Source organism: Desulforamulus aeronauticus DSM 10349, from assembly GCF_900142375.1.
GTDB lineage: Bacteria > Bacillota > Desulfotomaculia > Desulfotomaculales > Desulfotomaculaceae > Desulfotomaculum > Desulfotomaculum aeronauticum.
The window spans coordinates 1-115,343 of the sequence record NZ_FRAR01000018.1 but is presented as its reverse complement, the minus strand read 5'-3'; the positions used below and the strand labels follow the sequence as shown (position 1 = coordinate 115,343).

Below are 115,343 nucleotides of genomic sequence, written 5' to 3'. Positions count from 1 at the left end.
TAATTTTGCAATAAGGAGGGATTGGTCAAATGTCGGCGATTAATGTGGCTTTAGCTGGTAATCCCAATACAGGTAAGTCAACCATTTTTAATGCCTTAACCGGAGCTCGTCAACACATTGGTAACTGGCCTGGGGTTACTGTAGATAAAAAAGTTGGTCAACTTATTAAGGGTAATAAGCAAGTAAATATTGTCGATCTACCGGGCACATACAGTCTTAGTGCGTATTCCCTGGAAGAAAGAATTGTTAAAGACTACTTGGTAGATGAAAAGCCTGATTTGGTGGTTAACGTGGTGGATGCCTCCAATATAGAGCGTAATTTGTATCTAACGGTTCAATTATTGGAATTGGGTGTACCTACCTTGATTACCCTAAACATGATGGATGAAGCGAAGAGTAAAGGGTATGAATTTGACATAGAGGTTCTCAGCCAGCAATTAGGAACACCGGTTATTTCTTCGGTGGCCACCAGTAAAGATGGGTTACAGCAACTAATTAATTCCTTAGATTCTTCTACAGTGAAGCAATCCAAGGAAGTGGGCAGTCCATTATTAGCGGAACACATTAAGCAGGTAGCGGCTCTTAGAAAATCGGGAAAAGACAGTGAGTTAGTTGAAGAAGAAATTATTGAGTCCCGCTATCTCTTCATTAACAATGTTTTGGAAAAGGCTTTAGTAGCTAAAGAAGGCGTTCAGTCATGGAACGATAAATTGGATAATTTTGTGACTAACCGTATATTAGGTCTGCCTATTTTCATTGCCATCATGTATTTGCTATTTCAGGCAACTTTTGCTTGGGTTGGTCAGCCAATTTCGGACCTGCTAGATGAGTTTGTATCCACGAATCTGACAGATTGGGCCAGTGGGGCTCTGATCGCTATAGGAGCTGCTGATTGGCTGCAATCCCTGGTGATTGACGGCATCATTGCTGGGGTTGGCAGTGTAGTGGTCTTTGTACCTTTAATTTTCACCTTGTTTTTCCTGATTAGTTTCCTGGATGGAACAGGTTACATGGCTAGGGTAGCCTTTATTATGGACCGAGCCATGAATAGAATTGGTTTGTCGGGTAAAGCTTTTCTGCCGATGTTGATTGGCTTTGGTTGCACTGTGCCAGCTATTATGGGAGCCAGAGCCCTTGATACGGAAAGGGATCGCAGGATTGCTGTACTAATCGCCCCCTTTATGTCCTGTGGTGCCAGACTACCTGTGTATGCGTTGTTTGCCGCCTTATTTTTCCCAGGGAGGGAAAGTGTGGTTGTTCTTTCTCTCTACTTACTAGGGATTGCTATGGCAATTTTGATGGGTCTGGTATTTAAGAGTACTTACTTTAAAGGGGAAGCGGAACCCTTTTTAATGGAGTTACCGCCCTACCGTATACCGACCATGAAAACGGTTTTGCTGCAGACTTGGGAAAAAGGAAAGGCCTTCTTAATTAAGGCTGGTACTATTATTTTCAGTATGTCGGTGCTTATCTGGTTGCTCAGCAGCTATAACTTTTCAGGTCCGGCGGAAATGCAGGATAGTTTGTTGGCTGCCATTGGTGGCGTCATTGCTCCGCTTTTTGCCTTCCATGGCTTTGGTTCATGGCAGAGCGGTGTGGCGGTATTAACTGGGATATTAGCCAAGGAGGCTGTGGTATCTACTCTGGGTGTACTTTATGGTGTTGCTGAAGTGGCAGAGGAAGCGGTAGCAGCAGCCACTCAAATGAAAGCTTCCATTGGTGCAACCTTCACCAGCCTTTCAGCCTACGCCTTTATGGTTTTCACCTTGTTGTACACGCCTTGTATGGCTGTGCTTGGTACCATCAAAAAAGAACTGGGTTCCTGGAAATGGACTTTATTTGCAGCCGCGTATACCTTTGCCTTAGCCTGGATTGTGTCACTTTTGATTTACCAAGGTGGTTTATTATTGGGATTTGGCGGTTAACTCTAAAAAATACTGATGGGGGGTTGTTATGGTGGAAACTGTTACGGGAGTGATTTCTACCGTTATCCTGGCAGCCGGGATTGGTTTTCTTACCTTACGAGGATTTCAGCGGGAAGCAACCAACCTAAAGAATGGTGGTTGTTGCAGTTCGGGTAGTTGTTGTGGTTGTGATTGTGGTGGTCATTGTCATGACCAGCACGATCCTCAAGAGGACCCGAAGCAAAACCCCGGAGACAATAAAAAAACGTAAAAAACTTGGAGGGTCTCAGGGAGGGGGACAAGAGTGCAGGAAAGGCAGAATTTGCAACGGGAAAATGAAGAATTAAAGGTCCTAATTGAAGCCATTGAGGATGATCTAAAAGCCTATGAAGCTAAAAATAAAGACCTAGAAAATGAAAACCTAAACTTACTGGCGAGAATTGCAGAACTTCAGACCAGAGTAAGGGAACTTAAGACCCAATGCTACTGTCAACTTTATCAAGGGGAAACCCAAGGAACCGAAACCTGTGACCAAAGCTGTTGTAATTACGAACTTTGCAACAAAAAGATTCTAATTGTTGGAGGCATTAGCAAATTTAAATCCTTCTATAGAGATTTGATTGAAGAAAAGGGTGGTAAGTTTGATTATTTGGATGGTTACATGAAGGGTGGTGAAAGAGTTCTTGACATCAAAATAAGGAGGTGTGACCTGGTGCTTTGTCCGGTAGACTGTAACAGTCATAACGCCTGTTTAAGTGTCAAGAAGCTGTGCAAGAAGCACGGTAAGCCCTTTAAAATGTTAACCTCATCCAGTGTATCAGGGATTACGCAAGCCATTCGATAATGAATAATGTAGGTTTACAAAGAAACCCAGTTGCTAATTTTTGGCAACTGGGTTTCTTTGTAAACCATTACTCTTCGTAACTCAATAGCCGACGTTCACCTTGCAAGGCTCGGATGCCGGTGACATTTTGGCTTACCTCCATGGTACCTAGATAAGTGCCCTTTTCATCTCGCAGAGCAAAGTAACGGATATGAATAAAGGCACCGTTTAGTTCCAGCCAAAATTCTGCCGTACTGTGTTTACCGCTTTTAAAGTCCGCCAGAATTTTTTCCACTACGTGAACGCTATCCGGCGGGTGGCAGTTCTGAACTTTACGGCCAATAATGGACTTGGTACGGACAAAGATCCTTTCCCTACCCTGGGAGAAGTACCGTACGGTGTCCTCATGATCCACAAAGGTGATATCAATGGGTACATTGGTTAGGAGGGTGTTAATCTGCTTTAAGGTAAGGAACCCGGTATCCAGAGGAAGTTCGTTGGCACTTCCTGGATAAACTGGCTCTTTTGATTGGCTAGTCTTAGGCTGCCAGAAAGACCCATGGGCTTGAGAAAATACTACACCAAACTCTTCATCCTGTTGCTTGATCTCTGCCCACTCTTCCTCAGTGAGAGTTTCTAGGGACATGGGGGTTAAGATATTTATTTCCTTAAAGATCATCTCGCTGACTTTTTGCCGCAAAGCTTCATAATTATGCTTTAGATCAGACAGATTACCCGAGGTAAGTTCGTGAACCTTTGCGCTGACCCCTTTTACTAAATCACGAATTTCATCATCCACCGACCACATCACGGATGGGGGGCCAGTGATATTATGACGCTCTAAATAAGGAAATAAAATATTTTCTTTTTTGGCGTAGTGCTTGTCTAAGTGCTCCCGGAAAAAGGTCAGTCGTTCTTTAAACTTGTCTACCTGATTGCTTTCCAGGTAAGCGTCCAGTTCGTTAAGAACTTTTTCGATCTCATCATTTTCATGTTTCAGAGTGTACATGGGGTGGCCGGGGATAAGCTCCGGTTTTTTGTTTTGTTCCAGAGCATCCCGAAATACGGCGGCATGGACATCACACAGTTTGGTAATTTCCTCCGGCTTCATGCCTTCCCGGATAAGAGCTTGCTCCATTTCCGCAATTTCTGAGGCATCTACATCTTTAATTAATTTTTGAAATTCGGCTTTTACTTGATGTAGCTCCCTGCCTTGATGCAGATCTTTAATAATCTTCTTTAATATCTCTTGTTTGGCTTCTGCGCTACCGAGATACTCACTCATAGGGGCCCTCCTTACGATACAATTTCTACAGTAAGTGATGCCCAAATATAGAGAAATTATCCCATAACCTTACCTTTAACAGTTGCAACTGCAACATCCCGGACATTTGACGGTTTTACATAATTTACAAACCCCGTCCTGATCGGGCCGTCTACTTCTGCCACAGCAAGGGCAGACAGAGGTTTCGTTAGGCACAACTTCTTCTTGCTGAACGGAAGCCACCGAACCATTGTTAAAACGGATCGTTACCAGCCTGCTGCTAGGGCAGCCACCCAAGGCTCGACAAGGTTTTTGGGTACGCACATGAAAAAGTGATTGACCGATACATGGAAACTGATTCACCTAAAAAACACCTCCAATACAACATATGAAAGTTGCAGGATTACGTTTCTTTGCATGAGGACAGTTTATTTTCTGACTGTGCTATTGATCCTAGACTGTTGGGTTCCCCATTTGCAAAAGAGTCTTTTGGTATAGGTGTAGTCACCAAACCCCCCATTCCTACATAGTTTAATTAGGAAAGAATATCCACTTAAAGGAGTGAACACAAATGGCTGATGAGTTACTGGCCAGTGTGGGGAAGTACCTAACCATTGAGATGGTAAATGGGAAAAAAATCTCCGGCATATTACTGGAAGGTAATTTGCAATTTATCCGTTTGCAGGTAGACAAAAAGGTAGCTACTATACCTTATGCCGCTGTTATGGTAGTGTGGGATGGGGGGAGCAGTGAGAATCTGACCGAAGAGAATATGGATTATATTGCTAAACAGTTAAGGAGTGAAGTGGAGGAGCGAATCGTTTGCACCTCAATACCAGGCTTTAACTGTGCAAATCGGTATGTTTGTGTTCCTCCGGATGTTTGTACTAACATCTTTGCTTGTCCCGGTATTTATACCCCCTCTCAACCCCAGGGAGGCGGCTGTACTTTTGGCATTTTCCAACCTTGTACCTTTAATTTCCAGCAACCCTGTAACTTTAATTTCTCCAACCCCTGCAGCTTTAACTTCTTTCAACCCTGTGGTTTTCATTTTCATTTCCGGCCCTGTGGAGCTCAATTTTTCCAACCCTGTACCTTCCGATTCCAGCAACCTTGTGGTCGGCCCTTTGGCTGCAACGCCCCCGGCGGTTTTAGCTGCCCCGGTCAGGCCTTCATTGGCATTGCTCCGGGACCCTTTCAAACGCAAAATGAGAAGGAATAATTATGGAGAACAGATTAAATAATATCGTTCATTTTATCAGGGAGTATGCCGGGAGTTATCCCGGCTACTCTCCAGCAGATTTAACTGTCGCCTTAGAGCGAACTTTTGCACTGCCGCGGGAGCAGGCAAAAAAATTGGCCCAAATGCCAGAAGTGACTCGAGAGAAGATGGGTTTGGCAGCCATTGAGCTTAATGTTACCTTTAACTGTAACCTTACCTGTGAATACTGCTTTGTACACTGCAAGAGTCCCCAGGAGCGGATGCGTTTTGCTACGGCTCAAAAAGCTATTGACCTTTTAATGGACAAGGCAATTTTTCCCAATGTAGTGATTACACTCATCGGTGGTGAGCCACTACTGGAATTTGAACTTATTAAGCAAATAGTGCCTTACGCTTTGGCGCGAGCTAAAGAAAAAAAGCTGGAAATTACCTGGGCACTTACCACCAACGGCACACTGCTAAATGAAGAAATGGTGCAATATTTCTCCCAACATCAAATTAACGTGCTTCTGAGTATTGATGGAGGTCAGGAGACCCACGACCGCTATCGTCGAACTCGTAATGGGGAGGGAACCTGGCAAAAAATTGCTGATCGTATCCCTCTGCTAAAAACATATCAGACTTGGTTAGGAGCCAGAATGACGGTTAGTAAGGAAGCCATCACCACCATGCGGCAAGACTTTAACCAAATTGTTCAATTAGGTATTAACCAATTAATTATTGCCCCGGCCCAAGGGGCTGAACCCTGGGATTTGCTACAGGTTGAACAGTATGGTAAAAATATGGTAAAGATTTTAGAAGATTATCACAACTATCAGAGACAGGGGAAGCAATTGTTTATTGAAGAATTTGAAAAGGATGAAAGGGTGAAGTTTGGTTGGGGTTGCCGGGCGGGCAGTACTTCGCTGGCCGTTGCTCCGAATGGTGATGTTAGCCCCTGTTCTAAGCTGTTGGGCTTAACCAATGAAGCAGGTCGCTATATTGTGGGTAATGTTCACAGTGGGCTGGATGTAAAAAAGCTAGTACCCTTCCAAAATGCCATCAGCCGTCAGCCCGCTCACTGCAAGGAATGTTCCCGCCCTTGTGCCGGTGGCTGCTATGCAGTGAATTTTGAACAAACCGGCGACCATTTCACGCCACCGACAGAGAATTGCTTCTTTTGGGTAGTGGGTCAGGAAACCACAAGAATGTCCCGGTTTATGAAATTTTGCTAAGCCAAGAACAGATAAAGCCTAAGGACTCCCGGCATCCGGGAGTCCTTAGGCTTTATAGATGCAATATAATTTTAAAAATACATCGCAGTCTTAGAGAAATAAAAATTTTACAATTAAGAAAGTGAAACCTGCCAATACCATCGTGACGGGAAGAGTAATAACCCAAGCTGAAACCATCGTTATGGCAGTTCCCCATTGTACGGAGGAAAATCTCTTAGCAGAGCCAACACCCATGATGGCAGAACTGATAACGTGGGTGGTAGAAACCGGTAGTTGAATTAAGGTGGCACTAATAATAACTAGGGCTGAACTTAAATCTGCAGCAAAACCGCTGGCCGGCTCAAACTTAATAATTTTTGTGCCGATGGTTTTAATAATTCTCCAGCCCCCCACAGAGGTGCCCAGAGCCATGGCTACCGCCGCAGATACCTTTACCCAGGTTTGTATTTCCACAGAAGACTGATATCCTCCGGCTACCAGAGCAAAGGTAATAATACCCATTGTTTTCTGCGCATCGTTGGTACCGTGGCTGAAGGATTGAAAGGCTGCGGTGAGAATCTGCAGAGAACGAAACTTAGTATTTATCTTGTGCGGTGAAAAATTTGCGAATATCACCCGAATGATTGACATAATAATGTAACCAACGGTAAAAGCCAGTAAGGGTGATAAAATTAGGCTTTCAATGATGCTTAAAAAGCCTGCCAAGTTTACAGCACTGATGCCTGCTGCCGCAATAACCGCCCCGGCTAAAGAGCCAATCAGGGCGTGGGAAGAACTACTGGGAATACCGTAATACCAAGTAAATAAGTTCCATATAATAGCGGCGACAAGCGCAGTTGCCACCACATACACTCCATGTTCGATATTGGCAGGGTTGGCCACTTTGCCACCCACTGTTTTGGCTACCCCCGTAAAGACCAGAGCACCCAGCAGGTTCATCGAGGCTGCCAACATGATGGCATAGGCGGGTTTTAAGGCTTTGGTAGAAATGGCGGTTGCGATAGAGTTAGCGGTATCATGAAAACCGTTAATAAAGTCAAAGCTTAGAGCCAGTATAACGACAGCGATGATAATAATATGTTGATCCATGTTTCGCCTTCCTCTTAGGAATTTCGCATTACAATACTCTCCAGAATGTTAGCCACATCCTCGCAAGCATCGGTAATTTCCTCAAGCATTTCATAGATTTGCTTGTATTTTACAAATTGAATTGCATCGGTACAGGAAGAAACCAATTCCCGTAAACTATTGTTAAACAAATGATCTGCTTCGTTTTCCAGACCATTAATTCTTACGGTATGAGGGCGAATATCCAGAAGCTTCTTTTTTACCAGTTTTTCAATACTTTTTTCAATTTCCTGACAACTTTCGTAAATGATTTCAGAGTTTCTTTTAATAAATATGTTGATGTCTTTAATTTCATATATATCCATGCGAATAAAGGTTGCTTCAATACCGTCCAAAACATCATCCAGCTTCACGGCAAGATTCATAATATCTTCCCGATCCAGTGGGGTAATAAAGGTTTTGTTTAAGGCTTTAATAATGGTATGAGTGTAGCGGTCGCCGGCTTTTTCGTAATCTTGAATATTGGTAAGGCCAATCTTGTCTGCACTGGGGTTGTGTAGCTCTTCTCTGAAATCCTCAGCGGTTTTTGTTAAGTTTTGAGCGATAGCAGTAAAGGTTTCAAAGAATATATCTGACTTTTTAAAAAACATATAGCCCCTCCATTTAAATGAATTGCCCGTCCATCAAAGAGTATATCATAGTCATCGCACTTTTGATTAAAAAATGTTAGATGCTGTTGAAAATTAACATTGTCTTAACATTTATTAGCTTGCCCCAAATCATTAACCATATATTACATATAACGAGAGTTGCTAAAGATAGGAACATTTATTGGCGGAGCCCCATAGCATAAAGTAGAACCTATTTTTTATTTTGGATACAAGGGCATAACCTTAGGTCACGGGCAAGTAAATAAGCCAAGTTTTTCTAAGGAGGGATTTTATTTGTCACCTGCACTTTTAACACTTTTGGCCCTTTCCATTATCAATGGGATTATTCTGTTGGTTTCTTATATTTCCTCTGGTAATTTGCCTGACCCACTTTCCCCGCAGGAAGAAAGAGAACTGCTTTTAAAATTGACCAAGGGAGATCCGTTGGCCAAAACCATACTAATTGAAAGGAATTTGCGTTTGGTAGCTAAGATTGCCAACAAGCTACAAGATGCCAGGGTGGATAAGCAAGATTTATTTCAAAATGGGGTTGTGGGTTTAATTAAAGCAGTGGACACCTTCGATGTAAACAAAGCCAGCAAATTTTCCACCTATGCCGGTGTCTGTATTCAAAACGAAATATTAATGGTTTTACGTAAACAAAAAAACGAGCGATGCAATGTCTCTATATCCGAACCACTGGATTACGATAAAGATGGCACGCCTCTGGAATTACAAGATACACTTATGACAAACGATATACCGGTAGAAGAACAGGTAGAAACCTATCTGCAACTGGAAAAACTGGAAACAGCTTTGGAAAAGTTAACCCCCCGGGAGCAAATAGTCATTCGCTTACGCTATGGTCTGGACGGCGAACAGGAGTTAACCCAACGGGAAGTGGGAAAAAGGCTGGATATTTCTCGTTCTTTCATTTCTCGCATTGAAAGCAGTTCAATCAATAAGTTGTATAAGGAGTTGAGTAATTAGCCGTCTGGGTTGGTTTTAGCTTTTGTTTTTAACATATTGCAGACAATAATATTTATTCGTACATTTTGTTAAAAACAACCAGTAAAGGTAACAACCCTAAGAGACTAAGGCCTATGTTCAAGCAAAAAGGCTGCCAGCACGGCAGCCTTCCTAATGTAGATCTTAGAACAACGGCACCACAGAACCCTTGTAGGTTTCTTCGATAAACTTTTTCACTTCAGGAGTTTTTAAAGCTTCGGTCAGCTTCTTGATTTCTTCGCGGTTTTCATCGCCCTTACGGATAGCCAGAATGTTACCATAGGTATCAGCAGCTTCGGAAGTAGCATCTTCAGCCAGCAGAGCATCGCTAGGAGCAAATTTGGCTTGGGTCGCGTAGTTACCGTTAATTACTGCACCAGCTAAATCGTCCACAGAACGGGGCAGTTGGGCGGCTTCCAGTTCAATCACGTCTACTTTCTTCTCTACAATGTCCCTAACCGTAGCCTTGATACCCACACCCTCTTTAAGCTTTAACAAACCGGCTTTTTCCAGCACAACCAGAGCACGTCCACCGTTGGTGGGGTCGTTGGGGATACCAACTTTGTCGCCTGCTTTAAAGTCAGCTACCGCTTTCAGTTTTTTGGAGTAGAGGCCCATAGGCTCAAAGTGGATTTTGGCGGTGTAGCTTAAATCCAAGCCCTTGTCCGCATTAAACTGCTCTAAGTAAGGTAAATGTTGAAAGTAGTTAGCATCTAGTTGCTTATCGTTTAAGGCCAAGTTGGGTTGTACATAGTCGTTAAATTCCATAATTTCTAATTGAATACCTTCTTTTTCCAGGATGGGTTTAGCCACCTTAAGGATATCACCATGGGGCACGGGGCTGGCACCAACCTTGATTACTTTAGGTTTGTTAGTATCTTGGGCAGCGCCTTGCTTAGCGGGCTCCTCTTTTTTGCCACCACAACCGGTGATGACCAGGGAGAGGGTTAATAAAGCAGCGAATAGTAAGACCAGTTTCTTTTTCACGTTCCATTCCTCCTAATTTTTATTAAATTTTGCGGCAAATAGATTGCCAAGGGACTGTATAACTTGCACAATAACTACCAGTATGATGACAGTGGTCACCATTACCACGTAGTCAAAGCGCATATGGCCGTAACGCACCGCCAGGTCTCCCAGGCCACCACCTCCGATGACGCCAGCCATCGTCGAGTAGCCGATGATTGTAATGGTTGTAATGGTGGTACCCAAGATAATGCTGGGCATCGCCTCGGGCAACAGCACCTTGCGAATAATCTGCCAAGTGCTGGCCCCCATAGCCAGGGAGGCTTCCACCACACCCCAGTTCACTTCCTTTAAAGAAGTTTCCACTAATCTGGCCACAAAGGGAGCTGCGGCAATGGTTAAGGGAACGATGGTGGCAGTGGTTCCGATGGTGGTGCCCACCACCAGACGGGTAAAGGGACCCAAAGCCAGCATTAAAATAAGGAAAGGAAAAGAGCGCAAAACATTAACAATAGAACCAAGGATTTGGTTAAGTTTCAGGCTTTCCTTAATATGACCTTTATCGGTAACAACCAAAATGACCCCCAGAGGAATTCCCAGCAGGGAAGCAAACAACACCGAAACTACCGTCATGTATAGGGTCTCCCAAGTGGCTTTGATCAGTTCCGGTGAAAGGGTGGCTAAATGGGTGAACACATCATTCGGCACTTCGTAACACCTCAATTCTTAAACCCTGTTTTCGCAGGTACGCGACAGCTTTGTCACAGTTCGCTTTAGCCCCGATACATTCAATTATCAGCATACCAAAGGGAGTATCCTGGATTTGATCGATGTTGCCGTAGAGAATGTTAACGTCCACATCAAAGTGCTTTACCAGGGAGGAGACGACCGGCTCGGCAGTATTGTCGCCAATAAAGGAAAGTCGGATAATTTGCCCCTGCCCCTTTTCCAGTAATCTTTCACGAATTTTATCCGGCACATCGGTATTAATAATAGTCTGTACAAAGCGGCGGGTGGTGGAGTGCTTGGGCTGGGTAAATACATCGATGACCAGACCCTCTTCAATAATTTTGCCACCTTCTATCACTGCCACTGAATCGCAGATTTCCGAGATAACCTTCATTTCGTGGGTAATCATTAAAATGGTAAGGTCCAGTTTACGATTGATATCTTTTAACAACTCCAAAATAGAGCTGGTAGTAGCTGGGTCCAGGGCGGAAGTAGCTTCATCGCACAGCAACACAATGGGGTCATTAGCCAGTGCCCGGGCGATGCCCACCCGTTGTTTTTGTCCACCGGATAATTGAGAGGGATAAGACTGGGCTTTATCCGCTAATCCCACCAGTTCCAGCAAGTTGGTGACCTTTTTGTTAATTTCCGCTTTAGCAACACCGCTAATTTCTAGGGGGAAGGCTACGTTTTCAAACACGGTACGAGAAGACAATAGATTAAAATGCTGAAAAATCATGCCTATTTTTTGTCGCATGGTACGTAGTTGACTTTCATAAAGGGTGGTCATTTCTTGACCATTTACTATAATGCTGCCTTCAGTGGGTCTTTCCAGCATATTAACACAGCGAATCAGGGTGCTTTTACCTGCCCCACTAAAACCAATAATACCATAAATTTCCCCTTTACGGACTCGTAGGCTGACACTATCTAAGGCCACTACCTCACCGGCAGCACCCCGATAAATTTTAGTTAAATCTCTGATTTGAATCAACAGCTATCCGCCTTTCTACCCAATAAATAAGGCCTCTTCTGTTTAGAACAGAAGAGGCCATAAGGTTACTTACGTCCCCTCCTTATCTTTCAGAAGATTTATCTTCTGCAGGATTTAGCACCTTTCCTAATAATGATAAGAAGGTTGCCGGGCGTCGTAGGGCCAGTCCCTCAGCCGCTCTGGATAAGAAGTAATATACATATTTATTTAACATGTCTGATTTTATGATAAGTATCTCACTTTGTCAATCTCTTTTTTAGCATTATCGGTCCTTCGGCGGCTAAAAACTTGGCGTACCCTAACGGGCATTTAACTTTTTTTGTATATCTGTCTTTTATCCTGTAGATGTATTTTTTTGTGGTAATATAAAAATATATTCCTGTTGTAAATGGAGGTATATAACATGCAATTTACTTTTCGTATGACAACTAGATTATTTTTGGGCGAACACTGTGTAGATAAACATAGCAGCGAATTGGCAGCCCTAGGTAAGAGAGCCTTACTTGTTACCGGGGGAAGATCCTCTAAACAAAACGGTTCTTTAGCTGATATGATGGCAGCTTTAACGAAAGAAGGTATTTCCTATGAAATATTTGATCAAGTAGAGCAAAACCCCAGTCTCAATACCGTTTATCAAGGCAGTAAGCAAGCTAGGGAGATGAAAGCTGATTTTATCATTGGGATTGGTGGTGGCAGCCCCTTAGACGCTGCTAAGGCAGTGGCCATTCTGGCGGTAAATGACATTAGCCAACAAGAACTTATGGCCAAAAATTGGTCTAAAGATCCCTTACCGGTGGTGGCTGTTCCCACCACTGCTGGTGCCGGCAGCGAGGTTACTCCCTATGCCATTCTTACCGTGGACTGGGCAGAAACAAAATTGTCCATTGCCGGGGAAAACCTGTTCCCGGTGGTGTCTTATCTGGATGGCCGCTATATGATGGACCTCCCTTGGGACGTTACCGCCAACACAGCGGTAGATGCCCTTTCCCACAGCATTGAAGGCTATATTAGTAAACGCGCCTCGGTGATGACTGACTTACTGGCACTGGAAAGTATTGGCATCTTGGGCAGGATTCTAAGAACCATCGACCCACAAAATATTACCCTTAGAGAACGAGAAGAACTTCTTTATGCCTCTATGCTGGCGGGCATGGTGGTTGCACAAACAGCTACCGGTGTAGTGCATGGTTTGGGTTACCAATTAACTTACTTTAAAGGTTTGCCGCATGGTTTAGCCAACGGCGTGATTTTGAAGTCTGCCCTGAAATTCATGGCCCAGGCAGCACCGGATCGGGTACAAAAAGTGGTTGAGAAGATGGGCTGTTGCGACCTGCAGGAGTTAGGGGAATTATGTAAGAGGGTATTACCCCCAGTGCAACTAAAACTTACAGCAGAAGAACAAGCTAAGTATGTGTCCAAAACGATGCAGAGCAAAAACGTGGATAATTGTTTCAAACGTCCCAGTGAAGAGGACTTGCGGCGGATTTTAGTAGAGAGTGAATTAATATAGATTAGAAATAGAAGGAACCTGCCATAAAGCAGGTTCCTTCTTAGTGTATATTGTAAATAGTATTTTACTTGTCACGGAATAGGAGATATTACAAGCGAAAAATTGCTGGGGATTATTTGCGTGAGGGGTGTGCTGGCGGAACAGCTGGATCGGGTTATTTCCTAGGTAATTACTGAGGAAGAACTAAATTACACAATTTTATTTCCAAGGTTTTAAGTAAAATAAAGAGTTAGTGACTCGGAAACGTAAGCTTAAAGACCTCCAGGGTTTTTCGCAAAAATGCGGCGTTTTCCCGCCGTGGGAATGAACAGGGTTTTTCTTGTCTTGTTTTTGTGTTTTCTTAATAAATTGCTTGGAAAGGCTTGCTGGTGGATTACTTGGCTGGCTATTGCTACTGCTGTTTTCACTGCCTACCAATCGTCCCCCTCTGCCTTTGCGCCTTTCATCCTTTATTTCTTGGGCTGCTTTCATATTTGGGCAGTTACTGTATTTTCCAGAGATGCAAAATTTATTTTTCCAGGAATCTGGAATGGTCACTGTATTGGATGAAAAACCTGCACTGCGTAAGGCATTACAACCATAAGTGCCACTGGCATAGGGACATGTCATCATTAGGTGCCTGGTTTACTACTCCACCATATTTGGGGGAAGAACGACCAGTTCCCTCCTTTTCATCAAAATAGCTGTTATTTTATGTAGAATACGGAAAAATAAACTAATATAACTTGATTTTACATGGTTAAACTAGTTAATTCAACATGAAAAATAACTGACACCGCCTAAAGCGTGTTGACATAACAAAACAATAAAACGGCGAGGATTTTTCCTCACCGTTTAACGCCTTCTGTTGCGAAAGCAGATTATACGCAAACAAATTCATTTTTTCTTCCGAACTGGTGTCCAAACTTCGCTGTAAGCGTAATCCTTTTTATGCTCATCCATTTTTGAAAAGGAAAAAGCGGGCATGTTAATGACCTCATAATCGGAAGTGGGCAGCCATTCGGAATAGACTCGTGCCATGGTATTTTGTAGAGTGAAGGGAAAGGGCCCCTCATTCGGAAAAACTGCCCAAACGCAGGCTTCTACCGGAACTTTCACCAAGCGGTCGCTTACATCCTCTTTTGTGGTCAGCACGCCAATCAGATGGGTCAGCTCACCTTCTTCTTTTAAAAAGCCGGCGTCTGCTTCATAAGAGGCGTTGATGATTTGATGAGGCTCCATGTTTTGCAGCGCGTGCATTTCTTCTCTTTGTTCTTTTGTAATGCTCATTGCAAGATCTACAATCGCATTGTTGACACCCTCAAATTGCATGGGAACTCGCTTGCTTACACCAACTAGATAAAACGCCGGTTTTTCTTCGATTCTACATTCCATCGTATTTCCCCCTTTGATTGTGATGACAAAGGAAAGTTTGGGGAAGGGCTTGCTGATTCTTTTTTTGACTACATCCGAGGGTAAAAAGCAGCTCCATTTTTTGAATGCTCGGGTAAAGCCATCCATTGAACAGTAGCCATATTTATAAGCAATGTCCGTGACTTTTTCCCCCATCAGCAAATCTTTATTGGCTTCCGACAACCTCCTGTTTTTTATATACTCACTCAATGTCATTCCCGCAAGATAAAAGAATACCGTCCTAAAGTGATAATCTGAGATTCCGACATATTTAGATATTTTTTCTAGATACAGTTCGTCAGTCAAATGTTCTTCGATATACTCAATGGCGCGGTTAAGTTCCTGTAGCATAGCCTTCCCTCCCTTCGCTTCTACATCATATCAAAGCTGTTTTGGCCATACTCGACTTTTGCATGTAAAAAACATCGAATCCCCATAGAGGCAAACTATCTTAATTGTGAGCTTTTTTCATTTAATGCATACTATCATATCATGATTAAACAACAAAAACCTTTTGAGACCGCATCTGGAAAAGAGCATAGGGTTGGGAACCTCCCAACTGAAAGTTTTACGGATATGTGGATACACTTCCTATGCTTGCTGTTCCGTTTCTTTAAGAATAAGCACCGATACTTGTTATCCATGTCACCGCCCTTTATGAGGGTGGGTTTGCGCTACAATGAGCAGGTTTTTAGCAGGCAACTTGACAGTCCTATAAAATTAGTGTACTATTTAACTATTACACAAGTACATCAATACAAAGGAAGGGATTAATCAAAATGAATTCGTGGTTGAATCTAATTAAAAAAGAATACAGGATGAGCAGAAAATCTATCTTAACCATACTAGTTATGATGTTAATTGTCGGGCTATGGTTAATGTATAGTAACCGTCAGCATATGGGGATTATTTTTGCTCCTGCTTCTTTACTGGTATTCTTTGCCCTGGTTTACCCAGCTATTTTTATGTTTAGCAGTGTTTCCAAGGAACTAAAGAACACGTCTCATCTCTGGCTCCATTGCCCTCAGCCGGCCTGGATGTTGTTGACCGCCAAGTTACTTATGGCAGTTATTTATATGCTTTTATTTTTGCTGCTGGCTGCAAGTGGTGTGTATATTGGATTATTTCTCGGTCAGTGGCCGCATGGTGCTAGCATGACCACGGAACAAATGGCTTTAATTATTACGGAGTTAGGGTTGTATGCCAGCCTCGCCATTACGGTAGCAGCCCTTTATCTCGCATCCTGGAGTACCCTTATAGTGGTGGTTAGTGCCACTGTCCGCAACTGGTTAGGGCGTTTTCACCGGCTGGCTAGTTTGGCAGTTTTTCTTGTGGCTACCTGGGGAATGGGATGGGTGTATAACAGTTGGCTATTTACCCGGGTCACCCAGTGGGGAAGTTTTGAAATAAAGCCACTATCGCTAAGGTATCTTAGCCTTGCCAGCCAAGACTTCGGGGGGCCGGTAATATATACCGGTCAGATTGTTGCCATTATTTTAGCGATTGTAGCTATATTTGCGCTGGCCACCTGGCTCATTGACAACAAAGTAGAGGTGTAGCAAAGTGGTGCAATCCTTTCACAATAATCAGCCCATTTATTTGCAAATTGTCCAGCGCCTCTGCCGGCAAGTTCTCCGTGGGGAGCTAGGTGCTGGGGATAAATTGCCTTCGGTACGGGATTTAGCGGTGCAAATGGGGGTTAATCCTAATACCGTGCAGCGGGTCTATACCGAACTAGAGCGATTGGAAGTGGCCGAAACCCGTCGGGGGTTGGGTACCTTTATCACGGAACAGGAAAACAGGTTACAAAGGCTGAGGGAAGAACTTATGGAACAACAAATTAAAAATTTTATTCATGATATGCGGGAAATGGGCTTTGACGCCGAGGAGATTGTAGATGGTGTTCAGAAAGCCTTAAAGAACTCATAGAGAGGTGTCAAAATGTCAGAACATATTATTGAGTTTCAAAATGTTTTCAAGAAATACCCTGGGCAAATTGCCCTTAAGGATATCAGCTTTACCTTACCTCGTCATAAAATTATTGGTTTAGTGGGTCCTAACGGCAGTGGAAAATCCACTTTGTTAAAACTAACGGCAGGCTTGCTTCACCCCAGTAATGGTTCTGTTCGGGTGAATGGCCAAGAAGTGAACCGACGTATTGCTGCAGAGGTGGCATATCTTTCAGAATTAGACGTGCTATATCCCTTTTACACAGTGGATGAAACTATAAAATTCTATGCTGGTATGTTTGTTGACTTTGATGAGGTTAAGGCAAAGGAAATGCTTAGTTTTATGCAGCTAGATCAAACTAAAAAGGTAAAAGATTTATCCAAAGGGAACCGTGGGAGACTAAAAATCATTTTGGTATTGGCGCGTCGAGTGCCATTGGTATTGATGGATGAGCCCCTTTCTGGTTTGGACCCGCTGGTTCGGGATTCAATTATCAAATCTCTTATTTCTTACCTGGATTTGTCAGAGCAAACAGTTATCATTACGACCCACGAAGTTACGGAAATGGAGCCGATTTTGGATATGGTGGTGGCAGTTCAAAATGGCAATATACAAGGAATCGCTGAGGTAGACGAAATCCGCAGTAAGTATGGCAAGAGTTTGGTAGAATGGATGAAAGAAACTTTGGTTTCCTAGATATTTCAGTAAGGAAAAAGGGGCCTGCCAGCGCAAGCCCTTTTTCCTTACATTTCGGGTATAGGTAGTTACTGACCGACCCTAGATAATATTCTTTACTTAGATTTATGGTAACCTTTGGTTGAGGGGGTGCATAGGTTAAGGTAGAATAAGGGAGGAAGTGATTCTATGCTACCGCCGGATATCGAAGCTGCTGAGTTAGAGGGAATTCTTCCATTAATGACCTTGGATGACCTGGAGGAAATGCTTCAAAAAATATATGATCAACTCAGAGTGGAAAAGAGCGGCCCTAAACTAATGAGGTTGCTAACCAATCGGGATATTGTGGAGAAAGCCATGGAGAAATTTTAGAGTACTTTTGAAAAAATGTTTGACAAATATCATAATATAATGGTATACTCTAATAGTTGTCGCGGGATAGAGCAGTTGGTAGCTCGTCGGGCTCATAACCCGAAGGTCGAGGGTTCAAGTCCCTCTCCCGCAACCAAGATCACAACTCTGCCAAAGGGCAGGGTTTTTTTATTTTATATCTATATATTGTGAATTAGTCAACAAACCCCCGGCTTTATGATAAGATTGGCTAGGAGCAGCCTTTTAGTGGAACAGGAAAGGTAATATCTTATCCCTTATCCCAAATAAAGACAAAAAAATGTTCTGGTTGCAAAACCATAATGATTCTATGAATGTCAGGGATTATCTATAATAAGTTAGTTTTTTTAGAATTCAATAGTTCTTAAAATTAAGTAACTGTGTTTTTAGGCTTGTATATTGAATCATCTTGAGTTATAATACGTGTAAGCTCGCATAAAGTTGGATATACGGTAAAAACCTCTCTGTTATCACGGTTGGGGGAATTCAAACTGTAGTCCCCTTAGCACGGGCCACCAAAACCAGAGGAGGTTTTTTAATTATGTATCAAGACAAGACTTTAAATTGCAAAGATTGTGGTGCAGATTTCCAGTTTACTGCTTCCGAGCAGGAATTCTACGCTGAAAAAGGTTTTACCAACGAACCTGGACGTTGCCCCGAGTGCCGTGCAGCTCGTAAAGCTCAAAACAGAGGTGGTCGTGGCGGCGGTTACGATCGTCAGGAACGTCAAATGTATCCTGCTACTTGCTCTGCATGTGGTAGAGAAACCCAAGTTCCTTTTCAGCCTCGTGGCGATAAGCCCATCTACTGCAGAGACTGCTTTAGACCCCGTAACAACTGGTAAAAAATCAAAACACTCCACTTCGGTGGAGTGTTTTTTTGTCGGCACTTTCAGAAAGTATAACAAAAACTAAGGCTTCCGCCTGCGTCAAGGACTTGGCGCAGGCGGAAGCCTTAGTTTTTCTAAGTAGATTACGAAAGTTTAAGTTTATATTTTTCTGGCTGCCTAAGGGCAACTAAATATACATGATATACTTCATCATCAGCCAGAAATGACTAAAGCTGCCAGCTAGCACAAAGAGGTGGAAAACTTCATGAAAGCCAAACCAACCGGGAATAAGGTTGGGGGGCCACTTGGTGCCGTAAAAAATTGCCCCGATGGTATAAAATACCCCGCCTAAAACCATCCAGACCACACCCCCGGTGGCCAAAGATTGGGTTAGTGGCCAGAAGGCAATAACGATTAGCCAGCCCATCACGATATAGAGTAGAGTGGAAAACCAACGGGGAGCCTCCAGCCAAAAGATTTTTAAGAACACGCCAATGATGGCTAACAGCCAGACTCCCACCAGCAGGGAATAACCCCAACCACCACGCAGGGGAATTAAACATACTGGTGTATAAGTACCAGCAATTAATATGAAAATCATCATATGGTCGATGCGTCGTAAAAGCAATACCCCTTTGGGGGATAAGGGCAGCAAATGATATAGGGCACTGGCTGTGTAAAGTAAAAAAAGACTGGCACCGAAAATGGAAAAGGAAATCACATGCCAGGTTTTGCCGTGGGAGACAGCGTGGTAAATTAATAATACCAAACCCAGGATGGATAAAAGAGCACCAGCTAAATGACTCAAGCCACTAAAGGGATCTCTTAATTTACGTAACATCAGACCACTCCTTCACAGGGAATTTCGGTTAAGAAAGGATTTAGCCATTTTATACCACTTTCCTGCATCATTATCAAGTCATTGGTAGGGTTATTTAAAAGAGGAAAATAATGTTTGCTGGCGAATTCTCTATGGGTGCCCTGTTTAATACTTACTTGGGAGGTTTTTTTGTGAGGCCATTTGCCAGACTGTTCCTGATGTTTTTATGTTTACTTATCGTACCACCCTTAGCTTATGCGGATTCGCCCGTAACATCAACTCCTTTTTCAAACGCTTATCTTGACCAGCCAATTGTGGAGGAGGCCAAAAATTTCGGTCAAATGACAAAGGAAATTGCCGAGTATCTTAAAGACTCTGGCAACCCTTTGGCTATTAAAGCAGCGGTTATTAACGCCCTCTATAACCAACAGGTATGGTCTGAGAGAAATCAGGCGGATATCTATGCCAAGTATATCTATAATAAATCTGTTCAAGAACTGGATATGAACACACTTAGCGGTGAAGAGCTATATTGCCTAGGGTATTTAACATTGTTAGATCAGTATAGGGCTCCCCAAAAGGCCATTCCTTACCTGGAGGCAGCTTTAAACAAAAAGCCTACTAGTTTTACTGCATCGATTACACTGGCCATTGCCAGGGGCCAGGAGTCGTGGCAGGATATTTGGCCTTTAACAGCCGCAGTAATGGAGGACCTAACCCTTAACCAGGACATGAAACCAGAGGCGGTAGAAATCATATTTAGTTATCTAAGTCTTTATCAAGATGCCTCTGAACAATCTGAATACCTGGAACAATCGGCCAAATCCACACAAACCTTTGGCCAAGCTAACGATATGAAAAATATTATTGATATTATCACGGGAGAAGAGACAGCAGTTACTGTATATTGCAATGGTTTGAAAATCAATTATGATGTACCGCCGGTTTTAGACAATTCTACGAACAGGACGATGGTACCTTTCCGTAAAACCTTTGAGGCCCTGGGAGCCCTGGTATGGTTTGATGCAAGCAGCAATTCGGTATATGGCAGAAAAGGCCAAATCTTACTCCGATTACCCGTTGGTGAGAACAAGGCCTTTATCAATGGGCAGCAAGTAGCTTTAGATGCACCGAGCAAAATCACGAAAAAACGAACTTTGGTACCCCTGCGTTTTGTCAGTCAGGCCTTGGGATATCAGGTTACCCCCCGGTTGGACGGTGAGGTATTGAATGTTTATATTAGTAATTAAAGGGATTAACAACAGGTGATACCACAATTTAAAAATAGTATAGGCTAGGGAGCCAGGATAGGATTTCTATTCCGGCTCTTATTTCTTGATTTTAGGATTGAAAAAATGAGGCATTTATTGTCATTATCTGATAAAATAGACAAGGGTTTATAACCTATCAGAAATGGGAGGGTTGATATCCACCCGAAGAGATGTTTACTACGTTTTATTGGTTTGTGAAGAAATAAACACCAAAACATAACAGAATTCTGTTACTCTAATAGATAAGGTCTTTGGTAGTAATATATATTGAGGTGAAGGTAAAAAATGGAGAAATCGACCCTTATTGGTCTGGTGCTTGGTTTTTCGGCCGTTGGTGTAGGTATGGTATTAAAAGGGGCCAGCCTTGTTGCTCTTTGGAACCCCGCTGCCCTTATGATTATTTTTGTTGGTACGACGGCCGCTGTTTTTAATGCCTTTCCAATGGAGGAACTGAAAAGAATTCCCAAACTTTTTAAGATAATCTTCCAAGGGCCCAAAATTACACCCAAAAAGGAGATTGTTCATACTTTTGTGGCGTTGGCTACCACTGCTCGCCGGGAAGGCTTGCTGTCTTTGGAAAGTCAGTTAGAAAGTATTGAAGATCCCTTTATTAGAAACGGCATGCAATTGGTGATTGACGGTGGAGACTCGGAATATGTGAGGTCCCTGCTGGAGGAGGAAATTTATGCCACCGAAGAACGACATCGTTCCGGGGCGCTCATTTTCAGTCAGGCTGGCACGTATGCTCCGACTCTGGGGGTTTTGGGGGCGGTTATAGGTCTTATTGCAGCTTTAGGTAATTTATCTGATATTGAAAAATTAGGCCACTCCATTGCAGCAGCCTTTGTGGCCACGCTGTTGGGCATCTTCTCCGGTTATGTTTTGTGGCACCCCATTGCTAACAAACTAAAGCGTATCTCCAGCAGAGAAATTGAAATTAAGCAGATGATTATGGAAGGGGTTTTGGCCATTCAAGCCGGTAATTCCCCTCTCGCCATTGAACAAATGCTGTTAGTCTACCTGCCTGTGTCCGAACGGAGATCTGAGAGGGAGGAAAAGAATGTCCAAGAAGCGCAGGGAGCAGCATGAGGAACATATGGATGAAAGCTGGCTGGTTCCTTACGCTGATATATTGACTCTTTTACTGGCCTTGTTTATTGTGTTATTTGCTTCCAGTACCATTGATAGCCAGAAGTTTAATGCCGTGAAAGAGTCCTTGAATGCGGCATTAAACAGCGGGGCTGGTATTATGGATTCCAAGTCTATGTCTGACCAGTTAATTGATAAGTCTCAAATGAGCAAAGATACCATTGTAGAACTACAGCAATTAAAAAAGCAAATGGACAACTATATTCAAGAAAACCATATGAATGCCGAAATTGAAACCCAAATAACTAACAATGCCTTGACACTAACCATTCGAGATCGAGCACTGTTTGATTCTGGCAGTGCCGTAGTAAAGCCGCAATCTCGGAGTCTGATTGAAGCAATGGGAGATATTCTACAGCAATATCCCAAATATGAAGTTTTAGTGTCCGGCCATACGGATAACCAACCCATTAATAATAGAGAGTTTGAATCTAACTGGGATCTCAGTTCCAAGCGGGCTATCAACTGTATGAAAATCCTCTTAGAAAACCCAGCGTTAGATCCCCGAAGACTAGTGGCCGTGGGTTATGGAGAATATCGGCCCATTGCTGACAATGCCACCGCGGAGGGGCGAGCTAAAAACCGTCGAGTGGAAGTGACCATTAAAGAAAAGGTGATGGAGTAATTTATATAAGAGCTAATCTGGTGGATCATAGGGATAGTAGTAGTTTAAATTAATTGGCCGCAGCCCCTTTTAGGAGACTGCGGTTTTTTGCACTTTCAGAAATCTAATTGACATACTGGTAAGCATAAGATAGTCGCTTAGCTATGATCTTTAGGTTAGCCCTATAGGGGCATAATTAAAGGTCATAACCTTATAGGTCACAGGCAGGAAAACAAGCTACGTTTTTTAACAATCGTTGGTTTTGGCAGAAACGCTTCTTTGATACGATTCCTACTATGGGGATTTTAGGGTCTTCCTTTTGTCACAGGGGATGTTATATCATATACCTAGTAAAAAGATGTTTGGGAGAGTTTAAGGGAACATATGGCAAATAATGAACAGAAGAATCTATGTGAACAAGATGCTTATGTTGAAGAGCAGCCACTGGGAGAGAAGCCCAAGGAAAAAAGTATTCTCTCAAAGCTGGGCGTGATTGGCGCGGTCCTGGCGTTCTTTTTAAAATTTAGTAAGCTGACGGTCCTGGGAAAGCTTCTTTTAACAGGGCTAAAGGCATCCAAGTTTGGCGGAACCATCATCAGTATGTTTTTAACAGTGGTGATTTATGCGCAATTTTACGGCTGGTTATTTGCCCTTGGTTTTGTTTTGGTACTCTTTGTCCATGAGATGGGGCACTATATAACCAGTAAAAGGATTGGACTGGATGTTACAGCCCCTATGTTTATCCCCTTCTTGGGTGCGTTTATTGGAATGAAGGAAATGCCGAAGAGTGTGAGGGAGGAATCTATCACAGCCATTGGTGGGCCTGCGGCGGGAGCGTTGGCAACGATGGGGTGTCTGGCGTTATATCTTTTACTGGATTCGCCCTATTGGGCAGGGCTAGCTTATGTGAGTGCTTTTCTCAATTTGTTTAACTTGCTGCCCTTTGGTCCGTTAGATGGTGGCCGGATCACCAAAGCGTTATCACCACTGTTCTGGATAGTAGGTTTGGTGTTAACCATTATTCTTATCTGGAAATTACGAGCCTATATACTATTATTAGTATTATTCTATGGTGTTATGGAGATCGTTCAGATGTTTAAAAATAAGCAACAAACTGCTCAATACCTGGAGGTTGAGCCGGGGTTTCGTTTGGTGATAGGGATTTCTTATTTGTTGTTATTAGCGGCCTTAGCAGGCCTAATGATGTATTCTTTAGGTGTTTCCGAGGAGTTTACGCGATCGCTAAAAAGCGCGGGCTAATAAGTCAGGCAACACTGTTAAGGGAGAGGTACCTTTGAGAGAATTGTTTTCTCTAGTAGGGTTCCTATTGTAGCCCCTGCCAGACCGTAACCAAGACTTGTAAGCAGGAGAGTATGGTAAAGTGGCCAAATGAGGCCAAACTGCATACCTATGGTCAGGCCAATAAAGCACCCAGTAAGCTTAGGAGTAACCGGTTCTTGGATTTCTTTCAGTAGAGCATTTTTTTCTATCGCCCGATTGTAGGCGTGCCACATGGAAAAGGCATACATACCGGGATAAAATAAAGCCCAGCTCATATTCAAATGAAGGTCAGCCCCTTTATAATAAAAAGGATTGAAGGCTTGAGTGATGGCATTATTGATATTGGCAAAAAAATTGAGACCTAATTCAATAATAAAGAAAGCTGAGGCCAGCCAATAATCCTTATTATAGAGATGGCCAAAGCCGGGCATCATTGCGGACCAGAGCAAGGCAACATAGGGGGAGTATTTTATCCTAACCATAGATTGATTCACGAAGATACCTCCAAAAAACAACATTGTTTTATTGCATATTACCCATTAATTCTTTGTAGGTTTTTATATTTTCTGCACTTCCAAGTATTCTATCCAAGCATTCTATCCAAGCACTTCTGGAAAAATTCTGGAGGAACGCTGTACAATTGTCATTAATTAACTATAATAAAACTAAAGGCCTAACTTGTTGGGGGGGTTATCCTAGCTTGAAGGGTTTGGACAATGCGTTTGGTTTTCCTGAAGTCGAGGGTTGCTGCCTGAGAGTGAGGGTGCCGTTATGATGTGTTTACCCGTCCATGCCCTTCCGGCAGGACGGGTTTTTAGTTTTCAATAATAAAAAGGAGGTTGCTAGAGATGGATTTTAAAGAGGCTCTCTTAGAACGAACCCGCGAGGCGAGAAAGCAAATCGAAGCATACGAAAAGTCCTTAGATGTACCGAGAAGACAATATCGACACCAATTTGCGCTTGTCATGCAAACCAAAAACCTGATCAACCAAATTTTTAATACTGTGGTACAGTATTTTCCCAATGCAGAAACTGAATTAACCCATTCTGTTGATGAAAAAACAGGTGAGATATGTCCTTTAATGTGGACGTCTAGTTGCTGTATTTTGAACTTTGCGTCAAATACTACCTATCGATTTCCGGTTCCTACGCGTTTTGCCATAAAAATATTAGTAGCCAACAATCTTTTGAACGTAAACCTTGTTTCTGGTTACAGCATGGGGCATGAAGCCATTAAAAAAGATGCTAAATCCTATCATACGGTATTAAAACAATTGCAATATAATGGGAATTCTTATTATAACGGTCCTTACAATGAAGAGGAAATAAAATCAGCTACAGAACGGGAAATCCTGAGGCTGCTGGATACTTATCAGGAAAAAGTGAAATTATTTTAGATTTTCTTTTATTCGAGAATATTCCTTTTTCACACCCCAGTATAGTAACAAGGCTACCAAAATGCTGATGCCGAGGTTGAGATAATTCTGGCCAATCTTTAGTAAATTATAACTAAAGGAAGTTTCCAGGATTAAGGCGGGGAATTTACCAATGGCTGTAGCGATAGTAAAACTCAGCAGCGGGATACCTGCCAAGGCAGCTAGCAAATTGATAACGCCAGAGGGGACAAAGGGGGCCAGACGAATCACTGCCAAGAAGTAGATTTGTTTTTTAGTCGGCAATCTACCGATATTTTTGAATAATTTCCATTGCTCCGTAGGAATTTTGACAAGAGATGTGATTCCCCAGCGATAAAGTATAAAAGTGATGACAGCCCCCAGCAGTTCCCCGGCGTAGGAAACCAAAAAGCCACCATATAGGCCAAAGACCAACGTATTAGCCATGGTTAGAAAAATAGAGGGCAGTACGCCTAAGACGCTAATCAAAGTATTTAAGAATAAGCTAACCAGAATCGCCGCCGGACCGTAACTGGCAATAGTGTTGGCGATTTCATTGATATCCCGAGAACGTACTAACTCTAACAGGGTATAGGTGTCTCCCGTTAGTAGCAAGATGGTGAGCACTATCAATAAAGGAATTGTGTAGATGAATTTTTTCAAAGGGAACCTCCTACCGTTAGTATTATTGAAGGTAAGCATTGATTATCTATTTTTGGGGGAAACTCTGGTTTGTGGTAAAATAAACCACAGAAGAGTTTTAGGAGTGGTACAATGACCGAGTCCCTACCCATAGAGGAAATTTATCAAAAGAACAAAACGAATTACCAAACAGCCTTAACAGGAGCCCAAAAAACAGATGGTACGTTGGTTTTTTACCGCAGTATGGTAGCCTTACTGGCACTTGGTTTGTTCCTATATGGAACCTTCCAGAAATTGTACGGACTTTATTTTTTGCTTGTACCCATTGTACTTTTATTTATGATACTGGTAAACAAACACCAAAAAGTTCGCAAACAAATTGTGTTTTTAGAAAATCTGATTCGTATTAACCAACGGGCGTTACTTCGGTTAGCCGGCCAGTGGACTGATTTTCCCCAAACCGGAGAACGTTTCATGGCTCCAGAGCATCCCTATACAGGAGACCTTACTATTTTTGGTCAGGGATCCTTGTTTCAGTATATCAATGCTACTAATTTGATGACTGGTGAACAAGCGTTGGCCAAGTTGCTCAGTGAGGAAAGCAGTTATCAAGACATTGGTGCCCGACAAAGTGCCCTGCGGGAACTGGCTCCCCAGTTGGACTGGCGACAGAAGTTTCAGGCCATCGGGATGGGGAGTCGGTATAAAGACGGGGAACTGGAAAAACTATGGCTTTGGGCCCGCGAGAAACCTCACTTCCTCCAGAACAAAGCTAATTATCTGATCCTGTTGCCTGTTGTTACCTGGCTATCAGTTATCCTAATGGCCTTTCGCCTGGTGCCTACCTATGTGCCTCTTGGTTTATTTATCCTGCAGGTACTACTGGTCACTGCAGGACAAGCGTTCATTGCCAAAGTCTTTCAGGATACTGAGAAGGCAGCAGTAGAATTAACACGCTTGTCACAGTTGTTGTCTCATATTGAAGGGCAGAAATTCCAAGCACCGCTGTTGGTGACACTGCAGCGGAAACTTTTAAAGAATAAACATTCTGCAGCCCAGCAGGTCAAAGCTCTCTCCAAAATTGCCGAATTAATTAACCTGCGCTATTCTGTATTGTACCATTTTTTTAATGCCTTGTTTTTTTGTGATCTTTATACTATTAGAACCTTGGAACAGTGGAAATCCCAATACGGCACGTCCCTGGAGCAGTGGTTTCGAGTTATCGGCCATTTCGAAGCACTTGCCAGCTTAGCTGTGTTGGCTCATGACCATCCTCGCTGGGTATTTCCTGAGGTGAAGAACGAAGAGCCGTTCTTTTCGGCGGTTAACCTGGGACACCCACTTATTCATCGATCTGTCAGGGTGTGCAATGAGGTTTCTCTACGGCAATCGGGTACCGTTCATATTATCACTGGCTCCAATATGTCCGGTAAGAGCACGCTGTTGCGTACGGTGGGCATCAACCTGGTATTGGCCTACGCCGGGGCACCAGTCTGTGCCAATGAACTACGCTGTTCCCAGATGAGTATTTATACCAGCATGCGGGTGCAAGACAGCCTGGAGGAAAGCGTCTCCTCCTTTTATGCGGAACTAAAGCGAATTAAGTTGGTCATAGAGGCAGCTCGTAGGGAAAAGCCCCTTATTTTTCTACTGGATGAGATATTTAAAGGAACCAACTCCCGGGATCGTATTGCCGGAGCCAGAACGGTGATTAAAAATTTAGCTCAGCAGAACGTCATTGGTTTTGTCACAACCCATGACCTGGAGTTGGGTGCGCTGGAAAAGGAATGTCCAACCCAAATTAGAAATTATCACTTTACCGATGAGATTATTGATCAAACTATTACTTTTGATTATCGCTTAAAAGAAGGGGTATCAAAAACCACCAATGCCCTGGCTTTAATGAAAATGGTGGGCATAGATGTGTAGTGCTAACGACTCGTTTCTACTGGAAGCGGGTCTTTTTGTTCGACAAAATAACCTTTATCTAGACTTTTAAATATAGAGGAATAATTGGCAAAATGTCGTAATTTTGTATAGTGAAATTTGAAAATTGGAAAAAAGGTGACTTGGTGTTGCATAAATATCTTCCTTCTAGTTTGCGCGCAAGGCTGTTTCTATTGGTGTTAGTGGCCTTTATTCCCGTTTTTGTTATCATGTTCCAAAGCATTGAAGGATATCGGCAACGAGCAGCCCAAGCAGCCCACAACGAGGCGATGCAAGTGGCTCGGGCAGTCTCCCATGACCATCAGCTACTCATTGAACAAACCAAGCTACTGCTAAGTACATTGGCTATGTTGCCCGATGTGCAGAATGCCAACACTGTTGCTTGTGATGCGTACTTTTCTAAGCTGTTGCTGCAATACCCCTTTTATAATAATATTGCGCTAACCAATGACCAGGGCGAAATTATTGCCAGTGCCTTGTCGTTTGAAAAAAACGCAACTGCAGCGGGAAGGCCCTTTTTTAAGTTGTCTAAAACATCCCGACAATTTACAGTGGGTGACTATCAGGTATCCATTGTAAATAAAAAGGCAACCCTGCATTTTGCCCAACCGGTGCTGGATCGGCTGAGTCGGGTACAGGGGGTACTGGTGGCTGCGATGGATTTAAAGTGGCTCAAAAAATTGGTTGAGAATGCTGACTTACCCCAGGGTTCAACACTGAATATAGTGGACAGAAATGGTACTGTCTTGGCCCGTTACCCTGATGAAGGCAATTGGGTGGGGGAAGTGGTACCTGAGTCAACAGTGGCCAGGGCTATTAAAGGTGACAAGGGAGAAGGGACCATCGAAGGTTCGGGTAAAGATGGTATCCAACGAATTTATGCCTATTTGCCCTTAAATGACCTGCAACACAGGGATATTTATATTGCTGTGGGTATTCCATCAGACTACGCCTTTGCTGTAGTCAATCAGACCTCCCGTCAACGAATGCTGGAATTGGTTAGCCTTACTTTGTTGGTATTTGGACTATGGTGGCTAACCAGTGAATTTTTTATCTTACGGCCACTTCAGACCTTAATGGACACTGCCCGTAAATTACGCAGTGGCGATCTAGCCGCTCGCACTGGTTTGGCATGCCAAGGGGAATTTGGGGTATTGGCTAGAGTAATTGATGAAATGGCGTCAGCCTTGGAAAGGGAACGACAAAAGCTATATACCATTTTGGATCAACTACCTGGCCATGTGCGAGTGCAAGGCGCGGATATGTTCATTCGTTTTGCCAATAAAAACTTCCGTGAATTGTTCGGCGAACCTAGTGGTCGACGTTGTTATGAGATTTTGGAGAACCGTACAGAACCCTGTGAGCATTGTCTAAGCCTACATACTTTGCAAAAAGAGCCCCCCGTTAGTTACGAACGGAATTTCTCTAACGGACGTTCCTACCACGTCTACGAGCGCAGCTTCCGTGATATCGACGGTACGCCCCTCCTTATTAAGATTAGTCTTGATGTTACCGAAAAAAAACAACTGGAACAGGAAATTACCCGCTTGGATCGCCTGAACCTGGTGGGAGAAATGGCTGCCGGAATAGCCCACGAAATCCGCAATCCTTTGACCAGTGTACGGGGTTTTTTACAATTACTTAGCGGCAAAGAGGAATGCCGCCGCTATCTGGATCACTTTAACTTGATGATTGATGAACTAGACAGGGCTAATGGCATCATTACCGAGTATCTCTCTTTGGCACGCAAGGTACCAGCTGAATTGCGACGTTGTAACCTGACAAAACTTATCAAAGAACTGCAACCTTTAATTATTACCGATACCAGTGAACAGGAAATGAATGTAGTGTTCGACTTGACAGACGTGCCCAATTTATTGTTAAACAAACAGGAAATAAACCAATTACTCCTAAACCTCACCCGCAACGCCATTGATGCAATGGCACCGGGGGGCATCCTTACCATTAGTACGGATTGGGCAGAGGATCATGTTTTATTATCAGTACAGGATCAGGGTAACGGTATCCCTGGGGAGGTGTTGGAGAAATTGGGTACCCCCTTTGTTACCACCAAAGAAACCGGTACCGGCTTAGGCTTAGCCGTATGCTATGGCATCGTTGCCCGGCACCAGGCTAGGATGGATGTAGCTACCGGTCCAACTGGCACGATTTTCCAGATATTTTTTTCCATACCCGCGGGTGTTTAGCCCAACCGTAAGAAGTAGAATAGTTGCCAAGTCTGGCAAAAGGAGCAGGTTTAAGGAGAATTCTTTAGGATGGCTGTCCAGACGAATAATTGGCTACTTCCTAGTGCAAATTAGTTTAAAAATGGAGGAAATTATGAGTACAGTTCTCTATATTAAGGCAAATCCCAAACCTGATCATGCTTCATACACCTTTAGAATGTCCGAGGCTTTTATCCAATCCTACAAAGAGGTAAACCCGGGCGATAGAATAATAACCTTAGATTTGTATCAAGAGGGGGTTCGTCCACTTGATGCTGAAATGCTAGCGCAAATGTTTTCTACACAGGAAAACATCATGAAAAAGTATGCAGAACAGTTTGCTGCTGCGGACAAATATGTTATTGCTGCTCCTATGTGGAATCTTAGTTTCCCTGCTATTTTAAAGACCTACTTTGATTATGTGGTATTGGCTGGTGTTACCTTTAAATATACAGAACAAGGTCCTGTCGGTCTTCTTGTACCAGGTAAAAAAGCGGTACATATTACCGCAAGGGGAGGCCAATATAGCGAAGGCCCAGCAGCGCAATTTGAAATGGGAGACCGTTATATTCGAACCATTTTAGGTTTTATGGGCGTTGAGCAAAGCGATATTACCACGATCACCACAGAATTAACAGGGGTACTACAGGGACAAGAACTGGAACAATCCGTTACTAAGTCTGTGGAAGAAGCTAAGCGAAAAGCGGCTAATTTTTAAAGATAGATTTCTCATCATCAAAAAAAGCAACCCAATGGGGTTGCTTACGTATTTACAGAGAAGACTTACTTTGATATACTAAAAAAATGCACAACACACCCATATTAAAATAAAAGCTTATAATTATTTTATCGTATTTATTAGGCTGTGTCAAGAGAGAAATCTGGAGGGTGATAAGACATGAGCAACTATCAGCAAAACCTTAAAGAAGAGAAGTCGTATCTTGAAAACATAACGGCCTTTATTAAAGAACAATTAACGCTGGAAACTGAAAAATTGGCACGGAGAAAAAGTGAGTTAATTGCTACTAGGAAAGATATGTGGGAGGACACCTCAATAGATATGAATCAATACTTTTCCAGTGAGGTTGATCAGCCGGTTAGTTATGCCAGCAGCCTTATGCAAGTGCAACAATACAAAAAATGTTTATCCTCCCCCTATTTTGGACGTTTCGATTTTCGGGAAGAGGGTTACCACCATAGCGAGAAAATTTACCTGGGTCTTACCACTCTCATCGATCCACAAACGGATGCTGTTTATGTGTACGATTGGCGTGCACCTATTTGCAGTATTTTTTATCAGTACGAATTAGGCCAAGCAACTTACACCGCTCCGATAGGTGAGATAGGCGGTGAAGTTTGTCTCAAACGTCAATATAAAATCCAAGCTTCCCAATTGAAATACTTTTTTGATAGCAGTATTGTTATCAAAGATCAGATATTGCAAGAGATTCTTAGCCACAATACTTCTGTCAAAATGAAAACCATTGTGGAAACCATCCAAAAGGAGCAGGACAGCATTATCCGTGATATAGATAATGAGCTTTTGATTGTGCAAGGGGTGGCAGGTAGCGGTAAGACTTCCATTGCCTTGCACCGGGTGGCGTTTCTACTGTATGACGGACTTCGTTCAACCTTACAAAGCAATAATCTCCTCATTCTTTCTCCTAACGAACTCTTCACCAGTTATATTTCCGATGTGTTACCAGAGTTGGGAGAAGAGAATGTCGAACAAAAAACCTTTGGCGAAATCGTAACTGGAGCATTGGCAGAACGGTTTCAAGTGGAAGCTAGGGAGGAGCAGTTAGAAGCCCTCATAGAATTGCAGCATGAGAGAGGGGGACGGCTAAGGAGGCAGAGCGTTGGTTTCAAGGGTTCCAGCATCTTCAAGCAGTTGTTGGATAGGCTTTTGTGGCATTATGAGCACCGACTTATTCCTTTTGGGGATGTTTACTACGCTGGTAGGGTGATTGAGAACAAGCACCGTCTTAAGAGTCGTCTGCTTAATGATAAAAGCGGTTTGCCATTAGCCAAACGACTCCAGCGGTTGGAAAATAGCATCTGGGATAAACTCCATTCCCTGCGCAGTCAGCGTCTGGCAAAGATAGAAAGGATTGTCCAGCGCAGCGAGGGACATGATCTAGAGATTAAGTCCTTTAGTCGCTTGCTATCAATTAAAGAAACCAAGACATTGCGACAGTACCTCCAAAAATTTACGAAGGTGGATTATTGGCAGGTTTACACCCGTCTTTTTAATGACCCAAAACTTTTCTTTACCTTAGCCCAGGGGCTTGAGTTACCGGAAGGCATTGAGGAAATTATTGCTGCCACTGAGCAAAGCCTGCAAGCTGGGAAAATACCCTTTGAGGATTGTGCACCGCTGCTGTATCTGAAATTCAAAATAGAAGGTAGCGAACTTTTCCCGGACATTAAGCAGGTGGTCATAGACGAAGCCCAGGATTATTATCCGATACAATATGAAATTTTTAAACTGCTGTTTCCAGAAGCGAAATATACGGTACTGGGAGACATACAACAAACCTTGGAAAAGAAAGCCGATGTTACTCTGTATGAAGAAATTAAAACAATATTCAACAAACCGAAGACAACGAAACTTTTCCTCAATAAGAGTTACCGTTCATCCTATGAAATAAATCAATTTACCAAAGGATTATTGGATGTCCCCCAGGATTACCTTTCCTTTGAACGCTACGAAGAAGAGCCAAGGGTGGTATATCAAGAAACCAGACATTTGCTAGATCAGAAAATTATTCGGGATATTGCTACTTGCCAAGATATGGGTTATCAAACAGTGGCTATTATCTGCAAAACTTTTCGGGAAGCAGAGGAAATTTATACAAGGCTAGGGGGGCAGGTAGGGGTAAGACTATTGCGACGTGAGGAAGGTAAGGTTGAGAAAGGTGTTATGATTATCCCAGCCTATTTGGCAAAGGGCTTGGAATTTGATGTAGTTTTGGTCTATGGTGTAAACCAGGAAAATTATACCACTGAATTCGACCGTAAATTATTGTATATTTCTTGTACCAGAGCTCAACACCGCTTAATGCTTTATTACTGGGGTGAAAAAAGCCACTTTTTGCCCTAAGTGTCTTTGTCGAGGTAATTTTTATTCGGTAGAATCTGACATTATTACAAGGTTTTCTCTGGCTAGTGTCGAAGTAGAAATAGGATCAAGAAAAGTTACTGTTCGAACAAACCTGGTCAGTCAGGGGGAGCTTGGCAAAATGACTGTTTATGGCGAAATTGAAGCGGTTAAAGAAGAGCAGAGGATTAGTGAGGAAAAATTTCGGACGATTTTTGAAAAGGCGGGCATTGGCATTTTTCTGACCGATATGCATGGGGTTTTAAAGGAAAGTAATCCCGCTCTGCAGCAAATGCTTGGTTACAATGCGGAGGAGCTTTCTCAAATCGTCCTTACAGATATTACTCATCCCGATGATGTTGCTAAAAGCGCAGAGTTACTTGGTGGACTATTAGCAGAAGAATATGATTCCTTTCATATGGAAAAAAGATATATTCGGAAGGATGGCCAGATTATCTGGGCTAAAACGATTGTTTCCCTCATTCACAATACCTCCGGGAAACCACTGCATGTTATCACGATGGTAGAAGATATTACGGTGCGGAAGCTGGTGGAGGAGCAACTGGAATATTTGGCCACCCATGATGCACTTACTAACATCCCAAATCGTTACTCACTGGAGAAATATTTAAAAAAAGTTTTGGATAGGGCTAAAAATGGTGAGAACAGTGTCTTACTAATCATTGGAGTGGATCATTTCAAGCTGGCCAACGATACCCTGGGGCACATTGTGGGAGACCATTACTTAGTGCATCTTGCCTCGGTGGTGCGGTTTAATCTTCGCCCCGAGGATTACTTTGCTCGACTGGCAGGAGACGAATTTGCAGTGATTCTAGAGGGGGTTACTGTAAAGCAGGCCAGAAAAATGGCTGAACGTTTGCGAGAGGCAGTGGAGAAGGAAGAATTATGTGTGATAAAAACAGAGAACTGTCTTAACTTAACGATTAGTATCGGAGTAATGAAAATAGATGGTTCTTTGGATATGAAAAGACTTCTTTCCCATGCAGATTTAGCGTTACACTCTGCCAAAGCAGCGGGAAGAAACCGGGTAGTATTGGCCTCCTCCAATGAAGAATCTGTAATAAATCTTCGTAAAATTAATGAAGTACTTGGCCTCATCCGGTCGGGTCTCCGTGATGAGCGTTTTGTACTGTTCTTTCAGCCGGTGGTTGATCATGAAGATCGTATAACACATCACGAAGTATTAGTGCGGTTAAAGGACTCGCAGGGTAAACTGATTGCTCCGGGGATGTTTATACCCCCTGCAGAGCAATTTGGGATCATGCCCCAGATTGATCGGTGGGTGGTGCAAAACGCCATAAAAACTCTGCAAAGAATCCCCAGTCTTAAATTATTCATAAACCTTTCCGGGACAAGTTTGGGGGATGAGGAACTCCTGCAGGAAATTGAAGAGACCATCATTCAGAGTGGCGTGGAGCCATCCCGGATGGGCTTTGAAATTACCGAGACGGTGGCAGTGAAGGATTTTGTCTGGGTGGAAAAATGGATTAATAGGCTGAAGGATTTGGGATGTTTTTTTGCCTTAGACGATTTTGGTATTGGTTTTACCTCTTTCCATTATCTTCGTTCCCTGCCTGTAGACTATATCAAGATTGACGGATCTTATATCCGCAATATTGACCAAGATGCCAGTCAGTTGGCTCTGGTGCAAGCCATTCACACGGTGGCCGGGGCGTTGGGTAAAAAGACTATAGCCGAGTTTGTAGAGAATGAAAAAATATTGCAAATTATCAGAGGGTTAGGCATAAATTACGCCCAAGGTTACTATTTGGGTAAGCCCTTACCGCAGCCAGTGGAAAAGTCTTAGAAACAAAGAATCGAAGGCGATTGGGTTAGTACCGCCTTCGATTCTTTATTCCGTATGCTGTTTTTCCTCTGAAAGACTTATTTCTTCTAAGCCAATATCTTCCAGAATTTTGTTGATTAAATCTTTGGACATCTAAACAATCCCCCCTTTACTAAGATTTGTTATAGGTTAACACAGTTATTTAATTGTGTCAAATAAAAACACCTGATGTAAGGAACTGCAACTTGTGATTTTAAGTATGTACTTTTTGTTTTTTGGCCATTTGATAAAAGCTATAAACCGCTATGGCTAAGCCAATAACCAAGGCGGGTTCCTCCAAGTAGAGTTCTAGAAAATCTGGGATTTTGATAAACTGATCTAGAAAATCTAAGGTAACCCCGAGGGTGAAAATACACCAACCAATCAGTAAAGGCTTACTCTTTAATCTCCTTATATACACCAATCCTACTAGGGTTACGATAAGAAGGATGTTTTCATAAACATTTTCAAAATCAGCACCGGAAATAACTAACAAGACAATGCTGGCCGGGATAAAAAGAACAAGAAGATATTTTCCTAAGGAGTGTTTCATGATTTTTATCACCCTTTTTTGCTTTTAACTTATCTATATTAGGAAAGCAATGAAAATATGAGGGACAGAGCCTAAAAGACTCTGTCCCGAAAGTATTTAACCTAAAGCTCCTCTTCAATAATTTCTACCAACAAAGTAACTAATTTCGGGTCAAACTGACTGCCAGCATAACGTTTAAGCTCTTCTATAATAGCTGAATGAGGGAGAGCTTTGCGATAGGGTCTATCGTTACCCATGGCATCATAGGCATCGGCAATAGCAAGGATACGGCATTCCAGAGGAATCTCTTCACCTTTCAACCCCAGAGGATACCCTTTGCCGTTCCACCACTCGTGATGCTTGAGAATCCAATCAGCTATGGGCAACAATTCCGGTGCAGATTGGGCAATTCGATAGCCCAATTCACTGTGGCGTTCCATCTCTTTCCGTTCATCTGCTGTTAGAGGACCCGGTTTAAAGAGGATTCTATCGGGAATGCCAACTTTGCCGATATCGTGAAATTGTGCTAATAAACGTAGATCAAAGATTTGGCTGCCTGTTAGTCCCATCCTTTTCCCTATTTTTTTCAGCAGGGTTTCGATTCGCTCGCCATGTCCTTCTGTAATGAAGTCCCTGGTTTCTAAGGCTTTCATCATGGCACTAACAATAGAGCTGCGCGAACTGGAATTTCGGTGCAATTTCTCTCTGTACATGCTATTATCTGCTTCGGTAAAGAGCTGACTCATTTTTTTTGAACTATTTTCACGGAGAGCAGACCCGATGGATAGGCTTAGTGGGGGTTTCCCCGGATTTTCTCTATTATATTGCTTGAGAGACTGCTTAATGCTGCGCGAGTAGGATGCTAAGTCTTCTTTAGAGCAGTCAGTTAGTAAAATGGCAAACTCATCCCCACCGATTCTAGCCAAGCTGTGGTTCTTCTTACAGCACTTTCCCAGTATATTGGCCACATCTATCAGCATTTGATCACCGGCTTTATGACCAAAGGTGTCGTTTACTAATTTAAGTCCATCTAAGTCAATCATGAGGAAGCCGACGGGTTTCGAACAATGCTCTAAACGCTCCATTTCTTCTTCAAAAAAGCTTCGGCTGTAAAGACCTGTGATAGTGTCATGCTGGCTAAGATATAAAAGCTTTTCTTCTATCTCTTTCCGTTCATTAATATCCCGGGCAATGCCTTGAATAGCAATCAGCTTGCCACTAAGGTCATAAATGGGTACACGAAATATCTCTAACCAAACAAGATGGCCATCCTTGTGTATCCACCGTAGGGTTGACTTAACTTGAAACTGGCCATCAAAAACACTGGCCACCAGAGGCCAATCCTCCGGGTATATACCATTTTTATGGACATTTATGTCTTGATAGAATTCTTCAGGTCGATAACCAGTGATTTTTTTCGCTGCAGAATTAATATAAGAGAAGTGAGGCTTAGGAATGAAACTGATATGATAAATCATATCCAGAGCGTTTTCGGACAAGCTGCGAAAACGGGCTTCACTTTCTATTAGAGCCTTTTGCGCTTGTTTAGATTCGGTAATGTCGCGGATGGATTCAATAGTAGCCACTGTCTCACCCTGGGAGTTAGAAAGTAAGGAAGTTTTCAATTGCAGATAAGCCCCTTTACCGTCATAAAGTGCCGGAGCAAAGACTTCCCCGGTTATTATGTTACCGTACCGCTTTATATTTTGATAATTGCTTAGGTTAGTGTTATTTTGCATAAATACACCGATTAACCCAGGGGTTGGCTGGCCATAAAAAGGTACGCTGTAGGCATAGTTGCCTTGGCCGATAATTTTTTCTTTTAAAATGCCGGTCATTTCTTCAATGGCACGATTCCAGGCAACTACTTTTTGTTCCCTATCTAGAATAAAGGTAGCATCGGGTAAAAATTCAATAATTTCTGTCAATTGTTGATTCAAGGTGGTTAACACATCCCGGCTGCTTTGTAATTCATCATACTGCTGTCTTAATTCTTCCTCGGCAGCTAACAATTGCTCATTGGCGGCGGTTAGTTCTTCAATGGTGGCCATTAGTTCTTCGTTTGATTGCTTAAGGGAACACTCAGTTTCTTTCAACCGGCTAATATCACGAATGTTGCTAAGAATTACGTGTTTCCCCTGTAGGTGAAATTTTTTGAAACTTACTTCTACGGGGAAGGTACTTTTATCCTTTCGCCGATGCATGGTTTCGAACAGAACTCCTTCTTCAATAACTTGCGGAGTTTGCTGGTAAATAGTAGTACTCATTTTAACAGCACACAAGTCGAAAATCGTAAAATATAAAAATTCTTCCTGGCTATAGCCGTAGGCTTCTTGAGCCGACGGGTTGGCTTCTAAAATACGTCCTAATTTATCTAATATGAATAATATATTTCTGCTTTCCATGAAGAGGTTTGAGTATGACACAGGCATCACCTTACTTTTTTCCAGATAAAATTATAATTGAATATTTCAACAATAAAATCCTCCAAGAATTTGAAATTTGTCATTTTTTTGTAAGAATGAGGTTGGGGAAATTTAACACTTTAACAATTACAGTTTACGGGCAATCTTATAGGACCCAAATATATAGAGAGTAGCCGATTGATAAAGAAAAAAGAAACTCCAGATTGGTAAAATATAAAATTTTCAGCCATATCCCCGAAAGTGGTTGTTTAGTCTCTTTTCGCTGGTTTTATTAATAAACGCAAATTTGTTAGAATAAACATTAGTTAGCGGGGGAACCCGCTTTTAGATTATATTATATTAAAGGAGAGTGGTCCCATCATTATGGGTGACGACACGTCATTCAGTATGCTCTTGGCACTGCAGGTTTTATTGGCTGTATTTTTGGTTTTTTTAAACGGTCTTTTTGTCGCAGCAGAATTTTCCTTTGTAAAGGTCCGACCCACCCGCCTCGCCCAACTGGTGGCGGAGGGAAACCGTCAAGCCAAAGTTGCTCAAACTTGTGTCAACAACATCGATGCCTACCTATCCGTCTGTCAACTGGGTATTACTCTGTCCAGTCTGGGGCTAGGTTGGTTAGGTGAGCCTGTGGTAGCCAAACTTTTAGAACCTGTTCTGTATTCCCTTGGAGTAACATCTACAGCGGCGGTTCATACCATTTCGTTTATCATTGCTTTCAGTCTAGTTACATTTCTGCATGTGGTCTTTGGTGAGTTGGTGCCAAAATCACTGGCCATACAGCGGGCGGAAGGTGTGACCTTGTGGCTAGCTGGCTTCATGCGCGTATTTTACGTTGTCTTTTACCCTGGCATTGTGGTGTTTAACGGTACAGCCAACTGGATTTTACGCTGTATCGGTGTACAGCCTGCCAGTGAGCACGAAGAAAGTCACAGTGAGGAAGAATTGCAGATGCTGGTATCCGAAAGTTATAAAGGCGGTCACTTGGATAAAAATGAATGGCGCATGCTCCAGAATGTGTTTAACTTGGAAAATAGGGTTGCCAGGGAAGTAATGGTGCCTCGGCCAGAGGTAATCTTTTTGGATCGTCAGAAAACCCTGGAAGAGAATCTGGCTATCGCCCGCCAAACCGAGCACACCCGCTATCCTCTAATGGATGGAGACAGTGACCATGTGGTGGGCTTAGTACACATCAAGGATTTGTTTCGATTGGAAAAGGGAACTACCATTGATAAGGTTAAGAGATCTATCATGATGGTGCCCGAAGGGGTCTCCCTGGATCACATGCTACGGGAATTTCAGCAAAATCACCAACAAATGGCGTTAGTAGTGGATGAATACGGTGGTACCAGTGGGATCATTACAATGGAAAACGTATTAGAGGAATTAGTGGGCGAAATTCAGGATGAATTCGACCAGGAACTTCCTCAAGTGGCTCCGATTAAAGATGGTGCCTTTATGGTGGATGGTCGGATGTTGCTGGAAGAAGCCTCAGAAATGTTTAAATTACCGGTGGGCGAAGAGGAAGAGTACGATACCCTGGGTGGCTTTGTATTTGGCAGATTGGGTAAACGCCCCAAAGTGGGTGATGTTGTCGAATTGCCAGAGCACAAGCTGGAAGTGGCTGAAATGCAGGGACTACGTATTAATCGTATCCGGTTAAATATATTGAACGACCAGATGTGTGAAGATAGACCGGTGGCTTAATTACGATAGAATAAAAACAAGGGAAGAACCAACTAGCTATGCAGAGGTTGGTTCTCTCTTTTTATATTTTTTTCACACTAAAACGTATAACTGTACACTTTGCTGGTAATCTTGTATAATAATGGGGAGGTGATAGACTTGGGGAGTTGAAGAAATACAGAATTGGCGAGTTAGCAGAACTGGCAGGCGTTAGTCGGCGGACCATTGATTATTATACCAATTTGGACCTCTTAAGACCGGAACGCTCTGGGTCGGGTTATCGCTACTATACGGAAGACTGCCTGCAACGTTTAAAGCTGATTGAAAGCATGAAAAGCCAGCGTCTAACCCTGGATGAAATTAAGGAACGCATGAATGCCCTGGCAGATATCCTACGAACCAAAGAGATCATTGGCAGACCGGCAGGTTTGGATCTCCATTATCTTAAAGAACAATTTAAACAGTTAGAGAACCAACTGGCAGAGTTACAGCCTCTGGTTAGCAATCTGGAGTCCGGCCAGGTGGTAGTAGTCAGTCGACAGGTTTTAACGCAAAGTATGGTTCTTATACAGTCGTTAATTCTTTACCTCAGCGAGGTAGCGCCTTATCTATAAAATTGGCTATCTCAAAATAGACTGGTTATGGGGAGGAATTTAATGAATACTTTAAAGGCTTGGCTTTTAATGGGAGCCCTGTCTGTTTTACTAGTGCTGATGGGGAATGCTATTGGTGGTAGCAGTGGTGCAATGCTTTTCTTTATTATTGCAATGGGTATGAACTTCTTTGGTTACTTTTATAGTGATAAACTGGCCATTAAAATGACCCGATCTTATCCGGTTTCCCAAGCAGAGGCACCGGAGCTTTATGAAATGGTGCGGCGATTGTCTCAGCGGGCAGGGTTACCAATGCCTAAATTGTATATTCAACCTTCGGATCAGCCCAATGCCTTTGCCACCGGCCGTAACCCTGCTAACTCAGCAGTGGCGGTGACCGAAGGAATTCTACGCATCTTAAACCCGCAAGAGTTAGAAGGTGTATTAGCGCACGAATTGGCCCATATTAAAAATAGGGATGTATTGGTAGGAACCATTGCTGCTGCCTTGGCCGGTGCCATCAGTATGATGGGGAGCGCCCTACAGTGGGGTGCGATCTTTGGTATGGGTCGTGGCGACGACGAAGAAGGTGGTGGTGGAGTGGTAGGCAGCCTGATTATGGCTATCATCTTCCCCATTGCAGCGATGATCATCCAGATGGCTATTTCCCGCTCCCGGGAATATATGGCTGATACTACCGGTGCCCAAATTGCCGGTTCGCCGGATGGTTTATCCAACGCCCTATTAAAATTGGAATCCGCGGCCCAGCGAGTGCCGATGACAGTAAATCCTGCAACATCTCATTTATTTATTATCAATCCGTTGTCTGGGGCTTCTCTGGCGAGGCTGTTCAGTACTCACCCACCCATTGAGGAGAGGGTACAACGTCTAAGAGGTATGAGACGTTAAGTAGCAAATCGTAAGATAAGTGAAATAAAGCCTCCTGTGGTAGTTAGTTCCAATCTACCACAGGAGGCTTTATTTCACTTTCAGACTAACATGACTTGGGCTTGCACCCTATAGGGCATAAGCAATTTAATCAAAATTTATAGCAAGCAGAGGGGGAATAGCAATCCATAATACCAGTCACATTAGATTAGAGTAAGGAATATTATGGTTGGAAAAGGAGGTTTTGCTATTGAGTAGAAAGTCACGGGAACAAGAAAATCTGAACACATTAAAGTACTCCGCTAAACAGTACGATTGTGATCCGTGGAATAACAATCGTGGTGATTGTGATGATCGTCTACCGGCCTGTTGTTTCGACCCCGCTTTAATTCAGAATGTCATTGATTGTATCGGTGAATTAAAGGAGCAAATTGCCTGCTGTGAGGCTTATCTTTTTAATATTGGCCGCGCTGTTTTTAGCCCCACCTTTGGTCTTTCCGAAATCAAGTCGGAAGTTTCCTTTATTGAGACCACTATCAGTGATATTCGAACTGAAGTAACCAGTACTACTTATGGCCTACAAGAAATCAAATCCGAGGTGTCTGCTATTTTAGGTATGATGATGGGCCGTAGTAAGTAGGTTCTGCTCCCCATAAGCTTTCCAGTAAAGGTCAAGCGGTTTTGTTAAGTAATGGCTACTGTTGACCAGTTTTTTGCTATGGATTCCTTCAAAAAACAGTCTGGCAATGGACTGTTTTTCTTTCCGGGCGCTAGTTGTAAATGCTAAGGTGGAAATAACTCTGTCAACGTAGTAATTTATTAATATTTTTTAGAACTACCCCACCAATATCCGCAAAATTTACTCCTGTATTATAAACGGCCTGCTTTATCCCGGGGGTTCCTAATGTTGCGACGATCCGATCAAATCCCTCATTATCGATATTCTTCATGGTATCTCTAAAAGCAGATATATTCTCAACGTGGTCTTGCAAAGGTTTCACTAATGATTCATATTCTTTACCTTTAATGATGGCTCTTGCAGCATATACCCCACTCGCTATGGCAAAGGAGGCACCAACTCCCACTAGCCGTTCTGTTAAGCCAGCAGCCCGACCAGTCAGTAAGACATTGTTTACTTTAAATTTTTTTACCTTTCCTATAGAGAACATGGGAGGCGTTAGTTTAAAAAGAAATTGCAAATGAGCCAGGTTTTCCATCTCCAAAAACCTGGTAAAAAGGCTATCTATATTAGATTGATCACAACTAAAATGATATAATTTCACTAACGCTTGGGTGGAATTGTATGGGGTTACTCTGGCATAGCCTGTTCCCGTATACTCGGTATTAAAATACAGGGTTGAAGTACCTTTTGTGAATTTGCCTAAGGCCAAACCTCCGTACATATGAACAAAGCCCGTTTGTTCCCAGACATCGAGTTCTTTGGCTGTTGTATCCATACCGGTAGCGACTACTACATAATCATACTTCTTGGATAATTCTTTATAATCAGAGGGACTATTATAATGTATAGGTGTTTTTTCCAGTTTCTTTATTAATTGATTTTCGATTGAGCTTGGATCCTTTCCTCTTGCATAGAAATAACCTAGTTCCCCCTTGACCGTAGTTTCTTTATTCGGTGATTTTAGTGTAATACTATGGCATTTGTGAAGGGGTAACAGATTAATACCAAGTTTTTTATATAAATAATTGTTAACATCTCCCGTATCTTGATCAAAGATATTTAAGTCTACGGTAATTGAAGGCCATATCCAACCAATACTTTTATCTCTTTCAAAAATATCTGGTATGATTCCTAATCTTTCACACTCAATAGCACAAGCAAGTCCAGACGGTCCGGCTCCAATGATTGCAATTTTCATAATTTCACTCTTCCATTTTAAGATTATTCTTGGGTTATGTATAACAAGAATAGTATGTCCTGGACCCTTTGTTTATATGGGTCACCCTATTGGTTTCTGAGGCAAAGGGGAATAGCCTGGACCGTCAAAAAGATAGAATAAGGGCTGCAGGATAATACCTTGCAGCCCTTACCAGTCTCTTCATAGAATTTTTCTTATCTGGGGGAAGTTTTTTACTTAACTTCGTCCAGCGATATGCCGAGCGCTTCTGCAACACCCTTCCCATAGGCTGGATCAGCCTTTAGGCAGTTGCCAATATGCCGGATTTTAATCTCTTTTGGCGCATCACCCATGGCACGGGCCGTATTATCAAAAAGTGCTTGCTGTTGTTCCAGATTCATGAGCCTGAAAAGAAGCCCCGGCTGGGTGTAGTAGTCATCATCGTCCTCGCGGAAATTCCATTGATAGGCTGCTCCGCTTAGTTCAAGTGGAGGCTCTTTATATTCAGATTGTTCCTGCCATGCCCCGTAGCTGTTGGGTTCATAGCCGATTGTGCTGCCAGCATTGTTATTAACTCGCATCTGGCCGTCTCTGTGGTAGCTGTTGACTGGGCATTTTGGCGCATTAACAGGTATTTGATGATGATTAACACCAAGTCTGTATCGTTGGGCATCACCGTATGAGAAAAGGCGTCCTTGCAGCATTTTATCTGGTGAGAAACCGATACCAGGAACAACACTAGTAGGATTGAAAGCAGCTTGCTCAACATCGGCAAAATAGTTTTCTGGATTTCGGTTTAATTCAAAGTATCCTACTTCGATAAGTGGGAAATCCTTTTTATACCAGACTTTTGTAAGGTCAAAAGGATTATATGGCATGTTTTTAGCTTGTTCTTCTGTCATTACTTGGATGAACATTTTCCAGCGAGGAAAATCACCACATTCAATTGCTTCATAAAGGTCGCGCTGGTGGCTTTCACGATCCTTTGCAATAATAGCCTCAGCTTCTGCATCAGTCAAATTTTTTATACCTTGTTGAGTAACTAGGTGGAATTTGACCCATACCCGCTCATTTTTCGCATTGATCATGCTGAAAGTGTGGCTGCCGAAACCGTGCATATGTCTATAGGATATAGGGATACCTCTATCACTCATGGTGATGGTGACCTGATGTAGTGCTTCAGGGAGGGAAGACCAGAAGTCCCAATTATTTTTAGCACTCCTCATATTGGTGCGAGGATCGCGTTTTACTGCGTGATTGAGGTCAGGAAACTTTAGTGGATCACGAAGGAAAAAGACAGGGGTGTTGTTGCCTACGAGATCCCAGTTTCCTTCTTCGGTGTAAAACTTCATAGCAAAACCACGGATGTCGCGTTCTGCATCGGCAGCACCGCGTTCACCTGCAACGGTTGAAAAGCGGACAAACATTTCTGTTTGCTTTCCAATTTCAGAAAAGAGCTTTGCCTTTGTATATTTTGTGATATCATGTGTTACGGTGAATACACCGAATGCTCCAGACCCTTTCGCATGCATTCTTCTTTCCGGGATTACTTCCCGGTCAAAATGGGCAAGTTTTTCAAGAAACCATACATCCTGGAGCAGCATAGGACCTCTTGGCCCTGCCGTCATCGCATTCTGATTGTCAGGAACCGGAGCACCCGTAACGGTAGTTAATTTTTTCTTTTCCTTCTCATTCATACATTAGAACCTCCTTTTCATCAATCATTGTTATTTATATTGGCAAGATATCTTGGGCATACGCCTTTAAGATATACTTCTTTACAATGATTTTGAAACTCTCGGCTTTGTAATGAATCAAGGCATATTGAAGTCAAATAATAAACTTTTCAAAGACTGGAAGTAACTTTATTGAGAAAGAAAACATACTTATTTCAACTTATAGTTATAATAAAATCATATACTTTGCTTTGTATGTTTGCAATCATAAGTTGTGGCAATTTTCATGAAAATTCTAATATATAAGTCCATTAGATACTGATCTTTGCTGTTATACCACTTGCTTGCCCAAAGTGCAGTAGAGAAATGGAACTTTGGGCGAGCAACTTAATAATTTAGGTGTTGGTTGCAGGTTTCTTTGTAGTAAATGTGAACATTATTCATAGACTTAAAACACCAAGTCTCATTGGGCCATTCTAGAATAGATAATCAGGTCTGCTTAAGAGTATGGTTGAGAGATGGAATAAGTAAAAGTCTTAGTTATCTGTATAAACATCAATTCGCTACTTCCACTAACAAGAAAAGACATCGCAAACCCTTGCAATGCCTAAGTTTATATGGCGTCATGATGCAAAAAATTTTTTACTGTTAGGCAAATACAGACTGGGTTATCTGTGTGATGCATTTTAAATCATAATAACGTACTTTGCTGCATAAAAAGATTTTCTAAGATTTGTTAGTGTCCATATTCCGTAAAGTCCATGTGTCTGTTTATGCATCAAAAACAGCCTTATTCCTGCCGCTGCTTTTGGCTAAATACAGACAATTATCAGCTCTTTTTATTAACTCCTCCCTTTTTATGTTAGCTGTTGAATAGTATGCTGCGCCAATGCTAACTGTCAGGTTATCACCCGGCTGTTTATCCTGAAACTTGAAAGCATAATCTTCCACAGTCTTTCTGATCTTTTCCGCGGCTATTTTAATCCCTTTCTCTGAGGTATGGCAGCAAATAACGGCAAACTCTTCTCCACCGTATCTGCATAATATATCAGTCGGATATAACGCCTCTTTAACAACCGTAACGATTGTTTGTAAAAGCTCATCTCCTGCCAGATGTCCATTATTATCGTTATAGATTTTAAAATAGTCTATATCAAACATGATTAAGCCAAAATTTTTGACGCTTTTGTCTGGTTCTTGACCATATGCCTGCAGTCTGTTTACGAGGTCAATCTCCTGCTGTAATCTTTCATCAAAGAAATATCTATTATAAGACTGCGTCAGCCAATCTCGGGTTGCCAGACTCTGCAGCCTCTCATTGAGCTGCATAACCTCCTTCAAATTATTTTTATGCTCAGTAATATTCTGTTTTAAAATTATAGTTCCTATATGATTGCCGCTGACATAAATAGGTGTGATTTTCACCATATAATAGGCAATGGCTTCACCCACGGGCTTAGGCATTTCAAAGCTCACTTTTTTTTGATCATGAACTGCTTCGCCCAGAAAGTCCATGAACCTTTTAACATCGAGATCGCCATAATTCTTTTTGATTACTGCCATAATGCCGATTTTTCTAGATACCCCGGTAAAACCGCCTACAAAAGCTTTGTTGTAATCAATGATTTTAAAATCCTCATCAATCACCACGTAGCTGTCAGAAATCAAATCAACAACCGTTTGCAAGGCGATGGGTATTACGTTCAGGAAATCAAACTTTACCGTAGCTATAATAAAAAAGCTAATGGTCACAGCAAAGGCAATATTTTCGATTGCCGTTGACCAATCAAAGATCTTAAATGTGCTGATCGCATCAATGATTAGCGAAATCATAATTCCAATAACTATTAGCGAGGATTGTTTGGAGAAAACACCATAATTTTTTATGGAAAAAATCACGAGATAGGCCAAACCAATCCCTATACACGAATAGGAATATATCGTATGTATAGTAAAATAGATACCAAAAGTTTGCTTGGAGGGTATCAGGCTAAAGACAGTATAAAACAAGTGATGACTCTGATTCGTAAGCAGCACCACAATAGAGATAACAGGAACGACAAACAGCAGTGCATGCTTCCATGTAAATTTTATTTTGGTTCGAGCAAATATTAACCCGGTAAATAATATTGAAATTGATACGAGAATCGTACCCAAAAAGTACAGTCGCTCACAAATTGCCAATATCCATGGGACATTGTCAAAAGTCAAATGCAATAATACTGCGACATTCCATAGGAGAATGCTGGCCGTCATACTTAAAACGGCATAATGAATTTGCTTTTTTGGCGTTCTTTTTGCGACTAACAATAAGAAACATAATATCACCAATGTGGATAAAACCAGCAGCATATTAATGATATCGACATTGTCCAAAGTATAAAATCCTCCTCATGCTTCATTACTATGGCGGCTGGTGGCAGGAGCTTTATAATATGGTAACCCGTTGTTACGAGTTGTCATGACGAATAAATCCTTGTGCACTCTCTTGCTTCGAACAACATCGCAGACAGCTCCCCTCTCACGGCATCTTCTCTTAGAGTAGGGGAGATGATCCAGAATGAGGCTTTGTATTATCCTTTTAAATTTAACATAGGACTATTATGTGTTCAATGCAAAATGAAGATATTCGGAAAGGTAGATTTTATTACGAGACGTGGACTTGTAGCGTGTCTAAGAGGAATTGGCGCCCCCGACTTACGGATTAGAAGTGCGGTACCGTGGATTTGGTATAGTTAGGCGAAACCTGGATAAGTCAGTAATCATATGGTTTAGTAAATTTTTTATTGGGTATTATTGGTTATTGTTAGATGTTATCTTGTGTCGTTAAACATCAGAAAACATCAATTAAAGCCTTCTGTAAGTGCAAAAAAAGAGCAAGGTTAAGCCTGCTCTTTTTTGGATATTGGTTTATTCAGGGTAAAGAATTGATCCATTTTTAGCTATTTCCTTATCAACAGACTTTAAGGCGTGGACGTGTATGTCGCCTGTGGTCGCTATGTTTGCATGGCCCAATTGGCTACTTACAATGTTGCCAAGGCCCATTAATTCACCGCGCGAATTCCAATAGATAGAGCTAGTGCTATCATTACATGAAACTGATCACCATCTCCGAAGTGGTTCTGGTAGTGGCTGCCCTAAACAGATGCTACGCTCCACAATGGTTGCAGATAGTAATCGGTTCCTTAGTTTATTATGCTCTAATGGTATGGGGCTGGTCGAGAATAACCCAAATTAATATGTCCTCTTTATACCCTGGTAGCGACACAGCTACCAGGGTTATTCTTTGTATGAAGATTACTTCTAAAAAAGATAAGGGGGAAATAAATGCCTACAACAACACCAAATTTAGAACTTAAAAAGCCACTGTGAAGTTTTCAATCGGCAGGCGTATAACGAAACCTGGATTTGATAGATCAAAATGCCGCCCAAAAGACGGTCCTTGATACCCATTTGGCCGACTACACGCAGGAATTAAAAACCGACAGTAAACAATCCGTTACCTTGCCTCACGGTCTAAGCGTTCTAAACGCACTCAGGGCATCACAGCTAAAGCCGAAGTTTAAGGGGCGGCAGTTGGTTAACTTGCTAGGGAAGGATGGCAACTTTAAGAAGGATAGTAACGGTGATGGCGTTCCTTTTAGCCAGTGGATGTTACATGCTAATGACTACTATTTGTTTGGAAGGAGAATAAAATGTTGTTAAAAAAATACGAGCTTTCTCTGGGTATAAAGCGCGAAAAGGCTGTGATTGTGCCTGCTCCTACTATCGAATTTGTGCAGGGGGATATCGGAACCTGCACTCTGGACATCTCAATTAGAGATATGAATAATCCTGTGGACCTATCAGAACTGAGCGTCGAAATTGTTTTCGCAAAACCTGACGGCACAATTGTTATTCAGGATCTGGCCAACGGAGTAAACATCACGGACACCGTCAATGGAAAAATAACGTGTATTCTAAAAACAAACACGATCGCAGCAGCCGGTTTGGTGCAGGCTGAAGTAAGACTGCTGGATATGGATAGAGCAAAGCTGCTTACAACAACTAGCTTTAGTTTTTATGTTCGGAAAGCCCTTCTGAATGACGAGGCGATTGAGAGTACGAACGAATTACCCATTTTACAGCAGTTAATCACAGATGTGAAAAATCTGGAAGGAAAACAAGGTCCTCAGGGCGAACCTGGTCCGGCAGGAGCCTCCGCTTATGACCTCTGGTTGATGCAAGGAAATACCGGGACTGTAGATGACTTTTGGCGCGATGTGATGTTTGGCGCGCAGGGGCCAAACATCTATCCGACTCCCTTCACATGGGGCTCCCTTACCTCAGGTCAATTCGAAATTTTAGATCAGATGCAACACGGAGGCCGTGTGTTAAAGCTATGGCAGCCTTGGACTTGGCTAGACGGTACAACAACTGTGGAATTGATACCGGGAGAGCTATATCGGGTGTCTTATTACGCTCGAAAAGACGGGACGGAATTTAATAACGTCGAAGCGCGTTTTATTATTCCGTACGACGGCGGTAGCTATGACTACGTTTTAGGCTCCGAGGATGGCACGCGAGTGATAAGCAATGACTGGCGGCTGTTTACGACAGAATTTCGTTGGCAGGGAGAGAATGAAAGACATCGAGCGTATGTACAAACCAATGAAGCCAATATAAATAACCCGGTCTATTTCGCAATGCCTAGCTTACGAAGAATAAATACCGCGAACGCGGATCGTTAGGGGTGTAAAACATGAAAGAGATTAATATTGGCGGTCAAGTTGTGAGAGTCAGGGCTACGCCCCTGGCTCTTTTGTATTAACGGCAGGAGTTTGGAACTGACCTACTAGGTGAGATAACTAAAGCCCAAAATGGCTCAGTACAATTTAACCGGTGATATGGGCCATGTATCATGGGAGGAAAAAGATTTAACAGACCAAAACACTCCAATTGCTATCAAAATCCTATCAGATGGAGAAGTTATACAAACAGCAGAATTGGTCCCAACAAACGGCATAGCGGAATTTGATTTTATCTCACAGCACAACGGCACCTTTTACATCAATGCGTACGCAAAAGGTATTAACTCTCAGCCAGATACTGCGGAGGTGGTTGTTTATGACTAGGCAGCGCATTGAAATACGAGAGCTGTTTACGTTTCTGAACCAAAGAGGGAAATCTCGTTTTTACCGACCATGCGGATATCAATTACCACAGCATCCAGCTGTATTGTATTTCCTAGTCCAAGACCTGTATGCCCACCTACAAAAGATGTTTGCATGTTTTTTATTACATTCCACGGATTAGTTGCTGCCAGCACTTCCGTGGTAATATCCTGCTGGATAGGGACTGATAAATGATCAATAGTGCCTATCAGGGAAAGGCTCTCCTGCTGAAGTTGAATCCAATCTTCAGCGGGGTCGGGCCGCCAGTAATAAATCATAGAACTGGTGCCTACGGCAAGTGTTAAGGAAAGTCGGCAATAAAAATTTATTTTAACGCTTTCGATTTGAAGCTGGCTGCTTGCCGATGGTACCAGGTTACTATATTCCAACACAAGTCGGCCACTGGTTCTGGTTATTAATGCTGAATTTAATGTGGCAAATTGCATATTAGGAAGTCCTGTGGCGTTGGCTACATTTATAAAATCGCTGCGGCTATTATAGGCCACCTGCGTGGCATTCGAAGCACCTGAAGTTTCAGTTGCCCTTTCTTCATCGGAGGTACGTAAAGAAATAGCATCATTAGGCTTAAATCTATATTCGGAAGGAAATTGTTGACTTATGGCTGCAGAATGTGATGTTACTCTTAAAGCAAAAAATGCATTACCATTACTGCTTAACGTTAATGTCACTCCCAATGGAGCTGATGCCTGCACTGACGTAAGGTTAATACATTTTGTGGGTGAAGGTGTCCAGAGTGGTACTTCTGTAGATAAAATACCAAAAGAATAATGTTTGGTTATATAAGAGGCACCTTCCCTGGTAAATAAAGGCTGATTTTCTAAGGAAAATATAGTATTGTTACGCTTGGCATTATTCATTACTATGTACAACTCCTTTCAGTGCTCTGACCGAGGTTAAACTTCATAACCCAGGAGTGTGATATATATTGTTCCTGCGACACTGGTACTGAGAGAAATCACTTCATTCTGTACAAATTTTATAGGAGAAGAAAAGCTTTGACTAAAGTTAGCAAAGGAAGATGTCAAAACAATTGACAGAAAAGGGTCGTTTCCCCCTCTGTTTAAGGTAATAGTTAAAGCGGAAACTGAAGAAGCTTGCACTGCCGTCAGAAAGATTGCTTTACCCGTTGCCGGTGTCCAAATTGGTGTATTACTTTGAACTGTGCTAAAAGTATTAAACAAAATTATGTTCGATGCATTCTCTCTAGTAAACAGAGGTCTTCCTGCATAATTAAAAACAACATTATTCAACCTGTATTTTTTTTCCACTGCCTAAAGCCCCCAAATTTATTTTCTGTATATAATATGATAGGAGTGTTCGCTTTGGTATTGTAAAAGTTGTATCGAAATGCATAGGGACGGCAGACTGTTACAAAACTGCTAATTCATTTCACACGTTCATGCAGCGTTGAGGACGGAATGCAAGGATTTTATCAGAAATTTACGCAATGATAAAATTACGTATTATATTTAAATTATGGCCGGGGCTTATTGCACCAACCCGTAATACTAATGGTGTGGGGGATTAAGCTATGGGACAACGTGATATGTAATGTACAAATAATGTCGAAAAATTCCTAAACAGTTGACGAAAGTATTATTAATAGAGATTATTAGGATATCTATTAAATTTAGGAGGGGATTACAATCAAAAAATTTATTGTAGGTCTGATTTGTGGCGTTATTTTATCAACTGCCGGTATAGCTGCAGCCAGCAACCCTATTAGTCTTATATTAACGGTAACAACATTACAGGATCAATGGACGTAAAACCGCAGCTAATTAACGGACGGGTTATGGTACCGGCTAAATACGTGGCCGAGGGACTAGGTGCCAAAGTCGAATGGGATATTGCTCAGAATGCAGTAGTAATTAACTCTAATGGTGCACAGCATACGGTTGGCCCTTCAACAAGTACAATCCCCGCAGCTAGTACAACTCCTGCAGCCAGTACAGCCCCAGCCTTGTCAAATGACGAAATTGCTATAAAAGATCAAAGTGGTAAAGTGCTTTATACACTAAAGATTAACAAAGTCACCACTATGTCCGAAAGAAACCAGTACAGCGACAAAAAGCCCGCCCAAGTTGTAAATATCAATTATTCTTACAAGAATATTTCTAATAGCGAAGATGTTTATATATTTGATGAGTATTTTAAAGTTTTTGACAAAGATGGAAATGTTGGATATACTTACCCAAACACAATAAATAAGTACCCCCAAAAAATACCCTCTGGGGCCACATGCACCGCTGATATGATTTTTGGCCTAGATAGCAAAAGCGATACGTTAAAATTATCGTTCTACAAAAATATGTTTGACAATAAAGACTATCAGACTTTTAATATGTCAATAAATTAAGCACCCAACCGGGTGCTTTTGTTTTGATCCTTACAGAACGTATGTTTGATGTACGGTACGTGATAAGCTTGCATGATATTTCCAATTTATCTCCTGTAACGATATGTCGAAAAATAACTAGAGGTTGTTCCCCTTACACAGAAAAAGGACTCTGGCGAAATCGCTAGAGTCCTTGATTTTCGTGGCGTCCCAGGAGGGATTCGAACCCCCGACCTACGGATTAGAAGTCCGTTGCTCTATCCAGCTGAGCTACTGGGACATTTTTTGAGCCAACAAATGATATGATATCATAGTATTTTATATAACACAAGAAAAAATTTCATCATGGATTATTATCATTATTGATTTTATGATAAAGATTATTTAAAGTCAATATGATGTAGGATTACGTCTTAATAAACTAGAACTCTCTAAATAAGGAGGGAGATGGACTGGAATGAATAAAGAGTTGCAGATTAATGATATTATTTACATAGCAAAGAACTGGGAAAGCAAACGTCGTAAAGCAGAGGAAAAGCTGTTGCAAATTTTGGCTGAGCCTTTAGAATGTGTATATTGTAAGCAGCCAAAACCAGAGCAGATTTTTTGGGTAATTGAGGATACTAAAAAAGGTGTGATCTTTAAAAAAGTTCATTCGGAGCTATTTACTGTGTGCTGCTTGAGATGTTTAATGGACAAGGGGCTAAAAAAACAAAGCTATTATTCTGTGGTGGGAAGGCTTAGTAACGGAGAAATTCTATCCACCGGATTTTTGGGACAGGATGCAATGGCAATTAATACATTTATGAGTCGGATCAAGGAAGCGGAGTAGCATAAAAAATAAATAGGGAGAGCGAACTCTCCCTATTTAGCAGTTAGGCCAGCGGCCTTTAGTCTTGGGTATTGACAAGCGGCAAAGTGCTTTTGCTAAATAATAGGCTAGTCGGTGGTTGAAGACTGTGTGATAAACCTATTGACCATAGCGACTGGTGCGGATGCACTCACACATTTCCAGGACAGAATTCATTTCCTCATCAGTAGTAGTGGTTAATTTGGTGAGGAAGTTAATTAAAGTTTCTTCCATATTCTTTTGGTTCATTTCAAGTCTTTCCTCATCAGAAAGTGGTGGGCGCTTGCCTTCTCGGATTTCGGTAACTAAAAGCATCATTTTCTTGGCATTCTCTTCCCCCAATTGCATGGGAATCACAGTTTTTAATAGTTCTTGCTCTTCCAGGCTTAAGGAAACAGGGGGGATTTGGTTATTGGCACGTACTGCTTCTCTTGCTTTGGTCAGCAGTTCCTGCAAACCTTCTTGACTGAGGTGGGGCACATGAATTCCTCCCATCTATAAAAAGCTTGTCTATATTTTAACAGATTGCTCGGACGGAAAATATATGTATACAGGTATAATTCCTTTGGGTTTATTGATTTTTTGCTGGCCAGCTACTATAGTTAGCTTAAAAAGTACTTCAGGAGGACGTATGCTGACTGATTATCATATTCATGTGGAGCGAGGTCCATACACGGTGGCCTGGCTCCGGGAATTTGCCCAACAGGCTGAGGCTATAGGGATTGGCGACTGGGGCATCTCCGAACATGCCTACCGTTTTTTAGAAACCCGTCCTATTTTTTATAATGAGTGGGTAAGACCCCGGCAAACCGAACGGGTGGATGAATATTTTACAATGATACGGCAGGCTCGGGAAGAAGGTCTGGGAGTCAAGTTTGGTATCGAGATGGACTACTTTCCCGGCAAGGAAAAGGAAATTGCAGAGTTTCTCAGCCGCTATCCCTTTGATTATGTTATTGGTTCGGTGCATTGGATCAATCAGTGGGGAGTTGATCTCTCAGAAATGAAGCAGGAATGGGATAAGCGGGATGTAGTGGAGTCCTGGCGAGCCTATTTTGACCGCATCGTTGCTTTGGCTGAGAGTAAATTGTTCGATATTGCAGGCCATTTGGATTTGGCCAAGATTTTCAAATACATTCCCGAAAACCAGGAATTCCTGTTGGAGCAATATGAACGAGTGGCTAAGACTTTGGCTCAATGCGGTACTTGTATTGAGATTAGTACTGCCGGATTACGAAAACCCGTGGAAGAAATGTACCCCCACCCCCTGCTGCTGGAGGCTTGTTGGCAACAAGGCGTACCGATTGTTTTTAGCTCCGACGCCCATTGCCCAGAGGATGTGGGGGCGGATTTTGACCAAGCTCTCCGCTTGGCTCAGAAAGTAGGGTACCAAGAAATTCAGGTTTTTTCACAAAGAAAAGCACAGGCCTATTCACTAGGCTAGTTATCACCAGTGATTTTTCACTGGTGATTTCCTTTTATTAAAATACTTTTGTAACAAAGGGCTGAACTTCAGCATATTTTGTGGAAGCCTACGTATATTGAGAAAAATAAAGAGGATTCCCTCTAAGGCAGAGGGTGACTGATTTCTACTGGTTTACGAGGAATAATTTAGCATAATAAAATATTGAGAAAAATGGAGCAAACATAAGTAAATAGATTGTAAACAATGGTGCAAGGTATTTACCTTCCGGGCCGACAGGAGTATGATAAAGATAAGCAATATTTCCCCGATAGGGACGGAGGCGAATCTTATGTTAGAAGCTATCAGAGAGATTGCAGGTGTAGCGTTCCTGGCGGCCATTATCATTATTCCGGTGATTGACGGCCATAAACGCAGAAAAGGCTTCAGTAACTGGATTTTTATAAGATAAAAGAAAATCTATCTAACATTCACAAGTCGAGTCAACCCTTCATAGATTGTAGTAAAAAAGGGGTTGATAATATGGCTCACGTAGAATCCTGCTTCCCAGGCGGTTTCTGGATACCCATTTGCTGTGCCTTCTTTATCTTCTTACTGATCGTTGCCATTATCCTGCTGATAATTTTCCTTTAAAAACTAAATATTTCTCTAGGAAGCACTGCCTTTTTGCAGTGCTTTTTTCATGCGGGTGTATTTCTCGCAGTGCAAAATGCAACACTAAGAAGGTTCTTACAGATTAACGTAAAGGAATTAACATTATGTATATAAAGGGACCTTATAAACATAACAATAACCACCACAAAAGCTATTGGCTGTGTCTGGGCATGGTCATACTGGTTATTATTCCGCTGGCTTGTTTTTCCCAGGGTTCAGCAGAAACGTCCAAAGCTAGGGGGACACCCTCCAAAAAACCACTACCTCAGCCGATGGTGATCATTGATCCAGGGCATGGAGGAAGCGATCCGGGGGCTTGTCAGGGAGAGGTGATGGAGAAGGATATTAATTTGGCCATTGCCAAGCGGCTGCTTACCTATGTAGAGCCCTTTCAAGTTCGGTTAACCAGGGAGCGGGATATGGATTTTACCAATCAGGGGATTTATTCCAAAGCTACAGAGAGGCAGGATTTAGACCAGAGAATACAAATTGCCCATCAATATAAAGGAGATCTTTTTATCAGCATCCATGTTAATTCTGGTGTTGAGAAGCTACGTGGACCGGATGTTTATTACGATCCGGCCGATTCGGAGAGTAGTCGCCTGGCTAGGCTGATACAGGAGGAAATGAATGATTTAACGGATATGAAGATGAAAAAGCCCCGACAGGGTAAGTTTTATCTCTTTGAAAACTTAGAAATACCGGTGGTGATTGTAGAAACAGGCTGGTTATGTCATGCAGAGGATCGAAAAAAACTTCAGGACCCTACATATCAAGATCAGGTGGCCCAGGCTATTGGTAAAGGAATAGAGAGATTTTTTAAAGAAGAATAAGCGGTCAGGGCCGCTTATTCTTCTTTAAATCCTAATTATTGGCTTTGCACTTGAGGGTTTTGTATGCCAGAACCGCTACCCCAGCGTCCGCCCATACCATTGCCGTTCCCTATACCTTTACCCATACCGCAGTTACCGTTGCCGTTACCGGGGCAGAGGTAACCGTTCTGGGCGTGGAACTGCTGCATTTGCTCAAAGTGCTGCTTCCAGGTTTCACCCTGCTCAGCTGTAATGCGGCCATTCTTTACAGCCTCATCCACAGAGGCTTTCTTTTGAGTAAGCCTTTGCTCGAACCAGGTTTTGCTGCTGGCATCGTCTGTGGCAAAGGCTGTGGGTACAACCAGGGCTACAGCAGCCATTAGAACTAGAGCTAACCGAATCATTTGTTTATTCATATCGTCAACCCCTTTTTTCTTATAGCATAACCATAAAAATTGACAAACCAGACATATAAATGTTACAAAAGTGTCACAGTTTATTTTAAGTATAGATTATTTGCAAAGGGGTATCAAGCATGAAACGTTTCATCGTGTTTGCAGTAATGTTACTACTGCTTTTAACTGGCTGTGCGGCGCAAGGCGAACGAGTCACGGCCCCCTCCTCCGAACCGGCTTTACAGGGGGATAAGCTGAGGGTTCATTTCATTAATGTTGGCCAAGCCGATGCCATCCTAGTGCAAAGCCAGCAGGCAAATTTATTGATAGATGCAGGCAAAAATGGTGATGGCCAAATGGTGGTGGATTATCTAAAGCAGCAGGGTATTCAAAAATTGGATGTGGTCATGGGCACGCATCCCCACGAAGATCATATTGGTGGATTGGATACCGTCATTAAGCAGTATGATGTGAAAAAGGTTTATCTGCCCAAGGTAAATCATAATACCAAAACCTATCAAGATGTACTGCTGGCGTTAAAGGACAAACATTTAAAAGCTACTGCTGCTGCCGGCGGGCAGGAATTTGCTTTGGGTGGTGCTACGGTAGAAATTATTGCTCCTAACAGTGAAAAATACAAAGAGCTTAATAATTACAGCATTGTCTGTAAAGTAACCTATGGGGAAACATCCTTCCTCCTACCTGGGGACGCAGAGGAATTATCCGAGAAGGAAATGCTCAAACAGGGCTACAACCTAAAGGCCGATGTCTTGAAGGTAGGCCATCATGGCAGTCATTCCTCCACTTCTGAAGCTTTTCTCAAGGCGGTGGCTCCGGAATTAGCGGTGATTTCAGTAGCAAAGGAAAATGATTATGGGCATCCCCATCAGGAGATTATGCAAAGGCTAGCTGCCCATAAAGTGAAGGTTTATCTTACCTCTCAGGTGGGAACAATCGTAATGAACTCCGATGGGAAGGAAATCGAGGTACAGACTGAACAGAAAGCTCCTGCTAAGGCGCCCTCTACCCAAACAGAGGAGCAAATCTTTGTAGATGCGAACAACCAGGGGCTCATCAAGGGCAACATTAATAAAGCTGGGGAGAAGATTTATCACTTACCCGGTATGCAAAATTATGAAAGAACACAACCCGAGGCTTGGTTTAAAACAGAAGCAGAGGCTAAGGCTGCGGGATTTAGGAGGGCTGCCAAGTGAGAGCAGTAATAGACCGTTTTGAAGAAAATTGGGCAGTTTTAGAGGCTCCCGGCAAGGTGATGTGGAATGTGCCGCGACAGTTTTTGCCCCCGGAAGTAAAAGAAGGAGACGAAGTGGATGTTACCTTTGCCAAGGTTAGTGTTCGCTCCATTGATAACAGTAAGCTGGTTGAAGAGTTATTTGAATAACTAATGTTTAGATACTGGAAAATCTGGGTAGAATACTTCTTGTAATTATAATATTTATATAAGGAGTGAATCTTACCATGGAAATGGTTTCCAGGATCGCTATGGTACTGGTAATCGTAGGGGCCCTAAACTGGCTACTGATTGGTTTGTTCAGTTGGGACTTAGTAGCTGCTCTACTGGGCGGGGAGGCCACTCGTGTATCCTCAATACTCAGTAGAATTATCTACAGTTTAGTGGGTCTTTCCGGCATTCTTTTGATCCCCACCTTGTTCCGGGACAAAGAATCAGCAGGACCAGAAAAGGCGTAATAGGGAAACTTGGCGAGAGTGCTTATGCTCTCGCCTTTTCTCCGGAAACTTAAATACAAGTACTATTAGAAAATCGTGCAGAGATTAGGAGCAATCTGTATCAATGCAGAAAAAACCCCCTACCCAGAGCATTGCTAGTGCTATGGGGTAGGGGGCTTTTTTAGCGGTTAGGAACTCAAAGTACTCTTTTAGCTGGAGGAATGTTGCTGAGTAAACATCTCCAACCATTCATCTTTATAAAGAATCATGTTCGGATCATCGGGATTATCACCCTCACGGTAATCCACCAGCTGCATGTTCTCCAAGTTACGCAGGGCCTTTTGAATTTCCAATTCCGAATACCCCAAAGTCTTCCCCATTTCCCACAAAGGATAAATTAGCATACCATTCGGTGAGGCTTGTTCCCGGACAAATAGTAAGACATTCCGTTCTAGTTCCTCTAAATTTGCTAGACCAATAGCCTTCAACAAGGGAGTCACCTCCGCTTTTTGTGGTAGTATTACCCCTTTCCACAGTCAATATTTATTAGAAAAACTTGGCTTGCGCCAAGTCCTTGACGCAGGTGGAAGCCTTAGTTTTTCTTATACTTTCGTCAATAGAAATTTTATATTTTCTGAAAGTGCTAGAAAAACTTGGCTTGCCCAAGTCTTTGACGCAGGCGGAAGCTTAGTTTGCCTTATGCATGTCGGGAAGGTTTATACTTTGATAGGCCAATGAACCCTATCAGCTGGCATTAACCAGAGCCCTTCGGTATAATAAAAGATAGCCAAAGGCGAATGACCAATGGCAGACACCCAAAAAGGAGTGCTTCTATGTCTGTAAAATTTATTCACTGCTCGGATCTTCATTTGGGGCGGCAGCGTTTGGGTGGCAATTTGCCGGATAGCGACCTGAAGGCTGCCTTTCAATATATCGTTACTTACACCCTGGAGCAGCAGGCCGATGCTTTGCTTATTGCCGGGGATATTTTTGATTCGCCGAACATCCAACCTCCTTGTCTGCACCAGGCTACGGAATGTTTAAAGCCTTTGCAGCAGGCTGGTGTTCCCGTATTTGCCATTGAGGGAAATCACGATCGAGCTACTATTTCCGGTGATAGCCCCACCTGGGTGCGGTATTTAAACGACATTGGTCTTTTACATCTATTATCCATCCCCTTTAATGCGGCAGGGCCGGTCATCACCCCCTGGGATCCGCAGACAAGAGCGGGTTCCTACATCGACTTCAAAGGCATTCGCCTGGTGGGAGCGGGTTATCTGGGGGCGGGAACCATCAAACGGGCCAAACTCATTGCAGAGCAGATGGCCGCTTGGCAGCAGGAATCCTCACCGGGGGCGGTGGTTATGCTGCTGCATGCCGGGCCGGACTATATGGTGCAGGAAGGTGGAGGTTTTGCCAAAGAAAGCTTGGAGTTCTTAAAGGAAAGTGTGGATTACCTGGCCCTGGGTCACATTCATAAGCCCATGATTTACGAGGGTTGGGCCATTAATCCTGGCTCTCCGGAGCATATTCGGCTGGAGGAGAGCCGGTATGACAGTAAGCCTAGGGGACTGGCTGTGGTGGAAATCGATCCTCAAGCGGACAACCCCCTGCAGCGAGCAGAAATTTTAGCGGTGCCCAAACGGCAGGTGCTAACGTTACATTATGACTGTACCCCTCACAGTAACCGGACCAAACGGGCCATGGAACTAATCTCCGAAGAAATCACTGTAAAGCTTAAAGAATTGGGTGTTGGGCCGGAAGCTGCCATACGCTTGGAACTAACCGGTTCGGTAAACCTGGGGCGTATCCGACTGGATACCGCCGCCCTGGCAGAATGTTTGGTGCAGCAGGTGCCGGTAAAGGCGGTGGAGGTGAATTCTGCCGGGCTAAAGTTAGCAACGAATGCCACCGACAGCGAGTTAGCCTCGGTAGAAGCCACTTCCCGAGAAGACTTGGAACTGTTGGCTATTCACGGATTGGTGGCCGATAAACCCTTGCCGGGATTGGAGGAGCAGGTGGAGTCTTTGGCACGTCTGTTCTACCTGTTCAAAGAAGATGTGCGCCACCATGCCTCGGCCCAGGAGATTAGAGAACGTTTAACCGGCAGTGACCTGGTGGACAGGCTGGTGGCGGAGGAAATGAACAAACTTCCGATTCGGTCGGTGGCAGCGGCAAAGGATGGTGAGGCCTAATGTGGGTACAAAAAATTAGGCTGAAAAATATTAAAAGTTATGGTGAGGGGGATACCGGCCAGGGGGTGCTGGTACCCTTGGAACAGGGAATCAACCAAATTGCCGGTAAAAACGGAGCTGGCAAGAGTACGATCATTGAAGCCATTGGTTACGCGGTGTTTGATGCGGAGCCAGTGCGGGGAAATGCCCAAATGGCTATTCACACCTATTTCCTAAGAAATGGCAGCAAGGCTGGTGAAATTGATGTTTGGCTAGTGCATCAGGATGGCCTCTACCGGGTGGAGCGGGATCTGGGCAATGGCGGACGCCGCTGGAAGGTGGTACGGGACGACGAGGATTTTATCGAAGCTGAAGGGGAGCAGGAGGTTCGGGAATTTCTGGCTCGTCTAGTGGGAGTGGAACGACCGGAACGGTTGGCCGAAGTGTATCATAGTCTGTTAGGTGTGAAACAGGGACGCTTTACCTTACCCTTTGATATGAAACCAAGGGAGGCTAAAGGTCATTTCGATCCCTTGCTGGATGTAGATATCTTTCGCCAATGTTTTGATTCCCTAAAGGCACCTTGCGATGAGATTAGAGTGGAGGCGAATCACCAGCGTACTGTTATCAGTGGTCTGGAAGGACAATTAGCTCAACTGCAGGATGCGCCGGAGCGAATGGAGGAGGGACTACGTCAACAGGCTACGCTGCAGCTACTGGTGGAACAGTGTCAAAAGCGATTGAACCGGCTCACGGAAGAACGTAAGCGATATGATGAGTTAATGAATACCTTTCAAATAGCTACGTTACAGGTGGGTGAGGCTAAAGGAAATGTGGAGCAGGCTAAAGCTGCAGTGGATCTTGCTGCAACCCAAGTGGCAGAGGCAAAACAGGCTGCGTCGGTGCTGCAGGAAACCAAAGCTGCCTACGAAGCGTATCTGCAATTAGAGCAGCAGATTCAGGCTCTTGAAATGCAGCGGGTCACAAGGGATGAATTGGCTAAACAGTTTACTGATCTGCAAAAGGAAGAGACTGGCTTGGCTAGAGATTTTGTTGCCAAGCAGCAGGAAGCCGCCAGGGACTTTGAGCAGGCAAGCTTGAAACAACAGGAGTTGGACCACCGACGCACGGTGCTAAACCAGCAGAGTTTGGAATTAGCAGCGGGAGAAGGAGCTTATCAGCGGCTAAAGGAGAGGTCGGAACAACTTAAGTCCCAGTTGGTGCGGGTAGTGGAATGGTTGAATGGCATGAAAGCTTTGGGCAAGCAGGCAGTCGAACAGTTGGCTGAACTGGAGCAAAATCTACAGCAGGTGGATACCACTTTGCCGGAGCAATTGGAGCAGGCCAAAGGGACTCTAGCGCAGGCCGAAGGACAGGAGCAGGATTGCCGGGGCCGCTTAGAGCGAACCAAACAAGATAAGGTGATTCTGGAGCAACAACTGGCACGACTCAGTACCGGCCAGTGTCCATTGCTGGGTAGCCAATGCCAACAGTTTAATCCGAACAAAGCTCAGCAGGATTTAGAGTGTTTACATAAAAAACTGATAGAAGTTACTGCGGAACATCAAGAGAAACAGCGGCAACTTAATATGGCTAAAGAAAGATTTACTAAGTACCAGGCTGCGGAAAAGGAATATCTGAAAAGATTGGCTAAAGCCTCTCAGGTGATGCAGAGCATCTACCGTAATTATCAACAATTGGAGGATGCTGCTGGTCGAGTGGCGGCAGAAGAATTAGCCAAGGAATTGCAGACCGGAGGAACGTTACCTAGACTTAAGGGCTTTATAACTACCGCGCAACCCGAGATAGCCGTTTGCCGCGCAGCAATAGAGGAAATGAAAACGTTGTTTCGGTCCCTTTACGATTGCTACCGGGTTTGGGAGCCGGCAGTGAAAGAACAGCAGGCCTTGGAACAACAAACCAATACCCTGCGGGTGGCCCGCCAGAAAGAGTTAGAAGCCGAAGAGCGGGCGTTAAAGGGCTTGGAGCGGGATTGCCAAGCATTGCGAGAAAGTTCTGGGCAAGCAGAGACCAAAGCAGTGACCCTGCAACAGGCCGTTACCGAGATAAAATCTCAGCTGGTTACGCTGGAAGGACAGTTACAGCCCTTTCGGGACCTGGATACTAAACGTGCCGAGGCTGGCCGACAAAAAGGGCAACATCTGGCAGGATATACCCGGTATTTGCAGCATCACAAGATAGCGGAGAAGCTAGCCGAGTACGAAGAGGTTTTTCAGCGACAGCATAATCACTACCAGCAAACCCAAGCGGCATTGGCCACTGCTGAGGAAACTTTTCGGCAGGCAGCAGCTGCCTACCGGCCCGAGCAGCACAAAGAACTGCAGCAGGAGGTGGCCCAGGCCAGCAGAGAGCTAGGGGAAGCCAACAGCAAACTGGCAGAGGCAGTTAAGGTGCTAGCTGAACAACAGCGACGGGTTCAACTGGCTGCCAAACTGCAGCAGCAAAGGGATCAAGAGTGGCAAGAACTGGTGCGCCTACAGGCAGAGGAAAAAATTTTGGAGAAGGCTAGAAATATTTTAAAGGATGCTCAGGAGCCGGTAGCGAGAAATCTTACCGCCCGAGTGGCGGCCCAGGCTCAGACCATCTATAATTCCATGAGTCCCGAGGCTGCGCAGTTTAACTGGCGAGCCGGGGATTATGTACTCACTGTCACCACTGTCTCTGGGGAAAAACGTTTTGCCAGCCTATCCGGTGGACAGCAGATGAAGGCTGCCTTGGCTATGCAACTGGCCCTGGTAAAAGAGTTCTCCAGAGCAGGCTTTTGTGCCTTTGATGAACCCACCTATGGTTTGGATGCCGAAAGCCGCATTATGCTGGCAGAGGCCATCGGTAAGGCACAGGAGGAGTGCAAGTTCCAACAACTGCTGCTGGTCTCCCACGACCAGGCCTTTGACGATAAAGTAGAACACGCCCTAAAATTAGACTATTCTCCCGTGGCAGGTAGTAAGCTTTAGAGGAATACAATATGAGGGTGCGAACCCTGAGACCAAAGGGATGAAATGAGGAACCAGGAAAGTTGCGAGAGGTAGCGTTGGAATTGACAGGCTGCCAGCGTGCACAAATGTAAAGGTAGTGGCGCAATAATTTGCACCACTACCTTCGTTTTTTAGATGAATCTGTTCAATAAAACCACCATACCCATGCCCGTTACCACTGTTAAAAAAATACTTTTGCTGTAAATGCCGGCTATGAAACAGGGAATAGCAGCTAATAAATAGGTATTCGTCAGATTAATACTGAGCTGTCCGTCCTTTAATAGCAACTCCGGTGCCAGCAAGGCGGAAAGTACTGCCACCGGCACGTAACTAAGCCAGTTCAGTACGCCCTTTGAAATATTAATACGGGACAAAACGGCCAGTGGGAGCATACGGGGAATATAGGTAACTAGCATCATGCCGATAATGACTGCGATGACTTTTCCATCCATTGATCAATTAACACCCCTATCGTAGCAGAAATAATAGTGGCCAGAATAATATTCCAACTGCCGGGCACGTTTAGTTTGATACCGATAGACAGGGCGGCGGCCACAATACCTACGGCTATAGCTTTTTTATGTCTTACCTGTAGGATTAACAGGGCAATAAACATGGCTGGCAGAGCAAAGTCCAAACCAAAGACCTGTGGTTCCGGGATAAAGTTACCCATCAGAGCACCGAGCACTGTACTGGAAATCCAGGCGATATGGGAAGTGATAAAGAGGCCAAAGAAGTACCCCTTGCCTTGTTGCTGCTTAGCTACTGCGCTGATGGAAATGGCAAAGGTTTCATCGGTTACCCAAAAACCCAGTAGGGATAGTAGTTTAGGACGAAGGTTTTTCATGTAGGGGGCTAGGGAAGCTGTCATTAATAAGTGCCGTGAATTCACCAGAAAAGTGGTTAGCACAATGGCACCGATGGAAGCCTGGGCTGCCAGCATGCCTGCACCAATAAATTGGGCTGAACCAGCGTAAACCAGCAGAGACATAAGAAAAATTTCCATGATGCTCATACCGGATTGCACTGCTAATACACCAAAGGCCAGACCAATGGGAAAATAACCAAATACCACCGGCAGGGCCGCTTTTACACCATTTTTAAAGTCAGCAGTCAACGAAGTAACCTCCTATCCTAAACTGTCGTAGCTCTTATCTTAACAAAAGATGTCTCTTTATGCTACTCCCGTTAGGTACTATTTTAACATTTTAACTTACTGCTGTCATTCAGTGTGAGCAAATTGTCATGGATAACATCATGCCGACAACGGGTAAAAATCCGCTAGTACCAGCAGGAATATTGTACAATATTGAAATAAAGGAATTTTCCTTCCTTATAAAGATGGTACGATATCTCTCTTTGCATAGAGCGCGGTGCCAAAGTGCTCAGTCTGGGCCTCCAGATCGTGCCAGCCACCCTGGAAGAAGCGCAGCGGATTAGTAGGGAGCTGTTTACCAATAGCCAATGGCTAATAAAGCTAAAAAGTGTAAAAAGTGTATTGACACCTCTCGAAAAGGTAATTATAATAAGTAACTATCGCGGTTATGTAAGTGTTTTTGCTAAAAAAATTACAGCTTGACAACGACTTAACACTTTGGTAATATAAACTCTGCGAGTTGCGAGTATTGTGGTGGGTATAGCTCAGCTGGTTAGAGCGCCAGATTGTGGCTCTGGAGGCCGTGGGTTCGAGTCCCATTATCCACCCCATTAATTTACATATACTGGGGCGTCGCCAAGCGGTAAGGCACCGGACTTTGACTCCGGCATGCGTTGGTTCAAATCCAGCCGCCCCAGCCATTATGTGACCCATTAGCTCAGTTGGTAGAGCACCTGACTTTTAATCAGGGTGTCCCGCGTTCGAGTCGCGGATGGGTCACCATTTATCTCGATATGTCATGCGGATGTGGCGGAATTGGCAGACGCGCTGGATTTAGGTTCCAGTGGTTAACAGCCGTGGGGGTTCAAGTCCCTTCATCCGCACCACCTAAAAAAACCTGCTTGTACAAGCAGGTTTTTTTGTCGTTAGCCATTGGCTAACCAAAGTGAAGGCTGATGGCAAAAGCTCAGACTCAGTCCGGACTTACTCTTGATTCGTTAATTGATTAGCATAACAACCAGTACACACATGGACTCCTTTGTAGATACAAATTAGATGTTTATGGCAGGCCCACTGACCACAGACACTACATTGTTCGGAGCAGGAGGAGCAAACATCCTCTCCACACACAGTGCATTCCAGTACTTTAGGTGTTTCTTTTCGACAGATCAAGCACTTCTTTATCATAATGTACTACCTCCGATGTCATAATAATAACACAAGATTCAGTAATGTTTCAATTATCTAATTTGTGTTTGCAATATGGCTTGGAATTTTTAGCATAACTTTGGTAAAGGTTTTGCAATGATAAAACATTATGGTATAATTGTCATGATTTATTAAGATCACCAGGGGTGTGCCCTGGTATTTTAATTATCGAGGTAGCTGGAAAAAATTGCCCTTTTTGACTGTAAATGATTCGGATGTAGCAGGAGTTAGGGTACCTTCGTAGAATGAAATATATTATATTTAGGAAAGAGATTTTCCGAGAGGTCCGAACCCGGCAAGAGGGTGGTGTAATTTCAGTAAAATAATTACTAAAATACAAACAAAACGTGATTTAAGGAGGAAGTATTTTATCATGAAGGCAACAGCAGAAAGGATCGAAAAAAACACCGTCCTTTTAGAAATTGAGGTAGAGCAGGAAATGTTGGAGCAGGCTTTAGACAAAGCCTATCGCAAAGTTGTAAAACAGGTGAATATCCCTGGTTTCCGCAAGGGAAAAGCTCCTAAGGCTATGGTCGAGCGTTATGTTGGTAAAGAAACTCTGTTTGGCGAAGCTGCCGAGATGGTGGTTCCCGAAGCTTATATGCAGGCTCTCAAAGAAACAGAAATTGATCCTATCGACCAACCGAAGATTGATATTGTACAAGGTGAAGCCGGTAAACCACTTATTTTTAAGGCCACTGTTGAGGTAAAGCCGGAGGTATCTCTAGGTGAATATAAAGGAGTGGAAGTAACCCGTCCTAGTACCGAAGTAACCGATGAAGTGGTTCAACAGGAACTAGAACGTTTGCAAAATCGTCACGCTAAACTCATAACTGTTGAAGATGGCGAAGTGCAGCAAGATGACACTACCCTTATTGATTTTGCAGGTTATGTAGACGGTGAAGCCTTTGCAGGTGGCACTGCTGAAAACTATACCCTTATTATTGGTTCCGGCAACTTTATTCCTGGTTTTGAAGAACAGCTTATCGGCGTTAAGGTGGGCGAAGAAAAGGACGTTGATGTTACTTTCCCGGAAGAATATCATGCCGAGAATTTGTCTGGTAAAGCCGCCACTTTTAAAGTGAAAGTAAATGAAATTAAGCGTAAAGAATTAGCGGTTCTGGATGATGAATTTGCCAAGGATGTTAGTGAATTTGATACTTTGGACGAATTAAGAAACGACATTCGGAATAAATTAAAGGAAGCTGCAGCAACCAAAGCCAATTCCGCCGTGGAAAATGGTACGGTGGATGCCGTGGTAGCAAATGCTACTGTGGAAATTCCTGAAGTCATGATTGAGCATAAAGTAGAAGAAATGATAAATAATGTTGGACAACGCTTAGCTCAACAAGGTGTCAATATGGATCAATATTTCCAATATACCAACAGCAGCCTGAATGATATGCGTGAACGTATGAAACCCGATGCTGAAAAGACCGTTCGCAGCGAACTGGTTCTTGATGCCATTGCCAAGGCGGAAAGCATTACTACCAGTGAAGAAGAAGTTAACGAAGAGATTCAAAAGATTGCTGAATATGTCAAGCAGGATGCGAAAGTTGTTCGTAAAAACCTGGAATTACAGGGTGGATTGGGGCATATTATTCAAGACATGGCCCGCCGTAAAGTTGTTGCCTTCCTGGTTGATAATGCCAAAATAAGTGAAGACACCAAAGCCGAGTAATTTGCATATGTTGGAAGAGTAAGCCCTATTCTAAAAAGCCGCACTCTATTTAGAATTAAATAGATCAAGGAGGCGAATTTTATGTCAGGTTTAGTACCAATTGTAGTTGAACAAACAAACCGGGGCGAGCGGGCATACGATATTTATTCCAGGTTATTAAAGGACCGGATCATCTTTATTGGCGGTCCGATTGATGATTATATTGCCAACCTGGTTATTGCTCAGTTCCTGTTCCTAGAGGCGGAAGATCCCGAAAAGGATATCCACCTTTACATCAACTCCCCGGGAGGCGTAGTTACTGCAGGGCTTGCTATCTATGACACCATGCAGTACATAAAGCCTAGTGTATCAACAATTTGCTTGGGTCAGGCCGCCAGTATGGGTTCTTTCTTGTTGGCTGCAGGATCGCCTGGAAAACGCTTTGCATTACCCATGTCACGCATTATGATTCATCAACCTTTGGGTGGTGTACAGGGTCAAGCCACAGACATTGATATTCATGCCAAAGAGATTCTACGCATGAAAGACTTGTTAAATGAAAGATTAGCTCACCATACTCGTCAGCCTCTGGATAAGATCACCAGAGATACCGAGCGCGATTTCTTTATGTCTGCTGAGGAGGCCAAAAACTACGGACTCATCGATGAGGTGATGCCGTATCGGAAGTAAAGATAAAAGAGGTGGAGATATGTTTAACGAGAAAGGCCAGCTCAAGTGCTCCTTCTGCGGCAAACTTCAGGATCAAGTGAAAAAGCTTGTAGCCGGACCCGGTGTATATATTTGCGATGAGTGTATCGAATTATGCAACGAGATCATCGAAGAGGAATTGAGCGACGATCTCGGTCTGGATATGGGCGATTTACCAAAGCCAAAAGAAATTAAAGCAATCCTCGACCAGTATGTTATTGGCCAGGATAATGCCAAGCGTCAGTTGGCTGTGGCTGTCTATAACCATTACAAGCGTATTAACCTCGGGGGCAAAGTGGATGATGTAGAATTATCCAAGAGCAATATTGTTATGCTTGGCCCCACCGGTTGCGGTAAAACATTGCTGGCCCAGACATTGGCTCGCCTCTTAAACGTGCCCTTTGCCATAGCGGATGCCACCTCTTTAACAGAGGCAGGATATGTAGGGGAAGATGTTGAAAATATCCTGCTAAAACTCATTCAAGCCGCAGACTACGATGTGGAAAAAGCAGAAAAGGGTATTGTTTATATTGATGAAATTGATAAAATAGCCCGTAAATCCGAAAATCCTTCTATTACCAGAGATGTTTCTGGTGAAGGTGTGCAGCAAGCCCTCTTAAAAATTCTAGAGGGTACTGTCGCCAGTGTACCACCCCAGGGTGGTCGTAAGCACCCCCACCAGGAGTTCATCCAACTGGATACCACCAATGTTCTGTTTATCTGTGGCGGTGCCTTTGATGGTATCGAAAAACTAATCCAGAACCGCACTGGCAAAAAACAACTGGGTTTTGGCGCAGAAATTCAAAGCAAAAAAGAAATAAAAATTGGTGAAGTATTAGCCAATATTCTGCCCGAGGACCTCTTAAAGTTCGGTCTTATCCCCGAATTTGTTGGCCGTCTGCCTGTGATTGTTACCTTGGATGCACTGGATGAAGAAGCGCTCATTCGCATTCTTACTGAACCCAAGAATGCCCTGTCTAAACAGTATGAAAAACTGTTTGAACTGGATGGCGTCAATCTGGAAATACAGCCCGAAGCGCTACGCGAAGTGGCCAAAGAAGCCCTCAAGCGCAAAACCGGTGCCCGTGGCTTACGCGCCATTATGGAAGAAGCCATGTTAAACATCATGTACGATATTCCTTCTCGTCAGGATATCTCCAAAGTGATTATTACTAAGGAAGCTATCATGAAAAAAGGCGAACCGTTGTTGATTACGATGGAGAATAAGAAGAAAAAGGAAGAGACAGCTTAGGATTTTGAGTATACCCAAGCACGGAGAAGAGTCTTCGTGCTTTTTCTTTTTGCCGGAGGAGTACATTCCTTGGTGTTAAGTCCAGACAGGCCCCAAAAGAAATGCCGCTTAAGTCCAGACATTTTCCCTCCATTACGTGTAAAAACCTCCAAAACTAGCAATAATAGAAGAAACAAGCACCAACAAAGGAGGTACTGCAAATGGGGGAACTGACCAGCTTGGGTGGTTTTCTCACCTTCATACAAGTATTTTTTGCCGTGGTTATTGGTTTGTATTTTTGGAATTTGCTTAAGGCCCAGCAGGGAAATAAAACTGCGGTGGAAAAAGAATCCCGTAAAGAGATGGAGAAATTGCAGCGACTGAGAGCTATTTCTCTCACCGAACCATTGGCGGAGAAAACCAGACCGAAAAATTTTAGTGAGATTATTGGCCAGGAGGAAGGTCTTAAATCCCTGCGTGCTGCTCTCTGCGGTCCCAATCCGCAGCACGTTATAGTTTATGGGCCACCTGGGGTGGGAAAAACCGCCGCCGCCCGCCTTGTCTTAGAAGAAGCCAAGAAATCACCGAACTCTCCCTTTAAGGAGGGGGCTAAGTTCACGGAGTTAGATGCTACCACTGCACGCTTTGATGAAAGAGGCATTGCCGACCCGCTCATTGGTTCGGTACATGACCCCATTTACCAGGGAGCTGGTGCCATGGGCATGGCCGGGATTCCCCAACCAAAGCCCGGTGCTGTTACCAAAGCCCATGGTGGTATGCTATTTATCGATGAAATTGGTGAACTTCACCCTATTCAAATGAATAAGCTGTTAAAGGTATTGGAGGATCGTAAGGTTTTTCTAGAAAGCTCCTATTACAGCTCAGAAGATGGTAATATTCCCACCCATATTCACGATATTTTCCAGAATGGTTTACCGGCAGATTTCCGTATGGTGGGGGCTACCACCCGTACCCCGGATCAAATACCACCGGCCATCCGTTCTCGTTGCCTGGAGATTTATTTCCGCCCTTTACTACCGGATGAAATAGAAAAAATTGCTGCCAATGCTGCTCAAAAGATCGGTTTTCCGATGGAAGAGAGTGCCTTGGGGGTGATCAAGCGCTATGCCACTAACGGTCGCGAGGCCGTCAATATTATTCAGATTGCCGGTGGTATTGCCCTCACCGAGGGGCGAAAAGAAATTCTCGCCAGGGACATCGAATGGGTCCTTCACAGTGGCCAATATACCCCCAGACCGGAACGCAAGATTAATTCTCAGGCTCAGGTGGGAGTGGTCAATGGTTTGGCGGTTTACGGACCCAATATGGGAATTCTCTCAGAAGTGGAAGCCACGGTGATGTCTGCTACCCCAGGTGCCGGAAAAATCACGGTCACTGGGGTGGTAGAAGAGGAGGAAATTGGCAGCAGTAGCAAAAAGGTACGTCGCAAAAGTATGGCCCGCAGCTCTGTAGAAAATGTCGTTACGGTACTGCGGCGGGTTATGGATGTGGATGCCCGTGATTATGATATTCACGTTAATTTCCTTGGTAGTGGTCTGGTAGATGGCCCCTCGGCAGGTGTCACCATTGCTACCGCCATTTACTCTGCTATTAAGGGTATCGCGGTGGATAACACTGTAGCCATGACCGGCGAAATCTCTATCCGAGGTTTGGTTAAACCCGTGGGTGGGGTGGTGACCAAAGTGGAGGCAGCACGGCAGGCGGGAGTAAAGAAAGTCTTTATTCCCCAGGAGAACTATCAGGAAATGTTTAAAGGCATGGAAGGTATCACTGTGGTGCCAGTGGAATCGCTAAACGATGTTATTAAAGAGGCTTTGGTTCGTGAACCTGAAAAAGAGGTTCAATGGGAAACTGTTCCTGCTACACTGGAAATACCGGCTGCAGCCTTTTTGGCAAATCAGAAAGTATAAAAACTCCTGGTTTATAAGGGGCAAAGCTACGTTTTTCTATTCTCAAAAACTTGCCAAATCCTGATAATATAAATAATATATGTGAATTATGAAGATTCCTGTCAGGGTTTTTATCCAAAGGATGTCTCTAAAGCTCTAACAACCCAGCTCTTGCTGGGTTTTTTCTATTCCTGGGAATTATTGTTGTGGCAGTGGTTTAACCTTTTATGATATTATTACTGTATTCTGATTAACCAGTCAATCAACATATGATATAGGTAGATATGAGGAGGTGCGCCAGTGAATTCCGAAATAAAAACTCTACCCCTACTTCCACTGAGGGGCATTTTAGTTTTTCCTTATATGGTGATTCACCTGGATGTAGGCAGGGAGAAGTCCGTGCAGGCCATTGAAGAAGCAATGGTAAACGACAGAATGATCTTCCTGGCAACCCAAAAGGAAGCTCAGACAGATGAACCTACCGTGGAGGATATTTATCAGGTTGGTACCGTAGCAGAAGTGAAACAGCTTTTGAAACTTCCTGGTGGTACTATTCGGGTTTTAGTAGAAGGCATAGCCAGGGCAAAAATTAACAAATACGAGAATTTAGAGCCCTATTTCAAGGTGGAGATTGAACAATTTTCTGAGGAGTTCGAGAAAAACGCCGAAATTGAAGCCTTTATGCGTAGCTTGGTTTACCAGTTTGAGCAGTATGTCAAACTCTCCAAGCGTATTCCCCCGGAAACAGTGGTTTCTGTGGTAAACCTGGAAGAACCGGGTCGTTTGGCCGATATTATTGCCTCTCACCTAACCCTACGTATTGAGGATAAGCAAAGAATGCTGGAAGCTATAGATATCGTGGAACGTCTGGAAAAGCTCTGCGGTATTGTGGCCAAAGAATTGGAAATTGTGGAATTGGAGCGTAAAATCAGCATTCGGGTTCGCAAGCAAATGGAAAAAACCCAAAAGGAATACTACTTACGAGAGCAGATGAAGGCCATCCAAAAGGAATTGGGTGAAAAGGATGAGCGGGTGGCCGAATGTGAAGAATTAAGAGAAAAGATTGCCAAGGCTAAACTACCAAAGGAGGCAGAAGAGAAGTCTCTAAAAGAGGTAGACCGCCTGGAAAAAATGCCGCCAATGGCGGCTGAGGCCGCTGTAGTGCGCAACTACTTAGATTGGATGTTGGCTTTGCCTTGGAGTAAGAGCACCCGGGATCGCTTGGATATTAATGGTGCAGAAGCGGTCTTAGAAGCCGATCACTATGGCTTAAAAGATCCTAAAGAAAGAATCATTGAGTATCTGGCTATCCGCAAGCTAGCCAAGAAGATGAAAGGCCCCATTCTCTGCTTGGTGGGACCTCCGGGGGTGGGCAAAACTTCCTTGGGGCGTTCCATTGCCCGAGCTTTGGATCGTAAGTTTATCCGTATTTCACTGGGGGGCGTGCGGGACGAAGCAGAAATTCGCGGACACCGCCGGACCTATGTGGGGGCTATGCCCGGACGGGTGATTCAGGGGATGCGTACGGCCGGCTCTAAGAACCCGGTCTTCCTGCTGGATGAGATCGATAAAATGGCCAGTGATTTCCGAGGTGATCCGTCCTCTGCCTTGTTAGAAGTTCTAGACCCTGAACAAAACAACACCTTTAGTGATCACTACATTGAGACTGCCTTTGATTTATCCAATGTAATGTTTATCACTACTGCCAATAATATGTGGTCCATTCCCCGTCCTTTGCTGGATCGGATGGAAGTAATTCAAATTTCTGGGTATACTGAAGAAGAGAAGCTGCAGATTGCCAAGCGCCATCTGGTGCCCAAGCAAATTAAAGATCATGGCCTGACTGAAGAAATGATTTCTGTTTCTGACAACACTGTTCTCAAGGTGATCCGTGAGTATACCCGGGAATCCGGTGTGCGGAACCTGGAACGCAAAATTGCAGCACTTTGCCGCAAAACTGCTAAGAAAATTGTGGCAGGGGAAACGGAAAAGGTGAAGATTACCGCTCAAAACCTAGAGCAGTTCTTGGGTATCCCCCGTTACCGTTATGGGGTAGCTGAGCAAAATGATGAAGTGGGTACCGTTACTGGTATGGCTTGGACCGAAGTTGGTGGCGATACGTTAGTAATTGAAGTAACCACCTACAAAGGCACCGGCCGGATGACTCTTACCGGTAAACTGGGTGATGTCATGAAGGAATCTGCTCAGGCAGGCTATAGTTACGTACGTAGCCGAGCCCAGGACTTAGGTATCGATCAAGAACTGTTTGAAAAATGGGATATGCACATTCATATTCCCGAAGGAGCCATTCCCAAAGATGGTCCTTCCGCGGGTATCACAATGGCTACGGCCATGGCTTCAGTCTTGACCTGCCGCAAAGTGCGCCACGATGTGGCCATGACTGGGGAGATTACTCTGCGGGGTCGTGTTTTGCCGGTGGGTGGCATTAAGGAAAAGGTTATGGCTGCTCATAGAGCGGGTATTAAGGTGATCATCTTACCGCGAGATAATAAAAAGGATTTGGAAGATATTCCGGCCAACATCAAAAAGCATCTGGATTTCAATCTGGTAGAACACTTAGATGAAGTATTGGAGATTGCCCTGCTGGAGAAGGATATAGTGGATACTCCGGTGGTGGAACCCAAAGCAGCGATGCTGGATAATCCCCACTTCACTCCGGTAGACCACCAGGAGATTCAGCAAGGAGGAACCCAGTTACCGTCGTGAAAATAGTCTCCGCCGAATTTGTAACCAGTGCAGTAAACCCCGGGGGATATCCCCCGGGGAATTTGCCTGAGGTGGCCTTTGTGGGTCGCTCTAACGTAGGGAAGTCCTCTCTTATCAATAAGCTGGTGAATCGCAGGGGATTAGCCCGTACCAGTAAAACCCCGGGGCGTACGCAGCTAATCAACTTTTTTACTATTAATGACACCTTCCTCCTGGTGGACTTACCGGGCTACGGCTTTGCCCGGGTACCGGGGGAGGTAAAAGATACGTGGGGTAAGATGATTGAGGGCTACTTGAAGAACAGGGAACCCTTAAAAGGGGTTGTCCTTCTCTTGGATTGCCGGCATACTCCCACCGCTCAGGATATACAGATGTACCAATGGCTGGTGCATTACGGTATTTCCGCAGTGGTGGTTGCCACCAAAATTGACAAACTCTCCAACAACCAATGGGCCAAGCAGCAATCCGTTATTAAAAAAACGTTGCCCTTGGCCCCAGAGCACAGACTGATCCCTTTTTCGGCGGAAACCGGACGGGGAAAAGAGGATGTGCTGGCAGTGTTGCAGGAGTGGGTACATAGTAAAGAAGCATAAACAAGAAGTATCAGCAAGGGAGTGGCGCATTTTGCGCCACTCCCTTGTTTTGCTATTGTAGGGAGCCTATGGCTTACAGACTAAGGTGATTTTTTTGCCAAAAATTAATAAAATACCAATTTTGTGGGAACCTAAAGGATATGTCACAATCACGGAGCATCCACTATGTTGTTTAAGAGATTGCTGAAGAAGATATTACCCTCAGCCCAGAAGAAACCGTCAGTAGGGGGGCACCAACAAAAGCAACGGGTTAGTGCTAACCTGGATAAGGTGCTGGAACAATTTAAGCAATGTTTTGGCAATACCTCCGATCTTGTTTTGCGTAAGGTTGTTACCGGCGAAGGGACAAAACCTGCTCTGGTGGTCTATATTGATAACATGGCTGATACAGCGGTACTCAACGAGGGGATTATTGCTAAGCTTCAGGAAGCCCCCCAGGAACTGGTGCAGGATGTTAAGGTGTTGTCCCAGACAGTAATTGCTGTGGCTAAAGTTTCAATTACCTCGGATTTTAACAAAATCACTAATGACATTTCCTATGGCAACACGGCTATCTTTTTGGCGGGTTCCGATCGAGCCATTATTGCGGCCACCATAGGCTGGAAAACCAGAGCTATCGAAAAATCTGATACGCAAGTGAATATAGAGGGTCCAAAGGATGCTTTTGTCGAGAATGTAGCAGATAACCTGACCTTAGTCAGAAGACGCATTCGAGACAGTAATTTGCGCTTTGAGAATATGACTGTGGGGACTAGGGAGCGAGCCCGGGTGGTGGTAGGATATATTGAGGGTATAGCAGATCCTGGGATTTTAGCGGAAGTAAAGAGAAGAATTAATACCATTGAAATTGATGGCATGTTCTCCCCCGAATATCTACAAGAGTACATCAAGGACAATAAATGGACACCCTTTTCAACGATTATGAAAAGTGAAAGACCAGAGAAAATTGTTGCTTGCCTTTTGGAGGGGCGGATTGCTGTTTTCATTGATAACTTTCCCTTTATTTCGGTGATGCCGGTGTCCTTTGCTATGTTTTTACAAGCAGGGGATGATTATTACCAAACTTTTTATTATGGTAGCTTTCTTCGTTTCATCCGTTATTTTGCTGTACTGGTCACGCTACTATTACCATCGTTCTATATTGCACTGATTACCCATCACTGGGAGATGATGCCAACCATTCTGGCCCTAAGTATCCTGGCGGGTCGGGAAGGGATCCCCTTTCCGCCCTTAATCGAGGCTTTGGCAATGGAGTTTACCTTTGAAATCTTACGGGAGGCTGGTATTCGGTTGCCTAAAGCGGTGGGACAGGCGGTCAGTATAGTAGGAGCCTTGGTTATTGGTCAGTCGGCGGTACAGGCAGGTTTGGTTTCACCCAGTATTGTTATTGTAGTGGCTTTTACAGGTATTGCTTCCTTCGCCATTCCTGATTACCATGCCTCCATTCCCATGCGTTTGCTGCGGTTTCCTTTAATTATTGCTGCCGGTCTGCTGGGAATTCCTGGACTAGTGGGTGGTCTGTTAATGATCTGGGGTCATATGGTATCCCTTACTTCCTTTGGGGTACCCTATATGGCACCCTTTACTCCCCTGCAGGTAAAGGATTTGAAGGATACGATTTTTCGCTTCCCACGCTGGGCTATGATCAATCGGCCCCAAAGTGTTCCTGACATGGACCCCGACCGGACCGGGGATATTGAACTAAGACCAGGAGGGAACCCTCTGGAATGATGAGAAACTTTTTGGTTGGCATGCTGCTAATAATTTCTCTAGTCTGTACAGGTTGTGTAGAACACCGAGACATCAGTGACCTGAACATGGTTTTGGGGGCGATGATCGATTATGACCCCCAGCAAGGGAAATACATTGTCTATGTTCAGGTGGCAGCCCCAGGTGCCTTTAATAAAGACGGAGGAACCCGGGGGAAAACCTCCTTTTTGCTGTTTCAGGGGGAAGGCAAGACTTTTTTTCAGGCGATTCGGGATGCAGCTAAAGATAGTGGCAAAAGACTATTCTGGGCTCACTGTTATGTTTATGTGATCACCGAGCGACTGGCCCAGCACGGTTTTTTTAGCGTACTGGATTTTCTATGTCGAGATTATGAAATCAGGGAAACTGCCTACCTTATGGTCACAGATGAAAAGCCGGATCAGTTTGTAACTTTAGAAAGTCAAGCAGAAAATGTGCCGCTGATCAATCTTAAGGTACTGTTAGATTTGGGATTAAAAAGACATGGCACCACCTTTCCCATGAAATTATCCGATGTTTTCCGTGATTATCTAGCGGATGATAGTAACTACGTGATACCACTGGTAAGCATTGACAAACCGCATCTTAAAACCCAGTCACCGGCGGTCTCAGATCAGCTCCATGCAACCCGGGCGGTGGTTGTCAAAAAAGATAAAATGATTGACGTCCTAAGTGGTGAAGAGACCAGAGGCTACCTGTGGGTAAAACGTCAAAAAACACACGGTATTGTTGTAGTTAAGGTTGAGGATGAACTGATATCACTGGAGGAAATTGGTCACGAGGCAAAAATTATCCCCCAGGTAAACCAAGGGGAGATCTCTTTCTTAATCGAACTGCAGTCTGAACTGAACTATGGGGAGATTGGCCAGCCGACCAATATTCAAGAAGAGAAATTTATTCAAGCCACGGAACAGGCGGCAAGTCATGTGTTAGCCCAGGAAGTTGAAAAAAGTATCCAAAAATCTCAAGAAATGAAAGCGGATTTTTTTAGTTTGGGTAGAGAATTGCAACTGGCTTATCCAGAGACCTGGCAAGCTGTGCAAAAGGAATGGTCGGAGAAAGTTTTTCCGGACGTAGCCATTAAGGTGTCGGTAAAGGCAAAAATAGAACGTACAGGGCTATTAACTTTCAACCATTTAGGAGGATCGGAAAGTGAGTAAAGAAGATAGGATTAGTCCTAAACAAATGGTCTTCCTTTTTCTTACTTGTATTTTAGCAACGGTGGATATATTTTTGCCGGCTCAGGTAGCACAAATTGCCGGGCGGGATGCCTGGATATGCGCCCTGATGGCACCGGTGCTTGGTTATCTTATTTACCGTGTCATTCTGCTGTTAACTTTGCTATTTCCACAGCAATCCCTGGCAGTTTTTAATAGGAAACTCTTGGGAAAATACCTAGGGGGGCTACTTACCCTATTTTATATTACCAGTTTTATTCTACTTTGTATCTTCATGGTGGTCCAGTTCTCCGTTATTATGGGTTCAGCCTTTAAGCCGGAGAGTCCGCCTTATATCTGGCATTTGGTGATACTTATTCCAGCTATGTATGTAACTTCTTTGGGCATTTCAGTACCAGCCCGGATGAATGAAGTATTATTTCCCCTTGGTTTATTCCTGCTGTTTGCCGTTGTTGCTTTAAACATTGTTGACATTGACTTTAGAGAATACCTACCGGTTTTTGAAAAGGGTTACTTGCCTGTCCTGAAGGGGACCCTGTTAACTGCCTCTAAGTTGTGCTATGCCATACTGATTTTGGCCCTGATGCCCTATGTCAACAAACAGGAGAAGTTAGTAGTATGGGGATTACCCGTTTTTTTCGTCATTGGCTTGGCTCTGTTGGCTGGCACCAGTGCCGTTGCTCTGTTTGGTCCAAAACTGACAGCCATTACGCTGCTTCCTGCCCTGGCAATAATTCGTAATATAGACATTGGATTTCTCAGCCGTTTGGACGCCTTTATGATAGGTATTTGGTACAGTGGTCTTTTTATTTTCACTTGTGCCTATAGTTTTGGAGCGGCTTCTCTTACCAGAGATTTATTCGGTTTTAAAAATTACCGACCAGTACTGTGGCTCTATGGGATAGTAATCCTTATTCTAGCCAATGTAAAGATTGTGGATGTTCCTTATATCAGGATGTTGTTGGGTATCCCCCTGACGATCCTGCTGTTAATCCTCAGCCTAGGGATTCCTTTATTGCTATACCTACTGGCTAAAATACAGGGTTATCCGAAACGGCAGCCAAAAGCCGGAGAAGCTTAATTCTCCGGCTTTATTTATACTGTTTGTTTCTGGAACTTCCCGCTCTAAGGTACTATTTCTTTTTAGGAGGTAAGATACTCTTCTTACTCCAATCCACCGCGCCTCTAATAAGCTCGAAAAAAGATCCGGTGTATTGGAAAACAGGGATATTTGTATTATAAATTAATTGACTAAGCCCGGGTAGGGTAGCACTGGCAATAAGGTGGTCGTAATCTTCATTCCTCATAGTATTGAGAATTTCCCGTAGGCGTACCGAGCGTTGCATCTCCAAATCCAAATTTTTGACCAGCTTAGCAAAAGGAATGTTTTTAGCCAGAGCCTGTCCTGCAAATATTCCACTACGTAAGGAAGATATTGCTCCGAAGCCTAGAAAGGATTCCATGAAGCCCCCGGCAATCCCTACCAGTAAAAGGTTGCCTACTTGGTGCGGGTAAACTGTACCGGCAACGTGGGCCAGTAAGAAATCTTCTACAATTTGATAAGTAAGATTTTCTCTTTTTAAAAAGGTTATCCAATGTCTTTCCATTTCTTCTATGGAGGCATTGGCATGGATAAGTGTAAGACTAGCTCGGTTTTTGTTAAAGGGTGTTAAATAGGCATAAGCTCCTAAAGCGTAATCGTTGTTTACCCACATAATCAGTTCATGGGGGTCAAAATCCCCGAGCACAATAGCCCCACGAACCATGGTAGTAAAGATGTCTTTCCAAATCCCCAGGGTGGCTGCCACATCTTTGCTGCCGTTGGCGATCACTACATAATCGTACTCCTGGACCAATTCAGAATAGTTGGCCCGGCAATTAAAGTTAATAGGGCTTTTAATACTATTGAACAGCTGAGTTTCCAAAGAAAACTCTCCCTGACCCCGTTCGAAGAAGTAACCAAAATGTTTGGATTTGACCATCCTGGTTACTTTGTTTGAATGCATGGTGGTGGTGTACCATTTAGTCAGAGGTTTTAAATTTAAATTATATTCATTTTTTAACCACTTTAATTGATCGCGTACCGGTCGGTTCATTAATTGCATTAAACCTGCCACATGGGAAAAGAGCTCTCCGCAGCGGGAACGCTCTTCAAAAATATCAGGATAGATACCATGCCTTTCTAGTTCGTGGGCACAGGCCAGTCCTGCGATACCAGCCCCGATAATAGCAACCCGCAAGAAAGCACCTCCTGTATTTAGCCGTAGCATAGACCTTGTTAGAAAAACTCAGGATTGTCTCTAACAAAATCTATATGTTAGTTTCAGCCCTCTATATTGTTTTACGGCTTACGGTCTAAGGCCAAGATCCCCCAAATGCTGATAGTTAGTATTATTCTGTCCCAAAGCTACATTGTTATGATATGTTTGGGCACTTCTACTTAAAATCCAGGCTCTTCACCCTTTCCCACAAGTTTTTTTTCTTTGGTTGTTGATCTGGTGGGATGTACTTTACGGTCTGAACAGCTTTTTTAGCGTATTTATTCTGTACCCCGTCCTGATAAGCCACCGGGTTGGTCAGCTCACCAGCTCTCCTAACATAATTTTGCAAATTTTGATAGTCTTGCTCATGAATAACGGGTGTTTTATCCCAAAGTCCCATTTTTTTGTATCTTTCTATTGTATTAACGAGGGTTTGTTCAGCCAAATCTGGAAAATAGGGTGCTGTTACCCGAGCGGCTTCGGCTGAAGTATGATAATCCAGCCACAACATAGCCTTACAAAGACCGTTTACTAATTTTTGGTATTTATGGCTATGCTCTTTTAGATATTCTGCAGGAGCCAGGAAAACCAAGGAAGGAATGGGTTCTACCACCGAACCCAGGGGAATCGCAATTTTACCTGCCCCTTGCTGTTCCGTTAAAGTTGCCAAGGGCTCGGACATTTGTACATAATGCCCTACTCCGGCTTGAAAGGCTCCTTGTTTTAATTTTTCTGGTAAATTTTGAATAATAATAACCTGGTGCTGCAAGGTCAATTTGTTTTTCCGTAGGGCTTCCTCAAGAATAATGTTAGACTGACTATCTGGGGCATCTCCTAAAATGCTTTTTCTTTTCATCTTGTCCCAGGAAAAGACTTCGGCCTCCGGACGGCTTAAAAGAAAGGTGCCGTCCCGCCGGGCTAAACTTGCAAAACACACCAACTTTGCTCCGGTTCCTAGAGGGCTAGTAAAAAGGAAACGATTCAAATCCCCCAGTAGCACATCACCCTGGGCGGTCAGTTTAAAATTCTCCTCTTTGGTTTCCGGTAGAGTTGAGGAAATAACTTCCAGTTCTTGTTCTCGGTAAAAACCCTGAGCCAGAGCAATATAGTGGGGCAGGGCCAGTAAGGAAGGGGTTGCCTCCACCACTCTAATGCGATCGGACTTATTTTTATCTACACTCCACAATAAATAAGTATTCACACCGTAGGTGACCAAGCCTGCTGCAGCGGTTAGCAGTAAGATCAATGGTAACCACTTCCATCGTTTTCGCAAAAGAACCAACTCCCCTATTTGTAATTCTGTAGTATTACTATTTAGCTAATTTAATTAGAAAAACTTGGCTTACTTGCCTGTGACCTTTATTAGGTTATGCCCTACAGGGTGCACCAAGTTTTTAGACGTACCCTATAGGGCACAAGCAGGCGGCAGCAGTAGCTTATACTTTCGTCAATAGAATTTTTATGTTTTTGGAAAGTGAAAAATGACCAGGAATTGGTTATTTAATTGGATGTTTTTGCATATTTTTTAACCTACGGCATACATATGATGAGAGAATCTATTTTAAAGGAGGTCCTGTTATGGGTAGATTGACCTTTGTGTGCTGGAATAAGCATAACCAAAGAGGGGACAAGCCCTTTAAAAAGGGGGCGGTGGGGATAGGGTTAGTACGGGCTCTTAGTGCAACAGTGATGGTCTTTTTGGTGTTGGGTTTTGTGGTAGCCCTAACGAACCAGCCGGTGTATGATTTTAATTATGTAATTATGGTAACGATTATGGCTTCGGCAGCCTTTGGAGGAGCGGGAGCGGGAGTGGCAGCCAGTATTCGGGGCTGGCAGCACGGCGGTTTTACTGGTATGATCTACGGTATGGTGTTGGTAGTCGCAGGTGCACTGCTGGGGCTACCGATAGTAGTAGACCCGGTATTAATGACTGTGGCCTTGGCCTTATTGGGTACTGTGGGGGGCATCATTGGTGTAAACTTACCCAAAGGTGGCAGAGGGATAGGAAAAAGAAGATTTCTGCGGGGGAATTAATAATAAAGGCCATCAGCTCTCAGCAGTTGGCCTTTATGGTGGCAGTTCGTCTATTTTTCCATATGAAAAACGTGGGGGGTGGTATAAAGGTACCGTCCCCCTTCTTGCTGCCTAAAAGCCGATGGCTGATGCCAAAAAAGTTGACACAACTTATAAAAATGAATAAACTATGGGTAGGCAAAGTCGAAGATGGGGAGTTCCTGGGGGTTTTTGGTCTCAGAGAGGAAGGTTCGCGGCTGTAAAACCTTCTGTCCGATACTTAGGATGTAGCCCCGGAGTTGTCAGGCTGAAGGACTAGTAAGCCTGGACGGGCCGGCCCGTTACAGCCAAAAGAGTTGCCACCTTAGAGTTTTTTATTTGCGGGTGGAAACAAGGTGGTACCGCGGAACAAATGCTTCCGTCCTTGTCAGAGGATGGAAGCTTTATTTTTTTGCCAAAGGCCAAAGGCTAATGGCCTGGAACACGCAAAACAACATTATACCACCAGAATAATTACACCTACGAGGAGAGATCACAGTGTCCGAGCACATCAACAACATTCCCACTGTCTACAACCCCAGGGAGGTAGAAACCAAATGGTACCGCCACTGGGAAGAAAGTAAGTATTTTAGTGCTAAGGTGGAGAAGGACAAAAAACCCTTTTGCATCGTCATGCCGCCCCCGAACGTTACCGGTCAACTACATATGGGCCATGCTCTGGATAATACCTTGCAGGATATCCTTACCCGCTGGCGGCGGATGCAGGGCTACAATGCCCTTTGGGTGCCTGGTACCGACCATGCGGGGATTGCCACCCAGGCCAAAGTGGAAGAACAATTGGCCAAAGAAAGTCTTGCCAAGTACGACTTGGGCCGGGAAAAATTTCTGGAGCGAGTGTGGGACTGGAAAGAGCAATATGGTAACCGCATTACCACCCAACTGCGGAGTTTAGGGGCCTCCTGCGATTGGGATCGGGAGCGCTTTACAATGGACGAAGGCTGCTCCAAAGCAGTACTGGAAGTTTTTATCCGCCTTTTTGAGCAAGGGCTGATTTATCGGGATTACTATATTACCAACTGGTGCCCTCAATGTCAGACTACCATTTCTGATATTGAAGTGGAACACCAAGATAAACCGGGCCAACTGTACTACATCAAATATCCCGCCAAGGACAATCCCGAAGAGTATATTATTATTGCCACCACCCGCCCGGAAACCATGTTGGGCGACGTGGCTGTGGCTGTCAACCCCGAAGACGATCGTTATCTGCACCTGGTAGGCAAATCCCTTATCCTCCCTATCGTAGGTCGGGAATTGCCGGTGATTGCCGATGCTTACTGCGATCCTACTTTTGGTACCGGGGCGGTGAAGATGACCCCGGCTCACGACCCCAACGACTTTGAAATTGGTCGTCGCCATGGATTGCCGGAACTGCAGGTTATCGATAAGCAGGGCAACATGAATGAACAGGCTGGCAAATATCAGGGACTGGATCGCTGGGAGTGTCGCAAGCAGATCGTTCGCGATTTGGAGGCTTTGGGCGCTCTGGTAAAGGTGGAAGATATGAGCCATGCTGTGGGACATTGTTATCGCTGCAATACGGCTATTGAGCCGATGCTCTCCAAACAGTGGTTTGTCAAGATGAAGCCCCTGGCAGAACCAGCTATTGAGGCAGCCAAGGATGGACGCATCAAATTCATTCCTGAGCGATTTACTAAGATTTATTTAAACTGGATGGAAAACATCCGCGACTGGTGTATTTCCCGCCAACTTTGGTGGGGCCACCGTATTCCGGTATATTATTGCCAGGATTGTGATGAAATGGTAGCCTCCGTCACGCCAATAAAAGAATGTAGTAAGTGCGGCGGCAAGGTAGAACAAGACCCTGATGTACTGGACACCTGGTTTTCTTCAGCCCTTTGGCCCTTCTCTACCCTGGGATGGCCGGATAAAACCCCCGAGTTGGAGCAATTTTACCCCACTTCGGTGCTGGTAACTGGCCGGGATATCATCTTTTTCTGGGTAGCCCGTATGATTTTTTCTGGCCTCAGGTTTATGGAAGAGGAACCCTTTAAGGAAGTCTTTATCCATGGCTTGGTGCTGGATTCCCAGGGACGTAAAATGAGTAAATCTCTGGGCAACGGGGTAGATCCCTTGGATGTTATCGAAAGCCATGGCGCTGATTCCCTGAGGTTTATGCTTATTACCGGCAACACCCCCGGTAATGATCTGCGCTTTCACTTTGAACGGCTGGATGGTGCCCGTAACTTTGCCAATAAGCTGTGGAATGCCTCTCGCTTTGCTATGATGAACCTGGGAGATTACGATCCTGCCGCTAGGGGCAGCGAATATACCCTGGCCGACCGCTGGATCTTGAGTCGTCTGCAGGGTGCAGTGACAGAAGCTACCGACTATCTGGAGCGTTATGAACTGGGTGAAGCAGCTCGGGTACTCTATGAATTCAGTTGGAGCGAGTTTTGTGACTGGTATATTGAACTGGCTAAACCTCGTCTGTTTGGCAGAACTACCCCGGAAGATAGAGTGACCGCCCAGCACGTAATTGTGCAGGTACTCAGAGAAACCTTGGAACTGTTACATCCTTTTATGCCCTTTATTACCGAAGAAATCTGGCAGAAGCTGCCCCACCAGGGTGAAAGTATTATGCTGACCAACTGGCCCAAGCCCGAAGCAACTCTTCGAGATGAAACCGCCGAAGGAGAAATGGCTGTCTTAATCGAAGTGATCACCGCCATGCGCCGTATCAGGGGTGAAATGAATGTACCTCCCGGCAAGAAGGCTGAAGCCATTTTAGTGGCTATTGATGAAAGCTTCCGTGGCATCTTGAACAGAAATATCGCTTACCTCCAGAGCTTGGCGAATGCTGAGGTAACCGTATTAACTGAGTTGAAGGAAGAACCAGATCAAGCCGCCAGTGCTGTAACCAGAGGAGTAGAAGTCTTTATGCCCTTGCGGGGTCTTATTGATATCGATAAAGAAATTGCCCGCCTTAACAAAGAACTAAAAGCTGTTCAAGCAGATTTAGCTCGGGTACAAGGTAAATTAAATAACGAAGGGTTTCTGGCTAAAGCCCCCTCAGATGTTGTCGAAAAGGAAAAAGCCAAAGCGGAGGAGTTGGGCATGAAAGCAACTGCCCTGCAGGAGCGGGTGAAGATGTTGTCTGCTTAGGGGTATTCCTTTCGGATCAGGCCATCGGACATCAGCCGTCGGCCTGGTTCACTTAGGAAGATAGTTTGTCTAACAAAATATGCATTAGCATTAACCGTTGCTTTTGTTAACAAGAACCATACTAAGGTAACAAAGCCGATGGCTGATGGCCAGCGGCCAGTAAGGGAGAGTGAAGAAAATGGCACTTCAGTTTGAAGAAACTCTATCCCCTTTGCCCAAAGGTGGACTGGAGGGCGAGATTAAAGTGAGAATTCGGGTGCAGGTGCATGAAGATCCGGAGGATGGTGGTTACTATGCAGTGACCCCGGATGTGCCGGGTTGTGCCTCCCGAGGGGTGACAATGGAAGAGGCGGTTGAGAATTTTAAAGAAGCCATTCGTTTTTTTCTGATAGAAAATGCGCATTAAAAAGCCGATGGCCGATAGCCGACGATCCAAAGGAGAGTATATACTTGGCAGCCCAATTGGAGAAAACCGATAATTCCTACGATCAAGCAATAGACTACCTTAAAAGTCTCACCAAGTTTGGCATGAACCTTGGCTTGACGCGCATTGAAGAATTACTGCGACGGTTGGGTAACCCTCACGGTCACCTGGCAATTATCCATATCGGTGGTACCAACGGTAAAGGTTCCACCACTGCTATGATTGCTAGCATCTTAAAAACAGCTGGTTATAAAACCGGCATGTTTAGTTCACCCCACCTCCATAGCTACACCGAACGTTTTCTTATCAACGGGGAACCTATTGCCGAAAGGGCTTTGGCTAAGCTTATCGAAAGGGCTAAACCCCACTTGGAGAACATGGTAGCAGAGGGATTTGAGCATCCTACAGAATTTGAAGTGAGCACTGCCCTGGCGCTACTTTATTTTGCTGAAGAGAAAACAGATTATGTGGTGTTGGAAGTAGGATTGGGTGGGGCCATTGATTCCACCAATGTGGTAACACCGCTGATATCGGTCATTACGAATATCTCCTTAGATCATATGGACTACCTAGGCAATACAGTGGAAGAAATTGCCCAGGTCAAAGCGGGTATCATTAAACCTGGTGTACCGGTGGTGACTGCGGCAAAAGGCACTGCACTGCAAATTATTCGGGAAACTGCAGTGACCAAGGGAAGCAGGCTTATTGAAGTGACTAGAGATGTTACCTGGTCAGTTTTAGATAAGGACGTAAAGACAGGCTGCCAACAGTTTGTTATTGATGGTTTGCAAAATAAGTATCATGTCAGTCTGCCACTTTTAGGGAAGCATCAGCAAAGCAATGCGGCAACTGCTGTGGCGGCGGTGGAAATGCTTTTTCACGGTAGTGGACATCATCTTCCCGCAGCAGCCATTGTGGAGGGTTTGCGGATAGTTCACTGGCCCGGACGTCTAGAATGGGTGGAGGGAAGCCCCTTGGTGGTCATTGATGGTGCCCATAATTATGCCGGGGCGAAGGCACTCAAACAGGCCTTGTCAGAGTATTTTACCGGTCGTGGAATGATTTTTGTTCTAGGAATGCTGGCCGATAAAGAGCGGGCGAAAGTGGTAGCGGAACTGGCTCCCCTCGGCAGGGCTGTGGTGGTAACTCGCTCCAACAACCCCCGGGCTGGTGATTGGACTGAGTTAGCCACCTACCTACGGGAATATTTATCTGACGTTCAATGTATAGAAAATGTGGGAGAGGCTATCGAGGCTGCGGTTGCTATGGCTAGGCCGGATGAGGTGGTTTGTATTACTGGCTCTTTATATATGATAGCAGAAGCTAGACAAGCGCTAGGTCTATCACTTCGGTAGTAACCGAGGTGATTTTTCTTAATAGATCTTAAAATATAAAAAATTCTGACCACAACGACAATCCAAGCCAGTGGTAAGTTTACAGACTGCAGAATTTCAAGTTTATTTGGTTATGATAGAGAAAGAATTCAAATACTACTATAAATTTATTAGCAAAGACACTTGTGAAAAGGTGTTCTGGTACAAATAGTTTGGGAATAGACTGTTTTTTATATAGCCAGATCAAAAAAGAAAAAATCATGTAGAGTTTTGTCGAAAAACATCTACTAAAAGATATTTAGAAAGTCATCTCAAAGACTTTATTAAGTTATCTAAGTAAAACTTATGACACAGAATTCACAAATAATCTTTGCAACTGCTTGTTTTACTACTATAATATAAGTAGTAAAGAAATAAAAATTCTTGTTGAAATAAATATTTACTATATTCATTTTTGCAAAGGGAGGGATCGGAGTGAAAGCACTAAAAATTCCAGAAGCTACAATTACGAGGTTGTCCATATATTCCAGATTTCTTAAACGTTTAGACAAAAAAGGAATCACAACGGTATCCTCTGGGGATATTGCCGAGGGTGTTGGGGTAAGCCCAGCCCAGGTAAGAAAGGATTTAGCTTACTTTGGCGAATTTGGCACCCGGGGCGTTGGTTATAATGTTAAAGATTTAATCAGGTATACAGTAAAAATTCTAGGTCTTTCCGACCCCTGGAATTTAGTCATGGTGGGAGCCGGTAATCTGGGATCGGCCTTGGTTACCTACCGTGAATTTAAAGACAGGGGCTTTACCATTGTAGGAGTATTTGATAATGATTTAACTAAAATTGGTAAGCGTATTGCGGATTTAGAAGTGATGCCTTTGGAAGATTTACCAGCGGTGGCCCAAGAACATAACGTCCGAATCGGGATTATTGCAGTTCCTTCCAAAGCAGCCCAAGATATTGCGGATATCATGGTAGGGGCAGGGTTGGAGGCAATTCTAAACTTTGCACCACTTTCTCTGAATGTACCGAATCATGTAGAAGTACGTAATGTGGATCTTTCGGTTAAACTGGAGATTCTTACCTTTAATTTAGCGCTTAGAGATAAATGATTATAAGGTGGTTTTGTAACCACCTTTATAATTTTTTACAGACCACCCTATCAAAAAAACTAAGGCTTGCTTGTATCTATGACTCGATAACATAAGCAAACCTTAGTTTTTCTAATTAGGATATTTATCCTATTTTTGGAGACTACTAAAGTACCTGTAATTGCTTGTCAGTTTAAGGGGTGAATGATAAACTTATTAAAGGGCAATTTTAATCCTTTGCTGACGGGTGAAATTATGAGTAGAACATTTAAAGTAGGTAAAGGCCCACTGACGTTACTTATTTTGCTGCTTGCCGGAGGAGTTGCCGGCAGTGCACTGGGTCAAGCACTTGCCACCTACCTTCCGATATTAAAAAATTTCACAACCATCGGTCTTAAACCATCAATCCTAGACCTTCATTATTTGCAGCTTTCCTTTGGGCTAACCATGTCCTTGGGGCCGGTAACTGCGCTAGGATTGTTGTTGGGTTTTCTGGCCTACAAACGCTTATAACAGTAACATAGGGGGGCTATTGGTGATTCCAATCATACTTGCTTCTGCATCTCCCAGGCGTCAGGAATTGTTGGCGAGTCTTGGGTTATCTTTTGAAATTAAAATCAGTGATGTAGATGAAAGCATGGATGAACAAATGTCCCCGGTCCAGCAAGTAGAACAACTGGCAGAACGAAAGGCTCGCGCCGTGGCGGCCCAACTCAATCAGGGCCTTGTGATAGGTGCAGATACGCTGGTGGTATTAAATCAAAGTGTGCTAGGTAAGCCGGCTGACCGCCAGGAAGCCATGGAGATGATAGAGCGTTTACAAGGTCGCAGCCACGAAGTTTTTACCGGTTTGGCTGTCATGGATGTTGCTACCGGCAAGACGGTAGTGACACATCAGGTTACGGCAGTTCGTTTTAAACCCATGACGGCTGAAGAGATTGAACGGTATGTAGATACCGGGGAGTCTTACGATAAAGCGGGCGCTTATGCGGTGCAAGGAAAAGCCTCTATTTTTATCGACAGCATTAGGGGCTGTTACTTCAACATTGTGGGGCTTCCTGTTGCGAAGTTAGCAGATGTATTAAAGCTGTTTGGAGTACAAATTTTATGACGTACCCGATAATTCGAGAACTACCCCCGGAACAACGTCCCCGGGAGCGTATGTTAAAAGAAGGGGCAACTAGTCTTTCCGATATTGATTTACTAGCTATTATGCTTAGGACAGGCACTGCAAAGTCCTCGGCAATGGAATTGGCTGCTGCCATTTTAAGCCGTTTTAAAGATTTACGAGTATTGTCTCAGGCGACAATAGAGGAGTTAAGTGAGATCAAGGGAATTGGTCCTGTTAAAGCTGTGCAAGTCAAGGCTGCCTTGGAATTAGGCAGACGCTTAGCTGCTTTGCCTGCAGAAGAAAGACCCATCATCCGTTGCCCGGAGGATGTTTGTTCCCTTTTAATGGAAGATTTACGAAACCTGGATCGTGAGTATTTTTTGGCACTACTTTTAAATACTAAGAACCAAGTGCTGGCGAAGGAAACTATATCTATCGGGACCCTTAATGCCTCAATGGTACATCCTCGGGAGTTATTTAAAGTGGCCATACGTCGTAGTGCCGCTGCGGTTATTTTGGTACATAACCACCCCAGCGGAGATCCGACTCCTAGTCGGGAAGATATTACGTTAACCAAAAGATTACAGGAAGCTGGAGAAATTATTGGGATAGATGTCCTAGACCATATTGTAATTGGAGATAATAGATTCACCAGTCTAAAGTCGAAAGGACTTATTTGAGTACACTAAGGGGGCCGAGTATAATGAAACTTGGTATGTTTTCCAAGGATATGGGAATAGATTTGGGTACTGCCAATACCCTTGTTTATTTAAAGGGAAAGGGTATTGTATTAAGAGAACCATCGGTCGTAGCAATTCAACGGGAAACCGGACAGGTGCTGGCTGTAGGTGAAGAAGCCAAGCAGATGATTGGGCGTACCCCTGGCAATATTGTTGCCATTCGTCCCATGAAGGATGGGGTTATTGCTGATTTTGATGTGACCCAGAGTATGATTAAATACTTTATCAATAAAGCTTTACGCGGCCGATCCTTTATTGTGAAACCCAGGGTTGTGATTAGTGTTCCTTCCGGGGTTACCGCGGTGGAAGAACGGGCGGTGCGGGAGGCAGCTCTCCAGGCAGGCGCTCGGGAAGCCTACCTCATAGAAGAACCAATGGCTGCTGCCATTGGCTCGGGTTTACCAGTTCATGAACCTACAGGTAATATGATTGTTGATATCGGTGGTGGCACCACAGAGGTGGCGGTAATTTCTCTGGGGGGCATTGTTACCAGCAAATCCATTCGCATTGCTGGAGATGAAATGGACGATGCCATTATTCAACACGTTAAACGCACCTATAATTTAATGATTGGTGAGCGTACTTCCGAGCAAATTAAACTTAATATTGGTACTGCCTATCCTCTGGAAGTGGAAGAAACCGAAGAGATCAGAGGCCGGGATTTGGTAACAGGTTTACCGAAAACGCTAAAGATTACCTCTACAGAGATTTATAAAGCACTTTCTGAACCGGTGGCAGCTATTTTGGAAGCGATTAAAGTAACCTTGGAAAAGACCCCCCCGGAGCTGGCTGCAGATATCATGGATCGGGGAATTGTTATGGCTGGTGGTAGTTCAATGTTGCGCGGCTTAGATCATCTGGTCAGCGAGCAAACAGGGATGCCGGTTCATCTGGCAGAAGAGCCTCTGGTGGCAGTGGCCTATGGTTCTGGCAAGGTTCTGGAGAATATCGATGTGTTAAGACGTGTATTAATCCAACCTAAAAAGTTGGCTTAAGGGGTGTGAGTAGGTTTGCCCCGCTTAGTATCCTATAAAAATTTTATTTTATTGGCTATCCTGGTAGGCGTTGCCTTGATGGCCATGCGGTTTACCCATATTGGGCGTCAAGCCCTTACGCCAATGGAAGCAGCCATCAAGGATGGTCTGGCACCGGTCCAGTCTATCTTCATGCAAGTTGGTCATTCTTTTGCTGGAGGAGCCCATTCCATTACCTCCCTGGGCCATATGGTAGAGGAAAATAAAGAGCTTAAAGAGCAAATTGCACTTTTAAAGGGACAGCTCTACCAACAGGAAGAATTAAAGAGAGAAAATGAACGTTTAAAAAATCTGTTGCAATATCAGGATACCTATAGTGAGTACTTCGAAACGAAAACTGCCGCGGTTATTGGCCGGGACCCCGGAAATTGGTTCGGCTTTGTTACCTTGAATAAGGGTAGTAAGGATGGTATAGTTAAGGACATGCCTGTGGTCACTCCTTCGGGCTTGGCTGGCAAAGTGGTGACGGTTTCTGATAATACCTCCCAGGTGATTCTTATTACGGATCCACGCAGTGGTGTAGGGGCGCTGGTGCAGGATAGCCGGGTTCCCGGTGTATTGGAAGGGACCACAGCGGGCAGTGATGAAACCAGATTGATCCATGTACCCAAAGACACACAATTGACCAAAGGGCAGGTAATTATTACTTCGGGCATTGGCGGTACCTTCCCCAAAGGGATACCCATTGGTCGTATTGTGGATGTCTCGGACGAGCCATCCGGGCTGTTCAAAACTGCGATGGTGGTGCCCTTTGCTGATCTTAACCGACTGGAAGAGGTTCTGGTAATTTCTAACGTGTTTAATCCAGACATTCTTCCTTCCACAGAAGGTGATTAATTGCGAACCATTATTTTTTTACTGCTAATCATTCTAGCCATGCTGCTGCAATCTACTTTTTTCTCTTTTCTACAGGTAGCAGGGGTAAAGCCTGATTTGATTCTGATGTTAGTAGTCTTTAACGGCTTCCTCCGTGGTTCTAGGGAGGGGGCTTTTTTGGGTTTTTTGGCGGGCCTGTTGCAAGATGTGTTTACCGGTAATTATATTGGTATCAACGCCATTACTAAAATGTTAGCGGGTTACCTAGTAGGTTTGGCGGAAGCACGCTTTTATAAAGAAAGTGTGGTTATTGTATCTCTGGTGACCTTTTTTGCAGCGATTTTAAATCAGCTGGCCTATTATATCTTACTGTTTTATTTGGATATTTTGGTTTCTCCCTCTTCTGCCATAGTGGGGGTTGTTTTACCGTCTGCCATTTATACAACATTACTGGTACCATTAACCTACTGGAAATTTTATAGTTCCAACCAAAAGGGTTGGCTACGGGAGAGGGAATCCTAGAGCGAATAGAGGGGAGGCGTTGCTCTTGGAAAGAAAAATCATCGAAAAAAAGGCCCGTGTGCTCCTCATACTGGTTTCCCTTATTTTTGTCATTCTGATTGGTCGTTTGGCCTATCTGCAACTCTTTACAACGGAAAAATTTGAAACTCTAGCCAAACAAAATCACATGCGCCTAACCCCCATTATGGCGCCCAGAGGCGAAATATTCGATCGTCATGGGGTTAAGATTGTCGGCAACAAGCCGGTGTATACCGTTTCCCTGTTTTATTTGGGCTTGAAGGACACTGATCGTGTGATTCATAAAGTGGCGGAGCTACTGAACATGGATCCTCAGGAAATTATGAAAAGGCTGGAAGAACACCAGCTAACACTCTATCAATCAGTGCGTTTGGCCACCGATGTCCCGCTGGAAACTGTTACAGCCCTCGAAGAACAGAGGTTGGATTTACCCGGAGTAGTCATTGATGTGGAACCTGTAAGAAATTACCCCTTTGGCTCCACACTGTCCCATGTGTTAGGGTATGTACAGGAAATTAAGAAGGACCAGTTGGAGGAACAGCAAAAAAAGGAAAAGAACACTTATAAATTGGGCGATATGTACGGCCAAGAGGGGCTGGAGAATTCCTTTGAGGCCTATCTGCGGGGTGAGGATGGTGCACGGCAGGTGGAGGTGGATGCCCAGGCCCGGCCCATTCGGGATTTGGGCATTAAGGAATCCTCACCGGGAGATAACCTGTATTTAACCATTGATACCGACGTGCAAAAGGCCGCGGAAGCGGCCCTGGAAAGACAAGTTTTGGCCATGAGAAAAATTGGCCACGAAGCTAAAGGTGGTGCCACCGTAGCCATTGATGTGCGAACCGGTGCCATCCGGGCCATGGCCAGTTACCCCACCTACGAACCTTCTATTTGGATCAAAGGCTTAAGTCAGAAACAGTGGGAAGACCTGCAAAAAAGCAGTGCCTTACCCAATAGAACCATACAGGTATATCCGCCTGGATCAACCTTTAAAATGGTCGTGGGTGCAGCGGCCTTGGATAGCGGAAAAATAGATCCTAGCTTTACGATCACCGATTCACCATATTATGTCTTTGGGAATATGAGGATAGCTGATTCGAATAAGGTTGGACATGGCCGGGTGGATATTCTAAAGGCCCTGGAGGTATCCTGTAATAACTTCTTCATAACCCTGGGGCATCGCTTTTTGGGAGTTGACTTAATTGGCAAATATGCCAAAATGTTTGGCTTCGGTGAATTAACCGGCATTGAAATTCCTGGTGAATCTCGGGGTAATGTACCGACTCCGGAATATAAGTATAAGCGTAATAAGGAATTCTTAGAGGCTGTCTATCAGCCTCGGTACAAGAAAGTGGAAGAAAAATATAAACCTTTGCTGGAAAATGCAGCAACCGCAAAAGAAAAAGAAGATCTAGAAAAAGCCAAACAAAAGGAAATTAAAAAGATTAAAGACGAATATAACCAATATACCTGGGATTTAAATTGGCAGGTTTATGATACGTTAAATATGTCCATTGGCCAGGGCTATAACTCCTACACCCCCTTGCAATTGGTAAATTATGCTGCTATGTTGGCCAACAATGGTGTAAGGTGGAAGCCTTACTTGGTGGAAAAAATCGTATCTAATGATGGTAAAACTCTGGAAGAATTTAAACCTACGAAACTTAGTGAAGCCCAGATTAAACCCGAGGTTTTTAAAATTCTCCAGGAGGGGATGCGTCGGGTTGCTACGGATGGAACGGCAGCCGGTGTGTTTAAAGGGTTTCCCGTACCAGTGGCTGCTAAAACCGGTACGGCTCAGGTACAAAATAGGGATGACCACGGTCTTTTCGTGGGGTATGCCCCCTATGATAACCCGGAAATAGCGGTAGCCACAGTCATTGATTACGGTGGACATGGCGGAACGGCAGCAGCCCCGGTGGCCAGAGATATCTTTGCTGCTTATTTTAAAGTGGATGTGGAGCTCAAACACAATATTGTTTATAGCAATGATTAATTGGCAAAATGTCTAATTATCTCACATTAATGGGGCTTATGGCCTCTTTTTTTTATCCATCTTTAGAAGGATTTGGTACTCCTCTGTAGAATTGAAAGTAGAGGGTAACGGGAGGTAGTTTATCTTGACCAATGGAATAGCTGCTCAAAATAGTGCCATCAATAATTTACCAGTGGAACTAGAAGAATTAGTGGACGATAATACTGTTTTAGTACAAAGAACTTTGCGCTCCGGACAAAGTGTATATCACGATGGTAACGTAGTGGTGCTAGGGGACGTCAACCCTGGAGCTGAAATAGTGGCAACCGGTAATATTGTTGTCATGGGAGCCCTGCGTGGGGTTGTCCATGCTGGTGCCAAGGGGGACGCCAATGCAGTTATTCTGGCCTTTCGACTGAGACCTACCCAGTTACGAATTGCCAACCACATTACCAGACCTCCTGAAGAAGAGATCTCAGACCCGGATTACCCGGAACTGGCCCGGATCAAAAATGGTGTGGTTACCATAGAAACCTTTAATTCTAACTTTAAATAAGAATTAAATCGCACAAACGATTGGCATAGTAAGGAGGACTTATAATTATGGGTGAAGTCATCGTGGTCACTTCCGGTAAGGGGGGAGTTGGCAAAACCACTACCACCGCCAACTTGGGGACAGGGCTTGCTGCTGCTAGTAAAAAAGTTTGTTTGGTGGATGCCGACATCGGACTGCGCAACTTAGATGTGGTTTTAGGTTTGGAAAATAGAATCGTCTACGATATTGTAGACGTTACCACCGGGGTCTGCCGCTTGCGTCAGGCACTGATTAAGGATAAACGGTTTGAGGGGCTGCATTTATTACCTGCTGCTCAAACAAAGGATAAAACCGCCGTTAATCCAGAGCAAATGAAGGAACTTTGTGAGGAACTGCGGAAAGAATTTGATTATGTCATTATCGACTGCCCAGCGGGTATTGAGCAGGGCTTTAGAAATGCCATCGCTGGTGCGGACAGAGCCATTGTAGTGACTACCCCGGAAGTCTCTGCCGTACGCGATGCTGACCGGATAATTGGGTTGTTGGAAGCCGCGGATTTAAGAGAACCCAAACTCATTATTAATCGCTATCGCCCCAAGATGGTCAACCGTGGCGACATGATGAGTATTGATGATATGAACGAAATTTTGGCCATTGATTTGCTGGGTGTGGTTCCTGAGGATGAGCAGGTAGTGGTCACTACCAACAAAGGTGAAACTGTAGTAAGGGATGATAAGTCCCTTAGTGGACAGGCTTACCGCAACATCACCCGCCGCATTATGGGTGAAAATGTACCTTTAATGAACCTGGAAGAGCCAAGCGGTTTGTTCAGTGCCTTACGAAAAATGATTGGACTTAAGTAGAAAGGGGGTACCGGAGTGTTAGATTTTCTAAGCAGGTTCTTTGGGCGTGAGTCGAGCAGTAGTAAAAATGTAGCAAAAGAAAGATTAAGACTGGTTTTGGTACACGACCGGGCCAATGTTTCGCCTGATCTACTGACGGCCTTGAAAAATGATTTGATCAACGTAATCTCAAACTATATGGAGATCGATGAAAAAGCACTGGAAGTGAGCCTGGACAGCAGTGACAATCAGGTGGCGCTGATAGCTAATATTCCAGTTAAAAAAATGAAGCGGGCGAATTAGGGAACTCTGACGGATTGATATAGAGGAGAGGCGTTTTGCGCATTTCCCAGGGACATTTTATGAACTATTAATGATGGATGAGGCAGGCAGCTGATGAAGTTGCCTGCCTTTATTGTTGTTTCTTTTAAAGATATTTCTATATGCAATTGATTCCTGGAATTTCACCTTTCAAGGCAAACAGGGTACAAAAACTATGGATAATGATGTATAATTATGAAGTGTTTTTGCATAGAGGGGGATATTGACAGGTTGAGGATTAAAATTATTAACCCGGATTATGGTATGACGACAGCAGAAATACAGGAAAGAATCAATATTTTACAGCAGGTCACGGGGCCTGATGTGGAACTGTCTATGGATTGTTTGAGAAATAGTACGGTTTATATTGATTCTGCTTTGGATGTTGCCCTGGCCAGTGCTGAAATTGTCCAGCAAGCGATCCAAGCAGAACAACAAAACTACGATGGAATTATTCTCTATTGCCTGAGTGATCCGGCTGTGGTAGCTTGCCGGGAAGCTGCTGGGATTCCTGTATTGGGTGGCGGCCAGGCGGCCTTCTTAACAGCGGCTAGTTTAGGCTACAATTTTTCCTTACTCTGTACCTCACCTCAGCGTATTCCTGAGAAAAAAGAATTTATTAAAACTACGGGCGTTGATCCTACAAGACTTTGCTCAATTCGTTCTATTGATGTAAATCTGAGTAATATCAGAAAGGACATGAATAAAACAATTGACTTTTTAGCCAGAGAGGGCAGGCGCTGTGTCGAGGAGGATGGTGCAGAAGTACTTATTCTGGGGTGTTTATCATTTTTAGGTATGGCTGAGGCAGTTAGTAAGAGGATTGGCCTACCAGTCATTGATCCGGCCATGGCGGTCGTAACAATGATGGAGGGTTTCATTAGGCAAGGGCTCTGTCATAGTCAAAAGTCGTACCCTACCCCGCCCAGAGGCAGCAGAACTTGGCTTGCCGGTAAGGTAAGCATAAACGATAAAACAAATTAATGAAGAAGAGAGGAAGACAAAAATGAAGACAAGCAAACTAATCAGTTTCCTATTAGCTGCTGTGTTGACCCTAGGACTCGTTGCAGGCTGTGGCAACCAGAAACAAGAAGAGCCGCAAAAAGAAGCGGCTGCGCCCCAGAAAACCTTAGTTATGGCCATTAACGCAACCTTCCCACCCTTTGAATCTGTTAAAGTAGATGACAAAGGCAAGCAAGCATTTGTTGGTATTGATATCGATATTGCTGAGTACATTGCCGAAAAATTAAATGTAAAACTTGAAATTCAAGATATGGCCTTTAACGGTTTGGTAACAGCTGTTAGCTCAGGACGGGCAGATTTGTGTGTTTCCGGTATTTCACCCACGGCTGAACGTTTAAAGGTAATCGATTTTTCGGAGCCTTATTTCTATCCTCAGACAGGGATCCTGGCTTTAAAGGGTTCTAATTACCCCACCTTAGCTTCCCTGGAAGGTAAAAAAATCGGTGTATCCATGGGGACAACCTATGCTAATCAAGCAGCCAGTGTAAAAGATGCCAAAGTGGTTGAACTGGACAATACCCCCCTGGTTGTACAAGAAATTGTCAATAACCGGATTGATGCCGGTATTTTTGATGGTTCACAGGCCGTTGAATTTATGAAAGAGAATAAAAATTTAGAGTTACACTTGTTACCTGCGGAAATGGTGAAAGAGGATAGTTATGCTATTGCCCTGCCGAAAAATTCCCCCTATAAGGATCAAATCAATCAGATCTTAGAAGAAATGAAGAAGAACGGCAAAATGGAGGAGATTTTCACCAAGTGGTTGGGTGAAAGCTACGTTTCCCAGAAAAAATAACACAATTATCAAAAGGAGCACAAGTAAATGGATTTAGATTTTAGTCTGGTTATTCCATATCTCCCCTTGTTAGTAAATGGAATAATCCTGACCATAAAATTTACAGTTTGGTCGACAATCTTTGGCTTTACCTGGGGTGTGCTCCTGTCCTTAATCAAGATATCATCATTTAAGCCATTAGCTTTGTTGGGTCAGTTTTATACCTCTTTTTTTAGGGGAACTCCGCTTTTAGTGCAGCTGATGTTGATCTATTTTGCTACGCCTCAGTTAGTCGGTTATGATATTAGTTCTTTAGAAGCAGGGGTGCTGGCCTTTGGTCTTAACTCCGCAGCCTATATTTCCGAATCGATTCGCGGCGGTATCCTGTCGGTTGATAAGGGCCAAAGGGAAGCGGCCATGGCTTTGGGTGTTTCAGAGTTTCGGATTATGAAGGACATCATTTTACCGCAAGCCTTTAAAAATATCTTGCCGTCTTTGGTGAATGAAAGTATTGCTCTCTTGAAGGATTCCAGTATGGTTGCAATTATTGGTGTAGGGGATACCCTACGCTGGGCTCAGCAGGTTCAGGCGAAAACCTTCCGTGCGTTTGAAGCCTTTATCGTGGTAGCATTGATCTATTATGTGATGGTTATGGTGCTGACAGCCATCGGCAGTTATCTGGAAAGGCGGGCAAGGGTCAGTGATTAAGATTGAAAAGGTCTCAAAGAAATTTAAGGATCTGGCAGTATTAAAGGATATCTCTTTAGAAATCAATAAAGGTGAGGTTATCGCCATTATCGGACCATCCGGCTCCGGTAAGTCGACGCTCTTGCGCTGCATCAATTTACTGGAGATACCCACCAGCGGGAAAATTACTATTAATGGTGTGGAACTTCTGGAAAAAGGGACAGAGGTTCAGAAAATACGCCAAAATATAGGTATGGTGTTTCAGCATTTTAACCTTTTTCCACACATGACTGTGCTGAAAAATATGACCTATGCGCCGATGGTAGTGCATCAGATCTCAGCGGAAGAAGCAGAAAAACAGGCCATAGCCTTGTTGGAAAGGGTAGGCTTGCAAGAGAAGGTGCACGAATACCCCAGCAAATTATCCGGTGGCCAAAAGCAACGGGTGGCCATAGCCCGAGCACTGGCCATGAAACCAGAGATTTTGCTGTTTGATGAACCTACTTCTGCCCTCGATCCCGAAATGGTCAAAGAGGTGCTAGAGGTAATTAAATCCCTCGCCCATACCGGCATCACCATGGTTTTAGTAACGCACGAAATGGGCTTTGCCCGAGAAGTTGCCGACAAAATCTGCTTTTTAGATGAAGGACGAGTGGCTGAAATTGCCCCACCGCAAGAATTCTTCAGTAGCCCAAAATCTGCCAGGGCACAACAGTTTTTAGATAAGGTATTATAAGAGAGTGCTTTTAAACTATCAGTAAGCAGGTAAACCAGCTTATTTCATAAGGGTTGACCAAAGTGATGAACTGAGGAATCAGGAAGTCGGGAGCGTAGCCTGGAATCGCCAAGTTGCCTGCGTGCATTATTTGAACAGCCGTATAAATTACTAAGGTTCAGGTGGGAAAGTTCTGCCTGAACCTTACTTGTACCGAGCATAAGCTTTTTACAGAGGTGAAAATAGGTGACAGAGACCTACGAAAAAATTAAATGGCCTAATAACGCCAGGTGTGCCGTGATGTTAAGCTTTGATCTGGATGGGAATACCATCTGGGCCAATGGCAATCGCAGTTATCCGGGTGGCGAAAATTTTATCCGTTCCATTTCCATCGGGGATTATGGTCCTAAACGAGCGGTGCCTCGTATTTTAGATTTGTTGGCTAAATATGCTTTGCCGGCAACCTTTTTTACACCGGCGAAGATTGTGGAAGAAAATCCGGCCTTGCTAAAACAGATTGATCAAGCGGGTCATGAGATTGGGCATCATGGCTATCAACATGAGCGGTTTGTAGACCTAACCAGGGATGAGCAAAAAGCTATTATTTTGCGCAGTCAGGATATTTTTCAGCAGATTATTGGTAAAAAAGCCAGGGGTTATCGTACCCCTTCCGGGGACTGGTCCCGAGAGACGGCAGGTCTCTTACATGAATTAGGCTTTCTCTATTCCAGCTCCATGCGAGGGGATGATCGACCCTATCGGACCGTAATTGACGGACAGGTCACAGATTTTATTGAGATGGCACCGAAATGGGATTTGGATGATTTTGTCCAATTCGGTTATAATCTTTTCCCCGCTGAACCGGCCGGACAAGATCGCATCTCCGGCATTGAACAGGTATACAATAATTTTAAGCAAGAATTCGATGGCTATTATCAATACGGTTTGTGTTTTGTGCTGTTAATGCACCCGCAAATTATTGGCAAGCCGGGGCGACTCTTGATGTTGGAGCAACTGCTGCAGCATATGAAGTCCCATCAGGATATCTGGTTTGCCACAGGGGAAGAGATTGCGGAGTGGTGGCGGGCCAATTACTAAGGAGGATGTACGATGGTAGAAGCAAAACACTGGCCCCAAGGTGCCAGATGTGTAGCTTTATTAACGGTAAATTTGGATGCCGATCAGTTTTGGCTGGGGATGTTTCCGGATAGTATCAACCGCCCTAAGACATTGTCCATGGGCGAATATGGTATCAAGCGTGGTTTGGATCGGGTGCTGCGCACCTTTGACGAATACAATATAAAAACAACTTTTTTTATTCCAGGTAAGGTTGCCGAGAATTATCCTGCAGCAATCGAAAAAATTATCAGTTATCAGCATGAACTGGCCGTTCATGGACATTCTCATACGAGTATGCATCTGTTAACAGCGGACCAGCAGCTGGAAGAAATGGAAAAAGCCAAAGAAGCGATTAAAAAAATTAGCGGCGTGGTACCGATTGGTTTTCGGGCACCAGAGGGTGAATTAACGCTGGAAACCTTAAGGTTGGCCAAACAATGTGGCTTTCGCTATTCCAGCTCATTATATGGAGACGACCGACCTTACAGAATTTTTTGGGACAATGGGTCAATGATAGAGATTCCTTTGCATTGGGAGCTCCATGACTTTCCCTATTTTGCTTTTAACTATGGACCCGCTTTTCCAATTGGGCAAGGCCGTGTAGCAAGCTATTATCAAGTAACCAAGACTTATCAAAGGGAATTTGACGGGTATTATCAATATGGGTTAGCCTATGTGGCTCAGTTTACGCCCCAAACGATTGGTTCTCCGGGGAAAATAAAGATATTAGAAGATGTATTGGAGTATCTTACCCGGCAAGAAAATTTGTGGATCGGTACCTGCGGCGATTTGCTTGATGGCATGGGACTATTGCAAGATTAATTGATGTTACTATGGCCCAAAGGAGGGAGTGGCGCAAGGGTTTTGCGCACTCCCTCCTTTATATCTCCTGTTGTTTAGTATATAATTAAAAGGTTAAAAATGTAGAAGGCAGTTTGCAGTACAAAGGGAGGTGCATTGCTATATGATGGACAAGCGGTTTTTGAAAAACCTTGATTATACACTTGTGATTGCGGTATTTTTAATTATTTGTTTTAGTTTGGTGACCATTAGCAGTGCCACACTGGTAAGTAGTCCGATGGGGTTTAAACAACAGCAGGAAATATGGAATAAGGATGCTCCGGGATTAAACGGGGTCAGTAGTTCAGAACCCCTCGGGGTTTCCTTGCTAAAATACAGTAAAATGTTTTTTAGCGATACTGTCAAAAAACAAATTATTTGGATCTGCCTGAGTATAGCTATCTTAGCATTAGTCTTAACTGTACCCTATGAGGATTTTCGGAGGCACCGAAAAGCCATTTATATTCTCAATATAGTGCTATTATTACTGGTACTATCCCCTTTAGGGCACAGTGCCAAAGGAGCGACTCGTTGGATTAATATGGGTAGTTTTTCCCTACAACCTTCTGAATTTGCTAAGATATTCATTATTATTACCTTTGCGGACTTTTTAGCTCGGCGTGAGGGAAATTTAAACACATTAAAGGATTTGCTCCCCTGCTTTGTCTACATCGGTGTTCCTATGTTGGTTGTTCTAAAACAACCTGATTTGGGAACTGCTTTGGTGTTTATGGCGATTATGTTTGGTATGTTATTTGTAGCAGGAGCAAACCCCAAACTGGTAGCTGGCTTGTTTGTGGGGGGCTGGTCCTTGGCCATTGGCTGGGTTTGGGCTCACTTTCACTTGGGTCTATGGATTCCGTTAAAAGAGTATCAATTGGATCGTCTACTGGTATTCCTGGATCCGTGGAGCAAAAAGAACATTCTTGGGGCGGGCTATCATGTGGTGCAATCTTTAATTGCTATTGGTTCCGGTGGTTTAGAAGGAAAAGGTATCTACAATGGGAGTCAAAACCAACTTAACTTCCTGCCAGAACAACACACTGATTTTATTTTCTCGGTGGTAGGAGAAGAAATGGGTTTTATCGGAGTGACCGCTCTGTTACTTCTTTTCTTCATTTTGCTTTATCGAGGGATTCGCATTGCCTCGGAGGCCAAAGATTTAAATGGCACCCTGCTGGCCACCGGTGTTGTATCCATGTTGACCTTTCATATTTTGATTAACGTGGGCATGGTTTCTGGCATTATGCCCGTTACCGGCGTCCCGCTACCCCTCTTCAGCTACGGTGGCAGCAGTATGCTATGTAATATGATAGCCATCGGAATATTGTTGAATGTGCATATGAGAAGACAGAAGATCTTGTTTTAGCCATTGGCTATAGATCATATTCCCTTGGTCATCGCCCTCAGCTGTCGGCCATCGGCTTTTGAGGTGGTAATTCGACGGTTTTCCTGTATGAATAACTTGTGAACTATATCAATGGGGTGGGTAAAAAGATACCTACCCCATTTTTACATCCAAAAGGCCAACGGCCACTTCTTAGAACGCTACTTCATCTGTAAGGAAAATTTTACATATTTGCGGCACAGGGCTTGTCATATTCCCCTCCCCTCTCCAATATACTTTACTAATCATATGGGACGGTAAAGAATACCCTTGGGAGGGATTACGGTGAAGATAGGTAGATTTTCCTTTGATCGTTTTAAGAAAAAGAGTAAGGACCCCTTGAGTCATTATTACGGAAGCAATTATGGCAGCAATGATGATTGGACGAGCCGGTATCAATCGGACAGTTACTGGCGGCGGAGAAAGCCGCAGGGTAAAGGTTTAAAAACCTTTTACCGTATGGTGGTGGCCCTGGGTATATTAGCTGTACTACTAGTGCTTAAAGAGTCCCCTCATCCTTGGAGTCAGCAGGCCAGAGATGGTCTAAAGGTGGCCCTAAACACGGAGTGGAATGTAACACCGGCTCTGGATAAAGTGGTGCAAATAGGCCTACAAACCATCAACATGGATTGGGCTCTGTTTAATGAACTATCAAACCCGACCTTGCCAGCCATGACAACACCGGATGACTCCTGGGCCATTCCTGTCTCAGGTCAAGTAGTACAAGAGTTTGGTTGGACAAAAAGCCCGGAAGATAACCTGGAGCGCTTTAACCCTGGGATCGACATTGGTGCTGCTGCAGGTTCGGGAGTGAAGGCGGTCCAATCAGGTAAGGTAAGCCGTATTGGGCATGACCGCACCTATGGGGAATTTGTTCTTATTGAACACCGCAAGGGAGAGTATGCCCTATATGCCGGACTAACGGAAATAGCGGTAATTGAGGGGCACCAAATACAGGCCGGTGAGATTATCGGTAAAATAGCCGAACAAAGTACAGGCGACCCAGTATTGCATTTTGAGGTTCGGGAAAATGATAAATTAATTGATCCACTTAAAAAGATTAAAGATACTACCGTAATTACTGATCCAGTAGAAAAAACCGACCTGGAAAAAAATAAGAATGAAAGCAAAACGGACAAAGCAGATAACGCAGTAACCCAAACTAAGGAGCAGCCATGAGAGCAGGGCGTCTCTGGGGTATAGAGCTCCACGTAAACCCTTTGTTTCTAGGGCTTATGGGTCTTTATTTTGTGGCCGGTGTATTGGAAAAGGGCCTGCTCATCTTTGGGCTGGTCCTCTTTCATGAGTTGGCTCACACCGTGGCAGCAAAGTATTTTGGTGTTCGCGTCATTGATGTGGAAATATTACCCTTTGGTGGTGTCGCACGGCTGGGTAGTGAAATGAGCATAGAACCGAGCAAAGAAATTGCTATTGCCCTGGCAGGACCACTCGCCAATCTTCTGCTGATTGCGGGGGCAATGGGATTTCGCAATTATGGGTTTTGGTCAGAGGAACTGGGACCGTTTTTTCTGCAAGTTAATCTCATGCTGGCCTTTTTTAACTTGCTTCCTGCATTACCTTTAGATGGAGGCAGAATCCTACGTTCTTTGTTATCACCCCATGTAGGAGTGGCTCAAGCAACTATAACAGCTTCTGTTATAGGTCAGGTCGTGGCCATTATGGCGACCGGGTTAGGAATTGTGGGAGTGTTGAACCGTGTGGTTGGCTTGGATGTGGTGATCGTTGCCCTCTTTGTTCTGTATGCTGCCAGCAAGGAAAAAAGTATGGCACCCTACCTCTTCGTTCAGCAATTGACTAGAAAAAAAGAAGAAATAACGCAGACCGGGGTGTTACCGGTGGAGCAACTGGTAGCTACCGAAAATGTTCCTTTAAAAGAAATTGTAAATCTGTTTGTGCCTCAAAAGTTTCACTTGATCATGCTTTTAGATCAGAAGTTAGAGTATTTGGGTCAGGTTAGCGAAGTTCAGGTGTTGGACGCGCTGTTTACTTATGGTATGGATTATCCCTTGGGAAAGGTGTTTAAACCCAAAAATACCACATAACTAACAGCAAAATAAGGGGGGGATCGCAAAAAAATAGTTTTGCGGCACCCCTTGTTTTCATGTGGGGAGGAATTAATCCGTATCGTGTAGAAAAGAAAAAAAGGAATATTTTTCCGAAGCAAAATGGTAATAATAGATAATAAGTTATCTTGAGGGACGTGCATACATGGAGGCAGTAAAGATGAATAAACTAGATAAAATTTTAATTCGTGTCCAAAAGCCTTCCCGCTATGCAGGCGGCGAATGGAATGCTATTAAAAAAGACTGGGACCAGGTGTCTGTAAAAATGGCCTTTGCTTTCCCGGATGTATACGAAGTGGGAATGTCTCACCTGGGCCTGCAAATTCTCTATCATGTTGTTAACAAGAGAAAAGATGCTCTTTTGGAGAGGGTCTTTGCCCCCTGGATTGATATGGAAAAAGAACTACGCAAGGAAAAGATGTTACTCTTTAGCTTGGAATCTCAGCGCCCCTTGGTGGATTTCGATATTCTTGGCTTTACCTTGCAATACGAAATGAGTTTTAGCAATATCCTAAACATGTTAGATTTAGCAGGTTTACCGGTACGTTCAGCTCACCGAGATGCCAGTATGCCTCTGGTTATTGCCGGTGGGCCGTGTGCCTTTAACCCGGAACCCTTGGCTTCCTTCATTGATTTATTTGTTATTGGTGAGGGAGAAGAAGTCTTGGGCGAACTGTTAGATGCCTTTAAGAAACTCCGGGATCAGGGAGTAGATCGTCCGACAATGTTGCAGCAATTAGCGAAAATTCCTGGCATCTACGTTCCTTCTTTATATACCGTCCAATATCATGATGACAACACCATTGCGGCGGTAACCCCCGTGAACGAAGAGGTACCCGCTAAAATTGGTAAGAGAATTGTCCGAGATTTTGACAACGTAGATTTTCCCACCAAACCTATTGTCCCTACGATGGGTGTGGTTCACGATCGTGTGATGGTGGAAGTGCTGCGGGGTTGCACCCGTGGATGCCGCTTCTGTCAAGCTGGGGTGCTCTATCGCCCGGTACGTGAGAAAACCCCCGAAACCCTGGTTCGACAAGTGGAAGAAATGATTTCCAATACCGGTCATGATGAGATTTCACTAACCTCTCTCAGCACCGCTGATTATACCGGAGTGGCCCCCTTGGTGAAAAATCTGCTGGATATCTACGGTGAGCGGGGGGTCAATGTTTCCTTACCCTCCCTACGCCTGGATGCATTTTCCATTGACCTAGCCAAAGAAGTACAAAAGGTGCGTAAAAGCGGTCTTACCTTTGCCCCCGAAGCAGGTAGCCAACGACTTAGAGATGTTATCAATAAAAATGTCACCGAACAAAACCTGGTGGATGCTGTCACCTCGGCTTTCCAAAATGGTTGGTCTTCGGTAAAATTATATTTCATGATTGGTTTACCTACAGAAACCTATGAGGATCTAGATGGTATTGTCAATATGGCCAAAAAAGTTGTGCAAATTGGCTATCAATGCGGCGTACCCAAAGGACGTCTCAAGGTTACCGTTAGCACATCCTCCTTTGTGCCTAAATCCCATACGGCCTTTCAGTGGGAGCCCCAGGACACTTTGGAAGAACTTAGGGAGAAACAAAGATATCTCAAGGAAAAACTTCGGGATAAACGTATCAGCTACAATTGGCACGATTCACAGACGAGTTTTTTGGAAGCCGTCTTTGCCAAAGGAGACCGTAGGCTGGGTGAAGTTTTGGAAACTGCCTGGACCAAGGGAGCACGATTTGATGGTTGGTCGGAACTCTTTAATTATAGGGCTTGGATGGAAGCGCTTGAACAAGAGAGTATAGACCCAAAATGGTATGCTTACCGAAAAATACCTTACGAGGAAATTTTGCCCTGGGATCACCTAGACGCTGGAGTTAGTAAAAGATTTCTTATTCGTGAGCATAAAAAGGCCATGGATAGCCATCCTACCGTAGATTGTCGAGCCGGCAAATGCCCTGGTTGCGGTCTTTGCCCAACCTTAGAGATAAAACCTACTATCTTAGGAGGTGCGGACATTGACACGCTACAGGGTGAAATTTAGTAAAGATGGTCCGGCACGTTTTAGCTCTCATTTGGACATGGTACGTTTTTTTGATCGTTCTACCAGAAGGGCAGGACTGCCAGTAGCCTTCTCCGAGGGCTTTAACCCCCATCCCAAGTTTAGCTTCGCCGCTCCGTTGCCGGTAGGTATCGCTGGCATGGATGAATACATGGATATGGACCTTACAACTAGCCTCAACCCTGAAGAAGTGGCCAGCCGGTTGAATACTAATTTACCCGAAGGCTACAAAATATTAGATGTCAAACAAATTAGTGACCGTGCAAAAAATTTAATGGCCATATTGTCACGGGCTTCTTACCGAGCCATTGCTGAGAACCCCCAAGGATATGACGAAGTTATGTTGCAGGCCGCTTTGGCTGAATTGATGGCGTTAGAAAGTATTACAATCATCCGGGAAGTAAAAGGGAAAAGAAAAGAAGTTGATCTTCGTCCAGGAATTTTTAGACTGTCAGGTGGAGTAATGGGGCATATAATAGAGATAAATATGGAATTGCTGATCGGCAGCACAGGCAATGTTCGCCCGGAAGAAGTATTAAATATACTGTTCCAGGCTGGAGGAATCCCCGTACATCCGGAAGATTTCCAGATTCGTCGTACCGCCCTGTATACCGATGGCGACACTGGCCTGATTTCTCTTTGGGAGGTCTAACGGTCAGGGTAGGAGAGGAAATTATAATGTTAAAAGAAATTGTTGTGAATGTTCAAGAAGAAGAAACCAGGGTTGCTGTGCTGGAAGACAGAGTTCTTATGGAAGTATACATAGAGCGCTCTCAAAACCAGCGACTGGTGGGCAATATTTTTAAAGGAAAAGTTGAAAATGTCCTACCAGGCATGCAGGCAGCCTTTGTAGATATTGGTCTGGAGAAAAATGCTTTCCTGTATGTGGAGGATGCTCAACCTTCCAGGAATCCAGAAGCACCGAACCCATCCGGCATCAGTGTGAATATTGGAGATATTTTAAAACAAGGACAGGAAATTATCGTCCAAATCGTTAAGGAGCCTATCGGGACAAAGGGTCCCCGGGTAACCACCCATATTACCCTACCCGGTCGGTATTTGGTGTTGATGCCTACGGTGGACTATATTGGCATTTCTCGCCGCATAGAGTCAGAAAAAGAGCGAGAGCGTTTAAAGGAACTGGCTGCCCGGGTAAAACCCGAAGGCATGGGAGTTATTGTACGGACCGTGGCGGAAGGGGTAGATGAAGAAGAATTTCGTCAGGATATTTTGCTGTTAAGTAAAGTGTGGCGAAAACTGCAAAGCCGCTCTAATAACTGCTCAGCCCCCAATTTATTGCACCGGGATGTGGAATTGGTGCAACGGATGCTGCGGGATGTATTTAGTGAAGATGTCGACAGACTTACTCTGGATTCCCGCAGTGAGTACGAAAAGACACTGGAAATACTGGATATGATTGACCCCAAGCTCAAGCTAAAAGTTTTTTTAGACGAGCGGGAAAATATTTTTGAAGACTACGGCATTACTGTGGAATTAGAGAAGGCCTTAAAGCGAAAAGTTTGGCTTAAATGTGGGGCCTACCTGGTGATTGACCAGGCCGAAGCTTTGACCGCAGTAGATGTTAACACTGGAAAATTTGTGGGCAGCACCACGTTGGAAGACACTGTCCTTAAAACTAATTTAGATGCTGTGGTAGAAATTGCCCGGCAGCTTCGTTTGCGGAATATTGGCGGCATTATTATTGTGGACTTTATTGATATGGCGGAAGAAGAACATCGGAACCAAGTGCTAGCCACGTTGGAAGAAGAGATTAAAAAGGATAAAACAAAAACCAATATCCTAGGTATTACCCAGTTGGGCTTGGTGGAAATGACCCGCAAAAAGGTACGCCCATCACTGGCAGAAGTCGTGCAAAAATCCTGTCCTTATTGCGAAGGCAGGGGCAAAGTGCTGTCTGAGGAAACGGTCAGCATTCAGCTAAAAACCCAGATCTATCAAATGGCTCGTCAAACTTTGGCGGATACCATTTTAGTGGAAGCCAATCCTGTGGTGGCGGCCAGACTCATTGGTGCCGGTGGGGCAAATCTACGTGAGCTAGAACAAAGAACAGGAAAAAATCTATATATTAGAGGGTCTGCCACCCATCATTTAGAACAGGTAACCATTAAACCCCTCTCGGATCAGGAAGAAATCACTGTACCGGTAAAAGCAGGAGAAATTATCGAACTAAAGGTGGAAGAAACCCACATCTCTAACCCTAACGATGGGATCGCCCGGTTAGATGGTTTCATTATCGACGTAGAAGGCGGCGGTTGCCTCGTAGGGGAGTTGGTTTCGGTGGAGATTGTAAAAGTGCATCGGACCTATGCTAAAGCGAGGCTGGTGTAACGGTCTGACTTTAAAGTAATATCCAAAGCAACATTGACAAATATCCCAACTATGTTAAAATATCTAAATGTAGGCTTCTTTCTGCCTACCCAATACCGCACAGCAGAGGTTTGCAAACCGCTTGCCGGTACCTTGATGGCGAGTCCTAAAAGATGGGGAGGTGTAGGTATGTACGCAGTAGTGATTACTGGTGGTAAGCAGTACAAGGTTCAAGAAGGTGACACCCTGTACATTGAAAAGCTGAATGCCGAAGCAGGCCAAAAGGTTGAATTAACCGATGTTCTGCTGGTGGAAAAAGACGGACAGGTAAAAGTAGGTACTCCCAAAGTGGAAGGTGCTAAAGTAGTCCTGGATGTTGTTCGCCACGGCAAAGGCCAAAAGATCATTGTATTCAAGTATAAAGCCAAGAAAAACTATCGCCGTAAGAAAGGTCATCGTCAACCTTTCACTCAGGTAGTAGTTGAAAAGATTGAAGCTTAATTCTATTTAGAATAGAACCCCGTAAGGAGGTGGGACACTATGGCTCATAAGAAAGGTGTAGGTAGTTCACGGAACGGTCGTGATTCCGAGTCTAAACGGCTTGGGGTAAAGGAAGGCGACGGTAAATTCGTATCTGCCGGTAGCATTCTGGTTAGACAGCGTGGTACTCGTATTTACCCCGGTACTAACGTAGGTCGCGGTAACGACGACACCCTGTTTGCCAAAGTAGATGGTATTGTTAAATTCGAGCGTAAAGGCCGGGATCAGAAACAAGTAAGTATCGTAGTTCCCGAAATTATTGCTCAGTAATTTTGAAACCAGCCTAATCTTAGGCTGGTTTTTTTAGTACCCTTTGCGGGAGGAAATTTAATCCAGCTGTCGAATGTCTTCCATAATCTGGTGTTGAAAGGAAGTATGACCAAGTGGTGGAAGTTAACGGTCTGTTGGAAGTTTTTCAAGTGCAAAGACATGATTTTTTAAATCATTTGCAAGTTATTTCCGGCCTGCTCCAACTAAACAAAGGGGAAAGAGTAAGGGACTATATCCAACAAGTTAGCAAAGAATACGAAATGCTAAGCCGAATTACCCGGATCAAATCTCCGGAGATCAAGGCTGTTTTGTTGATAGCCAATAATGAAGCTACTAAATATCAGGTGCAATTTCAGTATGATATCCAAACCACCATGGAGTCTCTAGCTGTCCCAGGGGAAGTGGTGAGCTCTTCTCTCAATCAATGCATTAAACATGCTTTGAAATTTCTGGCGCCACCGGAAGTTAGCGACCGTCGCCTAAAATTATCCATCAACGAAGGGGAGAAAAAAATCACCATCAAATTAGGCTTCCCCGGTGTCCCTGCGGAGGTTGTCAAGGATGCCGAAGAAAGGATGGCACTCTCAGAGGCGTTAGCAGCTTATAACAGTAGCTCTCAGTTGGCAGTAACGGAAAAAGAAGCGGAAATCTATTTAATATTTCCAAAAAACTAGGCTTAGGAAGCCAAAGATGGTAAATAATAATATTGGGTGATCATATTAATGTTCTATGATAGGGCGAAAATTTATATCAAAGGCGGCGATGGCGGCAATGGTTGCATAGCTATGCGCCGGGAAAAATACGTTCCCCTGGGCGGACCCTGGGGTGGAGATGGTGGTCGTGGTGGAGATTTAATCTTTGTGGCTGACGAAGGAGTCAATACACTCCAAGAGTTTCGCTATAAAAGACACTTCAAAGCCAACCGCGGTACCCATGGCATGGGAAAAAACATGCATGGTGCCGCAGGAGAAGACCTCGTAGTTAAGGTGCCCGCAGGTACTGTAGTGCGGGAAGCCGAATCCGGTCGACTCATTGCCGACCTAGTGGAAGATGGCCAGCGAATTGTCGTGGCCAAAGGAGGTCGGGGCGGCCGGGGTAATATGCGCTTTGCCTCAGCCGTAAATAAGGCACCCCGTATTGCTGAAAAAGGTGAACCCGGGGAAGAATTATGGGTGGAACTGGAACTCAAGCTCATCGCCGATGTAGGGCTCATTGGTTTTCCCAATGCCGGAAAATCCACCTTTATCTCAATGGTATCGGCAGCTAAACCTAAAATTGCTGATTATCCCTTCACCACATTGGTGCCGAATCTTGGGGTGGTAGCAGTAGGTGATGACAGCTTTGTTCTAGCGGATATTCCTGGACTTATTGAAGGGGCTTCCCAGGGAGTGGGGCTTGGGCATGAATTTCTACGCCATACCGAGCGTACCCGGTTGCTCATTCACGTGGTGGACATTGCAGGTACTGAAGGACGGGACCCGGTGGAGGACATCAAGACCATTAACCGGGAGTTAGAATTATACGATACCAGGTTGGCAGAACGTCCCCAGATTATTGCTGCCAATAAAATGGACGTACAGCCCCAAGCAGACGAAAATTTAGCTCGCCTCCGGGAAGCATTGGGAGATAACTATGAAATTTTCCCCATCTCAGCAGCTACTGGAGAAGGATTAGATAAAGTGGTGCGCCGTGTTGCCGACTTGCTAGAAGAACTACCTAAAATCGCTCCTGAAGAATCGCCAGAAGAGCTTGTAACGGTTTTTGAACCGACAGATCGTTTTAACATTAATCGAGACTTCGATGGGAACTGGCGCGTTACCGGCAGAGAAATAGAGCGTCATGTTGCCATGACCTACTTGGAAGAAGAAGAATCTGTGGAAAGACTACAGAAAATTATGCGGTTGATGGGTCTGGAAAAAGGGCTTATTGAGTCTGGGGTTAGAGAAGGCGATATTGTACGTATTGGAGACTGGGAATTTGAGTGGACTCCCTAATAAGGCAAGGGAAATAACCATTTCTCTGCCAGAGTTAAGCGAGGCTACCTTTATAGAACGGAAAAATCGCTTTGTGGGCTTGGTACAGGTGGCTGGAGAAATCTATCCCGCCCATGTACCCAGTTCCGGGAGGATGAAAGAGCTACTGTTTCCCGGCAACACCGTTTATGTATCTCCCATGCCCGAGGGCATGCGAACAAAATACCGTATCCATTTGGCCCATTACGGCAAGACATTGGTTTCAGTAGACTCTCTGCTGCCCAATCGGCTACTGTATAAAGTTTTAGCTGAGCATGCTTTAGAGGAGTTTTCCGACTACCAAGAAATCAAAAAAGAGGTGGGTTTTGGAGACAGTCGTTTTGATTTATATCTCAAGGGAGACTGCGGACGCTGTCTGATTGAGATTAAATCGGTAACCTTAGTGGATGATGGCTTGGCCAAATTTCCCGATGCCCCCTCCACAAGGGGCACTAAACACCTGTTAGAACTTTGCAAAGCTGTCGAAGAGGGTTTACGGGCGGCGGTGATTTTTGTGGTTCAGCGTAACGACGCGAAGATTTTCTCTCCAAACCACGTAACCGATCCCAACTTTACCAAGGCCCTTCACCAAGCAGCGGCCTGTGGTGTGGAGATATTTGCCATAACCTGTCAAATAACGAAGAATACAGTGGGGCTACAGGAATACCTACCTATGCAAATAGGGAGTTAATTAGAAAAACTTGGCTTGTGACGTAAGCAGAAGCCTTAGTTTTTCTTATACTTTCGTCAATGGAAATTTTATCATTATGAAAGTGAAAAGGGGGAGCAGCATGAAAGAGGACGTAAAATACAATGACTATCTAAAGGATGCATTGGAACAACTGCCTAAGGGTGCCTTTCTCACAGTAAGAGATGGAGAACGACTTAATACCATGACCATTGGTTGGGGAACTGTCGGTATTACCTGGCAAAAACCTGTCTTTATGGTAATGGTCAGACACTCCAGATATACCTACAGCTTGCTGGAAAATGCCAAGGAGTTTACCGTCAGCATTCCTATTAAAAAAGACCTCAAAAAAGCACTGGCCTTCTGTGGTACCAAATCCGGTCGGGAATTTGACAAATTTAAAGAGTGCAATCTCACCGCCGAACCTGGTAAAGTGGTAAACAGCCCGATTGTTGGCGAATGTGAACTACACTACGAATGCAAAGTAATCTATCAACAGACCATGGAACCTGCCTTGCTGGAACTAAAGACTAGGAAATTGGCTTATCCTAAAAATGATTACCATGTGATGTACTATGGTGAGATTGTAGCCTGTTATATAGAGGAGTAAAACTTTGTAGGTTGCTATAAACTCCGCGATGATTAACCGTGGGGTTTATTTTTCTCAAATAATAGCTTAAAAACACCACCCCCGGGGGTGGTGTTTTTAAGAGGCAAATCTTGGCTGATAAACCATGGCTCCATAGGAATCCGCCGCTTTAAAGCCTACCTTTCGCCAAAAACCTTTGGCTTCATAAACAGACCAACACTCTAGAATCTGTTGTTGCTTTTTCAGATATTCCACCATTTTCCGACCAATCCCCTGAGAAGGGGCTATCACATGCATATACTTGATATAAAGTCCCGTGTTACTTTTCCTTAACCAAGCTGCTCCAATAACTTTGTTTCCACGTAATGTTACCAGTAATTTATCACTCTCAGCATCCCATAAACATGCTAGATTATTTTCAAAAGTTCTGGTTGTTTCATCGGTTTGGAAAAAAGACCTAAGCTGCGTGCGGTGGGCAGGAATTTGGGGTCTAAAATAATGAAATTGCATGCTGTCTCTCCCCGTATTATTTATGCCATCGAATAGAATACCAAAGGAATAGGGAAAAAGGAAGAGTTTTTTATTAATTCTTGAATGAGGTTACCTTAAAATAAGTGTAGATTTATTGAAAGGATTACATATATATTACAGATATTAATTTTATATTTACCACTGTTTCCCTTCCTAACTAATTGTTGTATACTAAGCATATTGAAGTTGGGAAGGAGCGATTTATCTTTGAAATTAGGCAATAAAATTCTCGCCACTGTACTGGCTGTGGTTTTGGTAGGCGTTATTTCACAAGTGTTGGTACAACAAAAAATAAACCTAGCGAATACCAGCGTTCAACAGGAGCAGAGATGGACGGAACGGGCTATGCAGGGTTTAGAATTGAAAAGTATTTCAAAACACCAAAATTCTGCACTGGCAGAATATCTCATCTTCCAACAAGCAGAACAAGCTAACCATTTTAAAGAACTTAGCAATCAGACAAAAAAACAAATGGAACAATTCATTCAGGATACTAAAAGAGAAGAAGTGAAGCAACATTTACAAAAGGTATTGCAGAATGAAGAACGTCTGATTATGGTTTTTAATGAGGAGATTCAGCCTGTAGTGGCGGCAGGTGACCGTGAATCAGCCAATCGCATTTACGTTGAAAAGGTTACTCCCCTTAGTGAAGCGATAGAGACAGATCTGGGTAAGTTTGTTGAAGATCGCAAGAAAGAAGTGACTCAGCAACAGGAGATTGTTGCTACCGCTGGCAAACATGCCGTTCAATATGGCTTCGTTTTTACAGTTTTGGCAGCATTAATCGGCATTACTATTAGTCTTATCATGAGCCGTCAAATCATTAATCCTTTAAAGAAGCTTATTAAGCGAGCTGAGGCATTGGCTGAGGGAGACCTTACCCAAACGATGGACGATTTGAATCAAAAGGATGAAATTGGCGATTTGGCCAGGGCCTTTCAGAAGATGGAGGATGAACTTAAACAAGTAATTAGCCTTATTGTTACAGATAGTATGACATTAGCTGCCCACAGCCAACAAATGTCTGCTGCTAGTCAAGAGGTCAGTGCTAATGTGCATGGCATCGCGGGTTTAACCACCGAATTGGCTGCCACAGCAGAAAATCAGGCTGCTAATGCCACAGGTGCCTCGGCGGTCTCCAGAGAAGCAGAGGAAGTGGCCCGGGAAGGCGGGCGCTCGGTTCAAGATGTTATCACTAAAATGGAAAGCATCAGTTCTACGGTTAATAACAGTACCCAGGTTATGGGAAAGCTATCCGAGCAGTCCAAACAAATTGGTCAAATTATAGAAGCCATTACCGGGATTGCCGATCAAACTAATCTATTGGCATTAAATGCTGCCATCGAAGCAGCTAGGGCTGGGGAACATGGCAAAGGATTTGCTGTCGTAGCTGAGGAGGTTCGCAGCTTAGCCGAAAAATCAGCGGCAGCCGCCAAAGAGATTTCTACTATTGTCACCGAAATTAGGCAGGATATTGAGCAAGCTGTCAATGCGATGGAAATCGGTGCTAAGGAAGTGAATGAAGGAGTTGTAGTAGTAGAAAAGGCAGGGCAGTCCTTGCGGCAGATTGTGGATAAAGTAGTTAACAGCAGTCAATATATCTCAGAAATATCTGTGGCCACCGAACAAACCAGTGATGCCACCCAAGAGTTAGCTCAATCTACTGATCAAGTAAACTCCGCAGTGGAACAAATTGCCCAGTCCTCAGTAAGTCTGGCGAAGATGGCGCAGGAATTTAGTGAAATAACGAATCACTTTAGGATTCATGAAGAAAAGCAGGGAGACTTCTGGGAAGGAAAAGAACACTGCTCTGAAACTAAAAATTGCCGAGAGGAAGGTCGTAACCCAGATCAATGCAAGGTTAGTAAATTCCCCAGCTATCCTTGTTGGAATTTAAAAGGAACCCACTGCAAAGGCGAAAAGGGTAATGACGTAAGACAGTGTAAAGAATGTGAAGTATATAAAAAGTATGGCAATAATGAACCTATTGTTGTATATGATGACAAATTATTAGAGAGTAATAGTGGAATAGACTGGGATTAATCCCGGTCTTTTTATTTCACTTTCAGAAAGTATAAAAATTCTATTGAAGAAGTAAATTAGAAAAACTAAGGCTTGTGCCTGCGTCAGGGACTTGGCACAAGCCTTAGTTTTTCTAATTACTTCTAAAGAATGTTTATGTTTCAATAATAAAATAAAATAAAAACAAAAATACACTTGCGTCATGCTAATATGTATGTTAATATAACAAATGTCGCCACAAGGTGATGCAAAAATTACCACTTGATTCAAAACAGTGATAGTGGTAAGATAAGATTCCGGTCGCGAGAGTGGCCAAAGCAAAATGGTCTTTGAAAACTAAACAGAAGATGATGGATGCATAAGGTCAAGTCAAAA

111 protein-coding genes, 6 tRNA genes and 1 riboswitch (1 of these 118 running past the window's edge) are annotated in these 115,343 nt (G+C 43.9%); of the genes, 88 read left to right on the top strand and 29 right to left on the bottom strand.

The features are described 5' to 3' along the window. The 4 genes in view from BUA78_RS12355 to BUA78_RS12340 are tightly spaced (at most 33 nt apart) and all read left to right on the top strand, a layout consistent with a single transcriptional unit that may run on beyond the window. Positions 1 to 14, top strand: partial view of a FeoA family protein gene (locus BUA78_RS12355; RefSeq protein ID WP_072914956.1) — the end only. Its footprint begins 214 nt before the window's first position; only the last 14 of its 228 coding nucleotides appear in the window; its start codon lies beyond the left edge, outside the window; the stop codon is at positions 12 to 14. 15 nt (positions 15 to 29) lie between these two features. Further along, the gene (gene feoB / locus BUA78_RS12350; protein WP_072914953.1) at positions 30 to 1,925 is read left to right on the top strand and encodes a ferrous iron transport protein B; all 1,896 of its coding nucleotides are present in this window, start codon (positions 30 to 32) and stop codon (positions 1,923 to 1,925) included. 28 nt (positions 1,926 to 1,953) lie between these two features. Beyond that, positions 1,954 to 2,175 carry a hypothetical protein gene (locus BUA78_RS12345; protein WP_072914951.1) on the top strand — a complete coding sequence of 74 codons (222 nt, stop codon included), beginning with the start codon at positions 1,954 to 1,956 and terminating at the stop codon, positions 2,173 to 2,175. Between the two features lie 33 nt (positions 2,176 to 2,208). Continuing rightward, positions 2,209 to 2,748, top strand: a complete 540-nt coding sequence (locus BUA78_RS12340; RefSeq protein WP_072914948.1) for a DUF2325 domain-containing protein — start codon at positions 2,209 to 2,211, stop codon at positions 2,746 to 2,748. Between the two features lie 67 nt (positions 2,749 to 2,815). Here the strand turns inward: BUA78_RS12340 and BUA78_RS12335 are convergent, their stop codons facing one another. Both BUA78_RS12335 and BUA78_RS19920 read right to left on the bottom strand, forming a co-directional pair. Further along, positions 2,816 to 4,012 (bottom strand): DUF438 domain-containing protein, encoded by a 1,197-nt coding sequence (locus tag BUA78_RS12335; RefSeq protein WP_072914946.1) that lies wholly within the window; start codon positions 4,010 to 4,012, stop codon positions 2,816 to 2,818. Between the two features lie 75 nt (positions 4,013 to 4,087). After that, positions 4,088 to 4,354, bottom strand: coding sequence for a hypothetical protein (locus BUA78_RS19920; protein WP_072914943.1), 267 nt, complete (start codon positions 4,352 to 4,354; stop codon positions 4,088 to 4,090). A gap of 208 nt (positions 4,355 to 4,562) precedes the next feature. Here BUA78_RS19920 and BUA78_RS12325 point away from each other — a divergent pair, with 208 nt between their 5' ends. Next, the gene (locus tag BUA78_RS12325; protein WP_072914940.1) at positions 4,563 to 5,213 is read left to right on the top strand and encodes a hypothetical protein; all 651 of its coding nucleotides are present in this window, start codon (positions 4,563 to 4,565) and stop codon (positions 5,211 to 5,213) included. Between the two features lie 2 nt (positions 5,214 to 5,215). After that, on the top strand, positions 5,216 to 6,427 hold the full coding sequence (locus tag BUA78_RS12320; protein ID WP_072914938.1) for a radical SAM/SPASM domain-containing protein: 1,212 nt from the start codon (positions 5,216 to 5,218) through the stop codon (positions 6,425 to 6,427). A gap of 90 nt (positions 6,428 to 6,517) precedes the next feature. Here BUA78_RS12320 and BUA78_RS12315 read toward each other — a convergent pair whose 3' ends face one another. Next, a complete protein-coding gene (locus BUA78_RS12315; RefSeq protein ID WP_072914935.1) occupies positions 6,518 to 7,516 on the bottom strand; it encodes an inorganic phosphate transporter in 999 nt (332 codons plus the stop codon). Between the two features lie 14 nt (positions 7,517 to 7,530). Next, positions 7,531 to 8,145, bottom strand: a complete 615-nt coding sequence (locus BUA78_RS12310; RefSeq protein ID WP_072914933.1) for a DUF47 domain-containing protein — start codon at positions 8,143 to 8,145, stop codon at positions 7,531 to 7,533. 294 nt (positions 8,146 to 8,439) lie between these two features. Between BUA78_RS12310 and sigK the strand changes: the two genes are divergently transcribed. Further along, entirely contained in the window at positions 8,440 to 9,135 is a 696-nt protein-coding gene (gene sigK / locus BUA78_RS12305) for an RNA polymerase sporulation sigma factor SigK (RefSeq protein ID WP_072914931.1), read from the top strand. Positions 9,136 to 9,297: 162 nt separating this feature from the next. Here the strand turns inward: sigK and BUA78_RS12300 are convergent, their stop codons facing one another. The 3 genes from BUA78_RS12300 to BUA78_RS12290 are packed head-to-tail and all read right to left on the bottom strand — an operon-like array spanning position 9,298 to position 11,842. Continuing rightward, complete coding sequence (locus tag BUA78_RS12300; RefSeq protein WP_072914928.1) at positions 9,298 to 10,140, bottom strand: MetQ/NlpA family ABC transporter substrate-binding protein; 843 nt, start codon at positions 10,138 to 10,140, stop codon at positions 9,298 to 9,300. A 12-nt stretch (positions 10,141 to 10,152) separates the two neighbouring features. Next, positions 10,153 to 10,827 (bottom strand): methionine ABC transporter permease, encoded by a 675-nt coding sequence (locus tag BUA78_RS12295; RefSeq protein WP_072914925.1) that lies wholly within the window; start codon positions 10,825 to 10,827, stop codon positions 10,153 to 10,155. Then, positions 10,817 to 11,842 carry a methionine ABC transporter ATP-binding protein gene (locus tag BUA78_RS12290; protein ID WP_072914923.1) on the bottom strand — a complete coding sequence of 342 codons (1,026 nt, stop codon included), beginning with the start codon at positions 11,840 to 11,842 and terminating at the stop codon, positions 10,817 to 10,819. Before BUA78_RS12290 ends, BUA78_RS12295 begins: the two co-directional genes overlap by 11 nt. Before the next feature lie 79 nt (positions 11,843 to 11,921). Further along, positions 11,922 to 12,032, bottom strand: a riboswitch (SAM riboswitch). A 213-nt stretch (positions 12,033 to 12,245) separates the two neighbouring features. On the opposite strand from BUA78_RS12290, the gene BUA78_RS12285 reads away from it, so the two are divergent. Continuing rightward, positions 12,246 to 13,352 (top strand): iron-containing alcohol dehydrogenase family protein, encoded by a 1,107-nt coding sequence (locus tag BUA78_RS12285; RefSeq protein WP_072914921.1) that lies wholly within the window; start codon positions 12,246 to 12,248, stop codon positions 13,350 to 13,352. A gap of 251 nt (positions 13,353 to 13,603) precedes the next feature. On the opposite strand, the gene BUA78_RS20485 is transcribed toward BUA78_RS12285, so the two are convergent. Continuing rightward, positions 13,604 to 13,759: a hypothetical protein gene (locus BUA78_RS20485; RefSeq protein ID WP_207650505.1), complete on the bottom strand. Its 156-nt coding sequence runs from the start codon at positions 13,757 to 13,759 to the stop codon at positions 13,604 to 13,606. Positions 13,760 to 14,228: 469 nt separating this feature from the next. After that, positions 14,229 to 15,095: an AraC family transcriptional regulator gene (locus tag BUA78_RS12275; RefSeq protein ID WP_072914916.1), complete on the bottom strand. Its 867-nt coding sequence runs from the start codon at positions 15,093 to 15,095 to the stop codon at positions 14,229 to 14,231. Between the two features lie 428 nt (positions 15,096 to 15,523). Between BUA78_RS12275 and BUA78_RS12270 the strand changes: the two genes are divergently transcribed. The 6 genes from BUA78_RS12270 to BUA78_RS12245 all read left to right on the top strand — a co-directional run bounded on the left by BUA78_RS12270 (position 15,524) and on the right by BUA78_RS12245 (position 18,603). Beyond that, positions 15,524 to 16,303, top strand: coding sequence for a hypothetical protein (locus tag BUA78_RS12270; RefSeq protein WP_072914914.1), 780 nt, complete (start codon positions 15,524 to 15,526; stop codon positions 16,301 to 16,303). 4 nt (positions 16,304 to 16,307) lie between these two features. Continuing rightward, on the top strand, positions 16,308 to 16,673 hold the full coding sequence (locus tag BUA78_RS12265) for a GntR family transcriptional regulator (protein ID WP_072914912.1): 366 nt from the start codon (positions 16,308 to 16,310) through the stop codon (positions 16,671 to 16,673). A gap of 12 nt (positions 16,674 to 16,685) precedes the next feature. Continuing rightward, the gene (locus BUA78_RS12260) at positions 16,686 to 17,390 is read left to right on the top strand and encodes an ABC transporter ATP-binding protein (protein WP_072914909.1); all 705 of its coding nucleotides are present in this window, start codon (positions 16,686 to 16,688) and stop codon (positions 17,388 to 17,390) included. 168 nt (positions 17,391 to 17,558) lie between these two features. Beyond that, the gene (locus tag BUA78_RS12255) at positions 17,559 to 17,741 is read left to right on the top strand and encodes a hypothetical protein (RefSeq protein WP_072914906.1); all 183 of its coding nucleotides are present in this window, start codon (positions 17,559 to 17,561) and stop codon (positions 17,739 to 17,741) included. A gap of 60 nt (positions 17,742 to 17,801) precedes the next feature. After that, a tRNA-Met gene (locus BUA78_RS12250) sits at positions 17,802 to 17,877 on the top strand. A 423-nt stretch (positions 17,878 to 18,300) separates the two neighbouring features. Continuing rightward, a complete protein-coding gene (locus BUA78_RS12245; RefSeq protein ID WP_072914904.1) occupies positions 18,301 to 18,603 on the top strand; it encodes a zinc-ribbon domain containing protein in 303 nt (100 codons plus the stop codon). A gap of 172 nt (positions 18,604 to 18,775) precedes the next feature. Here BUA78_RS12245 and trhA read toward each other — a convergent pair whose 3' ends face one another. After that, positions 18,776 to 19,429, bottom strand: coding sequence for a PAQR family membrane homeostasis protein TrhA (gene trhA, locus BUA78_RS12240; protein ID WP_072914901.1), 654 nt, complete (start codon positions 19,427 to 19,429; stop codon positions 18,776 to 18,778). Positions 19,430 to 19,599: 170 nt separating this feature from the next. Here trhA and BUA78_RS12235 point away from each other — a divergent pair, with 170 nt between their 5' ends. The 4 genes from BUA78_RS12235 to BUA78_RS12220 all read left to right on the top strand — a co-directional run bounded on the left by BUA78_RS12235 (position 19,600) and on the right by BUA78_RS12220 (position 23,692). After that, positions 19,600 to 20,658 carry a copper amine oxidase N-terminal domain-containing protein gene (locus tag BUA78_RS12235; RefSeq protein WP_175549014.1) on the top strand — a complete coding sequence of 353 codons (1,059 nt, stop codon included), beginning with the start codon at positions 19,600 to 19,602 and terminating at the stop codon, positions 20,656 to 20,658. 306 nt (positions 20,659 to 20,964) lie between these two features. Beyond that, the gene (gene motA / locus BUA78_RS12230) at positions 20,965 to 21,768 is read left to right on the top strand and encodes a flagellar motor stator protein MotA (RefSeq protein WP_072914895.1); all 804 of its coding nucleotides are present in this window, start codon (positions 20,965 to 20,967) and stop codon (positions 21,766 to 21,768) included. Further along, positions 21,740 to 22,453 carry a flagellar motor protein MotB gene (locus BUA78_RS12225; RefSeq protein WP_072914893.1) on the top strand — a complete coding sequence of 238 codons (714 nt, stop codon included), beginning with the start codon at positions 21,740 to 21,742 and terminating at the stop codon, positions 22,451 to 22,453. The genes motA and BUA78_RS12225 overlap by 29 nt, the downstream gene beginning before the upstream one ends. A 363-nt stretch (positions 22,454 to 22,816) precedes the next feature. Next, complete coding sequence (locus BUA78_RS12220; protein ID WP_072914890.1) at positions 22,817 to 23,692, top strand: site-2 protease family protein; 876 nt, start codon at positions 22,817 to 22,819, stop codon at positions 23,690 to 23,692. A 17-nt stretch (positions 23,693 to 23,709) separates the two neighbouring features. On the opposite strand, the gene BUA78_RS12215 is transcribed toward BUA78_RS12220, so the two are convergent. Then, complete coding sequence (locus BUA78_RS12215; protein WP_072914888.1) at positions 23,710 to 24,207, bottom strand: hypothetical protein; 498 nt, start codon at positions 24,205 to 24,207, stop codon at positions 23,710 to 23,712. Positions 24,208 to 24,561: 354 nt separating this feature from the next. On the opposite strand from BUA78_RS12215, the gene BUA78_RS12210 reads away from it, so the two are divergent. Continuing rightward, positions 24,562 to 25,110 carry a hypothetical protein gene (locus tag BUA78_RS12210; protein ID WP_072914885.1) on the top strand — a complete coding sequence of 183 codons (549 nt, stop codon included), beginning with the start codon at positions 24,562 to 24,564 and terminating at the stop codon, positions 25,108 to 25,110. Here BUA78_RS12210 and BUA78_RS12205 read toward each other — a convergent pair. Next, positions 25,102 to 25,770: a TVP38/TMEM64 family protein gene (locus tag BUA78_RS12205; protein ID WP_238456817.1), complete on the bottom strand. Its 669-nt coding sequence runs from the start codon at positions 25,768 to 25,770 to the stop codon at positions 25,102 to 25,104. The two genes, BUA78_RS12210 and BUA78_RS12205, sit on opposite strands and share 9 nt — an antisense overlap. Positions 25,771 to 25,881: 111 nt before the next feature. Here BUA78_RS12205 and BUA78_RS12200 point away from each other — a divergent pair, with 111 nt between their 5' ends. From BUA78_RS12200 to BUA78_RS12180, 5 genes are all read left to right on the top strand, one after another. Further along, the gene (locus BUA78_RS12200; RefSeq protein ID WP_072914882.1) at positions 25,882 to 27,678 is read left to right on the top strand and encodes a MutS family DNA mismatch repair protein; all 1,797 of its coding nucleotides are present in this window, start codon (positions 25,882 to 25,884) and stop codon (positions 27,676 to 27,678) included. A 143-nt stretch (positions 27,679 to 27,821) separates the two neighbouring features. Continuing rightward, complete coding sequence (locus BUA78_RS12195) at positions 27,822 to 29,903, top strand: HAMP domain-containing histidine kinase (RefSeq protein ID WP_072914999.1); 2,082 nt, start codon at positions 27,822 to 27,824, stop codon at positions 29,901 to 29,903. A 133-nt stretch (positions 29,904 to 30,036) separates the two neighbouring features. After that, positions 30,037 to 30,639, top strand: a complete 603-nt coding sequence (locus BUA78_RS12190; protein ID WP_072914880.1) for an FMN-dependent NADH-azoreductase — start codon at positions 30,037 to 30,039, stop codon at positions 30,637 to 30,639. Between the two features lie 180 nt (positions 30,640 to 30,819). Then, positions 30,820 to 33,024, top strand: a complete 2,205-nt coding sequence (locus BUA78_RS12185) for a HelD family protein (protein WP_072914877.1) — start codon at positions 30,820 to 30,822, stop codon at positions 33,022 to 33,024. Positions 33,025 to 33,163: 139 nt separating this feature from the next. Further along, positions 33,164 to 34,849, top strand: coding sequence for a putative bifunctional diguanylate cyclase/phosphodiesterase (locus BUA78_RS12180; protein WP_072914875.1), 1,686 nt, complete (start codon positions 33,164 to 33,166; stop codon positions 34,847 to 34,849). Between the two features lie 232 nt (positions 34,850 to 35,081). Here the strand turns inward: BUA78_RS12180 and BUA78_RS12175 are convergent, their stop codons facing one another. Further along, positions 35,082 to 35,420 (bottom strand): hypothetical protein, encoded by a 339-nt coding sequence (locus tag BUA78_RS12175; RefSeq protein ID WP_072914873.1) that lies wholly within the window; start codon positions 35,418 to 35,420, stop codon positions 35,082 to 35,084. A 101-nt stretch (positions 35,421 to 35,521) separates the two neighbouring features. Then, positions 35,522 to 37,825, bottom strand: coding sequence for a PAS domain S-box protein (locus BUA78_RS12170; protein ID WP_072914870.1), 2,304 nt, complete (start codon positions 37,823 to 37,825; stop codon positions 35,522 to 35,524). 363 nt (positions 37,826 to 38,188) lie between these two features. Here BUA78_RS12170 and BUA78_RS12160 point away from each other — a divergent pair, with 363 nt between their 5' ends. The 4 genes from BUA78_RS12160 (at position 38,189) to BUA78_RS12145 (ending at position 41,629) form a co-directional block, all read left to right on the top strand. Further along, positions 38,189 to 39,529: a hemolysin family protein gene (locus BUA78_RS12160; protein ID WP_072914866.1), complete on the top strand. Its 1,341-nt coding sequence runs from the start codon at positions 38,189 to 38,191 to the stop codon at positions 39,527 to 39,529. Positions 39,530 to 39,675: 146 nt separating this feature from the next. Then, entirely contained in the window at positions 39,676 to 40,122 is a 447-nt protein-coding gene (locus BUA78_RS20870) for a MerR family transcriptional regulator (protein WP_072914863.1), read from the top strand. A gap of 42 nt (positions 40,123 to 40,164) precedes the next feature. Continuing rightward, the gene (locus BUA78_RS12150; protein ID WP_072914861.1) at positions 40,165 to 41,010 is read left to right on the top strand and encodes a zinc metalloprotease HtpX; all 846 of its coding nucleotides are present in this window, start codon (positions 40,165 to 40,167) and stop codon (positions 41,008 to 41,010) included. A gap of 229 nt (positions 41,011 to 41,239) precedes the next feature. Next, a complete protein-coding gene (locus BUA78_RS12145) occupies positions 41,240 to 41,629 on the top strand; it encodes a hypothetical protein (RefSeq protein WP_072914859.1) in 390 nt (129 codons plus the stop codon). A 163-nt stretch (positions 41,630 to 41,792) separates the two neighbouring features. On the opposite strand, the gene BUA78_RS12140 is transcribed toward BUA78_RS12145, so the two are convergent. The 3 genes from BUA78_RS12140 to BUA78_RS12130 form a co-directional block, all read right to left on the bottom strand. Then, positions 41,793 to 42,869 carry a flavin-dependent monooxygenase gene (locus tag BUA78_RS12140; RefSeq protein WP_072914856.1) on the bottom strand — a complete coding sequence of 359 codons (1,077 nt, stop codon included), beginning with the start codon at positions 42,867 to 42,869 and terminating at the stop codon, positions 41,793 to 41,795. A gap of 212 nt (positions 42,870 to 43,081) precedes the next feature. After that, entirely contained in the window at positions 43,082 to 44,545 is a 1,464-nt protein-coding gene (locus tag BUA78_RS12135; protein WP_072914854.1) for a catalase, read from the bottom strand. Positions 44,546 to 45,295: 750 nt separating this feature from the next. Continuing rightward, positions 45,296 to 46,900: a histidine kinase N-terminal 7TM domain-containing diguanylate cyclase gene (locus BUA78_RS12130; protein WP_238456816.1), complete on the bottom strand. Its 1,605-nt coding sequence runs from the start codon at positions 46,898 to 46,900 to the stop codon at positions 45,296 to 45,298. Positions 46,901 to 47,616: 716 nt separating this feature from the next. Here BUA78_RS12130 and BUA78_RS12125 point away from each other — a divergent pair. From BUA78_RS12125 to BUA78_RS12110, 4 genes are all read left to right on the top strand, one after another. Further along, positions 47,617 to 47,883, top strand: a complete 267-nt coding sequence (locus BUA78_RS12125; RefSeq protein WP_072914851.1) for a hypothetical protein — start codon at positions 47,617 to 47,619, stop codon at positions 47,881 to 47,883. Between the two features lie 49 nt (positions 47,884 to 47,932). Continuing rightward, complete coding sequence (locus BUA78_RS12120) at positions 47,933 to 48,229, top strand: hypothetical protein (RefSeq protein WP_072914848.1); 297 nt, start codon at positions 47,933 to 47,935, stop codon at positions 48,227 to 48,229. Then, the gene (locus BUA78_RS12115) at positions 48,220 to 49,254 is read left to right on the top strand and encodes a BppU family phage baseplate upper protein (protein WP_072914846.1); all 1,035 of its coding nucleotides are present in this window, start codon (positions 48,220 to 48,222) and stop codon (positions 49,252 to 49,254) included. The genes BUA78_RS12120 and BUA78_RS12115 overlap by 10 nt, the downstream gene beginning before the upstream one ends. 129 nt (positions 49,255 to 49,383) lie before the next feature. Next, the gene (locus BUA78_RS12110; protein ID WP_072914844.1) at positions 49,384 to 49,638 is read left to right on the top strand and encodes a hypothetical protein; all 255 of its coding nucleotides are present in this window, start codon (positions 49,384 to 49,386) and stop codon (positions 49,636 to 49,638) included. A gap of 26 nt (positions 49,639 to 49,664) precedes the next feature. Here BUA78_RS12110 and BUA78_RS12105 read toward each other — a convergent pair whose 3' ends face one another. Together BUA78_RS12105 and BUA78_RS12100 are read right to left on the bottom strand one after the other, a co-directional pair. After that, on the bottom strand, positions 49,665 to 50,555 hold the full coding sequence (locus BUA78_RS12105; protein ID WP_072914843.1) for a hypothetical protein: 891 nt from the start codon (positions 50,553 to 50,555) through the stop codon (positions 49,665 to 49,667). 36 nt (positions 50,556 to 50,591) lie between these two features. Next, complete coding sequence (locus BUA78_RS12100) at positions 50,592 to 50,966, bottom strand: hypothetical protein (protein WP_072914841.1); 375 nt, start codon at positions 50,964 to 50,966, stop codon at positions 50,592 to 50,594. A gap of 464 nt (positions 50,967 to 51,430) precedes the next feature. Here BUA78_RS12100 and BUA78_RS12095 point away from each other — a divergent pair, with 464 nt between their 5' ends. Continuing rightward, positions 51,431 to 52,057 carry a stalk domain-containing protein gene (locus BUA78_RS12095; protein WP_338011616.1) on the top strand — a complete coding sequence of 209 codons (627 nt, stop codon included), beginning with the start codon at positions 51,431 to 51,433 and terminating at the stop codon, positions 52,055 to 52,057. Positions 52,058 to 52,239: 182 nt separating this feature from the next. Here the strand turns inward: BUA78_RS12095 and BUA78_RS12090 are convergent. Next, a tRNA-Arg gene (locus tag BUA78_RS12090) sits at positions 52,240 to 52,316 on the bottom strand. 177 nt (positions 52,317 to 52,493) lie between these two features. Here BUA78_RS12090 and BUA78_RS12085 point away from each other — a divergent pair. Beyond that, positions 52,494 to 52,868, top strand: a complete 375-nt coding sequence (locus BUA78_RS12085; protein WP_072914837.1) for a hypothetical protein — start codon at positions 52,494 to 52,496, stop codon at positions 52,866 to 52,868. Positions 52,869 to 53,006: 138 nt separating this feature from the next. Here the strand turns inward: BUA78_RS12085 and BUA78_RS12080 are convergent, their stop codons facing one another. Further along, positions 53,007 to 53,366, bottom strand: a complete 360-nt coding sequence (locus BUA78_RS12080; protein WP_072914834.1) for a hypothetical protein — start codon at positions 53,364 to 53,366, stop codon at positions 53,007 to 53,009. A 151-nt stretch (positions 53,367 to 53,517) separates the two neighbouring features. On the opposite strand from BUA78_RS12080, the gene BUA78_RS12075 reads away from it, so the two are divergent. Next, entirely contained in the window at positions 53,518 to 54,330 is an 813-nt protein-coding gene (locus BUA78_RS12075) for a histidinol-phosphatase (protein ID WP_072914832.1), read from the top strand. 737 nt (positions 54,331 to 55,067) lie between these two features. Continuing rightward, positions 55,068 to 55,796: an N-acetylmuramoyl-L-alanine amidase family protein gene (locus BUA78_RS12070; RefSeq protein WP_072914830.1), complete on the top strand. Its 729-nt coding sequence runs from the start codon at positions 55,068 to 55,070 to the stop codon at positions 55,794 to 55,796. 35 nt (positions 55,797 to 55,831) lie between these two features. On the opposite strand, the gene BUA78_RS12065 is transcribed toward BUA78_RS12070, so the two are convergent. Then, positions 55,832 to 56,191: a DUF2680 domain-containing protein gene (locus BUA78_RS12065; protein ID WP_072914826.1), complete on the bottom strand. Its 360-nt coding sequence runs from the start codon at positions 56,189 to 56,191 to the stop codon at positions 55,832 to 55,834. Between the two features lie 119 nt (positions 56,192 to 56,310). On the opposite strand from BUA78_RS12065, the gene BUA78_RS12060 reads away from it, so the two are divergent. From BUA78_RS12060 to BUA78_RS12050, 3 genes are all read left to right on the top strand, one after another. Next, the gene (locus BUA78_RS12060; protein ID WP_072914824.1) at positions 56,311 to 57,384 is read left to right on the top strand and encodes a ComEC/Rec2 family competence protein; all 1,074 of its coding nucleotides are present in this window, start codon (positions 56,311 to 56,313) and stop codon (positions 57,382 to 57,384) included. Further along, positions 57,381 to 57,572: a DUF3006 domain-containing protein gene (locus BUA78_RS12055; protein ID WP_072914822.1), complete on the top strand. Its 192-nt coding sequence runs from the start codon at positions 57,381 to 57,383 to the stop codon at positions 57,570 to 57,572. The genes BUA78_RS12060 and BUA78_RS12055 overlap by 4 nt, the downstream gene beginning before the upstream one ends. 77 nt (positions 57,573 to 57,649) lie before the next feature. Further along, positions 57,650 to 57,880, top strand: coding sequence for a DUF378 domain-containing protein (locus tag BUA78_RS12050; protein ID WP_072914819.1), 231 nt, complete (start codon positions 57,650 to 57,652; stop codon positions 57,878 to 57,880). A gap of 188 nt (positions 57,881 to 58,068) precedes the next feature. Here BUA78_RS12050 and BUA78_RS12045 read toward each other — a convergent pair whose 3' ends face one another. Next, a complete protein-coding gene (locus BUA78_RS12045; protein ID WP_238456814.1) occupies positions 58,069 to 58,359 on the bottom strand; it encodes a MarR family transcriptional regulator in 291 nt (96 codons plus the stop codon). Between the two features lie 333 nt (positions 58,360 to 58,692). Between BUA78_RS12045 and BUA78_RS12040 the strand changes: the two genes are divergently transcribed. Further along, a complete protein-coding gene (locus tag BUA78_RS12040) occupies positions 58,693 to 60,054 on the top strand; it encodes a metallophosphoesterase family protein (RefSeq protein ID WP_072914814.1) in 1,362 nt (453 codons plus the stop codon). Continuing rightward, complete coding sequence (locus tag BUA78_RS12035; RefSeq protein ID WP_072914811.1) at positions 60,054 to 63,008, top strand: AAA family ATPase; 2,955 nt, start codon at positions 60,054 to 60,056, stop codon at positions 63,006 to 63,008. The genes BUA78_RS12040 and BUA78_RS12035 overlap by 1 nt, the downstream gene beginning before the upstream one ends. A 152-nt stretch (positions 63,009 to 63,160) precedes the next feature. On the opposite strand, the gene BUA78_RS12030 is transcribed toward BUA78_RS12035, so the two are convergent. Next, on the bottom strand, positions 63,161 to 63,481 hold the full coding sequence (locus BUA78_RS12030; RefSeq protein WP_072914808.1) for an AzlD domain-containing protein: 321 nt from the start codon (positions 63,479 to 63,481) through the stop codon (positions 63,161 to 63,163). After that, the gene (locus BUA78_RS12025; protein WP_072914805.1) at positions 63,445 to 64,146 is read right to left on the bottom strand and encodes an AzlC family ABC transporter permease; all 702 of its coding nucleotides are present in this window, start codon (positions 64,144 to 64,146) and stop codon (positions 63,445 to 63,447) included. The genes BUA78_RS12030 and BUA78_RS12025 overlap by 37 nt, the downstream gene beginning before the upstream one ends. A gap of 513 nt (positions 64,147 to 64,659) precedes the next feature. Between BUA78_RS12025 and BUA78_RS12015 the strand changes: the two genes are divergently transcribed. From BUA78_RS12015 to BUA78_RS12000, 4 genes are all read left to right on the top strand, one after another. Beyond that, positions 64,660 to 64,736: transfer RNA gene (locus BUA78_RS12015), tRNA-His, on the top strand. 15 nt (positions 64,737 to 64,751) lie between these two features. After that, a tRNA-Gln gene (locus BUA78_RS12010) sits at positions 64,752 to 64,826 on the top strand. Between the two features lie 6 nt (positions 64,827 to 64,832). Beyond that, positions 64,833 to 64,908 (top strand) — tRNA-Lys (locus tag BUA78_RS12005). Between the two features lie 18 nt (positions 64,909 to 64,926). Then, positions 64,927 to 65,012: transfer RNA gene (locus BUA78_RS12000), tRNA-Leu, on the top strand. Positions 65,013 to 65,109: 97 nt separating this feature from the next. On the opposite strand, the gene BUA78_RS19915 is transcribed toward BUA78_RS12000, so the two are convergent. Continuing rightward, positions 65,110 to 65,313 (bottom strand): hypothetical protein, encoded by a 204-nt coding sequence (locus BUA78_RS19915; RefSeq protein ID WP_139257358.1) that lies wholly within the window; start codon positions 65,311 to 65,313, stop codon positions 65,110 to 65,112. A 394-nt stretch (positions 65,314 to 65,707) separates the two neighbouring features. Here BUA78_RS19915 and tig point away from each other — a divergent pair, with 394 nt between their 5' ends. The 9 genes from tig to BUA78_RS11955 all read left to right on the top strand — a co-directional run bounded on the left by tig (position 65,708) and on the right by BUA78_RS11955 (position 78,171). Next, positions 65,708 to 67,015: a trigger factor gene (gene tig / locus BUA78_RS11995; protein ID WP_072914800.1), complete on the top strand. Its 1,308-nt coding sequence runs from the start codon at positions 65,708 to 65,710 to the stop codon at positions 67,013 to 67,015. A gap of 81 nt (positions 67,016 to 67,096) precedes the next feature. Next, entirely contained in the window at positions 67,097 to 67,684 is a 588-nt protein-coding gene (clpP, locus tag BUA78_RS11990) for an ATP-dependent Clp endopeptidase proteolytic subunit ClpP (RefSeq protein WP_072914799.1), read from the top strand. 19 nt (positions 67,685 to 67,703) lie between these two features. Then, a complete protein-coding gene (clpX, locus tag BUA78_RS11985) occupies positions 67,704 to 68,954 on the top strand; it encodes an ATP-dependent Clp protease ATP-binding subunit ClpX (RefSeq protein WP_072914796.1) in 1,251 nt (416 codons plus the stop codon). Between the two features lie 200 nt (positions 68,955 to 69,154). Further along, positions 69,155 to 70,864, top strand: a complete 1,710-nt coding sequence (gene lonB, locus BUA78_RS11980) for an ATP-dependent protease LonB (protein WP_072914794.1) — start codon at positions 69,155 to 69,157, stop codon at positions 70,862 to 70,864. Between the two features lie 279 nt (positions 70,865 to 71,143). Then, entirely contained in the window at positions 71,144 to 73,570 is a 2,427-nt protein-coding gene (gene lon / locus BUA78_RS11975; RefSeq protein ID WP_072914792.1) for an endopeptidase La, read from the top strand. Next, entirely contained in the window at positions 73,567 to 74,163 is a 597-nt protein-coding gene (yihA, locus tag BUA78_RS11970; RefSeq protein ID WP_072914791.1) for a ribosome biogenesis GTP-binding protein YihA/YsxC, read from the top strand. Before lon ends, yihA begins: the two co-directional genes overlap by 4 nt. Positions 74,164 to 74,328: 165 nt before the next feature. Beyond that, the gene (locus BUA78_RS11965; protein WP_238456813.1) at positions 74,329 to 75,894 is read left to right on the top strand and encodes a spore germination protein; all 1,566 of its coding nucleotides are present in this window, start codon (positions 74,329 to 74,331) and stop codon (positions 75,892 to 75,894) included. Beyond that, positions 75,891 to 77,072 (top strand): Ger(x)C family spore germination protein, encoded by a 1,182-nt coding sequence (locus BUA78_RS11960; protein WP_072914788.1) that lies wholly within the window; start codon positions 75,891 to 75,893, stop codon positions 77,070 to 77,072. Before BUA78_RS11965 ends, BUA78_RS11960 begins: the two co-directional genes overlap by 4 nt. Continuing rightward, entirely contained in the window at positions 77,065 to 78,171 is a 1,107-nt protein-coding gene (locus BUA78_RS11955) for a GerAB/ArcD/ProY family transporter (protein WP_072914786.1), read from the top strand. The genes BUA78_RS11960 and BUA78_RS11955 overlap by 8 nt, the downstream gene beginning before the upstream one ends. Before the next feature lie 52 nt (positions 78,172 to 78,223). Here the strand turns inward: BUA78_RS11955 and BUA78_RS11950 are convergent, their stop codons facing one another. Next, complete coding sequence (locus BUA78_RS11950; RefSeq protein ID WP_072914783.1) at positions 78,224 to 79,330, bottom strand: NAD(P)-binding protein; 1,107 nt, start codon at positions 79,328 to 79,330, stop codon at positions 78,224 to 78,226. A 196-nt stretch (positions 79,331 to 79,526) separates the two neighbouring features. Further along, positions 79,527 to 80,624 (bottom strand): ABC transporter substrate-binding protein, encoded by a 1,098-nt coding sequence (locus BUA78_RS11945; protein WP_084082405.1) that lies wholly within the window; start codon positions 80,622 to 80,624, stop codon positions 79,527 to 79,529. A 305-nt stretch (positions 80,625 to 80,929) separates the two neighbouring features. On the opposite strand from BUA78_RS11945, the gene BUA78_RS11940 reads away from it, so the two are divergent. The 33 genes from BUA78_RS11940 (at position 80,930) to BUA78_RS11775 (ending at position 112,436) form a co-directional block, all read left to right on the top strand. Then, positions 80,930 to 81,385, top strand: coding sequence for a TIGR04086 family membrane protein (locus tag BUA78_RS11940; RefSeq protein WP_072914778.1), 456 nt, complete (start codon positions 80,930 to 80,932; stop codon positions 81,383 to 81,385). A gap of 516 nt (positions 81,386 to 81,901) precedes the next feature. Beyond that, the gene (locus BUA78_RS11930; RefSeq protein WP_072914774.1) at positions 81,902 to 84,550 is read left to right on the top strand and encodes a valine--tRNA ligase; all 2,649 of its coding nucleotides are present in this window, start codon (positions 81,902 to 81,904) and stop codon (positions 84,548 to 84,550) included. 178 nt (positions 84,551 to 84,728) lie between these two features. Then, positions 84,729 to 84,956, top strand: a complete 228-nt coding sequence (locus BUA78_RS11925; protein ID WP_072914772.1) for a type II toxin-antitoxin system HicB family antitoxin — start codon at positions 84,729 to 84,731, stop codon at positions 84,954 to 84,956. Between the two features lie 122 nt (positions 84,957 to 85,078). After that, complete coding sequence (locus BUA78_RS11920) at positions 85,079 to 86,329, top strand: bifunctional folylpolyglutamate synthase/dihydrofolate synthase (protein WP_072914992.1); 1,251 nt, start codon at positions 85,079 to 85,081, stop codon at positions 86,327 to 86,329. Between the two features lie 453 nt (positions 86,330 to 86,782). Further along, positions 86,783 to 87,415: a redox-sensing transcriptional repressor Rex gene (locus BUA78_RS11915; protein ID WP_072914770.1), complete on the top strand. Its 633-nt coding sequence runs from the start codon at positions 86,783 to 86,785 to the stop codon at positions 87,413 to 87,415. Between the two features lie 183 nt (positions 87,416 to 87,598). Next, the gene (locus tag BUA78_RS11910) at positions 87,599 to 87,907 is read left to right on the top strand and encodes a DUF4321 domain-containing protein (protein ID WP_238456812.1); all 309 of its coding nucleotides are present in this window, start codon (positions 87,599 to 87,601) and stop codon (positions 87,905 to 87,907) included. A 22-nt stretch (positions 87,908 to 87,929) separates the two neighbouring features. Next, positions 87,930 to 88,505: a Maf family protein gene (locus BUA78_RS11905; protein ID WP_072914767.1), complete on the top strand. Its 576-nt coding sequence runs from the start codon at positions 87,930 to 87,932 to the stop codon at positions 88,503 to 88,505. Continuing rightward, positions 88,502 to 89,185, top strand: a complete 684-nt coding sequence (gene radC / locus BUA78_RS11900) for a RadC family protein (protein ID WP_072914765.1) — start codon at positions 88,502 to 88,504, stop codon at positions 89,183 to 89,185. Before BUA78_RS11905 ends, radC begins: the two co-directional genes overlap by 4 nt. A 23-nt stretch (positions 89,186 to 89,208) precedes the next feature. Continuing rightward, positions 89,209 to 90,240 (top strand): rod shape-determining protein, encoded by a 1,032-nt coding sequence (locus BUA78_RS11895; RefSeq protein WP_072914762.1) that lies wholly within the window; start codon positions 89,209 to 89,211, stop codon positions 90,238 to 90,240. A gap of 15 nt (positions 90,241 to 90,255) precedes the next feature. Next, entirely contained in the window at positions 90,256 to 91,116 is an 861-nt protein-coding gene (mreC, locus tag BUA78_RS11890) for a rod shape-determining protein MreC (RefSeq protein ID WP_072914760.1), read from the top strand. Continuing rightward, positions 91,117 to 91,617, top strand: coding sequence for a rod shape-determining protein MreD (gene mreD, locus BUA78_RS11885; protein WP_072914757.1), 501 nt, complete (start codon positions 91,117 to 91,119; stop codon positions 91,615 to 91,617). Between the two features lie 25 nt (positions 91,618 to 91,642). Then, positions 91,643 to 93,631 (top strand): penicillin-binding protein 2, encoded by a 1,989-nt coding sequence (gene mrdA, locus BUA78_RS11880; protein WP_072914756.1) that lies wholly within the window; start codon positions 91,643 to 91,645, stop codon positions 93,629 to 93,631. A gap of 124 nt (positions 93,632 to 93,755) precedes the next feature. Further along, positions 93,756 to 94,166: a septum site-determining protein MinC gene (gene minC, locus BUA78_RS11875; protein WP_238456811.1), complete on the top strand. Its 411-nt coding sequence runs from the start codon at positions 93,756 to 93,758 to the stop codon at positions 94,164 to 94,166. 47 nt (positions 94,167 to 94,213) lie between these two features. Then, entirely contained in the window at positions 94,214 to 95,008 is a 795-nt protein-coding gene (gene minD / locus BUA78_RS11870) for a septum site-determining protein MinD (protein WP_072914753.1), read from the top strand. A gap of 15 nt (positions 95,009 to 95,023) precedes the next feature. After that, positions 95,024 to 95,290: a cell division topological specificity factor MinE gene (gene minE, locus BUA78_RS11865; protein WP_072914751.1), complete on the top strand. Its 267-nt coding sequence runs from the start codon at positions 95,024 to 95,026 to the stop codon at positions 95,288 to 95,290. Between the two features lie 249 nt (positions 95,291 to 95,539). Next, complete coding sequence (locus BUA78_RS11860) at positions 95,540 to 96,292, top strand: aspartate/glutamate racemase family protein (RefSeq protein WP_072914749.1); 753 nt, start codon at positions 95,540 to 95,542, stop codon at positions 96,290 to 96,292. Between the two features lie 22 nt (positions 96,293 to 96,314). Beyond that, a complete protein-coding gene (locus BUA78_RS11855; protein ID WP_072914746.1) occupies positions 96,315 to 97,127 on the top strand; it encodes an ABC transporter substrate-binding protein in 813 nt (270 codons plus the stop codon). Positions 97,128 to 97,154: 27 nt separating this feature from the next. Further along, positions 97,155 to 97,814, top strand: coding sequence for an amino acid ABC transporter permease (locus tag BUA78_RS11850; RefSeq protein ID WP_072914744.1), 660 nt, complete (start codon positions 97,155 to 97,157; stop codon positions 97,812 to 97,814). Further along, a complete protein-coding gene (locus BUA78_RS11845; RefSeq protein WP_072914742.1) occupies positions 97,807 to 98,529 on the top strand; it encodes an amino acid ABC transporter ATP-binding protein in 723 nt (240 codons plus the stop codon). Before BUA78_RS11850 ends, BUA78_RS11845 begins: the two co-directional genes overlap by 8 nt. Before the next feature lie 225 nt (positions 98,530 to 98,754). Further along, positions 98,755 to 99,606, top strand: a complete 852-nt coding sequence (locus BUA78_RS11840; protein ID WP_238456810.1) for a polysaccharide deacetylase family protein — start codon at positions 98,755 to 98,757, stop codon at positions 99,604 to 99,606. Positions 99,607 to 99,618: 12 nt separating this feature from the next. Further along, positions 99,619 to 100,449 (top strand): polysaccharide deacetylase family protein, encoded by an 831-nt coding sequence (locus BUA78_RS11835; protein ID WP_072914740.1) that lies wholly within the window; start codon positions 99,619 to 99,621, stop codon positions 100,447 to 100,449. 142 nt (positions 100,450 to 100,591) lie between these two features. After that, a complete protein-coding gene (gene rodA, locus BUA78_RS11830) occupies positions 100,592 to 101,836 on the top strand; it encodes a rod shape-determining protein RodA (protein ID WP_072914737.1) in 1,245 nt (414 codons plus the stop codon). A gap of 303 nt (positions 101,837 to 102,139) precedes the next feature. After that, the gene (locus BUA78_RS11825) at positions 102,140 to 103,033 is read left to right on the top strand and encodes a M23 family metallopeptidase (RefSeq protein ID WP_072914735.1); all 894 of its coding nucleotides are present in this window, start codon (positions 102,140 to 102,142) and stop codon (positions 103,031 to 103,033) included. Beyond that, positions 103,030 to 103,917, top strand: coding sequence for a M50 family metallopeptidase (locus BUA78_RS11820; protein WP_072914733.1), 888 nt, complete (start codon positions 103,030 to 103,032; stop codon positions 103,915 to 103,917). The genes BUA78_RS11825 and BUA78_RS11820 overlap by 4 nt, the downstream gene beginning before the upstream one ends. 181 nt (positions 103,918 to 104,098) lie before the next feature. Then, a complete protein-coding gene (locus BUA78_RS11815) occupies positions 104,099 to 105,970 on the top strand; it encodes a TIGR03960 family B12-binding radical SAM protein (RefSeq protein WP_072914731.1) in 1,872 nt (623 codons plus the stop codon). Continuing rightward, entirely contained in the window at positions 105,936 to 106,640 is a 705-nt protein-coding gene (locus BUA78_RS11810) for a TIGR03936 family radical SAM-associated protein (RefSeq protein WP_238456809.1), read from the top strand. The genes BUA78_RS11815 and BUA78_RS11810 overlap by 35 nt, the downstream gene beginning before the upstream one ends. A 26-nt stretch (positions 106,641 to 106,666) precedes the next feature. Beyond that, positions 106,667 to 108,337, top strand: a complete 1,671-nt coding sequence (locus BUA78_RS11805; protein WP_072914726.1) for an Rne/Rng family ribonuclease — start codon at positions 106,667 to 106,669, stop codon at positions 108,335 to 108,337. A 168-nt stretch (positions 108,338 to 108,505) separates the two neighbouring features. Next, positions 108,506 to 108,817 (top strand): 50S ribosomal protein L21, encoded by a 312-nt coding sequence (rplU, locus tag BUA78_RS11800; protein ID WP_072914724.1) that lies wholly within the window; start codon positions 108,506 to 108,508, stop codon positions 108,815 to 108,817. 39 nt (positions 108,818 to 108,856) lie between these two features. Further along, positions 108,857 to 109,126, top strand: a complete 270-nt coding sequence (gene rpmA / locus BUA78_RS11795) for a 50S ribosomal protein L27 (protein WP_072914722.1) — start codon at positions 108,857 to 108,859, stop codon at positions 109,124 to 109,126. A gap of 113 nt (positions 109,127 to 109,239) precedes the next feature. Next, entirely contained in the window at positions 109,240 to 109,800 is a 561-nt protein-coding gene (locus tag BUA78_RS11790; protein ID WP_238456808.1) for a Spo0B domain-containing protein, read from the top strand. Between the two features lie 48 nt (positions 109,801 to 109,848). Next, positions 109,849 to 111,120 carry a GTPase ObgE gene (obgE, locus tag BUA78_RS11785; RefSeq protein WP_072914720.1) on the top strand — a complete coding sequence of 424 codons (1,272 nt, stop codon included), beginning with the start codon at positions 109,849 to 109,851 and terminating at the stop codon, positions 111,118 to 111,120. Then, entirely contained in the window at positions 111,104 to 111,829 is a 726-nt protein-coding gene (sfsA, locus tag BUA78_RS11780) for a DNA/RNA nuclease SfsA (protein ID WP_072914717.1), read from the top strand. Before obgE ends, sfsA begins: the two co-directional genes overlap by 17 nt. A gap of 100 nt (positions 111,830 to 111,929) precedes the next feature. Beyond that, a complete protein-coding gene (locus BUA78_RS11775; protein WP_072914715.1) occupies positions 111,930 to 112,436 on the top strand; it encodes a flavin reductase family protein in 507 nt (168 codons plus the stop codon). 96 nt (positions 112,437 to 112,532) lie between these two features. Here the strand turns inward: BUA78_RS11775 and BUA78_RS11770 are convergent, their stop codons facing one another. After that, on the bottom strand, positions 112,533 to 112,925 hold the full coding sequence (locus tag BUA78_RS11770; RefSeq protein WP_072914712.1) for a GNAT family N-acetyltransferase: 393 nt from the start codon (positions 112,923 to 112,925) through the stop codon (positions 112,533 to 112,535). A gap of 228 nt (positions 112,926 to 113,153) precedes the next feature. On the opposite strand from BUA78_RS11770, the gene BUA78_RS20255 reads away from it, so the two are divergent. Next, positions 113,154 to 114,989 carry a methyl-accepting chemotaxis protein gene (locus BUA78_RS20255; RefSeq protein WP_072914710.1) on the top strand — a complete coding sequence of 612 codons (1,836 nt, stop codon included), beginning with the start codon at positions 113,154 to 113,156 and terminating at the stop codon, positions 114,987 to 114,989. The last annotated feature ends 354 nt before the right edge of the window (positions 114,990 to 115,343 follow it).

What these genes read in the sequence shown, in the direction of transcription:
- feoB (WP_072914953.1), top strand. Translation starts at nt 30, where the DNA reads ATGTCGGCGATTAATGTGGCTTTAGCTGGTAATCCCAATACAGGTAAG.
- BUA78_RS12345 (WP_072914951.1), top strand. Translation starts at nt 1,954, where the DNA reads ATGGTGGAAACTGTTACGGGAGTGATTTCTACCGTTATCCTGGCAGCC.
- BUA78_RS12335 (WP_072914946.1), bottom strand. Translation starts at nt 4,012, where the DNA reads ATGAGTGAGTATCTCGGTAGCGCAGAAGCCAAACAAGAGATATTAAAG.
- BUA78_RS12325 (WP_072914940.1), top strand. Translation starts at nt 4,563, where the DNA reads ATGGCTGATGAGTTACTGGCCAGTGTGGGGAAGTACCTAACCATTGAG.
- BUA78_RS12320 (WP_072914938.1), top strand. Translation starts at nt 5,216, where the DNA reads ATGGAGAACAGATTAAATAATATCGTTCATTTTATCAGGGAGTATGCC.
- BUA78_RS12315 (WP_072914935.1), bottom strand. Translation starts at nt 7,516, where the DNA reads ATGGATCAACATATTATTATCATCGCTGTCGTTATACTGGCTCTAAGC.
- BUA78_RS12310 (WP_072914933.1), bottom strand. Translation starts at nt 8,145, where the DNA reads ATGTTTTTTAAAAAGTCAGATATATTCTTTGAAACCTTTACTGCTATC.
- BUA78_RS12285 (WP_072914921.1), top strand. Translation starts at nt 12,246, where the DNA reads ATGCAATTTACTTTTCGTATGACAACTAGATTATTTTTGGGCGAACAC.
- BUA78_RS12275 (WP_072914916.1), bottom strand. Translation starts at nt 15,095, where the DNA reads ATGCTACAGGAACTTAACCGCGCCATTGAGTATATCGAAGAACATTTG.
- BUA78_RS12270 (WP_072914914.1), top strand. Translation starts at nt 15,524, where the DNA reads ATGAATTCGTGGTTGAATCTAATTAAAAAAGAATACAGGATGAGCAGA.
- BUA78_RS12260 (WP_072914909.1), top strand. Translation starts at nt 16,686, where the DNA reads ATGTCAGAACATATTATTGAGTTTCAAAATGTTTTCAAGAAATACCCT.
- BUA78_RS12255 (WP_072914906.1), top strand. Translation starts at nt 17,559, where the DNA reads ATGCTACCGCCGGATATCGAAGCTGCTGAGTTAGAGGGAATTCTTCCA.
- BUA78_RS12245 (WP_072914904.1), top strand. Translation starts at nt 18,301, where the DNA reads ATGTATCAAGACAAGACTTTAAATTGCAAAGATTGTGGTGCAGATTTC.
- trhA (WP_072914901.1), bottom strand. Translation starts at nt 19,429, where the DNA reads ATGTTACGTAAATTAAGAGATCCCTTTAGTGGCTTGAGTCATTTAGCT.
- motA (WP_072914895.1), top strand. Translation starts at nt 20,965, where the DNA reads ATGGAGAAATCGACCCTTATTGGTCTGGTGCTTGGTTTTTCGGCCGTT.
- BUA78_RS12225 (WP_072914893.1), top strand. Translation starts at nt 21,740, where the DNA reads ATGTCCAAGAAGCGCAGGGAGCAGCATGAGGAACATATGGATGAAAGC.
- BUA78_RS12220 (WP_072914890.1), top strand. Translation starts at nt 22,817, where the DNA reads ATGGCAAATAATGAACAGAAGAATCTATGTGAACAAGATGCTTATGTT.
- BUA78_RS12210 (WP_072914885.1), top strand. Translation starts at nt 24,562, where the DNA reads ATGGATTTTAAAGAGGCTCTCTTAGAACGAACCCGCGAGGCGAGAAAG.
- BUA78_RS12200 (WP_072914882.1), top strand. Translation starts at nt 25,882, where the DNA reads ATGACCGAGTCCCTACCCATAGAGGAAATTTATCAAAAGAACAAAACG.
- BUA78_RS12190 (WP_072914880.1), top strand. Translation starts at nt 30,037, where the DNA reads ATGAGTACAGTTCTCTATATTAAGGCAAATCCCAAACCTGATCATGCT.
- BUA78_RS12185 (WP_072914877.1), top strand. Translation starts at nt 30,820, where the DNA reads ATGAGCAACTATCAGCAAAACCTTAAAGAAGAGAAGTCGTATCTTGAA.
- BUA78_RS12180 (WP_072914875.1), top strand. Translation starts at nt 33,164, where the DNA reads ATGACTGTTTATGGCGAAATTGAAGCGGTTAAAGAAGAGCAGAGGATT.
- BUA78_RS12175 (WP_072914873.1), bottom strand. Translation starts at nt 35,420, where the DNA reads ATGAAACACTCCTTAGGAAAATATCTTCTTGTTCTTTTTATCCCGGCC.
- BUA78_RS12160 (WP_072914866.1), top strand. Translation starts at nt 38,189, where the DNA reads ATGGGTGACGACACGTCATTCAGTATGCTCTTGGCACTGCAGGTTTTA.
- BUA78_RS12150 (WP_072914861.1), top strand. Translation starts at nt 40,165, where the DNA reads ATGAATACTTTAAAGGCTTGGCTTTTAATGGGAGCCCTGTCTGTTTTA.
- BUA78_RS12140 (WP_072914856.1), bottom strand. Translation starts at nt 42,869, where the DNA reads ATGAAAATTGCAATCATTGGAGCCGGACCGTCTGGACTTGCTTGTGCT.
- BUA78_RS12135 (WP_072914854.1), bottom strand. Translation starts at nt 44,545, where the DNA reads ATGAATGAGAAGGAAAAGAAAAAATTAACTACCGTTACGGGTGCTCCG.
- BUA78_RS12125 (WP_072914851.1), top strand. Translation starts at nt 47,617, where the DNA reads ATGAAACTGATCACCATCTCCGAAGTGGTTCTGGTAGTGGCTGCCCTA.
- BUA78_RS12115 (WP_072914846.1), top strand. Translation starts at nt 48,220, where the DNA reads ATGTTGTTAAAAAAATACGAGCTTTCTCTGGGTATAAAGCGCGAAAAG.
- BUA78_RS12110 (WP_072914844.1), top strand. Translation starts at nt 49,384, where the DNA reads ATGGCTCAGTACAATTTAACCGGTGATATGGGCCATGTATCATGGGAG.
- BUA78_RS12105 (WP_072914843.1), bottom strand. Translation starts at nt 50,555, where the DNA reads ATGAATAATGCCAAGCGTAACAATACTATATTTTCCTTAGAAAATCAG.
- BUA78_RS12085 (WP_072914837.1), top strand. Translation starts at nt 52,494, where the DNA reads ATGAATAAAGAGTTGCAGATTAATGATATTATTTACATAGCAAAGAAC.
- BUA78_RS12075 (WP_072914832.1), top strand. Translation starts at nt 53,518, where the DNA reads ATGCTGACTGATTATCATATTCATGTGGAGCGAGGTCCATACACGGTG.
- BUA78_RS12070 (WP_072914830.1), top strand. Translation starts at nt 55,068, where the DNA reads ATGTATATAAAGGGACCTTATAAACATAACAATAACCACCACAAAAGC.
- BUA78_RS12065 (WP_072914826.1), bottom strand. Translation starts at nt 56,191, where the DNA reads ATGAATAAACAAATGATTCGGTTAGCTCTAGTTCTAATGGCTGCTGTA.
- BUA78_RS12060 (WP_072914824.1), top strand. Translation starts at nt 56,311, where the DNA reads ATGAAACGTTTCATCGTGTTTGCAGTAATGTTACTACTGCTTTTAACT.
- BUA78_RS12050 (WP_072914819.1), top strand. Translation starts at nt 57,650, where the DNA reads ATGGAAATGGTTTCCAGGATCGCTATGGTACTGGTAATCGTAGGGGCC.
- BUA78_RS12040 (WP_072914814.1), top strand. Translation starts at nt 58,693, where the DNA reads ATGTCTGTAAAATTTATTCACTGCTCGGATCTTCATTTGGGGCGGCAG.
- BUA78_RS12035 (WP_072914811.1), top strand. Translation starts at nt 60,054, where the DNA reads ATGTGGGTACAAAAAATTAGGCTGAAAAATATTAAAAGTTATGGTGAG.
- BUA78_RS12030 (WP_072914808.1), bottom strand. Translation starts at nt 63,481, where the DNA reads ATGGATGGAAAAGTCATCGCAGTCATTATCGGCATGATGCTAGTTACC.
- BUA78_RS19915 (WP_139257358.1), bottom strand. Translation starts at nt 65,313, where the DNA reads ATGATAAAGAAGTGCTTGATCTGTCGAAAAGAAACACCTAAAGTACTG.
- tig (WP_072914800.1), top strand. Translation starts at nt 65,708, where the DNA reads ATGAAGGCAACAGCAGAAAGGATCGAAAAAAACACCGTCCTTTTAGAA.
- clpP (WP_072914799.1), top strand. Translation starts at nt 67,097, where the DNA reads ATGTCAGGTTTAGTACCAATTGTAGTTGAACAAACAAACCGGGGCGAG.
- clpX (WP_072914796.1), top strand. Translation starts at nt 67,704, where the DNA reads ATGTTTAACGAGAAAGGCCAGCTCAAGTGCTCCTTCTGCGGCAAACTT.
- lonB (WP_072914794.1), top strand. Translation starts at nt 69,155, where the DNA reads ATGGGGGAACTGACCAGCTTGGGTGGTTTTCTCACCTTCATACAAGTA.
- BUA78_RS11965 (WP_238456813.1), top strand. Translation starts at nt 74,329, where the DNA reads ATGTTGTTTAAGAGATTGCTGAAGAAGATATTACCCTCAGCCCAGAAG.
- BUA78_RS11960 (WP_072914788.1), top strand. Translation starts at nt 75,891, where the DNA reads ATGATGAGAAACTTTTTGGTTGGCATGCTGCTAATAATTTCTCTAGTC.
- BUA78_RS11940 (WP_072914778.1), top strand. Translation starts at nt 80,930, where the DNA reads ATGGGTAGATTGACCTTTGTGTGCTGGAATAAGCATAACCAAAGAGGG.
- BUA78_RS11925 (WP_072914772.1), top strand. Translation starts at nt 84,729, where the DNA reads ATGGCACTTCAGTTTGAAGAAACTCTATCCCCTTTGCCCAAAGGTGGA.
- BUA78_RS11920 (WP_072914992.1), top strand. Translation starts at nt 85,079, where the DNA reads ATGAACCTTGGCTTGACGCGCATTGAAGAATTACTGCGACGGTTGGGT.
- BUA78_RS11910 (WP_238456812.1), top strand. Translation starts at nt 87,599, where the DNA reads ATGATAAACTTATTAAAGGGCAATTTTAATCCTTTGCTGACGGGTGAA.
- radC (WP_072914765.1), top strand. Translation starts at nt 88,502, where the DNA reads ATGACGTACCCGATAATTCGAGAACTACCCCCGGAACAACGTCCCCGG.
- BUA78_RS11895 (WP_072914762.1), top strand. Translation starts at nt 89,209, where the DNA reads ATGAAACTTGGTATGTTTTCCAAGGATATGGGAATAGATTTGGGTACT.
- minD (WP_072914753.1), top strand. Translation starts at nt 94,214, where the DNA reads ATGGGTGAAGTCATCGTGGTCACTTCCGGTAAGGGGGGAGTTGGCAAA.
- BUA78_RS11855 (WP_072914746.1), top strand. Translation starts at nt 96,315, where the DNA reads ATGAAGACAAGCAAACTAATCAGTTTCCTATTAGCTGCTGTGTTGACC.
- BUA78_RS11850 (WP_072914744.1), top strand. Translation starts at nt 97,155, where the DNA reads ATGGATTTAGATTTTAGTCTGGTTATTCCATATCTCCCCTTGTTAGTA.
- BUA78_RS11835 (WP_072914740.1), top strand. Translation starts at nt 99,619, where the DNA reads ATGGTAGAAGCAAAACACTGGCCCCAAGGTGCCAGATGTGTAGCTTTA.
- rodA (WP_072914737.1), top strand. Translation starts at nt 100,592, where the DNA reads ATGATGGACAAGCGGTTTTTGAAAAACCTTGATTATACACTTGTGATT.
- BUA78_RS11820 (WP_072914733.1), top strand. Translation starts at nt 103,030, where the DNA reads ATGAGAGCAGGGCGTCTCTGGGGTATAGAGCTCCACGTAAACCCTTTG.
- BUA78_RS11815 (WP_072914731.1), top strand. Translation starts at nt 104,099, where the DNA reads ATGAATAAACTAGATAAAATTTTAATTCGTGTCCAAAAGCCTTCCCGC.
- BUA78_RS11805 (WP_072914726.1), top strand. Translation starts at nt 106,667, where the DNA reads ATGTTAAAAGAAATTGTTGTGAATGTTCAAGAAGAAGAAACCAGGGTT.
- rplU (WP_072914724.1), top strand. Translation starts at nt 108,506, where the DNA reads ATGTACGCAGTAGTGATTACTGGTGGTAAGCAGTACAAGGTTCAAGAA.
- rpmA (WP_072914722.1), top strand. Translation starts at nt 108,857, where the DNA reads ATGGCTCATAAGAAAGGTGTAGGTAGTTCACGGAACGGTCGTGATTCC.
- obgE (WP_072914720.1), top strand. Translation starts at nt 109,849, where the DNA reads ATGTTCTATGATAGGGCGAAAATTTATATCAAAGGCGGCGATGGCGGC.
- BUA78_RS11775 (WP_072914715.1), top strand. Translation starts at nt 111,930, where the DNA reads ATGAAAGAGGACGTAAAATACAATGACTATCTAAAGGATGCATTGGAA.
- BUA78_RS11770 (WP_072914712.1), bottom strand. Translation starts at nt 112,925, where the DNA reads ATGCAATTTCATTATTTTAGACCCCAAATTCCTGCCCACCGCACGCAG.